The sequence below is a fragment of the Arthrobacter sp. 05L44 genome, assembly GCF_056397605.1.
The window spans coordinates 799814-912485 of the sequence record NZ_JBFTNS010000001.1 but is presented as its reverse complement, the minus strand read 5'-3'; the positions used below and the strand labels follow the sequence as shown (position 1 = coordinate 912485).

The 112672-nt window shown below is 69.0% G+C and carries 102 protein-coding genes, 1 tRNA gene and 2 pseudogenes (2 of these 105 cut by a window edge); 61 read left to right on the top strand and 44 right to left on the bottom strand.

Annotated features, from left to right (window positions below):
- The 3 genes from AC1DHY_RS04220 to AC1DHY_RS04210 all read left to right on the top strand — a co-directional run.
- On the top strand, nt 1–1254 hold the 3' portion of the coding sequence (locus tag AC1DHY_RS04220) for a long-chain-fatty-acid--CoA ligase (RefSeq protein WP_476879034.1). The gene continues 435 nt to the left of window position 1, outside the view; 1254 of the gene's 1689 nt are visible here — the last part of the coding sequence; the start codon falls outside the window, past its left edge; its stop codon occupies nt 1252–1254.
- A 2-nt stretch (nt 1255–1256) separates the two neighbouring features.
- A complete protein-coding gene (locus AC1DHY_RS04215) occupies nt 1257–2135 on the top strand; it encodes an MBL fold metallo-hydrolase (RefSeq protein ID WP_476879033.1) in 879 nt (292 codons plus the stop codon).
- Between the two features lie 91 nt (nt 2136–2226).
- Entirely contained in the window at nt 2227–2823 is a 597-nt protein-coding gene (locus AC1DHY_RS04210; RefSeq protein ID WP_476879032.1) for a DnaJ family domain-containing protein, read from the top strand.
- A 23-nt stretch (nt 2824–2846) separates the two neighbouring features.
- On the opposite strand, the gene AC1DHY_RS04205 is transcribed toward AC1DHY_RS04210, so the two are convergent.
- From AC1DHY_RS04205 to AC1DHY_RS04190, 4 genes are all read right to left on the bottom strand, one after another.
- Nucleotides 2847–3488 (bottom strand): NADPH-dependent F420 reductase, encoded by a 642-nt coding sequence (locus AC1DHY_RS04205; protein WP_476879031.1) that lies wholly within the window; start codon nt 3486–3488, stop codon nt 2847–2849.
- 57 nt (nt 3489–3545) lie between these two features.
- Nucleotides 3546–3863 carry a DUF6221 family protein gene (locus AC1DHY_RS04200; RefSeq protein ID WP_476879030.1) on the bottom strand — a complete coding sequence of 106 codons (318 nt, stop codon included), beginning with the start codon at nt 3861–3863 and terminating at the stop codon, nt 3546–3548.
- A gap of 127 nt (nt 3864–3990) precedes the next feature.
- Entirely contained in the window at nt 3991–5865 is a 1875-nt protein-coding gene (locus AC1DHY_RS04195; RefSeq protein ID WP_476879029.1) for a Na+/H+ antiporter, read from the bottom strand.
- A 55-nt stretch (nt 5866–5920) separates the two neighbouring features.
- Nucleotides 5921–7267, bottom strand: a complete 1347-nt coding sequence (locus tag AC1DHY_RS04190) for an ammonium transporter (protein WP_476903191.1) — start codon at nt 7265–7267, stop codon at nt 5921–5923.
- Between the two features lie 327 nt (nt 7268–7594).
- Between AC1DHY_RS04190 and AC1DHY_RS04185 the strand changes: the two genes are divergently transcribed.
- Nucleotides 7595–8674 carry an LLM class flavin-dependent oxidoreductase gene (locus tag AC1DHY_RS04185; protein ID WP_476880283.1) on the top strand — a complete coding sequence of 360 codons (1080 nt, stop codon included), beginning with the start codon at nt 7595–7597 and terminating at the stop codon, nt 8672–8674.
- Here the strand turns inward: AC1DHY_RS04185 and AC1DHY_RS04180 are convergent.
- The gene (locus tag AC1DHY_RS04180) at nt 8671–9885 is read right to left on the bottom strand and encodes a DUF4232 domain-containing protein (protein WP_476903190.1); all 1215 of its coding nucleotides are present in this window, start codon (nt 9883–9885) and stop codon (nt 8671–8673) included. The genes AC1DHY_RS04185 and AC1DHY_RS04180 overlap by 4 nt on opposite strands.
- Nucleotides 9886–10032: 147 nt before the next feature.
- On the opposite strand from AC1DHY_RS04180, the gene AC1DHY_RS04175 reads away from it, so the two are divergent.
- Nucleotides 10033–11514: a purine-cytosine permease family protein gene (locus AC1DHY_RS04175; protein ID WP_476880285.1), complete on the top strand. Its 1482-nt coding sequence runs from the start codon at nt 10033–10035 to the stop codon at nt 11512–11514.
- A 141-nt stretch (nt 11515–11655) separates the two neighbouring features.
- Here the strand turns inward: AC1DHY_RS04175 and AC1DHY_RS04170 are convergent, their stop codons facing one another.
- The 4 genes from AC1DHY_RS04170 to AC1DHY_RS04155 all read right to left on the bottom strand — a co-directional run bounded on the left by AC1DHY_RS04170 (nt 11656) and on the right by AC1DHY_RS04155 (nt 17450).
- Nucleotides 11656–13107 carry a S8 family peptidase gene (locus AC1DHY_RS04170; protein WP_476880222.1) on the bottom strand — a complete coding sequence of 484 codons (1452 nt, stop codon included), beginning with the start codon at nt 13105–13107 and terminating at the stop codon, nt 11656–11658.
- Nucleotides 13108–13229: 122 nt separating this feature from the next.
- Complete coding sequence (locus tag AC1DHY_RS04165) at nt 13230–14747, bottom strand: carboxyl transferase domain-containing protein (RefSeq protein WP_476903265.1); 1518 nt, start codon at nt 14745–14747, stop codon at nt 13230–13232.
- 1 nt (nt 14748) lies between these two features.
- Nucleotides 14749–15999 carry a CaiB/BaiF CoA transferase family protein gene (locus tag AC1DHY_RS04160; RefSeq protein ID WP_476880223.1) on the bottom strand — a complete coding sequence of 417 codons (1251 nt, stop codon included), beginning with the start codon at nt 15997–15999 and terminating at the stop codon, nt 14749–14751.
- A gap of 65 nt (nt 16000–16064) precedes the next feature.
- Nucleotides 16065–17450, bottom strand: coding sequence for an SLC13 family permease (locus tag AC1DHY_RS04155; protein ID WP_476903189.1), 1386 nt, complete (start codon nt 17448–17450; stop codon nt 16065–16067).
- Between the two features lie 129 nt (nt 17451–17579).
- Between AC1DHY_RS04155 and AC1DHY_RS04150 the strand changes: the two genes are divergently transcribed.
- A complete protein-coding gene (locus AC1DHY_RS04150) occupies nt 17580–18281 on the top strand; it encodes a FadR/GntR family transcriptional regulator (protein ID WP_476880082.1) in 702 nt (233 codons plus the stop codon).
- A 99-nt stretch (nt 18282–18380) separates the two neighbouring features.
- Here the strand turns inward: AC1DHY_RS04150 and AC1DHY_RS04145 are convergent, their stop codons facing one another.
- Nucleotides 18381–18632: a DUF2630 family protein gene (locus tag AC1DHY_RS04145; RefSeq protein WP_476880081.1), complete on the bottom strand. Its 252-nt coding sequence runs from the start codon at nt 18630–18632 to the stop codon at nt 18381–18383.
- Nucleotides 18633–18801: 169 nt separating this feature from the next.
- On the bottom strand, nt 18802–20364 hold the full coding sequence (locus AC1DHY_RS04140) for a beta strand repeat-containing protein (protein WP_476880080.1): 1563 nt from the start codon (nt 20362–20364) through the stop codon (nt 18802–18804).
- A gap of 1298 nt (nt 20365–21662) precedes the next feature.
- Between AC1DHY_RS04140 and AC1DHY_RS04135 the strand changes: the two genes are divergently transcribed.
- Together AC1DHY_RS04135 and AC1DHY_RS04130 are read left to right on the top strand one after the other, a co-directional pair.
- Nucleotides 21663–22229, top strand: coding sequence for a type 1 glutamine amidotransferase domain-containing protein (locus AC1DHY_RS04135; protein ID WP_476880079.1), 567 nt, complete (start codon nt 21663–21665; stop codon nt 22227–22229).
- Nucleotides 22230–22377: 148 nt separating this feature from the next.
- Nucleotides 22378–22806 carry a VOC family protein gene (locus AC1DHY_RS04130; RefSeq protein WP_476880078.1) on the top strand — a complete coding sequence of 143 codons (429 nt, stop codon included), beginning with the start codon at nt 22378–22380 and terminating at the stop codon, nt 22804–22806.
- Nucleotides 22807–22861: 55 nt separating this feature from the next.
- On the opposite strand, the gene AC1DHY_RS04125 is transcribed toward AC1DHY_RS04130, so the two are convergent.
- Nucleotides 22862–23107, bottom strand: a complete 246-nt coding sequence (locus AC1DHY_RS04125) for a hypothetical protein (protein ID WP_476880077.1) — start codon at nt 23105–23107, stop codon at nt 22862–22864.
- A gap of 132 nt (nt 23108–23239) precedes the next feature.
- Here AC1DHY_RS04125 and AC1DHY_RS04120 point away from each other — a divergent pair, with 132 nt between their 5' ends.
- The 5 genes from AC1DHY_RS04120 to AC1DHY_RS04100 all read left to right on the top strand — a co-directional run bounded on the left by AC1DHY_RS04120 (nt 23240) and on the right by AC1DHY_RS04100 (nt 27849).
- Nucleotides 23240–23617, top strand: a complete 378-nt coding sequence (locus tag AC1DHY_RS04120; RefSeq protein WP_476880076.1) for a cupin domain-containing protein — start codon at nt 23240–23242, stop codon at nt 23615–23617.
- Between the two features lie 90 nt (nt 23618–23707).
- Entirely contained in the window at nt 23708–24091 is a 384-nt protein-coding gene (locus tag AC1DHY_RS04115; RefSeq protein ID WP_476903188.1) for a DUF1304 domain-containing protein, read from the top strand.
- A gap of 108 nt (nt 24092–24199) precedes the next feature.
- A complete protein-coding gene (locus AC1DHY_RS04110; RefSeq protein ID WP_476879657.1) occupies nt 24200–24997 on the top strand; it encodes an alpha/beta fold hydrolase in 798 nt (265 codons plus the stop codon).
- On the top strand, nt 24994–25737 hold the full coding sequence (locus AC1DHY_RS04105) for an esterase/lipase family protein (RefSeq protein WP_476879656.1): 744 nt from the start codon (nt 24994–24996) through the stop codon (nt 25735–25737). The genes AC1DHY_RS04110 and AC1DHY_RS04105 overlap by 4 nt, the downstream gene beginning before the upstream one ends.
- A gap of 12 nt (nt 25738–25749) precedes the next feature.
- The gene (locus AC1DHY_RS04100; RefSeq protein WP_476903187.1) at nt 25750–27849 is read left to right on the top strand and encodes a putative bifunctional diguanylate cyclase/phosphodiesterase; all 2100 of its coding nucleotides are present in this window, start codon (nt 25750–25752) and stop codon (nt 27847–27849) included.
- Here the strand turns inward: AC1DHY_RS04100 and AC1DHY_RS04095 are convergent.
- A complete protein-coding gene (locus AC1DHY_RS04095; RefSeq protein ID WP_476879654.1) occupies nt 27846–28580 on the bottom strand; it encodes a GAF and ANTAR domain-containing protein in 735 nt (244 codons plus the stop codon). The two genes, AC1DHY_RS04100 and AC1DHY_RS04095, sit on opposite strands and share 4 nt — an antisense overlap.
- 310 nt (nt 28581–28890) lie before the next feature.
- Here AC1DHY_RS04095 and mgtA point away from each other — a divergent pair, with 310 nt between their 5' ends.
- Nucleotides 28891–31638, top strand: coding sequence for a magnesium-translocating P-type ATPase (gene mgtA, locus AC1DHY_RS04090; protein ID WP_476879653.1), 2748 nt, complete (start codon nt 28891–28893; stop codon nt 31636–31638).
- A gap of 99 nt (nt 31639–31737) precedes the next feature.
- Nucleotides 31738–33069: a phosphoribosyltransferase family protein gene (locus tag AC1DHY_RS04085; protein WP_476879652.1), complete on the top strand. Its 1332-nt coding sequence runs from the start codon at nt 31738–31740 to the stop codon at nt 33067–33069.
- Here the strand turns inward: AC1DHY_RS04085 and AC1DHY_RS04080 are convergent.
- The gene (locus AC1DHY_RS04080) at nt 33066–33512 is read right to left on the bottom strand and encodes a universal stress protein (protein ID WP_476879651.1); all 447 of its coding nucleotides are present in this window, start codon (nt 33510–33512) and stop codon (nt 33066–33068) included. The genes AC1DHY_RS04085 and AC1DHY_RS04080 overlap by 4 nt on opposite strands.
- 172 nt (nt 33513–33684) lie before the next feature.
- Between AC1DHY_RS04080 and AC1DHY_RS04075 the strand changes: the two genes are divergently transcribed.
- Together AC1DHY_RS04075 and AC1DHY_RS04070 are read left to right on the top strand one after the other, a co-directional pair.
- Nucleotides 33685–34557 (top strand): NAD-dependent epimerase/dehydratase family protein, encoded by an 873-nt coding sequence (locus AC1DHY_RS04075; RefSeq protein WP_476879650.1) that lies wholly within the window; start codon nt 33685–33687, stop codon nt 34555–34557.
- A gap of 51 nt (nt 34558–34608) precedes the next feature.
- Entirely contained in the window at nt 34609–35640 is a 1032-nt protein-coding gene (locus AC1DHY_RS04070; RefSeq protein WP_476903186.1) for an aldo/keto reductase, read from the top strand.
- A gap of 64 nt (nt 35641–35704) precedes the next feature.
- Here AC1DHY_RS04070 and AC1DHY_RS04065 read toward each other — a convergent pair whose 3' ends face one another.
- Nucleotides 35705–36445: a FadR/GntR family transcriptional regulator gene (locus AC1DHY_RS04065; RefSeq protein WP_476879718.1), complete on the bottom strand. Its 741-nt coding sequence runs from the start codon at nt 36443–36445 to the stop codon at nt 35705–35707.
- A gap of 134 nt (nt 36446–36579) precedes the next feature.
- On the opposite strand from AC1DHY_RS04065, the gene AC1DHY_RS04060 reads away from it, so the two are divergent.
- The 7 genes from AC1DHY_RS04060 (at nt 36580) to manD (ending at nt 43896) form a co-directional block, all read left to right on the top strand.
- Nucleotides 36580–37869, top strand: a complete 1290-nt coding sequence (locus AC1DHY_RS04060; RefSeq protein ID WP_476879719.1) for an ABC transporter substrate-binding protein — start codon at nt 36580–36582, stop codon at nt 37867–37869.
- 109 nt (nt 37870–37978) lie between these two features.
- Nucleotides 37979–38941, top strand: a complete 963-nt coding sequence (locus AC1DHY_RS04055; protein WP_476879720.1) for a carbohydrate ABC transporter permease — start codon at nt 37979–37981, stop codon at nt 38939–38941.
- Nucleotides 38938–39819, top strand: coding sequence for a carbohydrate ABC transporter permease (locus AC1DHY_RS04050; RefSeq protein ID WP_476879721.1), 882 nt, complete (start codon nt 38938–38940; stop codon nt 39817–39819). Before AC1DHY_RS04055 ends, AC1DHY_RS04050 begins: the two co-directional genes overlap by 4 nt.
- 7 nt (nt 39820–39826) lie before the next feature.
- Nucleotides 39827–40975, top strand: coding sequence for a galactonate dehydratase (dgoD, locus tag AC1DHY_RS04045; protein ID WP_476879722.1), 1149 nt, complete (start codon nt 39827–39829; stop codon nt 40973–40975).
- 5 nt (nt 40976–40980) lie between these two features.
- Nucleotides 40981–41646 (top strand): bifunctional 4-hydroxy-2-oxoglutarate aldolase/2-dehydro-3-deoxy-phosphogluconate aldolase, encoded by a 666-nt coding sequence (locus tag AC1DHY_RS04040; protein ID WP_476879723.1) that lies wholly within the window; start codon nt 40981–40983, stop codon nt 41644–41646.
- Entirely contained in the window at nt 41643–42614 is a 972-nt protein-coding gene (locus AC1DHY_RS04035) for a sugar kinase (protein ID WP_476879724.1), read from the top strand. The genes AC1DHY_RS04040 and AC1DHY_RS04035 overlap by 4 nt, the downstream gene beginning before the upstream one ends.
- A 52-nt stretch (nt 42615–42666) precedes the next feature.
- Complete coding sequence (gene manD / locus AC1DHY_RS04030; protein ID WP_476879725.1) at nt 42667–43896, top strand: D-mannonate dehydratase ManD; 1230 nt, start codon at nt 42667–42669, stop codon at nt 43894–43896.
- A gap of 54 nt (nt 43897–43950) precedes the next feature.
- On the opposite strand, the gene AC1DHY_RS04025 is transcribed toward manD, so the two are convergent.
- Both AC1DHY_RS04025 and AC1DHY_RS04020 read right to left on the bottom strand, forming a co-directional pair.
- Nucleotides 43951–44160 (bottom strand): hypothetical protein, encoded by a 210-nt coding sequence (locus AC1DHY_RS04025; protein ID WP_476879726.1) that lies wholly within the window; start codon nt 44158–44160, stop codon nt 43951–43953.
- A 102-nt stretch (nt 44161–44262) separates the two neighbouring features.
- Nucleotides 44263–45360, bottom strand: a complete 1098-nt coding sequence (locus tag AC1DHY_RS04020) for a DNA alkylation repair protein (RefSeq protein WP_476879727.1) — start codon at nt 45358–45360, stop codon at nt 44263–44265.
- 123 nt (nt 45361–45483) lie between these two features.
- On the opposite strand from AC1DHY_RS04020, the gene AC1DHY_RS04015 reads away from it, so the two are divergent.
- The gene (locus tag AC1DHY_RS04015) at nt 45484–46266 is read left to right on the top strand and encodes a phosphatase PAP2 family protein (protein WP_476879728.1); all 783 of its coding nucleotides are present in this window, start codon (nt 45484–45486) and stop codon (nt 46264–46266) included.
- A gap of 27 nt (nt 46267–46293) precedes the next feature.
- Here the strand turns inward: AC1DHY_RS04015 and AC1DHY_RS04010 are convergent, their stop codons facing one another.
- The gene (locus AC1DHY_RS04010) at nt 46294–46581 is read right to left on the bottom strand and encodes a MerR family transcriptional regulator (protein ID WP_476879729.1); all 288 of its coding nucleotides are present in this window, start codon (nt 46579–46581) and stop codon (nt 46294–46296) included.
- A gap of 139 nt (nt 46582–46720) precedes the next feature.
- Here AC1DHY_RS04010 and AC1DHY_RS04005 point away from each other — a divergent pair, with 139 nt between their 5' ends.
- The 3 genes from AC1DHY_RS04005 (at nt 46721) to AC1DHY_RS03995 (ending at nt 49269) form a co-directional block, all read left to right on the top strand.
- On the top strand, nt 46721–47146 hold the full coding sequence (locus AC1DHY_RS04005; RefSeq protein ID WP_476879734.1) for an Hsp20/alpha crystallin family protein: 426 nt from the start codon (nt 46721–46723) through the stop codon (nt 47144–47146).
- Nucleotides 47147–47222: 76 nt separating this feature from the next.
- Nucleotides 47223–47609 carry a hypothetical protein gene (locus AC1DHY_RS04000; RefSeq protein WP_476879730.1) on the top strand — a complete coding sequence of 129 codons (387 nt, stop codon included), beginning with the start codon at nt 47223–47225 and terminating at the stop codon, nt 47607–47609.
- A gap of 112 nt (nt 47610–47721) precedes the next feature.
- Nucleotides 47722–49269 (top strand): GH1 family beta-glucosidase, encoded by a 1548-nt coding sequence (locus AC1DHY_RS03995; RefSeq protein WP_476879731.1) that lies wholly within the window; start codon nt 47722–47724, stop codon nt 49267–49269.
- On the opposite strand, the gene AC1DHY_RS03990 is transcribed toward AC1DHY_RS03995, so the two are convergent.
- A complete protein-coding gene (locus AC1DHY_RS03990) occupies nt 49266–50348 on the bottom strand; it encodes an App1 family protein (RefSeq protein WP_476879732.1) in 1083 nt (360 codons plus the stop codon). The genes AC1DHY_RS03995 and AC1DHY_RS03990 overlap by 4 nt on opposite strands.
- A 102-nt stretch (nt 50349–50450) precedes the next feature.
- Between AC1DHY_RS03990 and AC1DHY_RS03985 the strand changes: the two genes are divergently transcribed.
- The 3 genes from AC1DHY_RS03985 (at nt 50451) to AC1DHY_RS03975 (ending at nt 53323) form a co-directional block, all read left to right on the top strand.
- Entirely contained in the window at nt 50451–52214 is a 1764-nt protein-coding gene (locus AC1DHY_RS03985) for a glycoside hydrolase family 15 protein (protein ID WP_476879733.1), read from the top strand.
- A gap of 109 nt (nt 52215–52323) precedes the next feature.
- Nucleotides 52324–52626: a YegP family protein gene (locus tag AC1DHY_RS03980; RefSeq protein WP_476903185.1), complete on the top strand. Its 303-nt coding sequence runs from the start codon at nt 52324–52326 to the stop codon at nt 52624–52626.
- Complete coding sequence (locus AC1DHY_RS03975) at nt 52613–53323, top strand: HAD family hydrolase (protein WP_476880699.1); 711 nt, start codon at nt 52613–52615, stop codon at nt 53321–53323. Before AC1DHY_RS03980 ends, AC1DHY_RS03975 begins: the two co-directional genes overlap by 14 nt.
- A 55-nt stretch (nt 53324–53378) precedes the next feature.
- Here the strand turns inward: AC1DHY_RS03975 and AC1DHY_RS03970 are convergent, their stop codons facing one another.
- Nucleotides 53379–54383, bottom strand: a complete 1005-nt coding sequence (locus AC1DHY_RS03970; RefSeq protein ID WP_476903184.1) for a CHAD domain-containing protein — start codon at nt 54381–54383, stop codon at nt 53379–53381.
- Nucleotides 54384–54501: 118 nt separating this feature from the next.
- On the opposite strand from AC1DHY_RS03970, the gene AC1DHY_RS03965 reads away from it, so the two are divergent.
- On the top strand, nt 54502–55686 hold the full coding sequence (locus tag AC1DHY_RS03965) for an IS30 family transposase (protein ID WP_476880462.1): 1185 nt from the start codon (nt 54502–54504) through the stop codon (nt 55684–55686).
- 113 nt (nt 55687–55799) lie between these two features.
- Nucleotides 55800–56559: pseudogene (locus tag AC1DHY_RS03960) on the top strand (SDR family oxidoreductase).
- A 92-nt stretch (nt 56560–56651) separates the two neighbouring features.
- On the opposite strand, the gene AC1DHY_RS03955 reads toward AC1DHY_RS03960, so the two are convergent.
- From AC1DHY_RS03955 to AC1DHY_RS03945, 3 genes are read right to left on the bottom strand one after another with little or no spacing between them, the layout of a single operon-like run.
- Nucleotides 56652–57050 (bottom strand): sterol carrier family protein, encoded by a 399-nt coding sequence (locus AC1DHY_RS03955; protein ID WP_476880461.1) that lies wholly within the window; start codon nt 57048–57050, stop codon nt 56652–56654.
- 4 nt (nt 57051–57054) lie between these two features.
- Nucleotides 57055–58071, bottom strand: a complete 1017-nt coding sequence (locus tag AC1DHY_RS03950; protein ID WP_476903183.1) for an asparaginase — start codon at nt 58069–58071, stop codon at nt 57055–57057.
- Nucleotides 58072–58107: 36 nt separating this feature from the next.
- On the bottom strand, nt 58108–59727 hold the full coding sequence (locus tag AC1DHY_RS03945) for a molybdopterin-dependent oxidoreductase (protein ID WP_476903182.1): 1620 nt from the start codon (nt 59725–59727) through the stop codon (nt 58108–58110).
- 119 nt (nt 59728–59846) lie between these two features.
- Between AC1DHY_RS03945 and purD the strand changes: the two genes are divergently transcribed.
- Complete coding sequence (gene purD / locus AC1DHY_RS03940) at nt 59847–61160, top strand: phosphoribosylamine--glycine ligase (protein WP_476879937.1); 1314 nt, start codon at nt 59847–59849, stop codon at nt 61158–61160.
- Between the two features lie 2 nt (nt 61161–61162).
- The gene (locus AC1DHY_RS03935; RefSeq protein ID WP_476903181.1) at nt 61163–62110 is read left to right on the top strand and encodes a phosphoribosylaminoimidazolesuccinocarboxamide synthase; all 948 of its coding nucleotides are present in this window, start codon (nt 61163–61165) and stop codon (nt 62108–62110) included.
- A 25-nt stretch (nt 62111–62135) separates the two neighbouring features.
- Here AC1DHY_RS03935 and AC1DHY_RS03930 read toward each other — a convergent pair whose 3' ends face one another.
- Nucleotides 62136–63401: a helix-turn-helix domain-containing protein gene (locus AC1DHY_RS03930; RefSeq protein WP_476879939.1), complete on the bottom strand. Its 1266-nt coding sequence runs from the start codon at nt 63399–63401 to the stop codon at nt 62136–62138.
- Between the two features lie 143 nt (nt 63402–63544).
- Between AC1DHY_RS03930 and AC1DHY_RS03925 the strand changes: the two genes are divergently transcribed.
- On the top strand, nt 63545–63787 hold the full coding sequence (locus AC1DHY_RS03925; protein WP_476903180.1) for a hypothetical protein: 243 nt from the start codon (nt 63545–63547) through the stop codon (nt 63785–63787).
- Nucleotides 63788–64013: 226 nt separating this feature from the next.
- Here AC1DHY_RS03925 and AC1DHY_RS03920 read toward each other — a convergent pair.
- The 5 genes from AC1DHY_RS03920 to AC1DHY_RS03900 form a co-directional block, all read right to left on the bottom strand.
- A tRNA-Pro gene (locus AC1DHY_RS03920) sits at nt 64014–64090 on the bottom strand.
- Between the two features lie 86 nt (nt 64091–64176).
- A complete protein-coding gene (locus tag AC1DHY_RS03915) occupies nt 64177–66009 on the bottom strand; it encodes an ABC transporter ATP-binding protein (protein WP_476879940.1) in 1833 nt (610 codons plus the stop codon).
- Nucleotides 66006–67823 (bottom strand): ABC transporter ATP-binding protein, encoded by a 1818-nt coding sequence (locus AC1DHY_RS03910; protein ID WP_476903179.1) that lies wholly within the window; start codon nt 67821–67823, stop codon nt 66006–66008. Before AC1DHY_RS03910 ends, AC1DHY_RS03915 begins: the two co-directional genes overlap by 4 nt.
- Before the next feature lie 798 nt (nt 67824–68621).
- Complete coding sequence (locus AC1DHY_RS03905) at nt 68622–69569, bottom strand: metallophosphoesterase (protein ID WP_476903178.1); 948 nt, start codon at nt 69567–69569, stop codon at nt 68622–68624.
- A 2-nt stretch (nt 69570–69571) separates the two neighbouring features.
- Complete coding sequence (locus tag AC1DHY_RS03900; protein WP_476903177.1) at nt 69572–71935, bottom strand: transglycosylase domain-containing protein; 2364 nt, start codon at nt 71933–71935, stop codon at nt 69572–69574.
- Between the two features lie 37 nt (nt 71936–71972).
- Between AC1DHY_RS03900 and AC1DHY_RS03895 the strand changes: the two genes are divergently transcribed.
- The 3 genes from AC1DHY_RS03895 to AC1DHY_RS03885 are packed head-to-tail and all read left to right on the top strand — an operon-like array spanning nt 71973 to nt 73649.
- Entirely contained in the window at nt 71973–72128 is a 156-nt protein-coding gene (locus AC1DHY_RS03895; RefSeq protein ID WP_476880481.1) for a DUF4177 domain-containing protein, read from the top strand.
- 2 nt (nt 72129–72130) lie between these two features.
- Entirely contained in the window at nt 72131–72721 is a 591-nt protein-coding gene (locus AC1DHY_RS03890; protein WP_476903176.1) for a RidA family protein, read from the top strand.
- Between the two features lie 16 nt (nt 72722–72737).
- Nucleotides 72738–73649, top strand: a complete 912-nt coding sequence (locus tag AC1DHY_RS03885) for an NUDIX hydrolase (protein ID WP_476903175.1) — start codon at nt 72738–72740, stop codon at nt 73647–73649.
- 84 nt (nt 73650–73733) lie between these two features.
- Here AC1DHY_RS03885 and AC1DHY_RS03880 read toward each other — a convergent pair whose 3' ends face one another.
- Nucleotides 73734–74411 (bottom strand): Crp/Fnr family transcriptional regulator, encoded by a 678-nt coding sequence (locus AC1DHY_RS03880; protein WP_011693220.1) that lies wholly within the window; start codon nt 74409–74411, stop codon nt 73734–73736.
- Nucleotides 74412–74662: 251 nt separating this feature from the next.
- On the opposite strand from AC1DHY_RS03880, the gene AC1DHY_RS03875 reads away from it, so the two are divergent.
- A complete protein-coding gene (locus tag AC1DHY_RS03875; RefSeq protein ID WP_476903174.1) occupies nt 74663–75847 on the top strand; it encodes a MarP family serine protease in 1185 nt (394 codons plus the stop codon).
- Between the two features lie 24 nt (nt 75848–75871).
- Here the strand turns inward: AC1DHY_RS03875 and AC1DHY_RS03870 are convergent, their stop codons facing one another.
- The 3 genes from AC1DHY_RS03870 to acs all read right to left on the bottom strand — a co-directional run bounded on the left by AC1DHY_RS03870 (nt 75872) and on the right by acs (nt 79567).
- Nucleotides 75872–76918 (bottom strand): DUF2332 domain-containing protein, encoded by a 1047-nt coding sequence (locus tag AC1DHY_RS03870; RefSeq protein WP_476903173.1) that lies wholly within the window; start codon nt 76916–76918, stop codon nt 75872–75874.
- 2 nt (nt 76919–76920) lie between these two features.
- Nucleotides 76921–77394: a type II 3-dehydroquinate dehydratase gene (gene aroQ / locus AC1DHY_RS03865; protein WP_476880469.1), complete on the bottom strand. Its 474-nt coding sequence runs from the start codon at nt 77392–77394 to the stop codon at nt 76921–76923.
- 136 nt (nt 77395–77530) lie between these two features.
- Nucleotides 77531–79567: an acetate--CoA ligase gene (acs, locus tag AC1DHY_RS03860; protein ID WP_476903264.1), complete on the bottom strand. Its 2037-nt coding sequence runs from the start codon at nt 79565–79567 to the stop codon at nt 77531–77533.
- A 440-nt stretch (nt 79568–80007) separates the two neighbouring features.
- On the opposite strand from acs, the gene AC1DHY_RS03855 reads away from it, so the two are divergent.
- The 3 genes from AC1DHY_RS03855 to AC1DHY_RS03845 all read left to right on the top strand — a co-directional run bounded on the left by AC1DHY_RS03855 (nt 80008) and on the right by AC1DHY_RS03845 (nt 83079).
- On the top strand, nt 80008–81555 hold the full coding sequence (locus AC1DHY_RS03855) for a hypothetical protein (protein ID WP_476878276.1): 1548 nt from the start codon (nt 80008–80010) through the stop codon (nt 81553–81555).
- Between the two features lie 79 nt (nt 81556–81634).
- On the top strand, nt 81635–82402 hold the full coding sequence (nth, locus tag AC1DHY_RS03850) for an endonuclease III (protein ID WP_476878299.1): 768 nt from the start codon (nt 81635–81637) through the stop codon (nt 82400–82402).
- A complete protein-coding gene (locus AC1DHY_RS03845; protein WP_476903172.1) occupies nt 82399–83079 on the top strand; it encodes an NUDIX hydrolase in 681 nt (226 codons plus the stop codon). Before nth ends, AC1DHY_RS03845 begins: the two co-directional genes overlap by 4 nt.
- Before the next feature lie 22 nt (nt 83080–83101).
- On the opposite strand, the gene AC1DHY_RS03840 is transcribed toward AC1DHY_RS03845, so the two are convergent.
- Both AC1DHY_RS03840 and AC1DHY_RS03835 read right to left on the bottom strand, forming a co-directional pair.
- On the bottom strand, nt 83102–83293 hold the full coding sequence (locus AC1DHY_RS03840; RefSeq protein WP_476878278.1) for a YegP family protein: 192 nt from the start codon (nt 83291–83293) through the stop codon (nt 83102–83104).
- A 144-nt stretch (nt 83294–83437) separates the two neighbouring features.
- Nucleotides 83438–85147: a bifunctional 3'-5' exonuclease/DNA polymerase gene (locus tag AC1DHY_RS03835; protein WP_476903171.1), complete on the bottom strand. Its 1710-nt coding sequence runs from the start codon at nt 85145–85147 to the stop codon at nt 83438–83440.
- A 140-nt stretch (nt 85148–85287) separates the two neighbouring features.
- Here AC1DHY_RS03835 and ssd point away from each other — a divergent pair, with 140 nt between their 5' ends.
- From ssd to AC1DHY_RS03800, 7 genes are all read left to right on the top strand, one after another.
- Nucleotides 85288–86406 (top strand): septum site-determining protein Ssd, encoded by a 1119-nt coding sequence (gene ssd / locus AC1DHY_RS03830; RefSeq protein ID WP_476878280.1) that lies wholly within the window; start codon nt 85288–85290, stop codon nt 86404–86406.
- Complete coding sequence (locus AC1DHY_RS03825) at nt 86403–87680, top strand: TadA family conjugal transfer-associated ATPase (RefSeq protein WP_476903170.1); 1278 nt, start codon at nt 86403–86405, stop codon at nt 87678–87680. The genes ssd and AC1DHY_RS03825 overlap by 4 nt, the downstream gene beginning before the upstream one ends.
- Before the next feature lie 119 nt (nt 87681–87799).
- The gene (locus AC1DHY_RS03820; protein WP_476878282.1) at nt 87800–88528 is read left to right on the top strand and encodes a type II secretion system F family protein; all 729 of its coding nucleotides are present in this window, start codon (nt 87800–87802) and stop codon (nt 88526–88528) included.
- A complete protein-coding gene (locus tag AC1DHY_RS03815; protein WP_476878300.1) occupies nt 88528–89157 on the top strand; it encodes a type II secretion system F family protein in 630 nt (209 codons plus the stop codon). Before AC1DHY_RS03820 ends, AC1DHY_RS03815 begins: the two co-directional genes overlap by 1 nt.
- Nucleotides 89158–89293: 136 nt before the next feature.
- Nucleotides 89294–89629 (top strand): DUF4244 domain-containing protein, encoded by a 336-nt coding sequence (locus AC1DHY_RS03810; protein ID WP_476878283.1) that lies wholly within the window; start codon nt 89294–89296, stop codon nt 89627–89629.
- Nucleotides 89630–89778: 149 nt separating this feature from the next.
- Nucleotides 89779–90156, top strand: a complete 378-nt coding sequence (locus tag AC1DHY_RS03805; RefSeq protein ID WP_476878284.1) for a TadE family type IV pilus minor pilin — start codon at nt 89779–89781, stop codon at nt 90154–90156.
- Nucleotides 90156–90521: an Rv3654c family TadE-like protein gene (locus AC1DHY_RS03800; protein ID WP_476878285.1), complete on the top strand. Its 366-nt coding sequence runs from the start codon at nt 90156–90158 to the stop codon at nt 90519–90521. The genes AC1DHY_RS03805 and AC1DHY_RS03800 overlap by 1 nt, the downstream gene beginning before the upstream one ends.
- A gap of 197 nt (nt 90522–90718) precedes the next feature.
- On the opposite strand, the gene AC1DHY_RS03795 is transcribed toward AC1DHY_RS03800, so the two are convergent.
- Entirely contained in the window at nt 90719–93124 is a 2406-nt protein-coding gene (locus tag AC1DHY_RS03795; RefSeq protein ID WP_476878286.1) for a DEAD/DEAH box helicase, read from the bottom strand.
- Nucleotides 93125–93217: 93 nt separating this feature from the next.
- Nucleotides 93218–93910 carry a GNAT family N-acetyltransferase gene (locus AC1DHY_RS03790; protein ID WP_476878287.1) on the bottom strand — a complete coding sequence of 231 codons (693 nt, stop codon included), beginning with the start codon at nt 93908–93910 and terminating at the stop codon, nt 93218–93220.
- A 165-nt stretch (nt 93911–94075) separates the two neighbouring features.
- Between AC1DHY_RS03790 and trhO the strand changes: the two genes are divergently transcribed.
- Nucleotides 94076–94963, top strand: coding sequence for an oxygen-dependent tRNA uridine(34) hydroxylase TrhO (trhO, locus tag AC1DHY_RS03785; RefSeq protein ID WP_476878288.1), 888 nt, complete (start codon nt 94076–94078; stop codon nt 94961–94963).
- Between the two features lie 41 nt (nt 94964–95004).
- Here trhO and AC1DHY_RS03780 read toward each other — a convergent pair whose 3' ends face one another.
- From AC1DHY_RS03780 to srmL, 4 genes are all read right to left on the bottom strand, one after another.
- Nucleotides 95005–95541: a DUF6023 family protein gene (locus tag AC1DHY_RS03780; protein ID WP_476878289.1), complete on the bottom strand. Its 537-nt coding sequence runs from the start codon at nt 95539–95541 to the stop codon at nt 95005–95007.
- 65 nt (nt 95542–95606) lie between these two features.
- The gene (locus AC1DHY_RS03775; protein WP_476878290.1) at nt 95607–96116 is read right to left on the bottom strand and encodes a hypothetical protein; all 510 of its coding nucleotides are present in this window, start codon (nt 96114–96116) and stop codon (nt 95607–95609) included.
- A 76-nt stretch (nt 96117–96192) separates the two neighbouring features.
- On the bottom strand, nt 96193–96648 hold the full coding sequence (locus AC1DHY_RS03770) for a DUF6023 family protein (protein WP_476878291.1): 456 nt from the start codon (nt 96646–96648) through the stop codon (nt 96193–96195).
- Between the two features lie 71 nt (nt 96649–96719).
- Nucleotides 96720–97877 carry a PheS-related mystery ligase SrmL gene (srmL, locus tag AC1DHY_RS03765; RefSeq protein ID WP_476878292.1) on the bottom strand — a complete coding sequence of 386 codons (1158 nt, stop codon included), beginning with the start codon at nt 97875–97877 and terminating at the stop codon, nt 96720–96722.
- A 303-nt stretch (nt 97878–98180) separates the two neighbouring features.
- Here srmL and AC1DHY_RS03760 point away from each other — a divergent pair, with 303 nt between their 5' ends.
- Nucleotides 98181–98948: a MerR family transcriptional regulator gene (locus tag AC1DHY_RS03760; RefSeq protein WP_476878293.1), complete on the top strand. Its 768-nt coding sequence runs from the start codon at nt 98181–98183 to the stop codon at nt 98946–98948.
- Nucleotides 98949–99003: 55 nt separating this feature from the next.
- Nucleotides 99004–100638, top strand: a complete 1635-nt coding sequence (locus AC1DHY_RS03755; RefSeq protein WP_476878294.1) for a DUF7059 domain-containing protein — start codon at nt 99004–99006, stop codon at nt 100636–100638.
- A 30-nt stretch (nt 100639–100668) separates the two neighbouring features.
- Here the strand turns inward: AC1DHY_RS03755 and AC1DHY_RS03750 are convergent.
- Nucleotides 100669–101898, bottom strand: a pseudogene (locus AC1DHY_RS03750) (MFS transporter); the annotation flags it as partial.
- Between the two features lie 79 nt (nt 101899–101977).
- Between AC1DHY_RS03750 and AC1DHY_RS03745 the strand changes: the two are divergent.
- Complete coding sequence (locus tag AC1DHY_RS03745; protein ID WP_476878295.1) at nt 101978–102631, top strand: ArsR/SmtB family transcription factor; 654 nt, start codon at nt 101978–101980, stop codon at nt 102629–102631.
- 161 nt (nt 102632–102792) lie between these two features.
- Nucleotides 102793–103188, top strand: a complete 396-nt coding sequence (locus AC1DHY_RS03740) for a low affinity iron permease family protein (RefSeq protein ID WP_476878296.1) — start codon at nt 102793–102795, stop codon at nt 103186–103188.
- Nucleotides 103189–103291: 103 nt separating this feature from the next.
- Here the strand turns inward: AC1DHY_RS03740 and AC1DHY_RS03735 are convergent, their stop codons facing one another.
- Nucleotides 103292–103753, bottom strand: a complete 462-nt coding sequence (locus tag AC1DHY_RS03735) for a ferritin family protein (RefSeq protein ID WP_476903169.1) — start codon at nt 103751–103753, stop codon at nt 103292–103294.
- Entirely contained in the window at nt 103750–106284 is a 2535-nt protein-coding gene (locus AC1DHY_RS03730) for a molybdopterin oxidoreductase family protein (RefSeq protein ID WP_476903168.1), read from the bottom strand. Before AC1DHY_RS03730 ends, AC1DHY_RS03735 begins: the two co-directional genes overlap by 4 nt.
- 370 nt (nt 106285–106654) lie before the next feature.
- Here AC1DHY_RS03730 and topA point away from each other — a divergent pair, with 370 nt between their 5' ends.
- The 6 genes from topA to AC1DHY_RS03700 all read left to right on the top strand — a co-directional run.
- Nucleotides 106655–109381: a type I DNA topoisomerase gene (gene topA / locus AC1DHY_RS03725; protein WP_476903167.1), complete on the top strand. Its 2727-nt coding sequence runs from the start codon at nt 106655–106657 to the stop codon at nt 109379–109381.
- A 59-nt stretch (nt 109382–109440) separates the two neighbouring features.
- The gene (locus AC1DHY_RS03720) at nt 109441–109890 is read left to right on the top strand and encodes an SseB family protein (protein WP_476878412.1); all 450 of its coding nucleotides are present in this window, start codon (nt 109441–109443) and stop codon (nt 109888–109890) included.
- 77 nt (nt 109891–109967) lie between these two features.
- Nucleotides 109968–110987: a Ppx/GppA phosphatase family protein gene (locus AC1DHY_RS03715; protein WP_476878413.1), complete on the top strand. Its 1020-nt coding sequence runs from the start codon at nt 109968–109970 to the stop codon at nt 110985–110987.
- A gap of 116 nt (nt 110988–111103) precedes the next feature.
- Nucleotides 111104–111445: a YciI family protein gene (locus tag AC1DHY_RS03710; protein WP_476903166.1), complete on the top strand. Its 342-nt coding sequence runs from the start codon at nt 111104–111106 to the stop codon at nt 111443–111445.
- Between the two features lie 236 nt (nt 111446–111681).
- Nucleotides 111682–112515, top strand: a complete 834-nt coding sequence (gene proC, locus AC1DHY_RS03705; protein WP_476878415.1) for a pyrroline-5-carboxylate reductase — start codon at nt 111682–111684, stop codon at nt 112513–112515.
- A 40-nt stretch (nt 112516–112555) separates the two neighbouring features.
- On the top strand, nt 112556–112672 hold the beginning of the coding sequence (locus AC1DHY_RS03700; RefSeq protein ID WP_476878416.1) for an HhH-GPD-type base excision DNA repair protein. 462 nt of this gene lie beyond the right edge of the window; 117 of the gene's 579 nt are visible here — the first part of the coding sequence; it begins with the start codon at nt 112556–112558; its stop codon lies beyond the right edge, outside the window.

Sequence of the window (112672 nt, the reverse complement as noted above, 5' to 3'; positions counted from 1 at the left end):
ATCGACCACGTGGTCTCGGTGAACCTGCTCGAGGCGTTCCCCGCGGCCAAGCGCCTCGCCCTGGGCCTGCCGGTGAAGAGGCTGCGCAGCACCCGGGAGTCCCTGACGGCCCCCGCCCCGGGCACCATGCCGTGGAAGCAACTCCTGGGCCACGGCCGGATCGACCCGTCGCACCCGCGGCCGGCGGTGGAGGACCTCGCGGCGATCCAGTACACCTCAGGCACCACCGGCAGGCCCAAGGGTGCGATGCTGACGCACTTCAACCTGTACGCCAACGCGCTGCAGGGCGAGGCGTGGATGGCCGGCGCGGAGTCCCGCAAGGAAATCTTCTACGCGATCCTGCCGATGTTCCACGCCTTCGGCATGACCCTTTACCTGACCTACGGCATCCGCAAACAGGCCCTGCTGGTCCTGTTCCCCACATTCGATCCGGACCTGGTGCTGGCCGCGATGAAGAAGTCGCCGGCTACCGTGTACTGCGCCGTCCCGCCGATCTACGAGCGCACGGCCATGGCCGCGAAGGAGAAGGGCATCTCGCTGCGGTCCTGCAAGTACTGCATCTCCGGGGCCATGAACCTGCCGGACCACGTGGTGGAGCTCTGGGAGTCGGTCTCCGGCGGCCTGCTGGTGGAGGGCTACGGCATGACCGAATCCTCCCCGGTGGCGCTGGGCAACCCGTTCCATCCCACCCGCCGCACCGGAACCATCGGCGTGCCGTTCCCCTCCACACTGATGAAGGTGGTCGACGTCGAAGACCCCTCAACGGAGGTCCCGCAGGGCCAGCCGGGCGAGCTCCTGATCAAGGGCCCACAGGTCTTCCAGGGCTACTGGAACAACCCGGACGAGACCGCGAAAACCCTCACCGCCGACGGCTGGCTGCGCACCGGGGACGTGGTGACCGTGGACGCGGACGGCTTCACCACCGTGGTGGACCGCGCCAAGGAACTCATCATCACCGGCGGGTTCAACGTCTCGCCCACCGAGGTGGAGGCCGTGCTGCGCCTGCACCCGGACATCAGGGACGCCGCCGTCGTCGGCAAACCCCTGGAGCGCGGCGGTGAACTGGTGGTGGCCGCCGTCGAACTCGAGCCGGGAACCGAGCTGGACGAGGAAGCCCTGCGCAGATACTGCCGCGAGCACCTGGCCGGGTACAAGGTCCCGCGCCGGATTGTCCCGATCGAGGATCTGCCGCGCTCCATGCTGGGCAAGATCCTCCGGAAGCAGGTCCGCGAACAAGTCCTGCCGGGCCTCTAAGAATGGCTTCGCCAACAGCGGTCGATTTCACCTCCGGCGTCCCCCGGCCCGGTGACCTGGAGGTGGCCTGGATTCACGGCTCCGAGTCCGCGAAGCACAACACGGACCCGGAGATCCAGGTCCACGCCTACGACGAGCACACGTTCATCCTGCGGCAGAACATGGCGGTGAACTACGAGGCACCGTTTGTGTTCCTGCTGTTCGGCAACACCCGCGCCGTGCTGATCGACACCGGCGCCACGGCCTCGGCGGAGTTCTTCCCGCTCCGCCGCGTCGTTGACGGCCTGGTCGACACCTGGCTGGCCGCCCACCCCCGCGCCGGCTACGGGCTCCTGGTCCTGCACACCCACCCGCATGGGGACCACGTCGCGGGCGACGCCCAGTTCGCCGGCCGGCCCCGGACCGAGGTGGTGGACGCCGGGCAGGATTCCGCCTGGGCATACTTTGGCTTCACCGACGACGACGGCGGTCCGGCTGAGGTGGACCTCGGCGGCCGGGTACTGCGGTGCTGGCCCAGCCCCGGCCACGACCGGGCCGCCGTCACCTTCTACGACCCGTACACCGGGTTCCTGCTCACCGGGGACACCGTCTACCCGGGCCGGCTCTACATCCATGACTGGCCGGCCTTCGTCCGCAGCATCGACGGGCTCCTGCGCTTCTGCGCCGAGCACCCGGTCAGCCACGTGCTGGGCTGTCACATCGAGATGGCCGGGGAGCCGGGCGTCGACTACCCGGTGCTCACCACTTACCAGCCCGACGAACCGCCGCTGCAGATGAGCGTGGACCAGCTCCGTGAGCTGCGCGAGGCAATCGACGTGGTGGGCGGGCGGGCCGGCCGCCACGCGTTTCCCGGCTTCGTGCTCTGCCTCGACGGGGACTGAACGGTCCACCGACCGCACTTTCGGCGGGCCGGCCAACCTGCGCATACTGGAAGCCGATCCACGAATCCGGACGGCGGAGAGGACGGTGGCCATGAGTGACGGGGGAGGCTCGGCGTTCCGGCGCCGGGTGGAACGCGCGGCCGAACTGCGCTCCATCCGGGCCAGCGGCAGCACGGTCCAGGAAAACGACGAGGTCAGCGCCGCCGAGGAAGAACTCCGGCAAAAGCGCGCCGCCGTGGACGAGGCCGCCCGCGCCGACTACCTGGTCCGCGACGCCATGGCGCAGGGCAAGTTCGACAATCTCAAATACGCGGGCAAGCCCATCCCCGGGCTGGGCGAGGCCTACGACCCCGACTGGTGGGTGAAGGGGCTGCTCCAGCGCGAGAACATCACCGGGCTTGGCCCGACGGCGATCCTGCTGCGCGGCGAGGACGCCGGACTGGACGCCCGCCTCGACGCCCAGTTCTCGGAGGCGCAGGTGCGGGAGCTCCTCACGGACTTCAATACCCGCGTCATTGACGCCCGCCGGCAGCTGCAGGGCGGGCCACCCGTCACCACCAAAACACGGGATGTCGACGCCGAGGTGGCACTCTGGCGTGAGCGGCGGGCGGCAGCGGCCGACGTCGTCGTGCCCGAGCCGGAAGCCCGGCGCCCCTGGTGGCGCCGGCTCCGGACGCGCAGGCCCTAAGGCCGCCTGGTTTGGCCGGGAGGTTAGACGGTGCGGGGAGCCTTCGCGAGGTTCTCGCGCAGTTCTGCGGCGTTCTGCCGGACCACGTAGGCCGGACGGTCACGTTCCACGCGCCAGCTTTCGGACAGCGGGCCGATGTTGACGGTGTCGAAGCCGAATTCGTCGTAGAGCCGTGTGACGAGCTCGGCGGCTTCCGGGTAGTCGCTGGCGGTGGCCAGTGCGCGGCGGTTGTCCGTTCCGGCGGGCGTGCCGTCTGTGGTGATCTGGCCGGACATGATGTGGTTGAAGCCCTTGGCGATCTTGGACTCGGGCAGGTGTTCCTGCAGGAGCCCGGAGGTGGTGGCCTCCCCGTTGTCCAGCGCCGGGAAGCGGCCGTCGCGCTCCCAGTAGTAGTTGTTGGTGTCGATGACGATCTTGCCGGCTAGCGGTTCGGCCGGGAGGTCCTTGATGTTCTTCAAGGGCACCGTGACGACGGCGAAATCGCCCGCCGCTGCTGCCTCCGCCGCCGTGAGGGCGCGTGCGCGGGGGCCCAGTTCAGCGACGAGGTCCGCCAGGGTTTCCGGTCCCCGGGAGTTGCTGATCGCGACGTCATAGCCCAGTTCCACGGCCTTCCGTGCGAGCTGGCTGCCAATGTGTCCTGCACCGATGATTCCGATAGTTGTCATACCGGGGCTAACGGCAGGACGGTCGAGGATATTTCACGGGCCGGCCCGGACCGGAGTTCATGGGTGCAACCAGTCCTGGTCGAAGTCCGGGTGCTCCAGGTAGGGCAGGGCCAGGGCCCGCAGCGAGCGTTCCATCCAGTCCAGAGACCGGGGCGCCCAGTGGGTCTCCTGGAGCGAGTCGCTGACCATGGCTGCCAGGGCCGACTGCCTTGCTGCCTCCACGACGCCGATCAGCCGCCGCTTCGCCTCGCATTCGAGGAGCAGCCGCTGCTCGTACCATTCGCCCGACTTGGAGACCGTCCGGCTGCTGAGGAGGGTCCGGGCTGCGGCCTCGTCCTCGGAAATGCGTTCGGACAAAAACTCGACAATGTCCACACAGCCGAGGGTACGCGCGGCGGCCCGGCTTGGCATTACCCGGACAGCCTGTTCCGGGTACAGCCCGCACTTATCCCGGGCTTATTCCGCGCCGCACGGGGCACGCCTAAAGGCTGCCGGGCGGGGATTAGCCGAGGAGTTCGTCCTCGTAGCACCAGCGCCAGTCCTCGCCCGGCTCGATGCTGCGCATCACCGGGTGGCCCGTGGCATCGAAATGCTTGGAGGCGTGGGTACCGGGGGAGGAGTCGCAGCAGCCCACGGTTCCGCAGGCCAGGCACATCCGGAGGTGGACCGGCGTCGTACCCTCCCGGCGGCAATCCGCGCAGAAGGGCTCGGACGGCGGCAGCGGATCCGGTGCGGACTCGAGGTGTCCGCACACGCCGCCCGGCCGGGCGATGCCCTCGCCGCCGCCCTCGGCGGCGGTGTCCAGCTCGTCCAGCGCGACGTCGAGCATGGATTCTTCAACGTCCAGCCGGTCCAGGACCTCGCTGAGGACCTCGTGGGCGTATTCGCCGCCGCGGCGCAGTTCCAGCACCTTGGCCCGTTCCGCGTCCAGCATGGCCATCCGGAGCTTGGCGTAGCGCTGGCTGGGGGTCGCGGCCTCCGAGCTGGGCCGGCCCAGGCGTTCCCAGGCGGCGAGGCCCCGCTCCTGGGTGCGCCGCTTGAGCATGGCCACCACCTCCGGCGGGTCGTCGTCGGTGCGCAGTTCCTGCAGCCGCGCCACTCCGGCGGCGGTCGCCAGTTGCATCAGGGAGGCCTGGTTCAGGGCGTCCTCGCGCCGGTCGGGGCCCTGCATCCGCAGCAGGCGCACCAGCGTGGGCAGGGTGAAGCCCTGCAGCGTCAGCGTCCCGCCGACCACCACCATCGCGGCGAGGATCAGCACGGACCGGTGCTCCAGGTCCGCGGGCAGCACAAGAACCGCGGCCAGCGTCACCACTCCGCGCATCCCCGCCCAGGACACGATCGCGGCAAACTGCCACGGCGGGGCAGGGTCGGCCCGCTGCACGGCCGGGATCAGCCGCGGCAGGTACGTCGCCGGGAACACCCAGACCGGCCGCAGGAGCAGGACCGCCAGCAGGATCACAGCGCAGCCCGCCCAGATCCGGCCGGCGCCGAGGGAGTCGTCCTGGACACCCTCGATAATGGTCCGGACCTGGAGCCCGATCAGCAGGAACACGGAGTTCTCCAGCAGGAACTGCACCGTGTTCCAGTTGCTGCGCTGGCTCAACCGGGCGGCGCCGTTGGGCATGGACGGCGCCTTGGTCCCCATAACGAGTCCAGTGACGACGACGGCCAGGACACCGGATGCGTGGATTGCCTCGGCCGGAAGGTAGGCGACGAACGGCGCCATCAACGACGTCGAGGTGTTGATCGCGACGTTGCGGATCCGCTTGCGCAGCTCGGTCAGCACGTAGGCGGCGGCCAGCCCGACCACCAGTCCGCCACCGGCCGCGAGCAGGAAACCGCCCGCGATACCGGCCGCGGACACCGTTCCGGCGATCGCGGCGATGGCGGCCCGGAGGCAGACCAGGGCGGTGGCGTCGTTGACCAGGGACTCGCCCTCGAGGATGGTGACGATCCGGCGGGGCATACCCACTTTCCGGGCGATCGCGGTAGCGGCGACGGCGTCGGGCGGGGCCACGACTGCGCCGAGGGCAATGGCGGCGGCCAGCGGGATCTCGGGGAACAGCCACCAGACCACCAGGCCGACGGTGATGGTTCCAAAGATCACGTAGCCCACCGAGAGCAGGCTGATGGCGCGCCGGTTGGAGCCGAAGTCGAAGAGCGAGGTCCGCAGCGCGGCAGCGTAGAGCAGCGGCGGCAGCAGCCCGACGAGGACCAGTTCCGGGTTCAGCTCGATGGGCGGGATGAAGGGGAGGAAGGAACCCGCGACGCCGGCCAGCACCAGCAGCAGGGGGACGGAAATGTTGAGTTTCCGGCCCAGCGCGCTTCCGGCGCATACGACGGCCACGAGGACCAGCAGTCCGAGGGCGAGTTCCATAAGGCCATTCTGTCAGGCGGCGCCGCGGGCCCGGTGCCGGGCAGTGCCGGCGGTGCTAGGCGAAGCTGTCTTCCTTCACGTGCGCGGGCGCTGCGTGGGGTGTGGCGGTCCGGACGGCGGTTCCGTGGACGGGGGTGTTGGCGTGGTGGTGGCCGAAGGGGTTGAAGCGGCTGTGCGCGAGGCCGTCGAACTCGTAGGCGGTCTCCGCGTGCTCGGAGCGGTCCACGCCGGCTACCTCGGCCTCGTGGCTGACGCGGAAGCCCATGGTCTTGTGGATGGCGAGGCCGATGACCGCCGTCGCCAGCCCGGAGAGGGCGACCGTGATCAGCACGGCAACGGTCTGAGCCACCAGCTGGTGCAGCCCGCCGCCGTAGAAGAGGCCGCCGCCGTGCCCGTCCACCGGCAGGGCGATGAGGCCCAGTGCCAGGGTTCCGACCAGGCCGCCGCCGAGGTGGACGCCGACGACGTCGAGCGAGTCATCGAAGCCGAATTTGAACTTGAGGTCCACGAAGACGCAGCACGCGGCGCCTGCCACCAAGCCCAGGCCGACGGCGGCCAGCGGGCTGATGTTGGCGCAGGACGGGGTGATCGCGACCAGGCCGGCCACGACGCCGGAGGCCGCGCCGAGGGACGTGGGGTGTCCGTGGCGGCTCTTCTCGACCACGAGCCAGGACAGCATGGCCGCGGCCGGGGCGGCGAGGGTGTTGATCCAGATCAGGCCCGCCTGCTCCACGGTGGTCGCGGCGCCGGCGTTGAAGCCGAACCAGCCGAACCAGAGCACTCCGGCACCGAGCATGACGAACGGGATGTTGTGCGGGCGGTGGGCTGGATCCTTGCCGAAGCCGTGGCGGTTGCCCAGGATGAAGACCAGCACGAGGGCCGCGGTGCCGGAGCTGATCTCCACGACGGTGCCGCCGGCGAAGTCGATGACCTGACCGAAGACCGAGCTGACGGCGCCGCCGGCGCTCATGAGGCCGCCACCCCAGACCATGTAGGCCAGCGGGCAGTAGACCACGGTGATCCAGAGCGGGACGAAGAGTGCCCACGCGGTGAACTTGGCGCGGTCGGCGATGGCGCCGCTGATCAGGGCGACGGTGATAATGGCGAAAGTTGCGCTGAAGGCGGCTTTGAGGAGCTCGGGGGAGCCCATGAGCCGGCTCAGTCCCGCGGTGGCGAACGGGTCCCCGAAGATGCCGAGGACGCCCTTGCCTGTGGTCATCGAGTAGCCCCAGAGGACCCAGACCACACCGACGATGCCGGCCGAGACGAAGCTCATCATGATCATGTTCAGTGAGGCCTTGGCCCGCGTCATGCCGCCGTAAAAGAGGCCGAGTGCCGGGGTCATCAGCAGCACGAGGGCCGTGGAGACCATGATCCAGATGTTTCCCGCGGTGAGTTCCACCTGCGTGTCCCTTCTCAACAAATTCGCTGTACCGGGACGCCTCGCCGCCGGCCCCCAACCGGGTTTAATCTTCGCCGGGCAGTGTTTCAGGCAGTCGGGACCTGCGTTGCGGGGACGTTACAGGAATCGCTGTTTCGTGAAGGACGCGTGACGGGTGTGTTTCCGGGATGTTAACGGGGCCTCTCCACCCGTCCCCGCCCACCCGCCGTTTCGACGGTTCCGTGCCCACTCGACGGGTCCGGGCGTCGATCCGGCTGGGAACCGTCGAGACGGGGCAGCGGGGCGGGGGTGTGGAATGAATCGAGATACTTGAATGTTCAATAAAGTATGGACTTTGGCATCTTTACCTTCGGCGAACTATCCCGCAACCTCAGCACCGGCAAGGCGCTGTCCCCGCACCAGCGATTGAAGGAGCTCATTGAGCTGGCCAAACTCGCTGACCAGGCAGGACTCGGATTCCTGGGCCTCGGCGAGCACCACCGCCACGACTTCGCTCTTTCCGCACCCGAAATCGTGCTCGCCGCCATTGCCCGGGAGACCACAAACCTGCGGCTCAGCACGGCCGTCACGGTCCTTTCCACCCAGGACCCGGTCCGCCTCTTCGAACAATTCGCCACCCTGGACCTGATCTCCGACGGGCGCGCCGAAATCATCGCGGGCCGCGGCGCCTTCGTGGAGTCCTACCCGCTCTTCGGCCACCGGCTGGAGGACTACGACGCCCTCTTTGACGAGAAGCTGCGGATGCTGCTGGACCTGCGGGACAACGCCGTCGGGCACTGGCAGGGAACCCTCACGCAGAGCCTGGCGGGACTGGACATCGCCCCGCGTCCGCTGCAGGACAGGCTCCCCGTCTGGGTCGGGGTGGGCGGGACACCGGCCAGCTTCGCGCGGGCCGGCCGGCTGGGCCTGCCGCTGTTTGTAGCGCTGCTCTCCGGGCCAGCCAGGTTCCGGCGCCTCGTGGAGCTGTACCGCCAGAGCGCCGCCGACGCCGGACACGACCCCGCCGGGATGCAGGTGGGCGCGGGCGGGCATTTCTACGCGGCGCCCACCTCCCAGCAGGCCCGCGACACCTTTTACCCGTACTACCGGGCGTACTTCGAGCAGAACATGCCCCGCCCCGTGGACCACTTCCCGCGCTCCACCTTCGATGAGTGGACCGAGCCCGGCGGCGGGCTGCTGGTGGGAAGTCCGCAGCAGATTGTGGAGAAGCTGCTCGAAATCCACTCGACCCTGGGCAACAGCCGGTACATGGCCCAGATCGGGCTCGGCGGCCTGCCGTTCGCCGAGACGGCGCGCTCCATTGAACTGCTGGCCACGGAAATCATGCCCGCCGTGAACCGCGAGATCGGCGCTGCCGCAGTGACGGCAGCGACTCAGCCAACCCCATCGGCGGCCCGGCCCGTCTAAGCCGCGGGCTTGGCCAGGCTCCAGGCCGTCACGGCCACGTAGCCGCCGTTCACTACGTCGAGGTCCGCGGGCAGGCTGGTCCGCGCTGCGCCCGGGAAAGGCGCCACCAGGACTGTGCCCACCCTGGTGTCGCCGGCGCCGGCCATGGCGTTCCAGCCCAGGAACGCCTGCGCGGCAGCGCCCGCGGGCAGGGTGACGGACCGGGCGCCCGGGTCCGTGGTCATAAACGAACCGCCGTGGACCGGCAGGATGTCCATGGCCCAGCCGGCGGTGTCGTCGAAGGCAACATCCGGGTAGGCGTTGAGGACGCACGGGGCCCGGCCGGTGTTGACCAGCCGGACCGGCATGCCCCGGTGTCCGGTGGCGGCGTCGGGCTCACCGAGCGAGATCTTCACCTGCGCGCTGCGGCACCAGCCTGGCTCGGGAGCCTGGAACGAGGGGCCCACTGTCGGTGAACCGTAGACCACGGGCGGTGTGGTGGACGTTGGCGCGGGGACCGGGATGAGCTGCGCGGCCGCTGCCCGGTTCGCCGCCCCGGACAGGGGAGCGGCGGCCACCAGCAGGACGGCGGCGACGGCGGTGGCCGTGAGGACGGTTCCGCCCGCCGGGCGGCGCCGGCTGTGGTTCCCGTCGACGACGACGCCGGCCGCGCCACCGACGCCGGCCGCGCCACTGTCGCCGCCGGCCCGTCCGTCGTGGGTCCGGGCCGCCAGGAACCGCCACACCCGGGCCGGGACCCAGCCCCAGACGATGCCCCAGTAGCCGCCGGCGAGCACCGCGGGCCCAACGCCGTCGAACAGTGAGGCGGCGCGCATCGGCGGCCACTGCGCCAGGATGCTCCCCGCGGACCACAACGCGCTGGTGAGGAAAGATGCGAGCACCACGCTGAACCACACGCTCATCAGCCCGGCCCGGGCACCGGCCCCGACCGCCGTCGGCTGCGGGACGGCAACACGCAGCAGGACTGTCAACAGGCCCATCAAGGTCAGCGCCGACAGGGCCGGGACCACCACTGGCCACGGCATCACCGAATGCCAGCTGGCCGCGGCCACGGTTTCCGGAACCACCAGCCGGGCGAAGGAAGCCGGGACCCTGCCGAACCAGCTCAATGCCGCGAACAAGCCGCCGCTGAGCAGCCAACCGAAGGCCGCCGCCGTTACCGTTATTGCCGCCCTTGTGCTGCCCGCCGTAGCCCCCGTGCGTATCCCCATGCCCGCCAGCCTAGTTGAGCCGGTGTGCGCCGGAACGGCGGGCAGTCCGGAATCCCGGACGAAAATGTGGTTTTATCCCGTGATCCAGGTCACCGTGCATGCTCAGATGTACTGACCACCCCAGCCTGAGTTTTAGTGAGGACAACCATGCAAGCTGCGACACGAACGGGAACCGCCGGGCAGCGCGTCGAGCGCCGCTCCATCGACTTCGTTCCGGAGAATGAACGGCACGGATCTCCCGGGCAGCAGTTCACGCTGTGGTTCGGCGCCAACATGCAAATCACCGCCATTGTGGACGGCGCCCTGGCCGTGCTGTTCGGCGCCGACGCGCTCTGGGCGATCCTGGGCCTCCTCGTGGGCAACGTGCTCGGCGGAGCGGTGATGGCCCTGCACGCGGCACAGGGTCCGAAGCTTGGCCTGCCGCAGATGATCTCCAGCCGTGCCCAGTTTGGTGTGTTCGGGGCCGTCATTCCGTTGGTGCTCGTCATCATCATGTACCTCGGGTTCGCTGCGACCGGCACCGTCCTCGCGGGCCAGGCCGTCGACCAGATCACGCACACGGGAACCCCCGCCGTCGGCATGCTGATCTTCGGCGCCCTCACGGTCCTTGTCGCGACCCTGGGCTACAAATACATCCACCTCCTGGGCCGGATCTCCACGGTCATCGGCGTCCTCGGCTTCACCTACCTCGGAATCCGGCTGCTGGCCAGCCAGGACGTCGGAGCCCTGCTGGCCTCCGGGTCCTTCGAGTTCCCGACTTTCCTGCTCGCCATCTCGCTGGGCGCCGGGTGGCAGCTGACCTACGGACCCTACGTTGCGGACTACTCGCGCTACTTGCCCTCCAACACCCCGGCGCGCAAGACCTTCCTCGCCGCGTTCCTCGGCACCGTCCTGGGCTCCCAGTGGTCCATGACCCTCGGCGCCCTGTTCGCGTCGCTGGCGTTGCCCAAGGGCCAGCGTTTCCTTGACGGGCAGGTCGCCTTCCTGGGGAACCTCAGCGGCGGCGGGCTGATCGCCGTCGTCATCTACCTGGTCATTGTCACCGGGAAGCTGACCGTGAACACGCTCAACGCCTACGGCGGCTACATGACCATGCTGACCTCGGTCTCGGCGTTCACCCGCAAAACCGCCGCCCCGTCGCGGACCCGCTTCGCCTACGTCATCGGCTTCATTGGCCTCACGGTGCTGATCGCCATGCTGGCGTCCCCGGACTTCATCGCCAACTTCAAGAACTTCGTCCTGCTGCTGCTGATGGTCTTCATCCCGTGGAGCTCCATCAACCTTGTGGACTACTACCTCTTCTCCAAGGAAAAGGTGGACATCCCGGCGCTCTACGATCCGAACGGCCGCTACGGGCGGTGGAACCGGACGGCGCTGCTGGCCTACGGCATCGGGATTGTCGTCCAGATCCCGTTCCTGGCACAGACCCTCTACACCGGCCCCATGACCGAGGTCCTGGGCGGGGCCGACATCTCGTGGCTGGTGGGCCTCGTGGTCACCGCGCTGGTGTTTTACCCCCTTGCCAAGCGCAACTCCAACGCCCCGGCGGAGATGATCTACCCGAACGACGGCGGCCAGCCCACCACAGCAGCCGAGGCGGACCGGCTCGCCGGCACCCCGGTGGCCTGACGCGCCGTCGGACTTTCCCGACATCGAACCCCATCCGCAGCGCCGTTTCGACGGTTCCGTGTGCACTCGACGCGTCTGGGCGTCGAACCGGCGCGGAACCGTCGAAACGGGCGAGGCGCGGAGGCCGCAGCGCCGGGGACCTCAGAGGCGGGTGATCTGCGTCAGGTAGCCGAAGTACTTCGCGCCGACCGGGCGGAGGGGGTCACCCCCGAAGCCGAAGTCCGGGTGCCGGGTGTTGTACGACTCGGCGCTGTCCAGGAACTGCTGGGTGACCTCCGCGCCCGACCCCTGGCAGGCGCCCTCGCTGATACACAATGCCATGGCGCCGGCCACCGCGGGGCTGGAGAAGCTGGTGCCGTGGTTCACGCCATAGCCGCCGCCCCGGACGGTGGACAGGATGCAGACCCCCGGAGCCGCGACGGTGTGCTCCCTGTCCCGCTGGCTGACGGCGAAGTTGGAGAACACCGCCGGCTGGTCGTCGCGCTGGCCGATGGTCCGCCAGTTGTCGTGGCCGCAGAGGCTCGGCGCGAGCCCGTTGGGTTTCCCGTCGAAGTCGGCCATGGCGGTCGCGGTCAACACCTCGTGGTAGGCCGCGGGGACCGTGCCGGCGAGGTTGGTGGCCGAGTTGCCGGCGGCGACGGCGTAGGCCACTCCGGCCCGCACCGACCGGCAGATCGCGTAGTGCATGGGATCGGTGCCCTTGCCACAGTTAGGGGTGTCCGAGCCCGGGCCGCCGATACTGATGTTGGCGACGTCGATGTCGTTGCTGGGGTCGTCGTCCTTGTGTGTTGAGGTGACCCAGTCGATGGCGCAGATCAGGCTCGCTTCGGTGATCGCGCCGCCGGGGGAAACAACCCGGACAGACCAGAGCGGGGTGCCCGGCGCCGTGCCGATGATGCCCGTGCCGTTGTTGCGGGCACCGATGACGCCTGCCACCGACGTTCCGTGGCCCAGCACGTCAACCGGTGTTTCCTCGACGGGCTGCCCGGAGCTGCAGTCGATGCCGCCCTGGACGTTCAGGTCCGGGTGGTTGCCGTCGATGCCGCTGTCGATGACGGCGACGTTGACGGCGTTATCGTTCCCGGTGCCGGCGCGGACCGCATCCTTTGCCGCGTCCGGATCGCCGCCAATCCGCTGCCACCACAGCGGCGCCACCTCGGTGTTGGGTGTCGCGGGCTCTTCGGGCTCCTGGAAGTGGCGGGAGAGCGTCACGAAGTCGACGCTGGGATCGGTGGCGAGCCGGTTGGCCTGGGACGCCGTCATGGTTCCGGCGTAGCCGCTGACCGCGCTGCGATAGACGTTGGACGCGTGGAAACCGAATTTTCCCTGCTGGGCGGCGGCAACTGCTCCGGCGTCGCCCGTGCCGTCTTTGAGGACGACGATGTAGCTTTGCGCCGGCTCCGCGGCGGAGGCCGGTGCTGCGGCGGCGAGGCCGCCGCCTGCAACCAGCGCCACCGCGGCCAGCCCGCCGACCCACTGCCGCCGCGTTATGTCCGGCGGGGCGGCGGCGGTTCCGCGCCGGGGCCGGCGCCGGCCGGCGCCCACGAATGTCCAGTGCGCGTGCGGAATAAGATTGCGGACGGTGGTTAACATCGTGGCCTCCCATTAAGCATGATGCTTTTCGAGTGCCCCCCGTCCATATGGTAGGCCCTGCGGCGCGGAATAATCAGGGCCAATCGGAGACCGGCGCCGGCGTCGTCCTCCCGTCCGCGGCCCTATCCGGGTACCGACCCGCCCAGATTCCGGTACTTCAGGAGCCGGCGAGCGAGCAGTTCCTCCACGCCTGTGGCCGCAACCAGGGACAGCTCGTACTCGATGGCCCGCCCCATCCGCCGGCAGAACTCCCTTGCCTCCAGCGCCGCATCCGGGCGTTCGTCGACAATGTGCTCAATGAGCCCGTTGGCGTGCAGGGCGGAGACGTTGACGCCTTGCGACGCGGACATGGCCGGCGCGAATTCCGTGCTCCGGTGCATGATGGCGCTGGCACCCTCGGGCGGCAACGGCGAGAGCCAGGCGTGCTGCGCGGCGACGGTCCGGTCCGCCGGGAGCAGGGCCAGTGCGCCGCCGCCGGCCCCCTGCCCCAGCAGCACCGAGACCGACGGCGACTGCAACCCGATCAGGTCATGCAGCGACCGCGCGATTTCACCGGCCAGCCCGCCTTCCTCGGCTTCCTTGGACAGCGCGGCCCCGCCGGTGTCGATCACCGTCAGCAGGGGCAGGCCGAGCTCTTCCGCGAGCCGCATGCCGCGCCGGGCCTCGCGGAGGGAGGCCGGGCCCATGGCGGTCTGCTGCGACGGCCGGGGCCGGGTGTGGCCCAGCACTACACACGACTGGCCGCCGAAACGGGCCAGGGCCAGCAGCAGCCCGGGGTCCTTTTCGCCCTGGCCCGTCCCGTTGAGCGGCAGCACATCGAGCGCCCCGTAGGCCAGAAGCTGGCGCAGATCCGGCCGCCGCGGGTTGCGTGAAATCCCGATCGAGGTCCAGGCCTCAACCCCCGACGGCGCCGTCTCGAGGGTCTGCGGCGGCAGGATGGGGGCCTTGGCGTCGGCCAGAAGGATGTTCAGGGCGCGGTGGACGACATCGGGCAGCTGCTCCGGGGGGACCACCGCGTCCACGAGTCCCTTGTCGAAGAGGTTCTCCGCGACCTGGACATTGTCCGGGAAGGGCCGCCCGTACAGCGCTTCGTAGACCCGCGGGCCGAGGAAGCCCAGGAGCGCACCCGGTTCGGCAACGGTGATGTGGCCGAGCGAACCCCACGAGGCCATAACGCCGCCGGTGGTGGGGTGGCGCAGGTAGACCAGGTAGGGGAGCCCGGCCTGCCGGTGGGCGCGCACGGCGGCCGAGATCTTCACCATCGACAGGAACGCCAGGGTGCCTTCCTGCATTCTGGTGCCGCCGGAGGCCGGCCCGGCCAGGAGCGGCAGGCCCTCGGCTGTGGCCCGCTCGACGGCGCGCACGATCCGTTCCGCGGCGGCTGCTCCGATGGAACCCGCCAGGAACCGGAATTCGCTGACGATCACCGCGACCCGCCGGCCGCGGATCAGCCCCTCGCCGGTCAGCACGGATTCGTCGACGCCGGACTTTTCGCGGGCGGCGGCAAGCTCGGCCGCGTAGGCGGGGTCCGGATCCGGATCCCGCACCGGGGCGTCCCAACTGAGGTACGAACCCGTGTCCAGTACCGTGGTGATGAGTTCGGCGGCGTCGAGGTGGCGGACCTTCTGGCCGGTCAGCACCTCAGGCACCCGGCCCGACGGACGTGCCGGGCGCGGACGTGCCGGCCGCGGACGTGCGGTCCGGTTCCAGCCAGCGCCGGATCTGGTCCCCGTCCTGGTCCAGGAGCGGCGGCGCGGTGTGGGACCTCAGGGTGGTTTCGTGGGCATCGCCCTGGCTGAAGAACCTCAGCGGGGGGCCGGGAAGGCTGATTGTCCCCAGGATTTTGTGCTCGACGTCGACCACCAGGCCCTGCGAGTGGACCTGCTCCCATTCGTACACCTCTTCAAGGTTCCGGACCTTGCCCGCCGGGATGCCGACCTCGTTGAGCTTGGCGAGCAGCGGTTCGGCCTCGTACCCGGCGAACGCATCCTCCACCGCCTCGATCACTTTCTCCCGGTTGCGGACCCGGTGGGCGTTGGAGGCGAACTCCGGGCGGTCGGTGTCGATCCCGAACGCCGTGGCGAACGCATGCCAGAGCTTCTCGCTGCCCACACTGATCTGCACCTTCCCCTGCCGGCAGTGGAACAGGCCGTACGGCGCGATCGAGGGGTGATGGTTTCCCTGGGCCTGCGGCAGATCCCCGGCCACGGTTTGCCGGGTGCCCTGGAACGCGTGCACTCCGATCAAGGCCGAGAGCAGGGAGGTCCGGACCACCTGGCCCTTGCCGGTGCGCTCGCGTTCCAGCAAGGCCGCGAGGGCGCCATAAGCGCCGTACATCCCCGAGAGCAGGTCCGCGATGGGCACCCCGACGCGCTGCGGATCGTCCGGCCCGGCACCGGTGAGCGACATCAGCCCGGCTTCGCCCTGGAGGATCTGGTCGTAGCCGCTGCGGGAGGCTTCGGGCCCGTCGTGCCCGAAGCCGGTGATGGAGAGGATCACGAGTTTCGGATTCAACGCGTGCATCTCCGCGGTGGCGAAGCCCAGCCGGTCCAGGACGCCGGGACGGAAGTTTTCCACCACGACGTCGGCCCGCTCCAGCAGTTCCCGCAAAACCTGCCGGCCGCCGTCGTCCTTCAGATCCAGGGCGATGGACTCCTTGTTGCGGTTGCACGAGAGGAAATACGTCGCCTGCGGGTCATCCTCGGGGCCGACGAAAGGCGGGCCCCAGCCGCGGGTGTCGTCCCCGCCGCCCGGGTTCTCGACCTTGATCACCCTGGCGCCGAGATCGCCCAGCATCATGCCCGCGTGCGGGCCGGCGAGGGCGCGGCTGAGGTCCACGACGACGTAGCCGGACAGCGGGCCGTCGTTCTGGGGGTGGGAATCGTTGCTCATGGTTGGGTCCTTTGTGTTGCAGTTCCAGCGGATGCGGTGGCGGCCGACGTCGGCCGGCGGGAGGGCTACAGCCAGCCGGGGACCACCATGACGAGCCAGGCGACGGCCGGACCAGCGGCGACGACGATGCCGCTGTAGGCCAGGATCTGCTTGTAGAACTTGTCCTTGTCCACGTCCTCCGGGGCGTTGGCCAGGACCAGGGCGCCGTTGGTGGAGAACGGCGAGACGTCAACGATCGTGGAGGACACGGCCAGTGCGGCGATGACGCCGACAGCTCCGATTTCGCCGCTGGCCAGGAACGGCACCGCCAAGGGAATCAGCGCGGCGAGGATGGCCGTGGAGGATGCGAAGGCCGAGACGATGCCGCCGATGTAGCAGATCAGCAGGGCCGCGAGAAGCGGCATACCGAGGCCGGCGACGCTGCTGGAGACGAACTTGATGGTGCCGGCCTCTTCGAGGACGCCGACGAAGGTCAGCATGCCGCAGATGAGCAGGACGGTGGACCAGCTGATCTTGTTCACTGCACCCTTCTGGGCCTCCGGGGAGACCAGGGCCAGGATGATGGCGATGGTGATGGAGACGAATCCGACGTCCACCTTGAATCCGAGGGAGATCACGGCCAGGGCGATCAGGCCGGCGACGGTGACGAGCTGGGCGATGGTGGCGCGGGCGCCCCCGGTGGTGGCGTCGCCGTCGGACGCTGAGGCGGCACTGCCCTTGGCGGAGACGCTGGAGGAGGAGATGTCCGATCCGGAGCCCTGCAGGGTGACGCCGGCCGCGCGGGAACCGACGCTGACCTTCATGCGGGTTTCGGCAGCCTGTTCGATCAGCCGGCCGGTCTTGGAGGAGAGCAGCTTGTTGCCGCCGAGGACGATGAACAGCACCAGGGCGATGACGAGGTTGAAGAAGAAGCTGGCCAGGAAGATGGCCATCGGGCTCGCTGCGAGTTCGGTTTTGGCGATGATGCCGTTGACCGTCACGCCGTAGACGGCGATCGGGGAGAAGCCGCCGGCCTGCGCGCCATGGATCACCATCATGCCCATCATGAGCGGGTTGATCTTGTGCTTCGCGGCGAAGCTCAGGGCGATCGGGGCGATGATGGCGACGGCGGCCGGTGAGAGGGCGCCGACTGACGTGATGAGCGCGGTGATGGCGAACATGACCCAGGGGATGAGGGCGACCTTGCTGCCCACGAGGCGCACCGCGCCGCGGACCAGGAGGTCGATGGTGCCGTTGTTCTGGGCTATGGCGAACAGGTAAGTCACGCCGACGATGGTCAGGAAGAGCCCGCCGGGGAAGTTGGCCAGGATCTCGGTGGTGGACATACCAAGGAAGACGGAACCCAGCAGGAAGGCGCCGACGAAGGCGAGCGCCCCCATGTTGAGGGGAAGGACTGTGGCCAACAGGAACATCACCGCCAGGACGATGATGGAAAGCACGGGAGCGGACATCTTTGTTCCTCCGGGATTAGTGTGACGTAGACAACAGGACTACTGGCCTAGCCTCTTAGACAGTAGGTGAGTTTGTCAATACTCCTCTGTTGTAGGATGGCAGCAGCGCAACGTCGAAGAGGAAACAAGATGGCGAAGAAGTCAGGTGTCCCAGAGATTTCCCGGGTGTCGAGGCCCCGGCTCTATGAGCAGCTAGTGGCGCAGCTCCTGGACTTCATCGAATCGGCCGAGCTGGGGCCCGGGGACCTGCTTCCGGCCGAGCGAGACCTCGCGGAGCGGCTGGGCGTCTCCCGTGCCACGCTGGCGCAGGCGCTCGTGGCGCTCGAGGTGCTTGGCGTCATCGACGTCCAGCATGGGACAGGCGCGGTGCTGGTCTACCGGCCGAACGTGCCGGCGGTGATCAAGGGCTTGCGGGAGCACCGGAGCAGGTTGCCGGAGATCGTTGAAGCCCGGAGCACGCTGGAAGTGAAACTGGCCGAACTTGCCGCCGTCCGCCGCACCGACCAGGACATGCAGGCGATCGACGCGGCTATCGCGGCGATGACGGAGGAAGTTGCCTCCGGTTCCAAGGGCGCGCACGGTGACGAGCTCTTCCACCAGGCTGTGACGGCCGCCGCCCACTCGGCGGTGCTGGGCCAGCTGATGGCGTTCATCGCGGAAATGATCCTGGAAACACGGCTTGAATCGCTGGGTCAGCCCGGCCGCCCGGAGCAGTCGATCGCGTCGCACCGCAAGATCGCTGACGCCATCCGCGCCCAGGACGCCGCCGGTGCGGCGTCAGCCATGATGGCGCACATTGACCTGGTGTCCGACGTCGAACTGCTCAAGTAAGTCGGGTTGCTCACGCAGGTCGGGCTGCTCACGCAAGCAGCAGCAGGGCCGCGCCGATCCGCACCGATCCGCGCGGCTCCTCGCGGATTCCCGACTGCGTCAGCCGTTGTAGCCCTCGACCTGCGTGACGGGCCGCGCCTCCGCATCGTTCGGGTCCTCGCCGTATTGCCTCTTGGCCCGCCGTTGCCGCAGCAGGTCCCAGCACTGGTCGAGGTCTTCCTCGAGCTGCCTGAGCCGGAGCCGGTCGGGGACGTGGTCATGGTCGGCGCTCGCGGATTCCGCCTGCTCCCTGAGGTCGCGCTCCTCATCGACCAGGGCGGTGATGCGTTGGAGGATGTCGCGTTCGTCCATGGTGTCCTTCTTCCTGCTTCGAACCGCGGTGGGTACCTGCCAGCGTAATCACGGGTGTGCGCCGTGGCCAGAGCGCGCTGGGCGGGCGGACCCATCCCTTCGGAGGGGTCCGCCCGCAATCGTGCCCCAAGTGCGGGCGCGTCCGGCAGTTGCTTGGCCTTGCGACTGCTTAGGCCTTGCGACGCCGCAGCGCCAGCCGCAGCATCAGCAGCAGGGCGCCGCCGCAAAGCAGGACCAGTGCTGCGGCGTAGGTGCCACTGCTCGCCCCGGTCATGGCCAACGTGCCGGATTCGGAAGCCTGCAGCTGCGCACCGGCGGCCAAAGCGGCGTGGCCCGAGGCGGCTGCCCCGGCCTGGACGCTGCCCTGGGTCCCGACCGTTATCCCCACTCCACCGTCAGCGCTGCCCTCGGCTGAGCTACCCGTGTCCTCGCCGGGCATGGCCGGGTCAGTGGTGCCCTGGCCGTTGGTGCCGGGATCCGTGGTGCCGGGTTCCGTGGTGCCGGGCTCCGTCGGTGCGAGTGCGGCTCCTTCGGTGGTGGCGGTGGAATCGCCCAGCAGGCCGACCGACGTCGCGCCAAGGGTTACCGGGGCGGTGATCGGCGCGGTGACCTGGGTGCCGGAGGCGGTCCCGTCAGTACCGGTGGTGCTGCTGCCGCCGGTGGCCGGTGCCGTGGTGGTCCCTGCCGGGTTGGTTCCGGTGGCGGTGGAATCGCCCAGCAGGCCGACCGACGTCGCACCAAGGGTCACCGGGGCGGTGATCGGCGCGGTGGCCTGGGTGCCGGAGGCGGTCCCGTCAGTACCGGTGGTGCTGCTGCCGCCGGTGGCCGGTGCCGTGCTGGTCCCTGCCGGGTTGGTTCCGGTGGCGGTGGAGTCGCCCAGCAGGCCGACCGACGTCGCACCAAGGGTCACCGGGGCGGTGACTGGCGCGGTGGCCTGGGTGCCGGAGGCGGTCCCGTCAGTACCGGTGGTGCTGCTGCCGCCGGTGGCCGGGGCCGTGCCCGTGGTGGTTCCTGCCGGGTTGGTTCCGGTGGCGGTGGAGTCGCCCAGCAGGCCGACCGACGTCGCACCGAGGGTTACCGGGGCGGTGACTGGCGCGGTGGCCTGGGTGCCGGAGGCGGTCCCGTTGGTGCCGGTGGTGCTGCTGTCCGTGGCGGGTGCCGGCGCCGACGTGGTCCCTGCCGGGGCCGTTCCGGTGGCGGTGGAGTCGCCGAGCAGGCCGACCGACGTCGCACCGAGGGTCACGGGAGCGGTGACTGGCGCGGCGACCTGGCTGCCGGAGGCGGTCCCGTTGGTACCGGTGGTGCTGCTGCCGCCGGTGGCCGGCGCCGGGGCCGAGGTGGTTCCCGCCGGGGGCGTTCCGGTGGCGGTGGAGTCGCCGAGGAGCTCGACCGACGTCGCACCAAGGTTCACGGGAGCGGTGACTGGCGCGGTGGCCTGGGTGCCGGAGGCGGTCCCGTTGGTACCGGAGGTGGAGCTGCTGCCGGTGGCCGGTGCCGGGGCCGAGGTGGTTCCCGCCGGGGAAGTTCCGGTGGCGGTGGAGTCGCCGAGGAGCCCGACCGACGTCGCACCAAGGCTCACCGGAGCGGTGACCGGAGCGATGGCCTGGGTGCCGGAGGCGGTCCCGTCACTGCCTGACGTTGTGTCGGCCGCCGACGCGACTGAGGTTCCGAGGGCCAGCAGGCCGCCGGCAAAGAGGGTGCCTAGCAGCCCTCTGCGCAAGTTCGTATGCATGGTTGTTTCTCCTGGATTGGTTGGTGGGGGCCGCCTGCGAGGCAGCCCGATGAGCCGTCACCCGCCCCTTGGGGGCAGGCAGGCACAACTAGTCGGGAGAAGAGCCGGGGTCGAATGACACCGCGGCCGGCAGCCGAAGCAGGACATCGCTGCTCTCCAGCGTCCCTGGTGGCGGCAGAAGTTTGAAGTCAGAAGTCTCAGCCGCACTGCCGGCGCCCGGACTGGAAGCGGACGCGGTGATCCCACTGCTGGAGCTGGGGATCGCGGGGACAGTTCCTGGCCGATCACCTGCAGGGTCTCCGCCGAGAGGTGCCGGCCCTTCCTGCACAGCGCTCGACGCCGAGGGCCGGGCCAGAGCTTGGTCCGTCGGCATGGCGGTTTCCGCGGGGGAAGGTGCTGAGGTCAGGGCCGCAGCGTCAAGATGGGAAGTGCTGCGCTCTGCGGCCGCGTTTTTGGCGCCCGTGTCGGTCGCCTGAGCCCCGGTGGTCGTCCGGGGAGCGGTGGCAGCGGGTGCCGCTGGCTGCACGGGAGCGGCGGCAGGAACCGTCGCCACCGGCGGCTGCACCGGCGGAAGGGCTGGCAGCGGAACGGTGTCCACCACGGCCCCCGTGACCGGAGCCAGGACGGGTTCGGCGGCTGCCACTAAGTCGGTAGCTATGGGAACCACTGCCCCCACAGTGCCGGCGGCAGCGCGGTCAATCACCTCAACCGGCGGGGACACCGCCTTGGTTACGGTCTCCGCTGGAACGATCCGTGCGGTGACGGGAATCGAAGCCACAATCCGGTCGACGGAACCGGTGATTCCACGGGTAACCGGGGACAACAGCCCAGAACTGTCGCCCCCGGAACCTGAAGGCGAGGCTGCTTTGGCCGCATGCGGGCTGGGCGCTGCCAGCGATGAGATGCCCGATGTGAGGCCGCGGGCTGCGGCATCGAGGTCAGGGCCGGTCTCGGCGCTGGCCGACGTCGCGGAAAGTGCCAGCCAAGCCACCGTCGCCGCACCGGCCAGCAGCACTGGGCGGAGGAGCCGCGAGGCGCGCCCGGAGTGTCGTTCGTGCTTCACGTGCAACACCCCCCAGGTGTGGCGCAGAAATCGAGACGAATGTTCGGCAACTTCCGTCACCATAGTCACGCCTGTCACGGAAAGTCCATACCCTAAGTCGAGAAAAACATGAATAGTCAGCTTGCTTATTATTTTCTGGCTTCCTAGAGTTGGACCCGTAAGGCATCACATTCTCCGCGGGGATAGGCACGGCCGGAACGCTGCTCAATCCCCGCGCTGGCTACGAGGAGGACACATGTCGGAACACAATCTCGCGGGCAAGAAAGTTGCTTTCCTGCTGACGGACGGCGTCGAACAAATCGAGCTGACCAGCCCCTGGAACGCAGTCAAGGACGCCGGCGGCGAACCCACTTTGGTCTCGCTGAAGAGCGGAAAATTGCAGGGATTCGACGGAACGGAAAAAGGTGAGACGTTCGACGTCGACCTCACCGCCGACCAGGCCAACGCCTCCGACTTCCACGCCCTGGTGATTCCCGGCGGCGTGGTCAACGCAGACCACCTCCGCGTCGATAAGGCTGCGCAGACCTTTGCACGTGGCTTCTTCGAACAGCACAAACCGGTGGCCTCGATTTGCCACGGACCCTGGCTCCTGATCGACGCCGGCGTTATCAGCGGACGAAACGTCACCTCGTACCACACCCTCCAGACCGACCTCAGGAACGCCGGGGCGAACTGGACGGATGAAGAGGTGGTGGTTGACCAGGGCCTGGTGACCAGCCGGAACCCCGACGACTTGCCGGCCTTCAATGACAAGTTGCTTGAAGAAATCGCCGAAGGCGAGCACGCGGGGCAGACCGCCTGACCCGCCGCCGTCGGCCGTGGTCAGAGGCAGTGATGGCCCTATGCAGTGCGCACGCTTTCGGGCAGGATATGCCTGTAAGCTGCGCCGCCGCGGGGACCGCCCGCCGAGCGGCCGCGGTACCGCAACCTGCAATCAAGGAGTCCCGGATATGACCACGCTCAACCCCTACCTTGGCTTCCGCGACAACGCCAGGGACGCCATGACGTTCTACCAGACCGTGTTCGGCGGTCAGTTGAACATGAGCACCTTCGCCGAATATCAGGCCAGCGAGGATCCCGCCGAGCAGGACAAGATCATGCACGGCATGCTGACCGGCGAAAACGGGCTGGTGCTCATGGGGGCCGATACCCCCAACAGCATGGATTTCACCCCGGGCAACAACTTCTCCGTGTCCCTCAGCGGCAACGATGAAGCCGAGCTTCGGGGCTTCTGGGACAAGCTGTCCGACGGCGGCACGGTCACCGTCCCGCTGGAGAAGGCCCCGTGGGGCGACACCTTCGGCATGTGCAAAGACAAGTTCGGCGTGGACTGGCTCGTCAACATCGCACCCGCCGACGGTGCATCTGCCACCAGCTAACAAAAAATACCGGGCCGGCCCACCGCGAGGGCCGGCCCGGTTTCTTGTGTGCGTTTCAGTCCGGGCTGGTGTCCGTGGTCAGGCCCCGGTCATCCTCGGCTTTTTCGTCCTGCTCCTCGGCGGGACCGGGCACCTTGTGGGCGTCGCTCTTGCCCGGGACGCGTCCCCCGGACGCGCCTGACGCCCCGGCCTCCTGGGGGAGGGCTGTGCCGCCGGTGCCGGTGTCGCGCGGCACCGGCTTCCCGTCGTCGTCCACTCCGTCGCTGACAATGTCCTCCGGGTCGCTCGGCTTGGTGCTCATGCGTTCCTCCGATGCTGCTGGGCGCGACAGCCTGCCGCGATGTCCCTTCCAAGCTATAACGGCAGGGGAGTGCCGTACAGGCCGGGGGTGCGGAGTCTGGCGGCCCGCCGGCCCCGGGACTAGAGTCGCGCCATGGACAAGGACCCGGTGGCCACCAACCCCGATTTGTATCGGGTTCTCTTCGAGAACGAGCGGGTGCGGGTGCTCGAGTACACGGACCAGCCGGGGGAGAAATCGGTGGAGCACGCGCACCCGGACAGTGTGATGGTCACCCTCAGCGACTTCCGGCGCAGGCTGTCCGCCGACGGCCGGACGGTCGACGTCGAACTGGCCTCCGGGCTGGCGCGCTGGCTGCCGGCCCAGAGGCACTCCGGCGAAAATACCGGTGCCACGCCAACGCACGCCATCTTCGTGGAACTCAAAGAACCGGCCGCACCACTGGATGGGTCGTCACCGGACGGCCCGGACGGCCCGCAGGGCACGGGACCGCTCGGGCCGGGACCGGGCTAGCCCCGACGTGGCGGGCGTCCCCGCGCCCAATCTGCACGGCCCGGCGACGATGATCGGCCATACTGGGCTGTAAATGTCGTAAGGGGTCTCATGCTGGTGGTCGGAATGGTCTTTGCGGGGCTCGCTGCCGCCCTGCACGTGGTGATCTTCTGGATGGAGTCGCTGGCCTGGGACGGCCCCGCGGCGCGGCGGGTCTTCGGCCCGGCCACGGCGGCCGAGGTGGAGAGCACCCGGGTCCTGGCGTTCAACCAGGGCTTCTACAACCTGTTCCTGGCCGTTGTGACCGCAGTGGGCATCGGCTTCGTCATCGCCTCCGGACCGGGGGTCGGTCCCGCGCTGGTCCTGGCCGGCACCGGCTCGATGGCGGCCGCCGCGACGGTCCTGTTCCTCTCCAACCCCGGGAAGCGGTCCGCCGCCCTGCGCCAGGGCACGCTGCCGCTCCTCGCCGTCATCGCAACGCTCGTCGGACTCTGAGCGGCGCAGGGCCGGCACACGGCTTACACCCGGCTTTTGTCAGTATGCTTACTGGACGCCACGCCGGCTAAGCACTGATCGGCAGCGCCCCACAGAAACGAGAGCCCAATGGGAAGCCCCACCCGCATCGAGGTAGAGGCTGCGGGCCATGTGGGTCACGTGTTCGCCTCCCCGCGCCCGGCCGGTGAGTCTGCCGGACTAGCCGTCGTGCTTATCCACGGCATCGGCGCCTCGCACCGCTACCTGCGCCGGCTGCACGGGCTGCTGGCGCGAACGGTCGACACGTATTCGCTCGACCTCCCGGGCTTCGGAGCCACCCCGCGTCCGTCGCGCACCCTCAGCGTGGCCGAACACGGCACCTACATCCTCGGCGCCCTGGAACAGCTGGGTGTACTGGAGTTCGTCATTGTGGGCCATTCGATGGGTACCCAGTTCGCGGTCGAGGCCGCCCGGCTTCAGCCCTCGCGGATCCCGCGCCTGGTCCTGATGGGCCCGGTAGTCGATGACCGGCGCCGCAGCGTGGCCCAGCAGGCATGGGCGCTGGGTCGGGACTGTATGTTCCACGAGAGCCCGTCCTCGAACGCCCTGGTTTTCACCGACTACCTGCGCTGCGGCCTCCGCTGGTACTTCAAGAACCTGCGGGTCATGATGGACTACCGCATTGAGGAAAGGGTCGCCGGCGTAGAAGCCCCGGTCCTGGTGATGCGCGGAGCCAACGACCCCGTTGCGCCGCTGCAGTGGTGCCGCCGGCTCGCTGGCCGTGCCCCCGCCGCGCAGGTCCTCGAGATCGACGGGACCGGGCACGTTGTCCAGCACAACCGGGCCGTGGAGGTGGCCGGCTCCATCCTCGCCTTCGCCGGCGTGGCCGCCCCCGGGACAGAAGCGCCACAGGGATCTGCCGCGTGAGCACCGTGCTCAGGAACGCCCGCTGGTGGGCCCGCGACTACGCCTATGCCGTCGGCCGGCAGTTGTTAAGTGCGGTGTCCCGGGTCAGCCCCGGCGAATTCCTCAGCGGTGACCGCCGGCCGGTCGTTGTGATCCCCGGCATCTTCGAGGACTGGCGCTTTATGCTGCCCCTGATCCGGGAACTGCACGATGCCGGCCATCCCGTGCACGTTGTGACCGTGCTGCAGCGCAACCGGCTGGAGGTCGCCAAGGCGGCCGCCCTGATCGCCCGGCACCTCCGGGATAAGGACCTCACGGATGTCCTTATCGTGGCGCACAGCAAGGGCGGCCTGATCGGCAAGTTCGCCATGCTGTCGCTGGATCCCGAGCTGCGCATCAGCCGGATGGTGGCCGTGTGTTCGCCGTTCTCCGGTTCACGGTATGCGGCGTACCTGCTGCTGCCCAGCCTGCGGGCCCTCTCTCCGCGCAGCGCCGTCACCCTGCAGCTGTCCCGCGAGCAGGGGGTCAATGCGCGCATCACGTCCGTCTATGGACTCTTCGACCCGCACATCCCCGAGGGCAGCGAGCTCCCCGGGGCGCGGAACATCCAACTGGACACCGGCGGCCACTTCCGCATCCTCGCCCACCCGGACACCGTTCACTTGGTCCTCTCCGAAGCCGGGTCTCCGGCCCGTGACGGCGGCAATGCCGCTAGTCTGTCAGTGAACTTACCAGTGTCCGGGATGCCGGACCGACCGTAGCAAGGCTTCTGCATGACACACCCAGGACGGCCGGCCCCGCTGGCCATCGATGCCCTGCCCCACATCGCGGACGGTGTGCCGCGGGCCCTTCTGATGCGCGCGCTGGCCGCCACCTCCGAGATCTCCCTGATCACCGACGCCGCGCAGAACATCCTGCACGCCAGCAGGTCCTTCACCACCATCACCGGATACTCCGAACAGGAGATGCTGGGCAGCAACTGCCGGGTGCTCCAGGGGCCCGGCACCTCGCGCGAGGTGGTCGAGACCATCCGTGACACGCTGGCGCGGGGCGAGGAATTCCGCGGCGATATCCTGAATTACCGCAAGGACGGCTCCCCGTTCTGGAACGCCCTGAAGGTCACCCCGCTCCTGGGCGATGACGGACGTCCCACGCATTTCGTCAGCGTCCAGCGGGACGTCACCACCCGGATGGCCCTGCACGAGCAACTCCGCTTCCAGGCCACCCACGACGCCGTGACCGGCCTGCCCAACCGTGCGGCCCTGGATCCCCACCTCACCGGGGCATTGGAGGGCGACGGCGGCCCGGGAGCCAGGATCGCCGTCGGACTCCTGGACCTGGACGGCCTCCGGAACGTCAACAACGCGCTGGGCCACGACGCCGGCGACGAGGTCCTCGCCGGCTGGGCCGCCCGGTTGCAGGCCCGGCTGCTGCCGGGCGAGTTCCTGGCACGGATGGGCGGCGACGAGTTCGTCCTGGTGGTCGAGGACGTCCCCGAGGATGGCGCCCGGGAGGCCCTGGCTGATGTCCTTGAACGGCTCGGCGGCAGCGTCGAGTCAGCGTTCGACGCCGGCGGCGGCGCCGTGCGCGTCGGGATGAGCGCCGGGCTGGCGCTCTCTCCGCGGGACGGAACGGAGACCCGCGGGTTGCTCCGCAGTGCCGATACCGCCCTGAAGCTCGCCAAATCGCGGAAGAACGGACGCGGCCAGTGGTGGGAGCTGGCAGGCCCCGTTGGGGCGCGCCCGGCCGCATCCCAGGCGGCGGCCGCACCAGAGGGCGCCGGACCGGCCGCTGAACCGCGTGACCCGGGCGCCGCTCCGGGCGACGGCACGGCAGCAGCGGCGCCCGACGCCGCGGCCGGCTACACCGAGCGGCTCTTCAACGGCGGACTGCGGATGTTCCTGCAACCCGCAGTGGACCTGTCGCAGGGCGGGGTCTACCTCTTCGAGGCCCTGGCCCGGCTGCAGCTCGAGGACGGCGGCTACGTTCCGCCGGCCGCTTTCCTTCCGCACCTTGAGCCCGCCGACGTCGACCGCCTGTTCCGGCTGGGACTGGAACAGGTGCTAGCCCAGCTCGCCGAGTGGGACGCGGCCGGGTTCTCCACCAAGGTCTCCATCAACCTCGCGCCGACCACCCTGTTGGATCCCGGCTTCCCCGCTTTCGTCGAGGAAGCCCTCGCCCGGCACCACATCAAACCCGCACGCCTGGTCCTGGAACTCCTCGAAACCGAGGGCGCGGAATGGGACCTGCTCAGTGAACCCCTCCGCCACCTCGTGGGGCTGGGTGTTGGCGTCGCTATGGACGATCTCGGCGCCGGTTACAGCAGCCTCAAGCGGCTTTCGATGCTGCCCTTCACTGCCGTCAAGATAGACCGGGACATGCTGACCGGGCTGCGGAGCACGCCGCTGGAATCATTGAGCCTGATCGCCACCCTGGTGCAGGTAGGCCGGGACTTCGATATGACGGTCGTGGCCGAAGGTCTCGAGGACCGCGGCATGACAGAGGCTGTCACCATGCTCGGCGTCCAGTTCGGCCAGGGCTACCACCTGGGCCGGCCCATGCCGGCGGCGGAGGTTCCGGCCTGGGCCGCGGGGTTCGGGGGAGGACCCGGCACCCGCGGGATCCGGACAGCCCTCGGTGCGCTGGCGTTCCACTGGAGGTTCCTGCGCCTCGGTTCCCCGCACCCGCACACCGTTCAGGACTGCCCGCTCAGCGGCTACCTCGACTATCGCGGCGCCGCACGGGGCGACGTTGGCCGCTGGCACGCCCAGCAACACAGCGCCGAGACCAGCTCCGGTGCCAGCCGTATGATTGTCGACTGGCTCATCCGCGAAATCCGCGCCGAAGCCGACGCCGACGGCCAGGACAGCTAGCCCTCGAAGTGCGTCCGTGCCGGGCCCTGGCCCAGGGCGTCAACAATGCCCGCAGCAACTGTGTGCAGCTTGACGTTCCGGGCGCTCGAGGCCGCCTTCAGCAGCTCGAAGGCCTCGTCCTGGCTGCAGCGGTTCTGCGCCATGATGATCCCGATTGCGACGTCGATGCCGGTGCGGGTTTCCAGCGTGGCCTTCAGGTCGTCCGCCGTGTCACTGAACTGGGCGAAACGCACCGCCAGCTGCAACGCCATGGTGGTCTGGGTCACGAAGGCACTCGCCAGCGCACGGGCCCGGTCATCGAAGCGGTTCGGCCGGTGGGAGTAGAAGTTCATCGCCGCCCGGGTGTCACCGTCCAGCTCGAACGGCACAGCCAGGATGGAGCGCATACCGTGCTCACGGACCATCGCGGCGCACTGCGGCCAGCGTTCGTCCGTGTCCAGATCGGGGATGTACACCGTCTCCTGTTCGCGGGAGGCCGTGATGCAGGGCCCGTCGCCGAAGCCGTACTGGACTTCGTCCATGGCCTGCGCCGCGGCGCTGCTGCTGGCCACCGTGGCGGCCTTGCGCTGCCGCAGCAGGGTGATCCCGCACAGGACCTCGTCATCGGGTTCAGAGAGACTGAGCGCCGAGACCCGGGCTAACTCGCTGAGGAACGCCTCGACGTCGGCGCTGTTCAGCACCTGCTGATGCAGGTGCTGGTTGATCGATGTTGCAGTTGACTCGCTTGCCACTATTCCTTGATGCCGTTTCGCTCGAATCGAATCGAACCGGCCAGGTGCATCGCAACCACTGCGGAAGTCAGTAGCGGTGGTAGCGGGGGGCAGGAGCCGGATCGAAGAACTATCCAACGGCCCTCTGCTAAACCGTACGGGGGAAATTATATACAGGACTTTCCGGTGAAAATGCCCCGGTCCCTGCCCGGTCAGTGACCGCACCGCCGCGCCGCGGGGGAACCGTCAGCCCGCCGGTCACACCCCTATGACTCCCCCTGCTCCGGACGTAGTCTTAGCGTTATCCCGAGGGATCCGGAAAGAAATCTATATGCCGCAGCTCGCAACGTGGGAGTCGTCCTCCCTGACCCTGACCATCGCCGACGCCGCCCAGAGGGGACCGGACACGGTGCTCGCCCGGCTGGGGTCGGCCCCCGGCGGCCTGTCCGAAACCGTTGCCCGGGAGCGGCTCGATGAACTCGGACCCAATGCGGTCCGGACCCACCAGGCCAGCGGATGGTCCGTGCTGGGCCGGCAGTTCCGCAGCCCCATCCTGATCCTGCTGCTTATCACCGCCGGGCTGTCGCTCTTCCTGGGCGACGCGACCAACTCCGTCGTGATCGGCGTGATCCTGTTCGTCAGCGTGGGCCTGGGCTTCAGCAACGAGTTCCGCGCCGAACGGGCGGCGGAGGCGCTGCATTCCCGGGTGACGCACACCGCCGTCGTGTTCCGCGACGGGACCGCCCGGGAACTGGCGGTAACCGCCCTGGTGCCGGGCGACGTCGTGCAGCTTGGCCTGGGTGCCGTCATCCCCGCCGACCTCCGCCTGCTGACGGCGAAGGACCTGCTCTGCGACGAAAGCATCCTGACCGGGGAGTCGCTGCCGTCGGCCAAGGATCCGGCTCCCGTGGCCGGCGGGGCCGCGCTGGGTGACCTGACGTCCTGCCTCTTTATGGGCACCGTGGTGCAGTCCGGCAGCTGCACGGGAGTGGTGGTGGCGACCGGCAGCCGGGCCGAGTTCGGCAGGATCGCCCTCGGCCTGGGGGCGCGGCAGCCGCAGACCGAGTTCCAGCTGGGCCTCAAGCGGTTCTCCTACCTGCTCCTGCAGGTGGCCGTCGGGCTGACCTCACTCATTTTCATCGCCAACCTGCTGCTGCAGCGCCCGGTCATCGAGTCACTGCTGTTCTCCCTCGCCATCGCCGTAGGAATCACCCCGCAACTGCTGCCCGCCGTCGTCAGCACCAGCCTGGCCACGGGCACCCGGCGGCTGGCCAAACGCAAAGTGCTGGTCAAACGCCTGGTCTGCATCGAGGACCTCGGGGATATGGACATCCTCGTCACGGATAAGACCGGTACCCTCACGGAGGGCCGGATCAGCTTCACGGCTGCGTTGCCGGTGCAGGCCGGGCTGTCCGCCGGCGGCCTGCTAACCCTCGGGCTGCTCGCCACCCAGTCGGACTACGCCGAGGCTCAGCGGTCCGCCGTGGGCCAGAACTCCCTGGACGCCGCCCTGTGGGAGGCCCCGGACGCGGCGGCGTTCGACCCCTCGAAGTACGAACGGCTCGATGTTATCGACTTTGACCACCTGCGGCGGCGCACCAGTGTGCTGGTACGGGACGCGGGCGGTCCCTCCCGGATCATCACCAAGGGCTCGCCGGAGGACGTGCTGGCCCTGTGTGACTTGGTGCCCCGGCCGGTGCAGGACCTGCTCGATGAACAGTTCGACGCCGGTTCCCGCGTGGTGGCGGTGGCCACCCGGCCGGCTCCCGGGATGACGGACCTGGTGCCCGCAGACGAGAAGAACCTGATGCTTGCCGGGTTCCTGGTGTTCCTCGACCGGCCCAAACCCAACGCGCGCGAGTCCCTGGACCGGCTGGAGGCGCTGGGTATCACGGTTAAGGTCGCCACCGGGGACAACGCGAAAGTGGCCGAAAAGGTCTGCCAGGAACTTGGTGTTCTCTCCGGCCGCACTGTTACCGGCGCGGAAGCCGAGGCCATGTCAGACCCGGACCTTAGCGCGGCCGCCCGGGAGGCGAGCATTTTCGCCCGGGTCTCGCCGGAACAGAAGGCCCGGATCATCCGCCTGCTGCGCCAGAGCGGCGGCGCCGTCGGGTTCATGGGTGACGGAGTCAATGACGCGCTCGCCCTCCACCAGGCCGACATCGGCATCTCCGTGGACAGCGCCACCGACGTCGCCAAAGACGCGGCGGACGTTGTGCTGCTGGATAAAGACCTCGGGGTGCTGGCCGATGGCGTAATGGAGGGCCGCCGGATCTTCGCGAACACCATCAAATACGTGCTGATGGGCACCTCAAGCAATTTCGGTAACATGTTCAGCGCCGCGACGGCGTCCGTGGTGCTGAGCTTCCTGCCGATGCTGCCCGGGCAGATCCTGCTCAACAACCTGCTGTACGACTCCGGCCAGCTCGCCATCCCCGGTGACCGGGTGGACAGGGACCAACTGCTGGCGCCCGCGCACTGGAACATTGCCTTCATCCGGCGCTTTATGTTCCTCTTTGGCCCCATCAGCTCGGTGTTCGACTTCGCCACGTTCGCCCTGATGCTCTTCGTCTTCAACGCCGTCCCCGGGGAATTCCGGGCCGGCTGGTTCATCGAGTCGATCGCCACGCAGACGCTGATCATTTTCGCGATCCGGACCCGGCGGGTGCCGTTCCTCCGCAGCCGCCCGTCTGCCGGGCTGCTATGCGCCGCCCTAGGGGTCGTGGCGCTGGGCATTTACCTCCCGCTGTCCCCGCTGTCCGGGATTTTGGGGTTCGACTCCCTGCCCGTCCCGTTCTTCCTGGCACTGCTGGGCATGACCGTGGTGTATCTGGTGCTGGTTGAGTTCGCCAAGCAATGGTTTTTCTCCCGGGCCGCCCAACAGCCGCCCGGCCCGGCCCTCCCGCGGGTCCGGCGCCGCGGACCGGACCATCATGTTGCCCGGCGCGCGGCGCGGTTCAGCACCCCGGACCAGGCCGTGCTCCGCTCCCGGCGATCCCCGTTGGCACCGCGCCGGGGACGGCCCGGCGGGTCCCGGCGAAACCGGGTACAAGGGCCCTCACATCCCCGGAACACCTGACGGATAGTGGAGAAAACGGCCACTTGGTCCGGTGCCCGGCCCGCGGAGCGCAGGGCCCGAAGTGCCCGGAGGCCGGCGCCCGATTGGAAAGCCAAGGCAATGAGCATTTTTGAAGACAGGGTGGACGCCGGGCGGCAACTGGGGCGGCGCCTGTCGGACCTGCGGGGCAAGGACATTGTGGTGCTTGGTCTTCCCCGCGGCGGCGTGCCGGTGGCCTTCGAAGTGGCCGCGGCCCTGGACGCTCCGCTGGACGTGATCGTGGTGCGCAAACTCGGGCTGCCGTACCAGCCGGAGCTCGCCATGGGCGCGATCGGCGAGGGTGGCGCCCGGGTCCTGGAGGAGCACGTACTGGCCCAGGCCCGGGTAGGCGAGCAGGAGCTGCAGGGCGTCGAGGCCCGCGAGCGGGCGGTGCTGGAGAACCGGGTGGCGCGGTTCCGGAAAGGCCGCGTCCGGCAGGACCTGACCGGGCGCATCGCGGTGATCGTCGACGACGGCATCGCCACCGGGTCCACCGCCCGGGTCGCTTGCCGGATCGCCCGCAAACTGGGCGCCGCAAGGGTGGTCCTGGCTGTGCCGGTCGCGCCGGCCGACACCCTGGCGGACCTGCGCGAACCCGACGAGGTGGTCTGCCTCGCGACGCCCCGGCAGTTCTCCGCCGTCGGCTACCACTACCGGGATTTCTCCCCGACCGACGACGAGGAGGTGATCCAACTCCTGGACGCCGCCGCGCGCCGGATGAACGACGCGCCACGGGCCCCCGTGCCGGCGGCCGCGTCCGGGGAACCGGTGGAATCCGATGAAGAGGTGGAAATCCCGTCCCGGGGGGTCCGGCTCCAGGGCCAGCTGCACCTGCCGGTCCCGGCCACGGCGGTGGTGGTTTTCGCCCACGGGAGCGGCAGCAGCCGACACAGTCCCCGGAACCGTTTTGTGGCCAGCGTCCTGCAGCGGGCCGGGCTGGGCACCTTGCTGCTGGACCTGCTGACGCCGGGGGAGGAGCGGAACCGCGCCAACGTCTTCGACATCGAACTGCTCGCGCGCCGGCTCTCCTCCGCCACTGACTGGCTGGCCACCCGGGACGATACGGCAGCCTGCGTCGTCGGGTATTTCGGGGCGAGCACCGGGGCCGGGGCCGCACTGTGGTCCGCGTCCGAACCCTCAGCCCGGGTGGCCGCCGTGGTCTCCCGCGGCGGCCGGCCCGACCTCGCCGGGCCGCGGCTGTCCGCCGTCCGGGCGCCGACCCTCCTGATTGTGGGCAGCTTCGATTATGAGGTGCTTGAGCTCAACCGGAAGGCCAAGGCCATGATGCGCTGCCCCAGCCAGCTCGCCGTGGTGCAGGGCGCCACGCATCTGTTCGAGGAGCCCGGAACCCTGGCCGCAGCCGCCATCCTGGCCCGGGACTGGTTTGTCCGGCAGTTACTCCCGGCGGCTTAGCCTGCGCCCTGGCCGACCACCAGCACGGGGCACTGGGCATGCGCGGCGCAGGCGCCGCTGACCGAGCCCATCACCTGCGCAAGGAAACCGCCCCGGCCGCGCCGCCCCACCACCAAAAGCTGCGCGTCCCTGCTCTCCTCGATCAGGACTTTGGCCGGCGCACCAAACTTGACCTGCCGGGTGAGCTGCTCAGGGCGGGCATCGCCGAAGGCCCGCTCCAGCGACTCCTCCACCAGGCGCTTGGCCGTCTCCTCCAGCTCGCCGGCAGACGCGGTGCGCTCCTCCGGAAGGTGGGAAGCGAGGAAGAAGCCCGAGGTGCCAAGGCACGTGATGACCTCCAGCGGGGCGTTCAGGCTGGCAGCCATGCGCCCGGCGAGCCGGAGCGCCTTTGTTGAAAACTCGGAGCCGTCCACGCCCACGACGATCCGCTGGTCTGCGCTCATGGCCCCCACCCTGCCCGGTGTCCCGGGGAGTGCCTAGGGCCAAAGGTCACCGCGGGCCGGCGGCCGGCCGGGCCTTCCTGCATCCCCGGCCGGCCGCGCCGGGGGTGCACGGGGCCGGACTCCGTTCTAGGGTGGAGGCACGGCAGCCGTCCCCAGTACCGAGGAGATCCTGATGAGAATTGCAGTGACCGGAGGAAGTGGAAAGCTCGGCAAGAGCGTCGTCCGCAGGCTCGTCGACGATGGCCATGAGGTCACCAACCTGGACCAGTCCGGGGACCGCTCACCGGGCTTCACCCGGGTGGACCTGCGCAACTACGGGCAGGTGGTGGACGTGATCCTTGGCCTGGACGACCGGCACCAGGGCTTCGACGCCATTGTGCACCTCGCGGCGATCCCTGCCCCTGGGCTCGCCCCGGACGCCGCGACGTTCGAGAACAACATGCAGGCGACCTACAACGTGTTCCAGGCCGCCCGCCGTGCCGGGATCAAGAAGATCGTCTACGCCTCCAGCGAGACGGTCCTGGGACTGCCGTTCGACGTCGACCCGCCCTACATCCCGGTGGATGAGGAATACCAGGCCCGGCCGGAAAGCACCTACTCCCTGGTCAAACACCTCGAGGAGCAGATGGCGATCCAGCTCACCCGCTGGGACCCCACGCTGAGCATCAGCGCGCTGCGGTTTTCCAATGTGATGGACCCGGAAGACTACGAGGAGTTCCCCTCGTTCGACGCCGACGCGCGGCTGCGCAAGTGGAACCTCTGGGGCTACATCGACGGCCGCGATGGCGCCCAGGCGGTGGCCCGTGCGCTGGAGCACGGCGCTCCGGGATTTGAGGCGTTTATCATCGCCAACGCGGACACGGTGATGGGCCGGTCCAGTGCCGAGCTCGCGGCCGAAGTGTTTCCCCGCGTCAAGGTGGTCAAGGACCTCGGAGAGCACGAGACGATGCTCTCGATCGACAAGGCCAAACGGCTCCTGGGATTCGCCCCGGAGCACAGCTGGCGGACCTACCATTCGAACCGGACGACGCCGACCGAGGACTGACGTCCCGGCCACCACCGACCTGCCACCATCCACCTGCCACTGAGGAGTTCCATGCAATACCGCACCCTGGGCAACAGCGGAGCCGTTGTTTCCAACTACGCGCTGGGCACCATGACCTTCGGCGCCGAAGCCACCGAGGAACAGTCCCACGCCATCCTGGACACGTACTTCGAGGCCGGCGGCAACTTCATTGACACCGCCGACGTCTACAGTTCGGGGGTCTCGGAGGAGATCGTCGGCCGCTGGCTGGCGGACAGGACGGAGCTCCGGGACAGGGCCGTGGTGGCCACCAAGGGCCGCTTCCCGATGGGGCAGGCGCCTAACGACGTCGGCACCTCGCGCCGGCACCTGGTCCGGGCCCTGGATGACTCGCTGCGCCGCCTCGGCGTCGAGCAGATCGATCTGTACCAGCTGCACGCGTGGGATCCGGTCACGCCCCTGGAGGAGACCCTCCGGTTCCTGCATGACGCGGTGACCAGCGGCAAGATTGCCTATTACGGTTTCTCCAACTTCCTGGGCTGGCAGCTGACCAAGGCCGTCCACGTGGCCAGGTCCCACGGCTGGAGCGCCCCGGTCACGCTGCAGCCGCAGTACAGCCTGCTGGTCCGCGAGATCGAATCCGAGATCGTCCCGGCCTCGCTCGATGCCGGGATCGGCCTGCTGCCGTGGTCGCCGCTGGGCGGCGGCTGGCTCTCCGGCAAGTACAAGCGCGACCAGCCGCCGGCCGGGGCCACCAGGCTGGGCGAGAACCCCAAACGCGGCATGGAGGCCTGGGAGGCCCGCAACGCGGACCCGCAAACCTGGGAGGTCCTGGCCGAAGTGCAGGAAACCGCGGAACGGCACGGCGTCAGCGCCTCCCAAGTGGCACTCGCGTGGCTGGCGGACCGGCCTGCGGTCACGTCGGTGATCCTGGGCGCACGGACCACCGGCCAGCTCACGGACAACCTGGCCGCCGCCCATCTCCGGCTCACCCCGGAGGAGACGCAGCGGTTGACCGACGCCAGCCAGCCGCGCGTCGGCGTTTATCCGTACGGCCCGATGGCCCAGGAGCAGCGCAGCCGGAAGCTGGAGGGCGGCCGGTAACAGCGCCGCGGGGTCGGTGCGGGGCCAGGCCGCGGGTCTGAGCTGCGCCGGCCCCGGACCAGAGTTACTGGGACGGGGCGGTGCCCTGGTGGCTGGACCAGATGTCGCCGATTTCCTCGGTGGACTGCTCCGCGATCCGGCGCATTGCCTCGTGGGCCCGGTCCATCTCGCCGCGCTGGATGGCGCTGGCGACGTCCACGTGCAGCTGGAGCGCCTCGTGCTGCGGCAGCTGCGGCATCAGGCCGTGCTCGGTACGGCCCGTGAGGACCTCGGCAACGAGGTTGTGCAGTTGGGAAAACATGGGGTTGCCCGAGGCCCGCAGCACGGAGGCATGGAATTCGATGTCCAGCCGCAGGAACTCGTCCTGGTCGCCGCGCTGGCCCGCTGCCCAGAGCCGTGCGGCCTGAGCGACGAGGTCGCTGCCGGTATCCCAGGAGGCGCGTTCGGCGGCAAGCCGGGCGGCCTGTGGTTCGACGGCGCCGCGGAGTTCGTTGAGCGCCCGCAGCTGGTCCACCCGGCGGGAGGACGCCAGCCGCCAGCGGATCACCTGCGGGTCATAGAGGTTCCAGGACTCTTCCGGCCGCACCACCGTGCCCAGCCGGCGCCGTGATTCCAGCATTCCCATGGACGACAGGACGCGGGTTGCTTCCCGGACCACGGACCGCGAAACACTGTGCTGCGCCTCAAGCTCGTCCAGCCGCAGAATCGAGTGCGGCGCCAGGGTCCCCTCGGCAATGGCGAGCCCCAGGCTCTGGACGAGCACTGAGTGCAGGTCTGCTGAAGACTCCGCCTTTGGGGTTTGCATAAATAAATCATACGGGTGAGCGCAAGGGGTTGTTTAAGTCTGCTTTATTTATCTAAGATCGCTCCAGAGCAGATGTAAAGATGCATCCGCGGGCGGCTGGAGGTTGATCCGGCCCTGAAGACAAGGGAGTCGTAATGAAGCGACGTTCAATTGTGAAGTACGCGGCCGTAGCCGCCGCGCTCTCACTCGGGCTGGCCGCCTGCGGTGGTGGCGGCGGCGACGCCAAGGCCGCCGGCACCGTCCGGGTCACCCTGGCCAACCACGTGTGGACTGAAGGTATCAAGGCAGCCATCCCCGAGTTCGAGAAGGCCACCGGCCTCAAGGTAGAGCTCACCCAGCTGGGCGAGGATCAGCTCTCGGACCAGTACAACGTCAAGCTCAACGCGGGCAGCGACGAAATCGACGTCATGATGTACCGCCCGCTCCAGGAAGGTAAAGCGTTCGCTAAGAACGGCTACCTCGCCGACCTGACGTCCAAGGTCTCCTCCGACGCCAACTGGGACTGGAAGGACTACCAGGAGGGCCCCGTCAAGGCCACCACCGCCGACGGCAAGGTTGTCGGCGTCCCGATCATCACCGAGCGCGAAGTGCTCTACTACCGCAAGGACCTGCTGCAGGCCGCCGGAGTCCAGGTCCCCAAGACCATGGAAGAGCTCGAAGCCGCAGCCAAGAAGATCGCCGCCGCCAACCCGGACACCGCCGGCTTCGTAGCGCGCACCGGCAAGTCCGCCGCCGTGACCCAGTTCTCCAGCTTCCTCTACAGCTTCGGCGGTGACTTCACCGACGCCCAGGGCAAGTCCGCCGTGAACAGCGACGCGGCCAAGAAGGCGTACGCCTACTACGGCGGCCTGATCAAGAACTACGGCCCCAAGAACGTCAGCACCGACATGAGCTGGCCCGAGGCGATGGCCATCTTCACCCAGGGCAAGGCCGCTTTCTACACCGAAGCCGACTCGCTCTACAAGAACGCCACCGACCCGGCCAAGTCCAAGGTCTCGGACAAGGTCGGCTTCGCTGCCCTGCCCGCCGGCCCCGCCGGTTCCAAGCCGTACAACATCCCGTCGTGGGCCCTCGGCGTCAACCAGGCCTCTGGCAACCAGGACAACGCCTGGAAGTTCATCCAGTGGGCCACCAGCAAGGAACGCACGCTGGCAGCACAGAAGGCCGGCGTCCCCGGCCCGCGTGCCTCCGTCTGGGCCGACCCGGCCGGAACGTCCACCTACCCGAAGGACCTGGCCGAGGCCATCGCCGCCAGTGCCAAGGTTGGCGTGGGCCACGACCGTCCGCTCGTCATCACCGTCGGCAAGGCCCGCGAGATCGTCGGCGGCCCGATCGTAGCCACCATCACCGGCTCCGATGCCTCCGCAGCGGCTGACACGGCCAACGACGCCTTCCAGAAGTTCCTGGACAGCGAAAAGAAGTAGCGCCCCGGCGCACCCTGCTTCACGCACCACGCCCGGCGGGGCGGCTGGCCCAAGCCGCCGCCCCGCCGGGCCACGCTCTTCACTTCACCCCCAACTCCTTAGGTGAACCATGTCTGTACTGAACACCTCCCGCGGCACTGCCAGCGGCGCGAAGCGCGGCGCGGCGCCCACCCCGGGCCCCCGCGAGAACTTCTCCGCCTGGGCCAACCGGCACCGCAAGTGGCTCTTCGCCGCGCCGGCCATGATCTTCGTCGGCGTCCTGATCGTCTTCCCGCTCGCCTGGACGCTCTACCTGAGCCTCACCGACTCGCAGGGTTCGGTCCGCGCCGCCACCGAGTTCATCGGCCTGGAGAACTACCTGACGGTGCTCTCCGACGTCGAACGGTTCTGGCCCGCCGTCGGACGTACCCTGTCCTTCACCGGCGTCGCCCTGGTGTGCGAGGTTGTTCTGGGCATGGGCATCGCCCTGCTGCTCTGGCGCCCGTTCCGCGGTGAAAAGTGGGTCCGCGTGGCCATCCTGCTGCCGCTCGTCGCCACCCCCGTGGCCGTCGGCATGATGTGGCGGCTGATCTTCGACCCCAACATCGGCTTCGTCAACCAGCTCCTGGGCATGATCGGCATCCCGCCGCAGCCGTGGCTCTCCGGCCAGGACACCGCGCTGGGCACCACCATCTTTATGGACATCTGGCAGTGGACCCCCATGGTGGTGCTGATCCTCCTCGCCGGCCTGACCTCGCTCTCCGAAGAGCCGGACGAGGCCGCACGGATGGACGGCGCCAACGCGTTCCAGCGCTTCTTCTTCATCACCCTGCCGCTGATGATGCCGACCGTGATCGTCGCCATCCTGCTCCGGGGCATCGACGCCCTGAAGACCTTCGACATCCTCTACGCCACCAAGGGCAAGGGCGGCGGATCCTTCCACGAGGTGGAAACGCTCAACGTCTACGCCTACGGCCTGAGCTTCGACTACAACCAGTACGGGCTCTCCTCCGCGGTGCTGATCCTGTTCTTCATGATCATCATCGGCACCATGTGGCTGCTGACCATGCGCAAGAAAGCGGTAAGCAAATGACCGTCCTGACCCAATCCCAGACCTCCGGGACCCGTCCCGCCCCGTCCCCGCGCCGCCGCAAGCCGCTGGGCACCCGCGCGTACAAAGTGTTCCGGGTGGTTGCCCTGGTGGCCGTGGTGCTGTTCCTGGTCGCGCCGCTGTTCTGGATGCTGCTGGCCTCGTTCAAGACCAACGTGGACATCTACGACACCGCCAAGTCGTTCCTCTTCACCCCCACGGGCGAGAACTACGCCAACGTGCTGCAGCGGAACAACTACTTCATCTTCATCTTCAACAGCTTCTGGGTGGCCTTTGTCTCCACCGCGCTGTCACTGGTCCTCGGCGTCCCGGCCGCGTACGCGATGAGCCGCTTCACAATGCACCGTTCGGCTTTGGTGGTCCTGATGGCCCGCGTCATTCCCGGCGTATCCCTGCTGGTGCCCTGGTACTACGTCTTCTCCAACCTGAAAATGGTGGGCGGCTTCGAGGTGCTGATCCTCAGCCACATGTTCGTCGCGCTCCCGCTGATCGTTTACATCATGATGAGCTACTTCGATTCGCTGCCGCTCGAGCTGGAGGAATCGGCCCAGGTGGACGGACTGACCCCCATCGGCGCCTTCCGCCGCATCACGCTGCCGCTGTCCGTCTCCGGGATCGCCACGGCAGGGATCCTGTCCTTCATCTTCTCGTGGAACAACTTCATGTTCGCCCTGGTGCTCTCCGGCTCCAAAACCAAGACCCTGCCGGTGGCCATCTTCGACTTCGTCTCCTACGCCAGCATCGACTGGGGCGGACTGATGGCGGCGGCCACGGTGGTCACCATCCCGATCATGATCATTGCGCTCTTCACGCAGAAGTACATCGTTTCCGGCCTCACCGCCGGTGCGACAAAAGGCTAGGCAGCACATGACACTCATCAGCAGGATTGAAACCTTCCTCGTCGCGCCGCGGTGGCTTTTCGTTCGGATCGAAACGGACAGCGGCATCGTCGGCTGGGGCGAGGCCAGCTGCGAGGGCCGCAGCGAAACCGTGCGCACCGCCGTCGAACAGCTCTCCGAACTGCTCATGGGCAACGACGCCCTCCGCATCGAGGACCACTGGCAGGTCATGACCAAGGGCTCCTTCTACCGCGGCGGGCCCATCCTGGCCAGCGCGGTATCCGGCCTGGACCAAGCCCTGTGGGACATCGCCGGCAAGCACTTCAACACCCCCGTGCACCAGCTCCTGGGCGGCCACGTCCGCGACCGGATCCGGATGTACGGCTGGGTGGGCGGCGACGAACCCAACGAGGTGGCGGACCAGATCAGCGCGCAGCTGGAGGTCGGACTCACAGCGGTCAAGATGAACGCCAGCGGCCGGATGAGCCCGATCGCCTCCGTCGCGGAGCTCGACGGCGTCGTCCGCCGGGTCGCAGCCGCCCGCGAGGTCCTGGGCGAGCACCGCGACGTCGCCGTCGACTTCCACGGACGCTTCAGCCTGGCCAACGCCCGGCGGGTGGCGCCGCTGCTGGAACCGTACCGGCCGTTCTTCCTCGAAGAACCCGTGGTTCCGGAGAACACCCACCTGCTGCGGGAATTCACGTCCTCGACCACGACGCCGGTCTCCACCGGTGAGCGGCTCTACAGCCGGCAGGAATTCCTGCCCGCGCTGCAGGCCGGCATCGCCGTGGCCCAGCCGGACCTCTCCCACGCCGGCGGCATCACCGAGGTCCGCAAGATCGCCTCGCTCGCCGAAATCTACGAGGTCCAGCTGGCCCCGCACTGCCCCCTCGGACCGCTGGCCCTGGCCGCCTGCCTGCAGGTCGGTTTCGCCACCCCCAACTTCCTGATCCAGGAGCAAAGCATCGGCATCCACTACAACCAGGGCGCCGAGGTCCTGGACTACGTGGTGGACAAGACCCCGCTGAAGTTCGTTGACGGGCACATTGAACGGCTCACCGGACCGGGCCTTGGCATCGAGATCGACGAGGCGGTGGTCCGCGCCGCGGACAAACGCGGCCATGCCTGGCGCGGACCCGTCTGGCGCCACTCCGACGGCGCCTTCGCAGAATGGTGAACCACATGAGCACCGACATCACTCCCGAGCTCCTGCTGGCCGGGATCCGCGAGACCCGCCTGGTCGCGATCGTGCGCGGCACCGACGGCGGAGCCGCCGCCAAGGCGGCCCTGGTGGCCATGGAGGAGGGCTTCCGCTACGTCGAGATCGCCCTCACCACCCCGGGGGCGCTGGCCGCGATCAGCACCGTCCGGGCAACGGCACCCGCCGGCTGCTTCGTCGGGGCAGGCACCGTCCTCACCGCCGCCGATGTGGAGGACGTGGCCGGCGCCGGCGGCCAGTTTATGGTCACCCCGTCGTTGGCGGACTCCATCCAGGAATCCGCCCGGCTCGGCATCCCCATCCTGGCCGGGGCCCTGACACCCAGCGAGTCCTACGAAGCCATGAACCGCGGCGCCACCGCGGTGAAACTCTTCCCGGCCTCCATCGGCGGCCCCGGCTACCTGAAGGCGCTCCGCGATCCATTCCCCGACATCCCGTTCATCGCCGTCGGCGGGGTCGGGCTCGGCGAAGCCGCCGGGTACTGGAGCGCCGGCGCGATCGCCGTCGGACTCGGCGGCCCGCTGTTTGGCGACGCAGGCTCCGGCGGCGACCTCGAACCGGTCCGTGAGAGGGCCCGCGCCTTCGTCAGCCTCGCCGCGGAACACGGCCGGCAGGCCGACGCGCAATGAGCGTGGACCTGCTCACGCTCGGGGAATCCATGGTGTCCCTGCGTTCGGCCGGGCCGCTGTCCGCCGGCGGCAGCCTGGGCATGTACGTGGCCGGGGCGGAATCCAACGTGGCCGTCGGCGTCGCCCGGCTGGGCCACAGCGTCGCCTGGGCCGGAGTGCTCGGCGCCGATCCGCACGGCGAATTCATCCTGCGCCAGCTCCGCAGCGAGGGAATCGCGGTGCAGCACCGGGTGGACCCGGACCGGTCCACCGGCGTGATGTTCCTTGAACGGCGCACTGCGGACCTCAGCCGGGCATTCTACTACCGGGCAGGGTCCGCCGGGTCGACGATCAGCCGCGAGGACGTGGACCGGGCCTTCACCGCCGGACCCCGTGCCCTGCACCTGACCGGCATCACCGCCGCACTCAGCCCCGACGCCCGCCGCGCCGTCGAATATGCCGCCGCGCGGGCCGCCGCCGAGGGCCTGGTGGTCTCACTCGACGTCAACTACCGCAGCAAACTCTGGTCCCGCGACGAGGCCCGCTCCGTGCTGACCCCGCTGGCCCGGCACGCCACCGTTCTGGTCGCCTCCGACGACGAACTCGAGCTGGTTGCCGGCGGCCCCGCGGCCGGGGGAACCCGGGGAGACGACGCCGAGCAGGCCGCTGCCGCGGGACTCCTTCAGCAGGGGGTCCGCGAAGTGGTGGTCAAGCGCGGCGCTGCCGGAGCCGGCGTCTACACCGCGGACGGCCGCTGCGAAGCCCCCGCGGTTCCCGTGACAAGCGTCGATACCGTGGGCGCCGGGGATGCCTTCACCGCCGGCTACCTGTCCGCGCTGCTCGACGGCGGCGACGTCGCCGAACGCCTGCGCCGCGGAACCCTCGCCGGCGCCTTTGCCGTCAGCACCCACGGGGACTGTGACGGCCTGCCGAGCGCCGCCGAGCTTACCCTGCTGGATGCAGCCCCGGACGGCAGCACCCAACGCTAATACCCACCCCGCCCGGAATCCCTCCGGCCCACACCGAAAGCCTGGATCTGCTGTGAAAATCATTGCCGCTGAAGTCTTCGTGACAAGCCCCTCCCGTAACTTCGTGACGTTGCGGATCACCACCGAGGACGGTGTTACCGGCATCGGGGACGCGACGCTGAACGGGCGGGAACTCGCGGTGGCCGCTTACTTGAAAGAGCACGTCGCGCAGCTGCTGATCGGCAAGGATCCGCACCGGATCGAGGACACCTGGCAGTTCCTGTACCGGTCCTCCTACTGGCGCCGCGGGCCCGTGACCATGGCCGCCATCGCGGCGGTGGACATGGCCCTGTGGGACATCAAGGGCAAGCTGGCCGGGATGCCGGTCTACCAGCTGCTGGGCGGGGCGTCCCGGAACGGGCTGCGGGCCTACGGCCATGCGTCGGGTTCGGACCTGGAGTCCCTCTTCGACTCCGTCCGCGAGCACCTGGAGCTCGGCTACAAGTCCATCCGGATCCAGACCGCCGTGCCCGGGATCAAGGCCGTCTACGGCGTCGCGGCCCAGGCACAGGCCTCCGGGGAGCGGTACGACTACGAACCGGCCGGACGCGGGGCGTTCCCGCAGGAAGAGGACTGGGACACCCGGGCCTACCTGCGGCACCTGCCCATGGTGTTCGAAGCCGTCCGGAACGAGTTCGGCCCGGAGATCCCGCTGCTGCACGACGGCCACCACCGGATGACCCCGATCCAGGCCGCGAAGCTGGGCAAGGCCCTGGAGCCGTACGACCTCTTCTGGCTGGAAGACTGCACCCCGGCGGAGAACCAGGAGGCGCTGCGCCTGGTCCGCCAGCACACCACCACCCCGCTGGCGATCGGCGAAATCTTCAACACCGTGTACGACTACCAGACCATCATCAAAGAGCAGCTGATCGACTACGTCCGTGCCGCGTCCACGCATTTCGGCGGCATCAGCCCGTTGAAGAAGGTCATGGACTTCGCCGCCCAGTACCAGATCAAGTCCGGGTTCCACGGGCCGACCGATATTTCCCCGGTCGGGTTCGCCGCGCAGCTCCACGTGGGCCTGGCCATCCACAACTACGGCATCCAGGAATACATGCAGCACTCGGACAAGACCAACGAGGTCTTCGAGCAGTCCATGACGTTCGTGGACGGGTACCTGCACCCGGGGGACCAGCCCGGCATCGGCGTCGAGTTCAACGAGGAGGCCGCCGCTGCGTTCCCGTACCAGCAGGCCTACCTGCCCTACAACCGGCTCGTCGACGGCACGGTTCACGACTGGTAATAGTCCGCCACCGGCGGCGCAGCAAAACACTGCGGGGTCGTTAAGGCTTGCCGTCTAGTGGACGATTTCCCGGGTCATTCCGAAGGGAACCTGGTCCGAGAGTGCTGCCGTGTAGTGCCCGGGTTTGTGCCGTGTCAGCAGGATGCCGTGGGTGCCCGTCAGCATGGCCAGCCGCTGCAGCCCGAGGACGGCGTCATTGAGCCGGTCGTCCAGCAGGAGTCGGTTTTCGACCTGGATCTCGATGCAGTCGCTTGCTGTCGTCATCGCACTGTCTTTCCTGGAAGGGTGGCCGCGGCGTCCGCGGCTGAAGCGAGATTACGTCTCGTTTAAATGTGAGTCAAATCACCACGCGACGTGCCCGTGGGCCTAGGTCAGGACCGTGAATCCGGCCGACTGGTACCTCACCCCGTTGACCTGCGGCTGGACTGAATGAGCGCCGGGATGGTGGACCCGGGTGGTCATCTGGCGGAAGGCGTGACGCTTCGTGAACGTCTTCGATTCACCCGGCCCCAGGACGGCCGTCCCGAGCTTGAACACCTTGTCCGCGAGTGTGCCGTTGGCTTTGGCGTAGTGCACCACGTAGTCGACGGCGATGCGGGCCTCCGCTGACCCGGTGTTGGCCACATCGAAATCGAACCCCAGCTCGCCGGGCAGTTCCACCACAGCGCGGTCGAGCCGCAGGGCGGTGACGGTGAGCGAGGCCGGCGGGAAGCCCAGCAACTGCAGGGCGCCGGGATGGGCCTTCTTGATCAGGGTCCGCAGGCCGTGGCGGACCACCCTGGCCGTGTGGGCGTCCGGGGCGGCCATCCAGCCGGCGGCGGTGGCCACCACCTCCTCCGGGGCGTGGCGGGCGAGATCGTTCAGGTGGTTGGCCACCGACCGGCGGACATCCTCCACCGGGTCCCGGTACAGGGCGTCCAGGAGGGGCAGGGTGGCCTCCGGCCGGCCCGTGAGCCCGGGAACGCGGACTGCCCACGGCAGGTAGGGCCGGGTCCCCTCGCTGGCGAGCCGGCGGACATGCCAGCCGGGATGGCCGGTCCAGCCGGCCGCCACGGCAAGGGTGCGGTCGAGGTCTGCGGCCAGGAGCCGCCGGATCGCGAACTCGGACGTCAGGCGCGGGGTCAGCTCGGCCAGCAGGGACAGGCAGTCCTCGAAGTCTCCCGGCTCCGTCCCGGCGAGAGCCAGGGCGGCAGCCGCCTCGCTGACCGGCCAGATCATCCACCCGGTGAATTCCGGGTCCGCCAGCGCCCGGCGGAACACTGCGGCTGCCGGGGCGTATCCGGCGGGCAGGTCCTCAAGGAGTGCGCCGCTGAGCAGGTCGGTGCGCCCGCGCAGGCTCAGGTCATCAAGCTGCCGGGCAGCTCCGGCGAGGTGCGTGAACCCGGTGCCGGGGGAGGCCGCGGCGAGGATCCGCCCCAATGAGCCGACCACCCCCGGGTTGATCAGTTCATTCATAATGCCCATGGCCTCAGGGTACCGGCGGGTGCGGCGCGGGTGCGGCCGGAGCCCCGAAGCGGCCGCTGGCGGGAAACGGGGATATTCTTCACGGTGGGAATGTCAACACACGGTGCAGAGGCGGATGCGGGAATGGCAGAGCAAGAGACCGGGAAATCGTCCGGCTGGTGGCGGGTTTTCCACGACAAGTTTGTGGTGGAGGAGCGCTACATGGAGGCCGGTGCGCGCCGGAACCTGTACCGGACCGCCGTCGGACTGATGATCGTCGGCGCCGTGCTGTTCACCTTTATCCTGGTCAGCGTCCTGACGCACGGCGGGATCAGCGTCGTGGATGAGCCGGTGCGCTCCGGCCTGGTCACTCTCCGCGGTGAACCGACCACCACCATCATGATCATCCTGGCGATTGTCTTCGGCCCGATCGGGCTGCCCATCATCATCCTGGTGTTCACGGTCGCCTGGGGCTTGTTCGCCAAGCACGCCTGGCGGCCGATGGTCCTTGCCGGAGCGATGCTGACCGGCGTCATCCTGGCCCAGCTCATCGGGCATATCGTCGAGCGGCACCGTCCGCCGGTGGATCTTATGCTCTTCGGCGCGGACACCACGTTCTCCTTCCCGTCCGGACACGTCCTCGGGGCCTGTGACTTCCTGCTGGTCACAACGTTCCTGATCTTTTCCCGACGCTCGAACCCCAAGTCCGCCGTCGTGGGCTTCGTGGTGGCCGGCGTCGGCATTTTCTTCGCCGCAGTGAGCCGGCTCTACCTCGGCTATCACTGGACCACCGACGCCCTAGCGTCGTTGTCCATCTCCTTCGTGGTCCTCGGCGCAGTCATCCTGCTCGACACGTGGCGGACGGCCCGGATTGAGGGCGAGCCGATCACCGGGGAACTCTCCAAAGAGGAGAACGTCGCCGAGTAGTGGCGGCACGGCAGGGCGCCTGGCTGTTCAGCGCGCCCTGCTCCGCTTCAGCTCGGCCCGAAGCCTGGCGTTGGCGGCCTCCAGTTCCAGCACCTTGGCCACCCCCGCGAGGTTCAGGCCCTCCGCGAGGAGGCCGCTGATGCGCCGCAGCACCAACAGGTCCAGCTCGCTGTACTGCCGGGTGCCGCCGGCCGTGCGGTCCGGCGTGAGCAGTCCCTTGCGCTCGTACAGCCTGATGTTCTGCGGGCCGGTTCCGACCATTTGTGCCACGACGGAGATCGCGTAGACCCCGACGCCGGACTCCTGTGCCGCCATCTGCCGCCCTTTCGTTCCCGAAAAACCCCTTGCCTCAGTGTCGCACCGGTGCTATAAAAAATCTATATCCGCCACAACAGATAATCGATGGCCGGATACAGCGAAAATTTCGAGATCTCACATGAAGGAGTGGGAAATGATGTTGATGCGTACGGATCCGTTTCGTGAGCTGGACCGGCTGACCCAGCAGGTTTTTGGAACCACTGCGCGGCCCGCTGCCATGCCGATGGATGCTTGGCAGGAACAGGGCGAATTCGTCGTCGCCTTTGACCTCCCGGGCGTCAACGTCGACTCGGTGGATCTGGATATCGAACGCAACGTGCTCACCGTACGGGCCGAACGGGCCGACGCGACCCAGCCCAGCGTTGAGCTCATCGCCTCGGAGCGGCCCCGGGGAGTCTTCAGCCGCCAGCTCATCCTGGGCGACACGCTGGACACGGATGCAGTCAAGGCGACCTATGCCGACGGCGTCCTGACCCTGCGCATACCGGTCATGGAGAAAGCCAAGCCGCGGAAGATCGAGATCACCCACGCACGGGACGAACTGCAGGAAGTCGGACAATAGCGGCCGGCGGCGGCGCGGCGGTATCTTCCCCGCGCCGCCGCCGGTTCCCGCCGCCCGGGGGATAAGGAGTACAGCCATGAGCGCGTGGCGGCGCTACGATTCACACCTGATGCCGGTCTTCCATGAAAGGTTCGAAGAACGCTGGGGCGAGGGTACCGCTCCGTTCCTCGACCCGGAAGCGCACGAACTGCCCCTTCCGCGGGCGCAGTGGATCAACGTGGACACCGGGGCGGCCCTGGCCGTGGTGCCGGTCTGGGCCGCGGAGGACAGCCAGCACCGCTCATTCGGGGTGTTCTACCTGCCGCCGGCCGGGGACATCTGGGTGCTCCGGCCCGGGTTCACCGGCTACCTCGAGCCCGCGGCAGAGGACGGAGACCAGTTGCTGGGCCTGCGGAACGACGCCTTTAGGAAGGCGGTGGCCCACGCCAAGGAGTTCCTCTTCGGCACCGAGGCCGCTGGCTGAGGGCGGTGCGGCCACGGCACGCGGACCATGCTGACGCGCCGTGTGTGGCGCGGGCTCCCGGCGGGGCCTAAAATCAATCCACTACCAGCGCAACTGCATAGGGGATCCGCCAATGAACGCTTCCGCCCACGACCTGGCCGCACTGCTGCCATCCGGTTTCACCATGGGCGTGGCGACCGCCGCCTTCCAGATCGAGGGGGCGCTGGACGAGGACGGCCGCGGACCCTCCGGCTGGGACATGTTCGCCGCGAAGCCCGGCACGATTGTCGATGACCACAGCCCCGCCATGGCCTGCGACCACTACCACCGGATGCCCGAAGACGTGGCCCTGATGAAGGACCTGGGCATCGACTCCTACCGGTTCTCGCTGTCCTGGCCGCGGATCCAGCCCGGCGGCAGCGGCCCGGTCAATCCCAAGGGCCTGGACTTCTACGACCGGCTGATCGACCTGCTGCTGGCCAACGGCATCGCACCGATGGCCACGCTCTACCACTGGGATACCCCGCTGGAACTGGACGAGGCCGGCGGCTGGATGAACCGGGACACCGCCTACCGGCTGGGGGAGTTCGCCGCGATTGCCGCCGCAGCCTACGGGGACCGGGTGGCCCGCTGGGTAACCATCAACGAACCGGCCACCGTCAGCGCCAACGGCTACATGCTGGGCGTGCATTCCCCGGGTGAAGCCCACATGCTCAAGGCCCTCCCCAGCGTCCACCACCAGCTGCTGGGCCACGGGTTGGCGATGCAGGCACTGCGGGCGGCCAAGGTTCCCGGCGAAATCGGCCTGACCAACGTGTATTCGCCGATGGTCCCCGCCACCGTCAACCCGCTGGACAAGGTCAGTGCGGGCCTGATGGACATGGCACAGAACCGCCTCTACGCTGACCCCGTGCTGCTGGGCAAGTACCCGGACGCCATCCGTGCCGCCACCTTCTTCTCCTCCTTCAGCCCGTCCAAGGAGGACATGGAGCTGATCTCGCAGCCGCTGGATTTCTACGGGCTGAACTATTACATGCCTACCCGCGTGGCTGCCGGGCCCGGTGAGGGCACCGTGCCGGAGGGGATGGCGGAAGCCATGGGGAACGACCTCAACGGCGGAGGCGGCGCCACCCCGTTCCACGTCGAGAGTTTCCCGGACACCGAGATCACCGCCTATGGCTGGCCGATCAAGCCGGACTACATGGCCGTGGCGCTCGCGGAAATGGCCGAACGCTACCCGGAACTGCCGCCGGTCTACATCACCGAGGGCGGTGCGAGCTTCGAAGACCTGGAGATCCACGACGCCGAAGGCCGGCTGGTGGTCCCGGATGAGCGCCGCGTGCGGTACCTCGCCGAGCACATCGGCGCGGCCATCGAGGCGACCTCGCCCGGCGGCGCCGCAGAGTCGATCGACCTGCGCGGTTATTACATCTGGTCCCTGATGGACAACTTTGAATGGTCCGCCGGCTACAAGCAGCAGTTCGGCCTGCTTCACGTGGACCGTGACACCATGGCGCGCACGCCCAAAGCGTCCTTCTACTGGCTCCGGGAACTGATGGCCGCCCGGTCGAAGGCTGCAGCCGCCGTCGTCGAACCTGCCGTAGAGCCGGCCCCAGCCGCTGAACCAGCCGCCGTCGTCGAACCCCCGGCCGCCGGCGCGGAACCGGCCGCAGCAGGCTAAAGGATGTCGAGCTCCTGCAGACGGGTAGCCATGCCGGCGCCGTCCGGCGAGTAGACCCACGGGACCGCTGAACCGGTGTGGTCGCCGCTCTCCGAGTGGCCGCCGGCCAGCACGGCCTCGCCCGCGGAGAGCTGGCGGATGCCGATGGCCGCCACCTTGTCGCCGTGGTCCCGGGCGAACTGCGAATAGATCGCCTCGTCGTGCTGGCCGTTGTCGCCAAAGAGAAGCCAGCGCATGTTGGGGAACTCCTTGGCCAGCAGTTCCAGGTTCCGGCGCTTGTGGTCCTGGCCGCTGCGGAACCAGCGGTCGTGGGTCAGGCCCCAGTCGGTCAGCAGCAGGGTGCCGGAGGGGTACATGTTGCGGGTGATGAAGCGGGCCAGGGTGGGGGCCGCGTTCCACGGGCCCGTGGAAAGGTAGATCACCGGCGCCTCGGGATGCTCCACCCGCAGCCGGTCCATCAGGACCGCCATGCCGGGGGTCGCCATCCGGGCCCGTTCGTTGAGGACGAACGTGTTCCACAGCGCCAGGAACGGCCGGGGAAGGGCCGTGACCATAATCGTGTCGTCAATGTCGGAGACGATGCCCAGGGTGGTCTCGGGCGCGATGACGTAGATCTTTGCCTCCGCCGGCTCCGTGCCCGCGGCGCGCAGCACTGCCGTGTGCCAGCCGGGGGCAAGCGCCACCGGCACCACGGTGTCCACCAGGCCGCCGCGGTCGGCCTGGACCCGGGTGGTGGTGCCGCCGATCTCGATGTCCACATCCACGAATTGGATGGGGACGGACGTGAACGCGCGCCAGCCGCGGATGTTCTGGTTGCCGTTCTGCGCCGCCTGCTCGGCCCGGCTGCCGGGCGTCGGTTTGCTGGTGAGCAGCACCCGGCCCAGGACCCGCACCCACTCGGTGGACCCGTACCCCTGGTAGGCGATGGTCTGCGGGGCGAACTTCCAGCGCCTCGCCATTTTCAGCCGGAGGTGGTTGACGGTATCCGAGACCAGATGGGCGAACCTGAACGCCTGGCTGCCCGAGATCTTCCGGGGCTGCGTTGGTTCCTGCCGGGGTTCCTGCGACGCCATGTCCATGCCTCCACTCTTTCACAGGGCAGCGGGCCGCGGACCACCGGCACGGAGCGGCACGGCCACCCGTGGCCCTGTGGCGCGGGGTCGTATGGCACTGTAAGACCCATGGCACGCATCGAGGATTACGCAATGGTGGGCGACCTCCACACCGCCGCTCTGATCAGCACCGAAGGCTCCATCGACTGGCTCTGCCTGCCCCGCTTCGACTCGCCGGCGTGTTTCAACGCCCTGCTGGACACACCCGAGGCCGGCCGCTGGCTCCTCGCACCGGCCTCCGGCGGCGAATGCACGCGGCGCGGCTACCGCGAGAACAGCCTGATCCTGGAGACCGAATGGGAAACCCCGGACGGCAAGGTCAAAGTGATCGACTTTATGTCACCGCGCGACGGCGCGGCGGACATTGTGCGGATCGTCGAAGGCATCCGCGGGAGCGTGCCGATGCGCGGCGAACTTTCGCTGCGCTTCGATTACGGCGAAATCGTCCCGTGGGTCCGCCACGACCAGCACGGCATCCACGCGGTGGCCGGCCCGGATGCCGCCTATCTGGTCACCGATGCCCCGCTCCGGGGCGAGCACATGCAGACCGCCAGCGAGTTCACCGTCACGGCTGGCCAGCGGATTCCCTTCGTGCTGACCTGGGCGCCCAGCCACCTCGGCCGTCCGCGGGCGGTGGACCCGGAAGGCGTACTCGCCGCCACCGAATCCTTCTGGCAGGAGTGGTCCGACAAATGCAAAATCACCGGTCCGTACCGCGAGCCCGTACTGCGTTCACTCATCACCCTCAAGGCCCTCACGTACGCCCCCACCGGCGGGATCGTGGCGGCGGTCACCACGTCCCTGCCGGAGGAAATAGGCGGCCAGCGCAACTGGGACTACCGCTATTGCTGGCTTCGGGACGCGACCCTGACCCTCCAGGCGCTGCTCGCCTCCGGCTACTCCGAGGAAGCCGCGGCCTGGCGCGACTGGCTGCTCCGGGCCGTCGCGGGCGACCCGGCCGACCTGCAGATCATGTACGGCCTCCATGGCGAGCGCCGGCTCCCGGAGACCACCATCGACTGGCTGGCCGGCTACGAGGGGTCGGCGCCGGTGCGGATCGGCAACGCCGCGGCCGGGCAGCTGCAGCTGGACGTCTGGGGCGAGGTGCTGGACTGCCTGGCCCTGACCCGGAGCGCACTGCTGCAGGACGGCGACGACGCCTGGGATGTCCAGATCGCCCTTATGGAGCACCTGGAGACGGCGTGGGACCAGCCGGACAACGGGCTCTGGGAGATGCGGGGTCCGCGCCGGCATTTCACCCACTCGAAGGTCATGGCCTGGGTGGCGGCGGACCGGATGGTCAAGGGCGTGCGGGACTTCGGCCTCCCCGGCCCCGCGGACCGCTGGGAAAAACTCCGTGACACCATCCACGCTGACGTGATGGCCCACGGGTTCGACGCCGGGCGCAACACCTTCGTCCAGTCGTACGGGCGTCCGGAGCTGGACGCCAGCCTCTTGTTGATCCCGCGTGTGGGCTTCCTGCCGCCCGACGACCCCCGAGTGGTGGGCACCATCGACGCCGTCCAGCGCGAATTGACCCACGACGGTTTTGTCCTGCGCTACCGGCCGGAGAAGAGCGACGACGGGGTTCCCGGCGGCGAGGGCGTCTTCCTCGCCTGCTCCTTCTGGCTGGTGGAGGCGCTGCTCGGGGCGGGCCGGCGGCGGGAGGCGAAAGAGCTCTTCGAGCGGCTGGTGGCGTTGCGCAACGACGTCGGACTCCTCAGTGAAGAGTGGGACGTCTCGGCGGCGCGGCAACTCGGGAACACACCCCAGGCCTTCAGCCATTTCGCGCTGGTGCGGAGCGCGCTCCAGCTTCAGGAGGCCGCCCGCTGACCTGAACGACGGCCCGCGGGCTGCCGCCGGAACCTGACTTTTCTCCAGAGCTTAGATAAGTATACTTACTAATATCCCCGCCCGGGGTGCTGGATTGAAGGAGTCTGCAATGGCTGGATATTTCGAGCTCGTGGATGCGCCCGACGGCGGCTACCGGATCAGGATGATGGACGCCACCGGCAGCCTGATGGCCGTCTCGGTGACGTTCCCGACCAAGCGGGCCGCTGTGGCCGGCATCGCCCAGGCCCGGGAAATCGCCGGCACCGGCCTGATCCGCGACCGCAGCGGCGACGGTCAGTCCGCCCTCCTGGCCTCCATGGCCAAGCGGCGCACCGGCGGCGGCGCAGGACGCGGCTCCTCCCTTTCCGGCGGCACCCTCGCGGCGACGAAGCGCACCCGTGCCCACCACTGACGCCGGCGGCCGGCGCCGGGCCGCGGTCCTCTTCGACGTTGACGGGACGCTGGTGGATTCCAGCTACATCCACACCCTCGCGTGGTGGCGGGCCTTCCGGCAGGCCGGCTACGACGTCCCCATGGCCAGCATCCACCGCTCGGTGGGAATGGGCGGGGACAAGCTCCTGGCCCACCTGCTGCCGGAGAACCGCGACACCGGGTCCGACGCCGACATCATGGCCTCCCACGCCGCCGTGTTCTCCACCTTCTGGCCGGCCCTCCGGCGGCTCGACGGGGCCCGCGAACTGCTGGCCCAGTGCTTCGACTCCGGCTTGGCCGTGGCCCTCGCCTCGTCCGCGCGGGACCGCGACCTCGAAATGCTCCGCGCCACCATCGATGCCGACGCCTACATCCACGCTGCCACCAGCTCCGCCGACGCCGAGGAGAGCAAACCGGCGCCGGACATCCTGATTGCGGCCCTCGACGCCGTGAAGGTGCCCGCGGCCAACGCCGTCTACGTTGGCGACGCCGTCTGGGACATTTACGCCGCCGGCAAGCTGGACATTCCGGCGATCGGCCTGACGTGCGGAGGCACCAGCGAGGCCGAACTCCGTGACGCCGGCGCCGTTGAGGTCTACGAGAGCCCGCGTGCCCTGCTGGACAACCTTGCCGGCAGCGCCATCGGCCAGCTGGCCGCCCGCGTCCGGGGCGCCTGAGCCTGGCCCCTTACTTGGGCGGCGGGTGCGGTGCGCCGTGGTGTGGGGGGCGATGTCAGCGGTCGGGAAACTTCTTCCAGCGTTTCAGGAAAGCGCGCTCGGCGACGGCCGCCAGCTGTTCTTCCCGGGCATGTAGCCGGCCGTAGGTGAACCCGTTCTCCCCGCTGCGCAGCGCCCGGGCGCCCAGCCCGGCCAGCCGCGCCCGGGCCACCACGCTGTCCTGGTGCACCCCGAGGACCTGCTGGATCTTACGGGCCGCCTTGGCCAGGCGTTTCGCACGCCGGTGCCGCTTCCGGGCGGATGTCCGGCCCGCATCGCCGTCGCCCGTGGAGCCCTTCGGCACCGAAGCGGCCAGTTCCGCGGAGTACCGGAGCCGCTTCGCCGCTTTGCGGACCTCATGCAGCGCCGCATCTCGGGCCGCCCCGGGGCCCGGGGGCCCATCCGGCGCGCCGCCGTCGTCGTCTCCGCCGGTCCCGACCCTAACGTCTTTGACCGAAGGGTCCTCCACCGCAAGGTCCCTGACCGGAAGGTCCTGGACCGTGCGCCGCAGCCGCCGCCGGTCACGGTTTGCGAGCTTTGCGAACCTTTTCCCGGGGTCCGCGGCCGCTTTCGGGCTTAGCGCCGCCGAAGCCACGAACCGGTCCAGGTCCGCGAGCAGCCGGGCGTAGCGCTCCCCGGCCACTGCCTCAAGGGCCGCGGCGAATCCGGCGGCCGTCAGGGCATCGAGTTCCTCATCGATCCTGAGGGCGGCCGGGCCGAAGCGCAGGTCCTCGGGTTCGTCCGCGAGCAGGGCGGACAGCCGTTCGTGGACGACCCCCGGATCGCGGGCCGCCCCGAGTGTCCCGGAGAGCCAGCGGAGTTCGGCGCGGAGCGGTTGCACCTCGCTGTCATCCAGCAGCGGCCGGCCTGAGGCGAGAAGCGAACGGAGCCGGCGCGCCGCCACCCGCATCTGGTGCACCGCCTCGGGCTGCTCGGCCCGGACACCGGGAGCGTGCTGGCGCAGCTCAGCCAGCTGCTGGCCGAGGTAGGCCAGCAGGACCTCGCCCGCAGTGGTAGCCACGCTTCACTCTACGACGCGGACGCAAGGCCCCGCCGGTGCCACAAGTTGGCACTTCGCGGCAATGTTTGCGACGCAAAGTCATAGGGTCGTTGCAACGCTCTGAAAGATGGAGCGTTTGATGGGCAACGTATCTTCCTTGGATTCCCGGACTGAGTTCTTTGATTTGGTGTGCGGCGGGATGTCGGTTCTGGCTGCTGCCCGGCGTGTCGGCGCGGCGCGTCAATCCGGGCGGAACTGGTGGGCTCAGTCTGGCCAGATGATGACTGTGAGCATGGGTGCTGTGGGCGGCCTCGCTGACCCGGCGCCCACGGCGGAAGGTCCTGGCCGGGCGCTGGGCCTTGCCGAGCGGGGGATGATCCAGATGGGCCGGCGCAGTGGAATGAGTTTCGCCAAAATCGGCGAACTGATCGGGCGGGACAGGTCCGTGGTGTGGCGGGAGGTGCACCGGAATACCGTTGAGGGCGGCGAGTATTTCGCCTCGATCGCTCACGCCAAAGCGCATCAGTCCCGGCGCCGGCCTAAACGGTTGAAGCTGGTCGAGGACGAGGCGCTGTGCCGGCTGATCGGGGTGTGGATGGATGACGGGTGGAGCCCGAAACTGATCTCGGAGATGTTGGCCTTCCACTTCGGCGACGATCAGACTATGCAGGTGAGCCACGAGACGATCTACCAGGCGATATACGTTCAATCCCGCGGCTCCCTGCGGGCAGACCTGGCCGGGAAGCTGAGCCTGAAGCGGAAACAGCGTGTTCCCCATGCCGCGGACCGGACGAAGAACAGCCCCTACAAGGAAGCGTTCAAGATCAGTGACCGCCCGGCCGAAGTCCAGGACCGGGCCGTGCCCGGGCATTGGGAGGGAGACCTGATTATCGGCTGCGACGGGACCGCGATCGGCACGCTCGTGGAGCGCTCAACCAGGTTCACGATCCTCCTCCACCTCCCCGGGGACCACACCGCCGAGACGGTCGCGGCCGCGATGATCCGGGAGATGGCCCAGCTCCCGGAGCACCTCCGCCGCTCGATCACATGGGACCGCGGAACGGAACTGGCCGACTACGTCCGGATCCAAACAGCTCTCGAGACCACGCTTTACTTCTGCGACCCGCACTCGCCCTGGCAGCGCGGGACCAACGAGAACACCAACCGGCTCCTGCGGTTCTGGTTCGAGAAAGGCTCGAACCTCTCCGTCCACACCCCCGAGGACCTCCGCCAGGTCGCTGCGAAGCTGAACCGCAGGCCCCGGCCTACCCTGAACCTCGAGACCCCGGCCAACCGGCTGAACCAGCTGCTGCAAGCGGCATAACCACCCGCGTTGCTCCGACCAGTTGACTTTGCCCGACGCACACTGCCGCGAAGTGCACACTCGGCATAGGCTGACCGGGACCGGACACCCGCCCGCCACCCCAGGAGCACCCCATGACACACCAGCACCAGCCCGGCAGGGTAGCCGTCGTCACCGGGGCGGGGTCCGGGATCGGCCGGGCGGTGGCGCGGCTTATGCTGGCCGACGGCTACCGTGTGGTCCTCGCCGGCCGCCGGGAAGAACCCCTGCAGGAAACCGGCGCCGGCCACGCGCAGGCCTTCGTGGTGCCCTGCGACGTCACCCGGCCCGACGACGTCGAACGCCTCTTTGCCAAGGTGGTCGGTCACTGGGGGAGGGTGGATGTGTTGTTCAACAACGCCGGGGTGTTCGGCCCGGCGGCGTCGGTGGATGAACTCACGGTCGCGGACTGGGAAGCCACCGCCGCCGTCAACCTGACCGGCTCCCTGCTGTGCGCCGCCGCCGCGGTCCGGGCCATGAAGGCCCAGACCCCGCAGGGCGGCCGGATCATCAACAATGGCTCCGTCTCGGCGCACTCCCCGCGGCCGCGCACTGTGGCGTACACGGTCACGAAGCACGCCATCACCGGGCTGACCAAGAGCATTGACCTGGACGGCCGCGGCTTTGGCATCAGCTGCGGCCAGATCGACATCGGCAACGCGGCCACGGAACTGATGGACCAGATCGGCGTCGGCGACGGAGCCCTGCAGGCCGACGGAACCCGCCGCACGGAGCCCACGTTCCCCGTGGAGGACGCAGCGCGCCGTACTGCTGATGGCCGGCCTGCCCGCCTCCGCCACCGTAGGCTCGCTTGTCATCACCGCCGCCGGGATGCCGTTTATCGGGCGTGGCTAAGTAGTGGCTGTCCCCGGACGGCGTCGGACTCGGACGACGTCGGACGCGGGGTTAACGGGAAAGGCCTCCGGGCCGGCGGGGCTGGTGAGCGGTTAGAGCGGCAGCAGCCTGGACAGGTCGGCCCGGAGCCCGGACGCGGCCACCTTCCCGGCTGCGACAGCGTCCGCCCAGCTGAGCCGGCCCGTGACCATGGCGAGCCAGGTGGCGGCGTCGCACTCGATGACGTTCGGGGGAGTACCCCGGGTGTGCCGGGGACCCTCCACACACTGGGTCACGCCGAACGGCGGGACGCGGACCTCCACGGAGTTGCCGGGAGCGCGGGCAGTGACTTCCTCGAGCGAGTAGCGCACGGCCGTTGCGATCGTGGCGCGGGGCACCGGGGCGGCTGACGGCTCGCCGCCGGTCGCTGCCTGGTCCGTGCCGGAATCCCGCCACGCGGCCAGCGCCGCCCGGCCCTCGTCCACCGGGATCCGGCGCCGTGAAACAGCCACCGCCCTAGTCCAGCAGCGCCGAGACGGCGTGGCCGAGGCGTATCTTGCCCACGGGGTGGCCGCCGCCCAGGACCGGCTCAACCACCTTTTCCAGCACGCTGGAGACCCCCGGAATATCCACGGCGCCCGCGGCCGCCAGGAGGGTCAGGCCCACCAGCGTGGTGGCGCGGATGTTGCCGTCGAGGACCTTGATCGCCACGGAGACACCCTGCGGGGTGGCCATGACCAGGACCCCCTCCGCGCCGATCTTGGCGAGGATCCCGAGCTCGTCCATCACGACCGTATTCGCCTGGCCCCGGCCCTGGACCGCCCACGGATAGTCCAGCATGGAGGTGGCGATCGTGGCGGCGCGGGCGTTGGAGTTCTTGTCGCCGGGGGCCTTGGCTAGGCGGGAGAAGGCGCGGGCCAGGCCGGTGAGGGAGATAGCTGCCACCGGGGCGCCGCAGCCGTCGATGCCCAGGTGCGCGATCCGCTCCTCGCTGTATTCCTCGATCACTGAGCGGATCCGCTGCTGCAGCGGATGGTTCGGTTCAAGGTAGCTGTGTGTGTCCCAGCCGTTCTCCGTGCAGGCCCACAGGAAGGCTGCGTGCTTGCCCGAGCAGTTGAAAGCGAGCCGGGACTTTCCCCGCTCGGTCCGGACCAGCCAGGTCCGGGCCGTCTCGTCCTCCGGCCACGCCTCCGGGCACTGGAGCTGGGTTTCCTTGACGCCGGCGGCCTTCAACATGCCTTCCACCACGTCCATGTGGTCCAGCGAGCCGACGTGGCTGCCGCAGGCGATGGCCACCTGGGCGCCGCGCAGCGGCACACCCGACTGCATGGACGCCAGCGCCTGGAAGGGTTTGAGCGTGGAACGGGCAAAGATCGGGGTGGTGATGTCGCCCAGTTCGGTGACGATGGTGCCGTCCGCGGCCATCACGACAGCCGAGCCGATGTGGCGGGACTCGATAAAGCCGCTGCGTTCAACCACTGCCAGTTCGACGGCGGACTCGACGGTAAAGGTGGCATGCGGGTTCAAAGGCATGCTGCCAGTCTAGGGTGCGCCGCGGGCCCGTTCCGGTTACTCCACGGTGACCATTACCGACTGCCAGCCGGAGGCGCCATCGGGCACGGGATCGGCTCGCTTCTCCGTCTGGACCTCGCCGGTACCGTCGGTGGCGCGGGCCTTGATGTAATGCGGACCCGGGGTGGCGTCCCAGTCGAAGGACCATTGCCGCCAGGTCACCACGGACGCCTCGGCGGAGAGGACGGCTTCGGTCCACGGGCCGTTGTCGATCTGGACCTCCACCTTGGTGATGCCGCGGGTCTGGGCCCAGGCTGTCCCGCCGATCGCGACCTTCCCGGCGGCGACCTTGGCGAAGGACTTGGGGACCTCCACCCGGGCCATGGTCTTGATGGGGCCGCGCTCGGACCAGCCGCGCTGGGTCCAGTAGGCCTTGTTGTCCGCGAACCGGGTCACTTCCAGGTCCACCACCCATTTGGTGGCCGAGACGAAGCCGTACAACCCGGGAACCACCATCCGGACCGGGTAGCCGTGTTCCAGCGGCAGGGCCTCCCCGTTCATTCCGATGGCCAGCATCGCGTCGCGGTCATCCTGCAGGACCTCCAGCGGTGTGGAGGCGCTGAAACCGTCAACGGAGGTGGAGAGCACCATGTCCGCTCCCTGCTTGGGGCGGGCCAGCTTCAGGGCATCCCGGATGGGCATGCCCAGCCATTTGGCGTTGCCGGCCAGGTTCCCGCCGACCGGGTTGGAGACGCAGGTCAGGGACACGTGGGACTCGATCAGCTGGGCGCCCAGCAGGTCCTGGAAGCTCAGCCGCACCTCCTGCTCCACCATGCCGTGGATCCGAAGTTCCCAGGACTGGGCGTCGATTTCCGGGACGCTGAGGGCGGTGTCAATGCGGTAGAAGTCCTTGTTCGGCGTCAGCCAGGGCGTCACGCCCGGGGCCTTGGACTGCACACCGGCGGGCACGGCGGCGGCCGGCCGGGCGGGGGCCGGAAGCCGGAGGGCTTCGCGGGCCTGCGCCACGTTGCTCCGGGCGGCGCTCAGGAGCCGTCCGCCCGTCGCCGCGGCGGCTGCGGCCACAGCGGTGATGCCGCTCGCGGTAAAGAAGGCACGCCGGGTGGTGGCGGGGCGGTCCGGTTCCTTGGCGCCGAGATCCGAGGCCACCTCCGGCCACTGCCGCATCCGCCACAATTTGCTGACCAGGATCCGCAGCATCACCAGGCCGGCTGCGGTGCCGATCAGCGAGGGGATGGCGTCCAGCGGTTTGACGCTGGCCCGTGTCACCACGCTGGCCACAATCACCGCACCGAGCAGGAGCACGCCGGCCACGCCCAGGGCCCACTTACGGTAGGCGACGATGCCCAGCACACAGGCCAGCAGCAGGATGGTCAGGCCCATGCCGACGAACAGGGCGGCCTTGTCGTTCGTGCCGAACGTGGCGATCGCGAAGTCCTTCATCCACGGCGGGGTGAAGTCAATGAACGTCGAACCGAGGGCGATCAGGGGCGTGGCGCGGGCCGTAAAGAAGGCCCCGATCAGCTCCGCGACGGCCAGCACGACGGCGGCCGAAACCACCCCCGCCAAGGCGGCGAGCGCGGTAGGTCCAGAGAGCAGCGCGGGCCGCTTGCTGGGCTGCGTGGTGGTGCCGGGCTTCCGGGTGCTGGGCGTCTTCATACAGGGTGTTCGTAGCGGCGGTGCCTGCGGATTGTCCCGCCGCCGCCAGCGGATGGGCATGTCCGGCGGCAGGTCACAGCTTAGGAGCCTGCGCGGTCCACAAAGTACCCTTGGGAACTGTGAAGGTACTTGTCATCGGCCCCGGCGGCCGCGAACACGCCATTGTCCGTTCCCTGCTCGCCGACCCGAATGTTTCCGAGGTCCACGCGGCCCCGGGCAACGCCGGCATCAGCAAGCTGGTCCCCACCCACGCCATCGACGACAATAATCCCGAGGCCGTCGCCGCGCTGGCCACCCGGCTGGACGTCGACCTCGTTGTGGTGGGCCCCGAGGCCCCGCTGGCCGCAGGTGTCTCCGATGCCGTGCGCGACGCCGGCATCCCGGTCTTTGGTCCCAGCAAGGCCGCCGCGCAGCTCGAGGCCTCTAAAGCGTTCGCCAAGGAGGTCATGGCTGAGGCCGGCGTGCCCACCGCGATGGCCCGGGTGGCGTCCAACGCCGCCGAGGCCGCCGACGCGCTGGACACCTTCGGCGCCCCCTACGTCGTAAAGGATGACGGGCTGGCCGCCGGCAAGGGCGTCGTGGTGACCGGCAACCGGGATGAGGCACTGGCGCACGCGCAGACCTGCTTCGACGCCGGCGGCACAGTGGTCATCGAGGAATTCCTGGACGGCCCCGAGGTGTCCCTCTTTGTGCTCTGCGACGGCAGCACCACCGTCGCGCTGTCCCCGGCGCAGGACTTCAAACGCATCTTCGACAATGACGAGGGCCCCAACACCGGCGGCATGGGCGCCTACACCCCGCTGGACTGGGCTCCCGATGGCCTGGTCCAGGAGGTCATCGACCGCGTCGCGCAGCCCACCGTCAACCAGATGGCCCTCCGCGGCACCCCGTTCGTCGGGGTCCTCTTCGTGGGCCTCGCGCTGACCTCCCGCGGCACCAGGGTCATCGAGTTCAACGTCCGCTTCGGCGACCCGGAGACCCAGGCCGTCCTGTCGCGGCTCAAGACGCCGCTCGGCGGCCTGCTGATGGCCGCCGCGAAGGGCGAACTGGAGAAGGCGCAGCCGCTGCGCTGGTCCAAGGAGTCCGCCGTCGCCGTCGTCGTTGCCGCCGAAAACTATCCCGGCACCCCCCGGACCGGGGACCGGATCCGCGGCCTGAAGAAGGTCGAAGCCATTGAGGGCGTGCACGTGATCCACGCCGGCACCCGGCTCGACGAGGAGGGCAAGGTGGTCTCCGCTGGCGGCCGCGTCCTCGCCGTTGTGGCGCTTGGGACGGACCTCGTGGAGGCCCGTGAACGGGCGTACGACGGCGTCGAACTGGTCCAACTCGACGGCGGACAGTTCCGCACCGACATCGGCGGCAAAGCCGCCCGCGGCGAAATCAAGGTGGCGGCGCCCGGCACGGCCGCCGCCGTCGCGAAAGCGAAGGCCTGAGCATGAACGCATCTGAATCGGCCATGCCCGCCGGCGGCCTGGACACCGAGACCCTGGACCTGCCCGGCTGGCGGCATGTCTACTCCGGCAAGGTCCGGGACCTCTACGTCCCGGCGGACCCGTCCATCACCGAGCGCCTGGGCCGTGAGTGTGTGCTGGTGGTCGCCAGCGACCGGATCAGCGCCTACGACCATGTCCTCTCGAGCGAGATCCCGGACAAGGGCCGCATCCTCACCCAGCTGAGCCTCTGGTGGTTCGAACAGCTGGGCGTGGAGCACCACGTCCTCGCCTCCACTGTGGCGGACGGCGTCCCGGCCGCGGTGGAGGGCCGGGCCATGATCTGCAAGAAGCTCGAGATGTTCCCGGTCGAATGCATCGCCCGCGGTTACCTGACGGGCTCCGGGCTGGTCGAATACCGGCAGTCCGGCACGGTGTGCAGCATTCCGCTGCCGGCGGGGCTGGTGGACGGGTCTCGGCTCGCCGAGGCCATCTTCACACCCTCCGCTAAGGCCGAGGTGGGCGAGCACGACGAGAACATCACCTACGACGCCGTCGTCGGACTGGTGGGCGACGACGTCGCCGGGCGGCTCCGCGAGCTGACCCTGGAGATCTACACCAAGGCCGAGGAGATCGCCCGCGCCCGCGGCATTGTCCTGGCCGACACGAAGGTGGAGTTCGGCATCGACCCCGCCACCGGGGTCATCACCCTCGGCGATGAGGTCCTGACACCGGACTCCTCCCGGTTCTGGGACGCCGCCACCTACGAGCCGGGCAAGGCCCAGCCCTCGTACGACAAGCAGTACGTCCGCGACTGGCTGACCTCGGCCGAGTCAGGCTGGGACAAGGCCTCGGACACGCCGCCGCCGGCGCTCCCGGCCGACGTTGTGGCCCGCACCCGCAGCCGCTACGTCGAAGCGTACGAGAAGCTCACCGGCCGCAGCTTCAGCTAGCCGCCGCCCCGCTGCCGGCAGCCTGCTACTTGCCGGCAGCGGCGGCTTCGGCGCGGCGCTGGGCCAGCCGGATTTCCAGGACCGCATCCATGGCCTGCTGCACGCGGTCCGAGGCGCCGGCCGCGCTGAACTCCTTCTGGGCCTCGTCCAGGTAGACGAGTGCTTCCTCGGACTCCCCGGCGGCCTTAAGCGCCTTGCCCAGCAGCAGGGCGACCTCCCCGGCCACGTGTTTGGCCAGCGCGTCGCGTTCGGCGTGGATCTCCCGGAGCTTCTGCACGGCGCCCACGATATCCCCGGTGAGGTAGAGCCAGCGCGCCCGGATGAATGCGACCTCCAGCCGGTCCGTCTTGTTGCCGCCGACGATCGAGAGGGCCAGTTCGGCGCGCTCGATCGAGGACAGGGTCTCCGGCTCGACAATCCCGGAGGACAGCCGGACCGCGGCTGAGGCCTTGTTGAACCGGGCCCACAGGTCGATGTCGTTCGCGGGGGAGAGCAGCTGGGCGGCTTTCTCGTGGTACTTGATGCCCTCGGCGTAGTCGTGCCGCATAAAGGCCACGTTCCCGATCACCCAGGCGACTTCGCCGGCGAGCTGGGAGATCGGCTGGTCATCCATCTGCTCGTTCATGTCCTGGCAGTACTGCCAGGCCTCATCCAGCCGGCCGCTTTCGGCGAGGGCGCCGATCAGGGCGCGCAGGGCGCCGATGATCAGGGTGGAACCCTTGGGCAGCTGGGCGCAGAGCCGCACCGCCTCCTGGGCGTGTTCGACGGCGACCGCCAGCTGGCCCTGGCCGTGGCACACCGCGGCCAGCATCTGCCGTGCGCGGACGCCCAGACCGGCCGACTCGGCGGCCATCGGGTGGTCCAGCAAGCGCTGCACCAGGTCCTGGCACTCCTTGAGGTGGCCCTGCTTCATGAGGCACTCGGCCTGCATGTAGGTCATGTTCCACCAGGCGCTGGTGTTCTTGCCTTCCAGGGCGATCTGGGCGGCGGTGGCGGCATGGCTGGCGGCGAGCGGGTAATCGCGCAGGTCCCAGGCCTGACGGGCGTACAGCCCGGCGAGCACGTATTCGGCGTCGCTGACGGACACGGGCTGGCTCCAGGCCTCCAGCGCCTTGGGGGCGAGCTCGAGCCGGCGGGCGAGTTCTTCGATGACATCCGCGGTCGGTTCACGGCGGCCGGTCTCCAGCAGCGAGATGTAGCTGGGCGAGAAAAGGTCCTTGCCCAGCTCCGCCTGCGTCAGGCCGCGCTCCAGCCGTTCCGCTCGGAGCTTCTCCCCGAATCCGTTCCCCACGGGTTCCTCCTAATTCCGGACAGTCTTTGTACTAAATGCTTGACAGTCTCTGTGCAAGTAATTTTACAATGTATGTCAACAAGGGCTCGTGCTTGCTTTGTAACTTTTCGAAGCGTATTTCCGACTCGTATTGAGGAACCCACATGTTTAAGAAGATTGCAGCGTCTGTCGCCTTGGCTGGTGCCCTGGCGTTCTCCGCAGCGGCTCCGGCAGTACTGTCAGTGAGTGCCATTGGTAACTGGCCGGACCCCATGAGCAACAGCACCCAGGCGATCGGCAACTGGCCCGATCCGATGAGCTCCACCAGCAGCCTTTCCGCTATTGGTAACTGGCCGGATCCGATGGCCAAGACCACCGGCATCGGCAACTGGCCGGACCCGATGTAACCAACTCTCCCGAAAGCCCCGGGATGCCCGCAAGGGTGTTCCGGGGCTTTTTCGTGCCCGGACCCGTGTCGAGTGCTCCGTAACCGCCCTTTGAGGGGTCTAAACGGCGGTTGCGCAGCAGTCGATGGTGTTCGACGGCGGTGTACGGTGCGCGCGCCGTCGGGAGGTTCCTGCACTCGTAGGGCACAAAAAAGGGGGCCCTCCGAGTGGAGGACCCTCTTTTGAATGGTCGGGATGACAGGATTTGAACCTGCGACCTCGTCGTCCCGAACGACGCGCGCTACCAAGCTGCGCCACATCCCGATCCGTTACTTCAAAAGCAACTTCACAAGAGTATCCGATCCGGGCTCCGGATGCGAATCGGCCGCGGGCCCTCGCGGGGGAGGGGCTTAGACCAGCGAGTCCTTCCAGGCGCCGTGCAGCTTGGCGAAGCGGCCGCCGCCTCCGATCAGCTCCTCGGGGGTGCCGTCCTCCACCACCCTGCCGTCATGGACCACCAGCACGCGGTCAGCGGTCTCCACGGTGGACAGCCGGTGCGCGATGATCAGCGCGGTCCGGCCCGCCTCGCCCGAGCTGACGCCCGCCAGGAGGCTCGCCAGGCCGGACTGGACCATCCGTTCGGAGGGGATGTCCAGGGAGGACGTGGCCTCGTCGAGGATCAGCACGGCCGGGCGGGCCAGGAAGGCGCGGGCGAAGCTGATGAGCTGCCGCTGCCCGGCGGAGACCCGGCCGCCGCGCTTGTTGACGTCGGTGTCGTACCCGTCGGGAAGGGCCGAGATGAACTCGTGGGCGCCCACAGCCCGTGCCGCGTCCTCGATCTCCTGCCGGGAGGCCTCGGGCCGGCCCAGCGCGATGTTGTCCGCCACCGAGCCGCTGAACAGGAAGGCCTCCTGCGTGACCATCACAACGTTGCGGCGCAGGTCCGCCGTCGTCAGCTCCCGCAGGTCCACGCCGTCGAGCGTCAGGGAACCCGAGGAGACGTCGTAGAAGCGGGCGATCAGCTTGGCCAGGGTCGACTTCCCGGCACCGGTCTGGCCCACCAGGGCCACGGTCTGGCCGGCGGGAATGTGCAGGTCCAGGGCGGGGATGATGACCGGGCCGTCGCCGTAGCGGAACTCGACGTTGTTGAATTCGATGCTGCCCTTGGCCGAGGGCAGGGCAACCGGGGTCTTCGGCGGCCGGACGGTGGGCACCTCCTCCAGCAGGCCCGAGACCTTCTCCAGGGCCGCCTGCGCGCTCTGGAAGGAGTTGTAGAACATCGCCATCTGTTCCACCGGCTGGAAGAACCGCTTGGCGGACAGGATCAGGGCCAGCAGCACGCCCACGGCCAGTTCGCCGCTGAGGACGCGGAAGCCGCCCACCAGGAGAACGACGGCGACGCAGACGTTGCCGATCAGCACGAGCCCCGGCTGGAAGACGCCGTTGAGGTTGATGGACCGGACCGTGACCTTGCGGTACTCCTCGGAGAGTTCGGCGTAGCGGCCGGCGTTCTGGCGTTCCTTGCGGAAGGCCTTGACGGCGCGGATGCCGGTCATGGTCTCAACGAAGTGCACAATGAGCCGGGCCGAAACGACGCGGGACTCGCGGAAGGCGATCTGGGAGTGTTTCTGGTACCAGCGGGACAGGAAATACATGGGGACGCCGGCGGCGAGCACAAGGAGACCGCTGCGCCAGTCGAGGGCGAACACAGTGACCGCGGTGAAGATCATAAACAGCATCCCGGAGGCGAGGGAGCTGACGCCGGAGTCAAGGAGTTCGCGGAGGGCCTCGAGGTCAGAGGTCTGCCGGGCGATGATGCGGCCCGAGGTGTATTTCTCGTGGAACTCCAGGCTCAGCCGCTGGGTCTGCCGGAAGACCCGGACCCGCAGGTCCAGCAGCATCGCCTGGCTCAGGCGCGCCGTCGACGTCACGTACACGGCGGTAAGTCCGGCGGTGGCGACGGCGGCGGCGAGGTACGCGGCACCGGCCAGTACCAGCGGGATGCTGTCACCGGCGCGCAACGCGGGCAGGGCGCGGTCGATGCCGAAGGCAATCAGCGCCGGCCCGGCCACACGGGCCGCCTGGGACAGGACGACGGCGGCGATGGTCAGCCAGAAGCGCAGCCGCACCGGGCGGATCAGCGAGGCCAGCAGGGCCAGGGAGCGGCGCCGGACGGCCTTGCTTTCGGACTTGGACAGATGCGCGTTGTCCTCGTTGGCGGTACCGAAGGTGGCCGTGGTCATCGGGACACCTCCTCGGCCTCGAGGGCGGACATTTCGGAGTCGAGGTCCCGCGGTTGCGGGTCCAGGCTGGCGATCACATAGCGGTAGTGGCTGTTGGTGGCGAGCAGTTCGGTGTGGGTGCCGACGGCGGCGATCCTGCCGTCCTCCAGTAGGGCCACCCGGTCGGCCAGGGCCACAGTGGAGGGCCGGTGCGCCACGATCAGGGTGGTGGTGTCCGCGAGCACTTCACGCAGCCGCGCCTCAACGAGTTCTTCCGTGTTGACGTCCAGCGCGGAGAGCGGATCGTCCAGGACCAGGACCTTCGGTTTGGCGGCCACGGTCCGGGCCAGGGCGATGCGCTGCCGCTGCCCGCCGGACAGGCTGAGCCCTTCCTCGCCGATCAGCGTGTCCAGGCCTTCCGGCAGCGAGTACGCGAAGTGGGCCTGCGCGGTCTCCAGCGCCTCGGCCAGGATCTCCTCGCGGCGCTCCGCGGACTCCCCGGCCGGGACGCCGAGCAGGACGTTGTCCCGGACCGAGCTGGAAAACAGGGTGGTGTCCTCGAAGGCCACCGCGACGACCGTGCGCAGGTCCTCCACGCTGAAGTCCCGCAGGTCCACGCCGTCGATAGTTACCGCTCCCGCGGTGACGTCGAACAGGCGGGGGACCAGCTGGAGCAGGGCGCTCTTGCCGCTGCCGGTGATGCCCACCAGCGCCATGGTTTCGCCGGGCAGGATGTGCAAAGTGATGTCCCGCAGGATCGGTTTGTCCGGCGCGTCCTCGAAGGCAAAGGTCGCGTTCCGGAAGTCCAGGGCGCCCTTAAGCTCCGCGGGGCGGCGCGGCTGATCCGGGCTGGTGATGGTGTTGACCGAATCCATCACCTCGTAGTGCCGGTCCACGGCGGTCTTGGCGGTGAGGGCCATGGCCAGCAGCATGCCGCAGAATTCGACCGGTGCCGCGATGACGGCGGCGGTGGCGAAGAAGGCCACCAGCGAACCGATGCTCAGCCCGCCGTCGGCCGCCAGCATCACGCCGACCACCAGGCCCGCGCCGAGGGCCAATTCGGGCAGCAGCGTCACGACCAGGCTGAAAGCCGCCAGGTGCTTGGCTTTCGCGATCTCGGTCTGGCGCAGCTCCTCGGCCTGTTCGTTGAAGTTCTCGAGTGCCTCGCGGCTGCGTCCGAAGGCCTTGAGGACGCGGATGCCGTGGACGGACTCTTCGACCGTGGTGGCGAGGTCCCCCGCCTGGTCCTGGCTGCGCCGGGCTACCTTGCTGAACCGGGTACGGAAGCGGAAGCCGTAGATCATGATCGGTACCGCGGCGGCCAGGAAGATCAGGGCCAGCTGCCAGCTCATGGAAAACATCACGACGACGCCGATCACGACGGTCAAGGTGGTGACCACCAGCATGATTGCCCCGAACGCCATCCAGCGCCGGAGGAAGTTCAGGTCCGTCATGGCCCGCGAGAGCAGCTGTCCGGAGCCCCAGCGGTCGTGGAAGGAGACAGTAAGATCCTGCAGGTGGTCGTACAGCGACACCCGCATCCGGGTTTCCACGGTGGTGGCCGGGTTGATGACGAACTGCCGGCGGAGCGCGACGAGCCCGGCTTCGGCGATCCCCAGCAGCAGAATCACAGTTGAGGCGATCCAGACGGCCTGGCTGCTGCCGCCGGGACGCAGCCAGTCATTGATGAGCACCCGCAGCACCTGGGGAATGGCCAGGGCCACCAGGCTAGCCATCAAGGCGGAGAGCAGGCCCATGACCAGGCGCGGCATAATCGGCCTGACGTGCGGATATAGACGGCGAATTGATGAGAAGAACGGGGTCTGCTTGGCCATGCCTGCTTCTTAGCTGCAACTGCGAAAGGGATTACGCAACTGGATGTAGTTTCCTGTAGCAACTACCCTAGGCCATCCCGTGACCCCGTTCACAGGATATTGTCCAGTTCCGGAATCTCGCCCAGTAATCATGTTCCGCAATGGTGGGGTGGGGGTGGGTGGCGGGGCGGGGCGGCCGGTGGCGGGCGGTGCCGCGCGGTGCCGCGATGGGTGGCGGGTAGTGGCAGCGTGGTCTGGACGCGGGACGACGGGCGGCGTGGTCTGGACGCGGGCCGGCTGGGGGCGTGGTCTGGACGCGGGACGACCGGCGTAGGTCCAGGGTCGCCGCGGCGGACATGCCCGTTCTGCGCCGGCCCGAACGGACATGCCCATTTTTCCGAGGCCCACATGGACATGCCCGTCCGTTCTTGGATGCCACTTTCGAACATGCCCATTTTTCCGAGCTGGCGACGGACATGCGTGTTCTGCAACGGCCCAGATGGACATGCTCGTCTCCGGCGCAAGGTTTGTCCGGACATGCCCACTCCTGGCGTCGGGGGATGGACATAATGCCACTATGTCCATCCCTGAGTGCCGGGGATGGACATGTCCATTGCTAGGGACCAAGGATGGGCATGCCCGTCGCCGAGGTGCAGGACTGACGGGCATGCCCGAAGCCGGCGTCTAGGGACGGACATGTCCGATGCCGAAGTCCAAGGATGGGCATGTCCGTCGCCGAGGGGCAGGAATGATGGGCATGTCCGACGCTGAAGACCAGGGATGGGCATGTCCGTCGCAAGGAGCCAGGCAAGGCCCCGCTCAGGAACGTGCGGTGAGGGTGAGCAGCACGACTTCGGGCTTGCAGGCGATTCGGACCGGCGCGAAGCGGGAGGTGCCGATCCCGCCGGAGACGTTTACCGGCGTCGTCCTTCCGTTGCTTTCCCAGTCGTGGAGTCCTTTGGCACGCCACGTGGGCAGGTCGCAGTTGGCGACGAGGGCGCCGTAGCCCGGGACGCAGATTTGGCCGCCGTGGGTGTGGCCGGCCAGGAGGAGGTCGGCGGCGTCCTCGGTGAAGTGGTCCAGCACGCGCTGGTACGGGGCATGCGCGACGGCGATCCGCAGGTGCGGTTTGCCGTCCTGGCCTTTAGTGCCGCGGGGCCAGCCGGCGTAGCGCTCCAGGCGCAGGTGCGGATCGTCGACGCCGGAGAAGTCGATGCGGAGTCCCTTGATCACCAGGGACTGGCAGCGGTTGGTCAAATCCACCCAGCCGCCCATGCCGAAGCCTGCCCGGAGCCGCGGCCAGTCGAGGGTGTCCGGGTCCTTCTGGGCTTTCGAGGGCCCCAGGAAGTAGGACGCGGGGTTCTTGAACCGCGGGGCAAAGTAGTCGTTGGATCCCGGAACGAAGACGCCGGGGAATTCCATCAGCGGCTGCAGGATCTCAAGCAGGGGGTCCACCGCTTTGGCGTGGCTGAGGTTGTCTCCGGTGTTGACCACCAGATCGGGGTTTAGTTCCGCGAGGGATCGGAGCCACGCGGCCTTACGGTTCTGGCCGGGAATGAAGTGGATGTCACTCAGGTGCAGCACCCGCAGCGGGCCGAACCCGGCCGGGAGGATGGGAAGCGTTTCTTCCCGAAGGACAAACTGGTTCTTCTCCCACAGGCCATAGCCGGCGGCGGCGGCGCCTGCTGCAGCCCCGGCAGCGGCTGTGACGGCGAAGCCGCGCCCGATGCTTCGGACGCGGCTGGCCAGGGTGGTTCCGGCGGGCACGGCTACGGCTTCTTGTTGCCGGGCTTAGTCGGCTGCGCGGACGGCGCGGAGGACGGGGCCGGGCTCGGCGACGACGGCGCCGTGTTGGAGTTGCTGTTCCCGCCGCCGTTGTTGCCGCCCGTGTTGGTGTTCGGCTGCTGGTATGGCGTGGGTTCGGTCAGCAGGTTCGACGGCGGTTCCGGGAACGGTTCGGTGCCGTACCCGGGCGCGATCTGGGACATGAACCGGGAGAACATGGGACCGGCAATCATGTAACCGTCGATGCCCTGGTAGAACTGGCCGTTGACCGTGATGTTCTGGCCCGAACGTCCCTGGGCGCCGAGCGGGTCACCAAACCAGGCGGCGGTGGCCAGGCCCGTGGTGTGGCCAACAACCCAGGTGGAACCGTTGTTGTTGGAGGTACCGGTCTTGGCCGCGATCGGGAAGTTGGTCACCGTCGAAATGCGTGGCTGGATCAGCGAGCCGGAGCCGCGGTTCAGGACTTCCTGCAGGGCGTAGTTCACGCCCCTGGCCACCTCGGGCTTGAGCGCGTCGCGGCAGTTCGTGGCCTGGCCGGGCAGCTTGCCCCCGGTCGCGTCCGTTACCGAGGTGATCGCGATCGGCGCGCAGTACCGGCCGTCGTTGGCGAAGGTGGCAAAGGCACTCGCCATGGTCAGCGGAGCGGTCTGGGTGGAGCCCAGGAGGTTGGAGATCTGGGACATATTGATCTTCGGGGTCGGCTCCTTGATGTGGCCGTTCGCGTCGAGGACAATCTTCCCGTCCTGGTCCCTGGTGGGCAGCCCCGAGTGCAGTCCGACCGCGTCCACGACCTTCTGGATCCCGCAGAAATCGAGCTGGGCGGCGGATGCGAACGTGATGGTGTTGATGGAGTTGTACAGGCCCTTGAGGACGGACATCGGCTTGTAATAGTCCGGTTCGGCGTTCTGCAGGTCCTCTGCGGCGCCCAGTTGCGCATCATGTTCGGGGGTGCTGTACGCGCCGGTGTTGGTGCCGCAGGTGTTCTTCCACGGGAAGTTCAGGGGGTACTGGCGCACGGAGCCGTCGACCACGGTGTTCATCGACTTGCCCTCGTCCAGCCACTCGGCGAAGGTGAACGGCTTCATGGTGGAGCCGGGCTGGGCGCCGCCGAGGCCGTTGAGGTCGTTGCCCTTGTCATCGAACCTGTCGACGTTGAAGTTCAGCTGCGTGTTGAACTTTCCCTTGGTTTCCAGCCATGAAGTGTTCTGGGCCATGGTGACGATCTTGCCGGTGCCCGGTTCCACGGACACCATGGACGCGCCCCACTTGTCCGGGTTCGCGCCGGCGGCGGAGTCAACCTGCGTCTGGGCGACCTTCTGGGCCTTCGGGTCCAGGGTGGTCTTGATGGTCAGGCCGCCGCGGAAGATCTTCCGTTCGCGTTCCTTGGTGTCCGCACCGTAGGCGGGGTTGTTCAGCAGCAGGTGCAGCACGTAGTCGCAGAAGTACGGCGACGTCGGCGAATAGGCGCAGCCCTGGCGCGGCTGGGTCACCTTGGTCTTGACCGGCGTGGCGACGGCGGCGTCGTACTGGGCCTGTTTGATCTTCTTCTGCGACAGCATGGCCTTGAGGACCAGGTTGCGGCGGACCTTGGCGTTGTCCGGGTTGGTGATGGGGTCGTAGAACGACGGGCTGTTCACGACGCCGGCCAGGAGGGCCGCCTGCGGCAGGGTCAGGTTCTTGGCGGAGGTGCTGAAGAAGAACCGCGAGGCAGCCTCGATGCCGTAAGCGTCACGGTTGAAGAAGACGATGTTGAGGTAACCCTCGAGGATTTGCTCCTTGGAGAACTTCTTCTCCAGCGCGATGGCGAGCTTCATCTCGCGGAGCTTGTCACCGACGCCCTTGTTAACACCGTTCAGCAGGACCTTGTCGCCCTTGCCCTCGGACTCCAGGGAGGAGTTGATGACGTTGTTCACGTACTGCTGGGTGATGGTCGAGGCACCCTGCTTGTTGCCGCGGGCAGTGCTGACCAGTGCGCGGAGAATACCGGTGGTGTCGACGCCGCCGTGTTCGTAGAAGCGGCTGTCTTCAATGGCGACTACCGCGTCCTTGATGTACGGCGACATCTGGTCCAGCGAAACCCGGGTCCGGTTCTCCTGGTACAGGTTGGCGATGACGCTGCCGTCCGCGGCCAGGATCTTGGTCGACTGGCTCGGCGGCTCAACCTTCAGTTCCGCTGGAAGGGTCTCAAAGAATTTGATCGAACCGCTCGCGGCGTTGCCGGAAACGGCGGCCGCCGGGACCAGCAGCCCCGCCACGAGGACACCACAAATCGCGCTCACGCCCAGGAAAAGGATGAGCTTTCCGAGGGTGGTGGCCGTGTCGAATAAAGGGTTCTTACCAGTCGCCATGTTTTCCACTTTACCGGCAAGGACTAGGCTTTACTTCATGACCAAATGGGAGTACGCCACGATTCCGCTCATTATCCACGCGACCAAGCAGATCCTGGACCAGTGGGGCGAGGACGGGTGGGAGCTCGTCCAGGTTGTTACAGGCCCCGATGGAAACGGCCTGGTTGCCTACTTGAAGCGGGAGAAGAACTAGCAATGACCACCCCCGAAACAGCGGCGCCGGCCACGGCTGTGAGCACCGCAGCTCCGGCCGCCAGCACCGCCGGCCCGGCCGAAAGTGCCACGGCAACCGGCGCGTCGTCCGCCGTCGAACAACGCCTTGCCGAGCTCGGCCTGACGCTTCCCGACGTTGCCGCCCCGGTGGCCGCATACGTCCCCGCCGTGATCTCCGGCAACCACGTGTACACGTCCGGCCAGCTGCCCTTCATCGGCGGCAAGCTGGAAGCGACCGGCAAGGTCTCCGGCGGCACCGAGGCCGCCTCGGATGAGCCCACCGTCTCACCGGAGGCAGCCAAACGCTACGCGGAGATCTGCGCCGTCAACGCCCTGGCTGCCGTCAAGAGCGTCATCGGTGACCTCGACCGGGTCACCCGCATCGTCAAGGTGGTCGGCTTCGTCGCTTCCGACCCCTCGTTCACCGGCCAGCCCGGTGTTATCAACGGCGCTTCCGAGCTCCTGGGCAAAGTCCTCGGCGACGCCGGCCAGCACGCACGCTCCGCCGTCGGCGTTGCAGTCCTGCCGCTCGACTCCCCGGTCGAGGTCGAACTGATCGCCGAATTCGCCTAAAGGCCGGTCGCTTCCTTTGCCGCACTTAGCACGACGCCTGTTTGTCCTCCCCCCGGATCTTGAGGAGGCCGCCCGCAGCTGGATTGACCACGGCGAGCGGACCCCCCGGGCGCCCCGGTTCGCGTCCTCCGTGGTCCTGCTGCGCGATTCGCCCACCGGTCTGGAAACCTGGCTGGGTTACCGGCCCGGCTCGTCGCCGCTCGGCGTGCTCGCCTTCCCCGGCGGCTCGCTCGAATCCTCCGACGACGACGCCGTCGGCTGGCTTGGTCCGCCGCCACAGTGGTGGGCCGACCAGATGGGAACGCCCGACGTCGGGCTGGCGCGCCGCCATGTGGTGGGCGCCATCCGTGAGCTGTTCGAGGAGACGGGCGTCCTGCTGGCCGGCCCGGACCTGTCCACCACCGTGGAGGCCACGTCCACGTCCGAGTGGATGCGCGCCCGCGAGGCGGTGGCAGACCAGGAAAAGTCGTTCACCGACGTGCTTGCCAAGCGCGGCCTGTCGGTTCGTACCGACCTGCTCAAACCTCTGGTGAACTGGCTTAGCCCCGACTTCGCCCACCGCCGCTTCAACACCCGCTACTTCGCTGCGACCATCCCGATGAACCAGCAGCCCTCGATGCTGGCCAGTAAGGGCGTGTGGGCGCGGTGGGTGTGTGTCCGCAAGGCCGTGGAGGGCCGTGACACGACGGTCCTCGGCGACGAGGTGGGCCAGCCGAACACGGTGGGGCTGACGCTCGGCCAGCTCCTGGTACCCGGCTCGGAGATCATGCTGGAGAAGATGGCCGCAGCCAACGGCTGCATCGCCTACCTGAGCTACAAGCGCAAGGCCCACGCCTACCAGCCGACCCTGGTGGAAGAGGACGGCCGGCTCATGCTCGAAGTCGAAGCCGCCAAGACCGTGGCGGGGGAACCGCAGCGCGAACGGTAGAACGCAGCACAAGTCCGGATACAGCGAAGGGCCGGCTCCGATCGTTCGGAGCCGGCCCTTCGTATGCCTACAGGCGCAGTGGGCCTAGCGGGAACGCTGGCGCAAACGCTGCATGTCGAGGATCACAACGGCACGGGCCTCGAGGCGCAGCCAGCCGCGCTGGACGAACTCGGCGAGGGCCTTGTTGACCGTTTCGCGGGAGGCGCCGACCAGCTGGGCCAGCTCTTCCTGGGTCAGCTCGTGGGCGACCAGCACGCCGTCGGTCGCGGGTCGGCCGAAGCGGTCGGCCAGATCCAGCAGCGCCTTGGCCACACGTCCCGGAACGTCCGAGAAGACGAGGTCGGAGAGTGAGTCGTTGGTGCGGCGCAGGCGGCGGGCCAGGGCCTGCAGCAGCTGTGCGGAAACCTCCGGGCGGGTCCGCAGCAGGGCGTTGAGGCTCTCGTTCTTCAACCCGGCCAGGCGGGTCTCGGAGACCGCGGTGGCCGTGGCGGTCCGCGGGCTCGGGTCGAACAGGGCCATTTCGCCGAACAGTTCACCCGGGCCGAGGATGGCCAGCAGCGATTCGCGGCCGTCCGGGGAGGTGCGGCCAAGCTTCACTTTGCCGGAGACGATGAAGTAGAGCTGGTCACCCTGGTCGCCTTCCCGGAAAACCGAGGCTCCGCGTGAGAGGTCCACCTCGGTGAGTTCGTCCGTCAGCAGACGGAACGCCTCGTCGTCGAGCGTGGCGAAAAGGGGTGCGCGGCGCAATACCTCGATATCCATGAAATCTCCTGACTTACTGTGTCGGCTGGGGCGCTTCAGCCATTGTTTCAGAATTTTGCGGCTTCTGTGACGTACTTGGCACCGAAACGCGCTTTGCGGCGGGCACGTGACGGGCCGGCCCCGTCCCGGGCCGCGCATCCGGCCACGGTCGTCATCACCGCCCGCGCCCCGTCCAGCCCGGAACCCGGCCCCGACAAACAGTCAGCCTGCGCCGGTAGAATAAGGGACCTACCAGTCCCTAAGGAGCCCCGGTGTTCGGCTTGACCATCCTGGACCTGGCGTTGATTTTGACGCTCTTGTCCTACCTGATCTACGGCTTGCGGAACGGCTTCCTGGTGACGCTGGGCGGCATCGCGGGCTTCGCCGCCGGTGCCGTGGCCGCCTTTATGTCCGTGCCGATCGTCAGCGACCTCGTGGACGACCCGGGCTGGCGCCTCACCGCGATCATCGCCACGGCCGTGCTCCTGATCATGCTGGGCCACGGGCTGGGCACCATGATCGGCCGGCGGATCCGCAGCGTCGTCCGGATCAGCCCGCTCCGCCTGGTCGACCGGGTGGTCGGCGGCGGGGTCAACCTCGCGGTGTCCGCCCTCGTGATGTCCATGCTGGCGTTCAGCATCAGCGCCCTGGGTGTTCCTTTTGTGTCCCAGCAGCTTGCCGATTCGAAGGTGATCGGCTTCATCGACGGCGTCACGCCCACGCCGCTGAAGACGTCCATGGCGCAGCTGCGGTCGGCCGTGATCGGGGACGGTATCCCCACCCTGTTCGAGGGAGGCGTCGGCAGCCGGCCGGTGCCGGTTCCGGATGCCAGCACCGACACCCCGGCACTGAACAAAGCCGCCGCTTCCGTACTGAAGATCGCCGGCACCGCGTACCAGTGCGGCCAGAACCAGACCGGCACCGGTTTTGTGGTCTCGCCAGGTCGCGTCGTGACGAACGCGCACGTGGTGGCCGGCGTGCCGGAGCCTGTGGTCGAGGTCCCCGGCGGCGGGGCGCTTCCCGGCCGGGTGGTCTACTTCGACAGCCGGCACGACCTCGCCGTGCTGGCCGTGGACGGACTGCCCTCCGCTCCGCTGCCCATGGGCCAGGACCTGCCCGCCGGCAGCCCGGCCGCCTTCGCGGGCTACCCGCACGGCGGTCCGTTCCAGTCGAAGCCGGCAACCGTGCGCGACATCACCACCGTCCTGGTCCCGGATATTTACGGGAACAACGCCGCCGCCGAGGACGTCTACCGGCTGGCGGGCGACGTCCAGCCGGGCAACTCCGGCGGCCCCTTGCTGACCACGTCCGGGCAGGTGGCCGGCGTCGTCTTCGCCAAGTCAACCTCTGAACCCTCGCTCGGATTCGCCATCACCATGAATGATCTCGCCCCCGTCGCCGCCCGCGCTGCCGGGCTGGGCACCGCCGTTTCGCCGGGTCAGTGCATCAAGAAATAGCCGCGAGGTGTTCGTAGCCGCACCTTAGCCCGCAGGCGCTTCGATCCACTCCAGGCTTTGGCCGTGCGGTCCGGCGATCGCCACGGGCAGCCCGTCTTCGAGCAGCAGGAAGCGGCCGCCCAGACGCGATTCGTCCATTTCCGGCACCACGCTGGAGCCGTCGGCCTGCACGATCACCATGTGGCCCTCGTTAGAGATCCAGTGGCAGCCGCGGTCGGCTGCCAGCAGGCCAATCGTGTCGCGGAAACGCTCCCGGCTCTCCGCGTCGAGGTAGGCCATCACGGCGCTGTGGAATACCACCAGGGCGGCGTCCGGCGGTGCCTGGTCCGCCAGGGCCACGAGTTGTTCGTTGAGGTCCCCGGCGACCAGCAGGGGCGGATCTGCGCGGGCGACGCTGATCGCTTGGCGCAGCCGCTGGCGGCGGAAGTCCTGCTCCGGCCAGATCAGGGCCTCCAGCCAGGCGACGTCGTCGGCGTTCCGGATGTCCAGGGGATTGAGGTCGATCCCGGCGCGCCAGGCCACCTCCGGCAGCACGGCTGGCAAAGGCACCGGGCCGGCCGTGGAACACCGCAGGACAGGGTAGGTCCCGGCCGCGGCGCCCGCAGGATCGAGGCGCGTCAGGGCACCGGGCCCGGCGTCGAACTCGTAACCGTAGCGGTCCGGGTACAGGGTGAGCCCGGCCGACGCGCCGACCTCGATCAGGGCCAGTGGCCGGCGCTCCGCTGCGGCGATCCGCGCCAGGGACGGCAGGAGCGCGGCGCAGCGGCCGGCCTCGTTCGTCTGCGTGGAGCGCGCGAGGACGGTCCGGGAGACGGCGCCCCAGTGACGGTCCAGGAACTGCCGGAACTCCGGGTAGGGGCTGATCCCGGCGCCCAGGAAGCGGGCGGCCGCCAGCATCAGCAGCGGCTGGCGTTTGTTGTGCGGCCACTGATCGATCCGCCGGAGCAGCGCGGGATCGTCGGCGATGCCCAGCGACCACTCCGCGTAGCAGGCGGAGTTGCCGGGCGCGTCGACGGTACCGAAGTGCCGGTACCAGTCCGAGGTCCGGGTGGGCCCGGCATCCGGGGCCATGGTCAGCCCCGGGGCGCGTTCAGTTCGGCGAGGTATTCGACGGCGAAACGGTAACCCAGGACGCCGGCGCCGGCGATGACGGCTTTGCTGACATCGGACAGGTAGGAGTGGTGCCGGAACGGTTCACGGGCGTGCACGTTGGTGATGTGGACCTCGACGGCGGGCACCTGCACGGCCGTGAGGGCATCCCGGATCGCCACCGAGGTGTGGGTATAGGCGCCGGCGTTCAGCACGATGCCGACGGCCTTGCCGCGGGCCGCGTGGATGGCGTCGATGAGCGCGCCTTCATGGTTGGACTGGAAGCACTCGACGGCGAACCCGAGGGCCGCGCCTGCGTCCTTGGCAAGCTGTTCGACGTCGGCAAGGGTGGCCGTGCCGTACTTTTCCGGCTCGCGGGTGCCCAGCAGATTCAGGTTGGGACCATTGAGGACCAGGATTGTGCCGCGGCCGGGGTCCGAGGGGGTGGCTTCGCTCATGCCTGCCAATGTACCGCGTTGGCGCGGCCGGACGCTGATGTGTCCTGCCGCGGCCGCCGCCCCCGCCGGCTGAGCCCCCACCGGCTGGTGGGGGCCCAGGGGGCCGACGGCCTATGCGTTAGACCTTGAGCGCGGGCTACTTCTTGAGCGAGCTCGCTATCTGGGCCATCACGGTGTTGTCGGCCAGGGTGGTGGCGTCGCCCACTTCGCGGCCTTCGGCGACGTCCTTGAGCAGGCGCCGCATGATCTTTCCGGAGCGGGTCTTGGGCAGTTCCGGCACCACCAGGATGGTCCGGGGCTTGGCGATCGGCCCGATCTCCTTGCCCACATGGTTGCGGAGTTCCTGGACCATCGCGTCGCCGGAGTCGACGGCGTCCGCGCGCAGGATGACGAACGCGACGACGGCCTGCCCGGTGGTCTCGTCGGCGGCTCCGACGACGGCGGCTTCCGCTACGGCCGGGTGGGAGACGAGGGCGGACTCGATCTCCGCGGTGGAGAGCCGGTGGCCGGAGATGTTCATAACATCATCCACCCGGCCCAGCAGCCAGATGTCGCCGTCGTCGTCCTTCTTGGCGCCGTCGCCGGCGAAGTACATCGTCTCGAAACGGGACCAGTAGGTCTCTTTGAACCGCTCCGGGTCCCCCCAGATCCCGCGGAGCATGGCCGGCCACGGCTCCCGGATCACCAGGTACCCGCCGGCCCCGTTGGGTACGGATTCGCCGGCCTCATCCACGACGTCCACGGCGATGCCGGGCAGCGGGACCTGCGCGGAACCCGGTTTGGTCGCGGTGACCCCGGGAAGCGGGGCAATCATCTGGGCGCCGGTTTCGGTCTGCCACCAGGTGTCCACGATCGGTGCCGGGTTATCTTTGGTTTCTCCGTGCGCGCCGGCGTTGGAGCCGATGACCTCCCGGTACCACATCCACGCTTCGGGGTTGATGGGTTCGCCCACGGACCCCAGGACGCGGATGGATGACAGGTCCGACTTGGCCGGGATCTCCTTGCCCCACTTCATGAAGGTGCGGATGGCGGTGGGGGCGGTGTACAGGATGGAGACCTTGTACTTCTCCACAATCTCCCACCAGCGGCCCTGGTGCGGGGAATCGGGCGTGCCCTCGTACATCACCTGGGTGGCGCCGTTCAGGAGCGGCGCGTAGGCGACGTAGGAGTGGCCGGTGATCCAGCCGATGTCGGCCGTGCACCAGTAGACGTCCGTTTCCGGGTGCAGGTCGAAGACGGCCTTGTGGGTGTAGGCGCCCTGGGTGAGGTAGCCGCCGGTGGTGTGCAGGATGCCCTTGGGTTTGCCCGTGGTTCCGGAGGTGTAGAGGATGAACAGCGGATGCTCGGCGTCGTGGCCGATGGCAGTGTGCTCGGCCGAGGCGGCGTCGACGGTGTCGGACCACCAGTGGTCCCGGCCCTCATGCCAGTCGACATCCTGGCCGTTGCGCTTGACCACGACGACGTTCTGGACCGTGTGCCCGTCGCCGCTGCCCTCGTGGGACAGGGCCTCGTCGACGGCCTGCTTCAGCGGACTGGGCTTGCCGCGGCGGTACGTACCGTCGGCCGTGACCACCAGCTTCGCCTCGGCGTCGTCGATCCGGGACCTCAGGGCCTCGGCGGAGAACCCGCCGAAGACAACCGAGTGGATGGCGCCGATGCGGGCGCAGGCCAGCAGAGTGATAACGGCCTCGGGGATCATCGGCAGGTACACCGCCACCCGGTCGCCCTTGGCCACACCGAGGGATTCAAACGCGTTGGCGGCCTTCTTGACCTCCTCCGTCAGCTGCGCGTAGGTGTAGGTGCGCGTGTCCCCGGGCTCACCCTCGAAGTAGATGGCCACCCGGTCCCCGTTGCCGGCCTCCACGTGGCGGTCCAGGGCGTTGTACGCGGCGTTGATCTCGCCGCCGACGAACCATTTGGCGAACGGGGGCGTGGACCAGTCCAGTGTCTGGGTGAAGTCCTTGCTCCAGCTCAAGAGCCCGCGGGCCTGTTTGGCCCAGAAAGCCGGCCTGTCGGCGTCGGCCTCGGCGTAGTCCGCCGCGGTGACCACGGCGTTGGCCGCGAACTCCGCCGACGGGGCAAACTTCCGGTCCTCGTGCGAGAGGTTCTCGAAGGCGTCGCCCTGGCGGGGAGTGGTGGTGGTGGTGGTGGAGCCCTGGGGCTGCTGGGACATGGTGAACCTCGTCATTCATCGATCCGTGCTGCACGGACGTCCATGCCCACCGCAATGCCGACCGCCTGCGCGTCGTCGGGCATCGGCTGGTCACGGCCGTACCGCGAGGAGCTGTTCCGAAATACACCCTAACGCGTGGCCCTGACAGAACGTGTGCCCCGTCACACGAGGAACCGTGAACGGTGTTTATTAAGCGCCGAATGGCGGGCGCCCCCCAAAACGCGGACACCCGCCGCCCGGACAGCCGGTTTAAGCGCAGGGCGAAAGGGTTCAGCGCCGGTGCTGGAGTGACGGCCGGGCAGCTAGTGATCAGTCCTGCACTTGGCTAGGCTGAGATGGAGTTGTGACATCCGATGGGGGCGACAGGACCGCTGGCGGTCCTTTTTTCGCCTGCCGTTAGGCGGCACCGTCCAGGGTGCGGCCACGCTAAGGAGAACAGAATGTACGAGCAAAGCAACGGGCAGCTCCACACGCCCTCCCGCAACGACGGCCAGGCAGGCCAGTCCGGCCCGGTCCCGGCCGAGGCACGGGGGGAAAAGCGCGGGGAGCAGCCACGCTTCACGGTGGACAAACCGAACACGAGGAACAACGAGGCCGTGCTGGGCCCGTTCACCGTCCGGGACCTCACCGTATTCGGGTCCACCCTGGTGCTCTTCATCGCCTCCCTGATCCCGATGTTCGCGGTCCGGTACAACCTCTGGAACCTGGGCAGCCTCTTTTTCCTGGGCCTCGGAGTCCTGCTGCCCGTCATCGTCACGGCCCTTTTCGTGGCCCGCCGGGTCAGCCCCGGCACAAAAATCCGTGTCGGGTCCCTCTCGATTGACCAGTTCGGCTCCGTGGTGGCGTCCTTCAGCCTGGCGTTCTTCTTCCTGGCTACCGCCGGCGCCTTTGTGCCGAGCCTCCTGCTTGGCTTGATCGGCGCCCTGGGGCTGTTCACCGCCACGGTGCTCGCGCGGTTGTTCCCCAGCCTCGCCGGTGATTTCCTGCACCGCGCCGAGGCTCCCGCCCACATCGTGGCCCGTGACGCCGCGCAGCCGGTCCGCAAGCCCCGGGCACCCAAGGAGCCCAAGGCCGCGGGCGCCGGGAAGCCCAAGGACGGCGGCAGCACGCTGGCCGGATGGGCCAAACGCGTCACGCCGGGCAAAAAGGCCGAAAACCCGGAGACTGCCTCGCGTGACTCCGGGGCCCGCGATCACCAGGAAGCACCTTACGGAGCCGGAACCCCCGCCGGGACGGCAGCGGGATCAGCCGCCGGTGTAGCCGGAGCCTCCGCCGGTGCGGCGGCCGCCTCCCCGTACGCCCGCCCCGCCGGTGCCGAGCCCGCGACCCAGGCGAACGGCGTCGTCCCGTCCGCCTCCGCGACGCCGACGGCGGCCTCCACGCCGTCCGTGTCCCCGACGCCGACGGCGGCCTACGCGCCCCCGGCTGCCGGACAGGACTCCGCTCCCGCCGCGGAGCAGACCCAAGCTGCCACTTCGGCCCCCGCTCCGGCTCCGGCCGCTCAGGCTCCGGCCGGGCAGGGCGCTGCCTCCGGCACCGCCGCCGAGCAGGCCCAGGCTGCGGCGCCCACCCCGCAGACCGCCGCCCAGACCGCGCCGCAGACCGCGCGTCCGGAGGAAACCCAGGCGGCCGGTATTCCGGCGTCGGCCGCGAGCGCCCCGGCCGCAACGTCGTCGTCCGCCCCGGCCGCGGCCCATGACGCCCCCACCGCCCTCACCCCGCAGGTCCGGTCGCAGGAACCGATCGGCGCCACCGTCGACCCGGCACAGCGCCCGGAAGCGGGAGCCCAGCCGGCCTACGAGGCGTTCTGGTTCGCCGTCGCGCAGCCCCGTACTGCCGTCGACGAACGCAGCGGCGCCCCGGCCTTCGTCATCGAGCCCGGGGGCTGGGTTCTGGCCCTCGAGGACCGCGGCCACGAATTCCTGGTCCAGCACACCGACGGCCGCGTCGGCGTGCTCCGCGACCTCAGCAACATCGAACGCGGCTAGCGGAGCCGTGGCCACCGCACTCGGCGGCGCGGGCTCCGGCAGCGCGAAACCCGGCCCGGGGGCGGATGGGGAGACGGCGCTGGGGCTCAAGCGCCGTGCCCGCCGGATCAACAAGGAACTGGCCGGACAGTATCCCTACGCGCACGCGGAACTGGATTTCCGTAACCCGTTTGAACTCGTGGTGGCGACTGTCCTGTCCGCCCAGACCACGGACCTGCTGGTCAACCAGATCACGCCGCTGCTCTTCGCCCGGTACCCGGACGCGCGGAGCATGGCCGAGGCTGAGCCGGCCGAGCTCGAGGCGATCATCAAACCCACCGGCTTTTTCCGGGCCAAAGCACGGAACCTGATGGCGCTGGGCACCAAGCTCGTCGACGACTACGACGGCGAGGTGCCCGGCCGCCTGGAGGACCTGGTGACGCTGCCCGGCGTCGGACGGAAAACGGCGAACGTTGTCCTCGGTAACGCATTTGGCGTGCCCGGCATCACGGTGGACACCCACTTCGGCCGGCTGGCCCGCCGCTTCGGCTGGACGGATTCGGAGGACCCGGTCCGGATCGAGGCCGACGTCGCGGAACTGTTCGAACCCCGGGATTGGACCATGTTGTCGCACCGCGTCGTTTTCCACGGCCGGCGGGTGTGCCACGCGCGCAAACCGGCGTGCGGCGCCTGTGCCGTCGCGAACTGGTGCCCGAGTTACGGTGCCGGCGAAACGGACCCGGACAAGGCATGGAAACTCCTGAAGTACGAGCTGGCCCCGGGGCAGGAGGAACTCCTGGCGAAGTTGCTCGCCGAAACGCACCGCGCGGCGGAAATCCGCATGGAATCACAGAAGAAGCCACGATGACCGCCCGCCAGGACCTGATAGACCTCGTGGCCGCGGTGCGGGCCGGCACGGCGCCGGCACCGGATCCGCGGTGGCGCGAGCTGGCGGTGGAGCCCGGCGAGCGGGTGCGGCGGGCCGCCGTGCTGATGCTGTTCGGCTCGCTCGATGACGTCCCTGCGACCTCCGTGAAGCTGCTGGCGCCGGCGGACCTGGACGTGCTGTTGCTGCAGCGGGCGCAGACCCTCGACGACCACCCCGGCCAGGTCGCCTTCCCCGGCGGCGGCATCGACCCCGGCGAATCCGTCATCGAGGCCGCCCTGCGCGAGGCTGAAGAGGAGACCGGACTGGACCCGCGCGGGGTGGAGGTCCTCGGTGCCATGCCCGAGCTGGCGCTGCCGCGGGGAAATTTCCTGGTGACCCCGGTCCTGGGCTGGTGGGCTTCCCAGTCGCCCGTGCGGGTGGTGGACTACGGCGAATCCTCGCAGGTGTTCCGGGTGCCCGTGCGGGACCTGCTGGACCCCGACAACCGGGTAATGGCCACCGTCAGCCGGGCCGGCCAGACGTTCCAGAGCCCGGCCTTCACCGTCAACGGTGTGGTGGTCTGGGGTTTCACCGGAATGATCCTCAACCAGCTCTTCGACCAGCTGGGCTGGTCCGTCCGCTGGGACCGCACGCGGTTGCACGGGATCGACGTCTAGGAGACTGGGCTTGCACCCGCGGCTACGGCCGCGTCGGGGACCGGTCCACAATATGCCCGGTGGCGGCGTTCTCACGGACCGCGGTGATGCCGGCGGCGGCCCCCTTGACGGTATCGAAAAGCGGCGACACGGCCACCACCGTTCCGTCCGCGGCCGTGAGCCTGAAGAAATACGACTCGTCTCCGGCCGCTGCAATTTCGAATACGCCAGCCACTCTGCTGCCTCCCCGGTTCCCTGCTTCGTTGCATTGCGCGCCGGAACAAACGGGATCTGTCGCCGGGGCTTTTCGAGGGTATCCGGGTGCACGGAGCCGCCGCAACGCTACCGGCGGGTACGTTACCCCGGGCGTCCGGGGCGGCTATTTGGCGTTGTCATAGGAGTCGACGACGGCGATGCTCACGGGGAACTCCACCGGGATCCTGCCGAACAGCAGTTCCTTCGCGGCGGCCGCGGATTCCTCGATGACCCGGGTGCAAACGTCCACGGCCCCGGCCGGGCAATGAACCATCACCTCATCGTGCAGGAAAAAAACGAGTTCGCCGGCGGGCGAGCCCTCGGCACGCAGGGTGCGCAGCCGGCGTCGTAGTTCGGCCAGCCAGCAGGCAGCCCAGTCCGCGGCGGATCCCTGCACCACGAAGTTCCGGGTGAACCGGCCGCGCGACCGGGCCAGCGCCTCGGCCCGGCGTTGTTCTTCCGCGGTGGCGGACTGCTGGCTGCGCAGCCACCCCTCCGAGGGCGGCGGGCTGCTGCGGCCAAGCCGCGAGGTGACCGTCCTGCCGGCCTCGCCGTCGCGGGCAGCCTGCTCCACGTAGCCAACGGCGCGCGGATACGTCTTGGCCAGCTGCGGCATCAGCCGCCCGGACTCGCCGGTGGTGGCCCCGTAGATGGCACCGAGCAGCGCGACCTTCGCCTTGGCCCGGTCGCCGCCAAAGCCCTGCGCGGCGATACCGGCGTACAGGTCCTTGTCCCGGGCTGCCTCGGCCATCCGGGAATCCTGGGCCAGCGCCACCAGAACGCGGGGCTCCAGCTGTGACGCGTCGGCCACGATCAGCTTGTGGCCCGGGTCGGCGTGGACGGCGCCCCGGATCTGGCGGGGGATCTGGAGCGCACCGCCGCCCCGGGAGGCCCAGCGCCCGGACACCACTCCGCCCACCACGTATTCGGGCTGGAAGCGGCCGTTCCTGACCCAGGCGTCCAGCCAGGCCCACCCGTTGGCCGCGTGCAGCCGGGCGAGTTTCTTATAGGCGAGGAGGGGTTCGATGGCCGGGTGGGTGGATTCCTTCAGCTCCCATTGGCGTGTGGTTTTCACCTCGATGCCGTTCCGGTGCAGGGCACGCATCAGATCCTGCGGGGAGTCCGGGTTGAGCGCCGGGGACTGCAGGAGATGGCGCAGCTCGGCGTTCAGGGCCTCCAGCTTCGCCGGACGGTGGCCCTGGGGCGGGCGCGGGCCCAGGTAGTCGGCGAGGATCCGTTCGTGCAGGTCCTCACGCCAGGGAACCCCGGTGTGCTGCATCTCGGCGGCGATCATGGCTCCGGCGGATTCGGCGGCGAGGAGCAGCTGCAGCCGTTGCTTCCGCCGGTCGCCTTCCGGGGCGACCGCGGCCAGGGCCTGCTGCTGTGCGGCGTATTCGGCGCGCAGTTCGTCAGGGGAGTGCCGCGGTGCGGTGCGTGCTCCCGGGGCGTCGAACAGGGCCCCCTGGTCCGCGGGCGGGGGAGGCGGCTGCAGGGACCGCGGCGGCTGGAGAACGTCGTCGTCCTGCGTCAGTTTCTCGGCCGACCGGGCGTACTCGGTGTGTGCGGTGAACTCCGAGTGGGCCAGGATGGCGCCGCACAGGGTCAGGTCATAGCAGCGTTCCAGTTCGACGCCGGCGGCCAGGAGGGCGGGATACCAGTCCTGGGTGCGGTGCCAGATCCAGCGCGGACGGTGCCGTTCGAGTTGGCGGACGACGCCGGGCAGGTCGGTGGCGCTGACGAGGCGGGGACCGGGGGCGGACGGGTCGGGCGCCCCCTCCGCGGTGAGCTGGTGGAGGGCTGCGCCGTCGGGGTGGGCGGCGAGCAGCAGGTACATAGGCTCAATTCTGCCCTGTCTCTGGGGCGGCAGCGGACCGGCCGGGGTGTGGCGGACCGGCTGGGTGACTGCTGCCGGAGTTGTCCACATAGCCGCACCTGTGGGGTGGCTGGGGCAGTCTGTGCCATCAGAGTGGTGGCATGAGCAGGCATCAGCGGCCAGAGCCCGCGCCCCGGCAGCCCTTCCCCGGCGGTACGCCGCAGCACGGGCCGCCGGACGGTCCGGTGGAGACCCTCCTCGTGACGGCGTCCGAGGTCCTGCGGGCAGAGGTGGAGCGCATCGTGGCCGCGGCCGGCCGGCAATTGAGTGTGGCCCGGGACGCCGGGGAGGCGGGCCCCTTGTGGGAGGCGGCCAGTGCCGTGCTCGTCGGCAGCGACGTCCTTGAGCTGCCGGTCCCCCGGCGTGCCCCGGCCGTGCTGGTGGGCTTGAGCGGCGATGGGGAACGTCTGTGGGAGCTGGCCGCGGCCATCGGGGCCGAACGGGTTGCCGTGCTGCCCGACGCTGGGACGTGGCTCGCGGAGTTCCTGAGCCGCTCCGATGCCCCGGATCCCGGCGGCCACGTGATGGGTATTACCGGCGGTTGTGGCGGCGCCGGAGCCACGACGGCGGCGATCTGGCTGGCCCAAGCCGCCGCAGGGGCGGGGGAACGCGTGCTCCTGATCGACGCGGATCCTCAAGGCGGCGGCCTGGAACTGGCCCTCGCCGCCGAGGACGTGCCCGGGCTTCGCTGGCCCGATCTCGCCGAGGCCAGCGGCAGCATTGATCCGGACCAGCTGTACGCGGCCCTGCCCGAGGCCGGCGGTTTCTCGTTCCTGTCCTGGCCAGGCACCAGGCAACGGCCCGGGGGTGTCGATCCGGCCGCCGTGTCCGGCGTGCTGGACGCGGCCCGGCGCGGCTATGAACTGGTTCTGCTGGACATCGGGCGCGGCCGGGACATCCTGCGTGCCTTCGCCTGGGAGTGCGACCGGATTTTCCTGGTGCTGCCAGCCCAGCTCCGGGCGGCGGTGGCGTCCGCGCGTCTGGTGCCCGAACTTCCGCCCGTGGATACCTCGCTGGTTGTCAGGGCCAACCACGGGGCGGCGCTGGACATTCAGCTGATTTCCGACGCCGTGGGCCTTCCGGCCAGGGCGATCATGCCGGAGATCCGGGGCACAGCCGCCGCCACGGAACAAGGACGGCTGCTGGACGCCGGCCGGCGGCGCAGTGTGCGGCACTTCACCGAAGCTGTGCTGGCCTTCTCGGCGGACGGATACCCGTGAGCCCGGACGTGCCGGCTCCTACGGACGCGGACGGCCCGCGGTTCCGCCGGCGCCAACGCGGACTGCCGCCCAGGGTGGATGCGCGGCTCCTCGAAGCGGTCCGCGAAACGGTCATGGCCGAGGCCGGGCCGGTCACCGCCTCCCGGGTGGCGGCCGCCGTGCAGGCGAGCGGCAGGCTTCTCGGCACGGCCGGTGCCCTGGCCGCCGTCGAAAGCATCAGCGCGGAACTGAACGGCCTGGGACCGCTGCAGCCGATCACCCGCGACCCGTTCGTGACAGACATCTTCGTCAACGCCCCGGACTCCGTCTGGCTGGACCGCGGCCGCGGACTCGAACCAGCCCCTGTCGTCTTCACCGGCGAGGCCCAGGTCCGTGCTTTGGCCTCCCGACTGGTCGCGGCCGGCGGGCGCAGGCTCGACGACGGCTCGCCCTGCGTCGATGTCCGGCTCGACGGCGGTTACCGGGTCCATGCCGTGCTTCCTCCGATCTCCACTGCCGGGACCCTGCTCAGCATCCGGATCCGGCGCGAATCCGTCTTCTCCCTCGACGAGCTGGGCGGGAGCGGCATGTTCGGGCCGTACATCCGGGACGTCCTGACCCGTATGGTGGTGCGGCGCTTGAGCTTCCTGGTCAGCGGTGCGACCGGCTCGGGGAAGACCACGCTGCTCGCCACGCTGCTCGGACTCTGCGCCCCGGGAGAACGGCTCGTCCTGATCGAGGACGCCTCGGAGCTGAACCCCATCCACCCCCATGTGGTCTCCCTCGAGTCGCGGCACAGCAACCTGGAGGGCGGCGGCGCCGTCGATCTCGGCGAGCTGGTCCGGCAGGCGCTGCGTATGCGGCCCGACAGGCTGGTGGTCGGGGAATGCCGGGGAGCCGAGGTCCGTGAACTCCTCGCGGCGATGAACACCGGGCACACGGGAGCCGGGGGCACCATCCATGCCAACACCGCCGCGGCCGTCCCCGCGCGGCTGACGGCACTGGGCGCGCTCGCCGGAATGGCGCCCGACGCCGTCCGGCTCCAGGCTGCCAGCGCGCTCGACGCAGTGGTCCACCTCCAGCGAACAGCGGCGGGACGTCATGTCGCGTCTGTTGGGCTGGTGGGGGACACCGGATCCGCACTCGTTGTGTCATCGGCCCTCGACGCAGACCAGGGGGCGCTCCGTGCCGGGCCGGCGTGGCCGGAGCTGGCGTTCCGGCTGGGCCTCGACCCGGGGGAGCTGCCCGCCGAGGCCGGACTGCCGCGGCACGCGCCTAGCCCGGGTGCGCCATGACGGCGGTTTTAACGGGGCTCTTCGTCCTGGCGATCCTGTTGGCCCTTGTACCGGCGGAAGGGCCAAGGCGGCGTCTCCGGTCCCTCGTCGGCGGTTCCCGTCCCGGGGCAGGCCGGGCGGTGCACGGAACACTGCTGGGCAGCTGGCGCCCTCGCTCCCTGCCGCGGCGGCTGCTAAAGCTCCGCGGCGCGGCCGAGGTATCCATGACCACGGTGGTCCAGCAGCTGGCCGCGCTGCTGACAGGCGGCCGCGCGCCCGCGCGGCTGTGGGAGGATCTCTGGGTTCTCTACGGTGAACCGGAGCAGCCTGGTGGTCCGCCGGAAGGTGAGGGGCCTGAGCGGGCAACCGCGCGGAAGAGCGGCGGCGTCAGCCCGGTCTCCCGGGAGATCATGGCGGCGGCGCGGGCGGCGGCGCAGCGTGGGTCCCCGGTTGCGTCAGCCATGCGGACCTGCGCCGCACGGCATTCCGGGAGGGGCGCCCGCCCGGACAGCACCCGGCGGGAGCTCAGGGTCTGGGACGGACTCGCGGCATGCTTCGACGTGGCCGAGGCCAGCGGCTGCCCGCTGGCCGATGTGCTGACCCGGTTCGCCGCGCATCTGGAAGCCGAGGACGACGCCGAAGCCGCACGACAGACCGCCCTCGCCGGGCCTCGGGCCACCGTCCGGATCCTGACCTGGCTGCCTTTCCTGGGCCTCGGACTCGGCGTGTTGCTGGGCGTGGACCCGGCCGTCATTCTGCTCGGCAACCCCGCGGGCATGGCGGCGCTCGCCGGGGGCATCGTGCTCACTGCGGCGGGCCGGATCTGGTCGGCCCGCCTCGTGCGGGCAGCGGCCGGAGGGCCGTGGTGATGTCCTCCGGCGCCCTCGCCGTGGCCGGCCTGCTGGCCACCGCGGCAGTTGTGCTGCTGGCTGGCCGGCGGCGGCCGCGGCGGCGGTGGCGGCAACTTCGTCTGCACGCGCCTGAAGGGACACCGGCGATCCCTGGAAGGACGCACACGATCCCTGGAGGGGACGCGCGCAAGGGTCGGCCGGACCCGGACGCAGGGCTCCGGGATCCGGCGATGATGCTGGAACTGATCGGCGCCATGCTCGATGCCGGATCCGGGGTGGGGCGCGCCCTTGAGTTGGTGGCCGGCCAGGCTTCTCCCGAGCTGGGCCGGCCCCTGGTTCCGGTGGTGTCGGCGCTCGCGATTGGGGCCGACTGGGAGACCGCCTGGCGGGGCTCCCAGGCCGTCCCCGACCGGCTGATGAGCCTTCGCGACGCCCTCGCTTTTGCTGCCCTGACGGGTGTTCCGTCGTCCGCGATCCTGTACTCCCAGGCCGCCCGGCTGCGCCGTGAACAGTTTCGGACGGCGGAGCGGCGGGCCGCAGCCCTGGGCGTCAAACTCGTCGTTCCGCTTGGGCTGTGCTCGCTGCCGGCTTTCGTCTGCCTGGGCATTGTGCCGGTGCTCCTCGCGATGCTGCCGCACGGTTCCTGAGGCCGGGGGGGACACGACTCTTCCTCCACAACCGCACTTTTCCACTTGGCACGCCTCCTCACTTACCAGCCGAAGCCGCCGGGGCGAGATTGGAACCAGCCGGCAACTGTGCCGGAACCTTCCGAGAGGACAGCTCATGACCACCCATCAAAACTCCCCAGGCACCAAAACCGGTGCCGAAACCGGTACTGAAACCGGTGCCGAAAACGCCCACTATTCCGGGCTGCGCTTCGCCGACGTGCACGAGATCTACCCGGGCGCCCGGCAGACGGCTCCGGTGCAGGAGCTTCCCCGGCCAAGCACTGCGCGGAGAAGGCTTTTCGGTTCCGAAACCGGGATGGCAACCGCTGAATACGCCATCGCCACGCTGGCCGCTGTCGGGTTCGCCGGACTGCTGGTGCTGATCATGCGCAGCGATGAGGTCCGTGGGTTCCTTTTGAACCTCATCCGCGCGGCGCTGGCCATGCCGTGATACGGCGGGGGGCGGAGTCACCCCCGGTGCGTTGCCGCCGGGGCGCCCGGCGGCTTGGGCTGGAGCAGAACCGGAACCTGCGCGGGCGGACGAGGCCTGCCCGCGCGGACGCGTCCGCGGGCCGTGGCGCAGTCACAGCGGAGTTCGCGGTGGCGCTTCCAGCCGTCGTTCTCGTCCTGGGGCTGTTGCTGGCCGGTTCTGCCGCGGGGCTGACGCAGCTTCGGTTGGAAGAGGCGGCCCGGGCCGGCGCGCGGGCGCTCGCGCGCGGCGACGACGCTGCCGCCGTCGGAGGCATCGTGCGCCAGCTTGCCGGTGAGTCGGCGCAGTCCACGGTGGCGTCCGACGGCGCCTGGCTCAGCGTCACGGTCTCGGGCACAGTCGGCGGGGCCATGGCGCCGGTTGTGCCGTGGACCCTGACCGCCAAGGCGTGGGCGCGCGGTGAGTCCGCTGACGCCTCCGCAGTGTCTGCATCTTCCGGGGCCGCTTCGCCTGTCTCCCGTGCCCCAGCGCTTGAAAGGGCCGCCTGATGCCCGCCCCCGCCGGGGAATCAGAAGCGGGTGCCGGGAGCGTCCTGGCCCTCGGCCTGGGAATGCTGCTGCTGATGATCATGGCCGCTGTGCTCTCGCTGGGCCAAGCCGCGGTGATGGCGTCACGGGCCGCGTCGGCCGCTGATTTGGCGGCGCTGGCTGCCGCGGACGCCGCACGGGGGATCTCCTCCGGCGAACCATGCAGTGTCGCCGCGGACGTGGCCGCCCGGCACCAGGCGAGGGTCCTGGAATGTGCGGTGGGATCCGGGGACACCGTCCAGGTCCGCACGGAACTGCTTTCCCGCACGCTGGCCGGGGCGGCCACCGGCCTTGCCCGGGCCGGTCCTCCGCCGCCACCGCCGTGAAGCATTACGTGGCCGGCGGGGCCCGGCCTTGGCGGCTGGGGACGGCGCGTGCTGCGTGCCGGGGAACTGAGCCCGCCCGGCTCGCATGGCCGCCTGCTCTCATAGTTTTGCGCGGCGACGCCGCCCCCCGTCCCCTGCGGAACACCGCCGCTCTGGCTCCGGCAGGGTGGTCGGCGGCCCGTGCCCGACCGGCCGGCCTAGGCCTGGTGGCTGACTGCCGGCGCCGGGGTGTCAGGCCCGGTGACCGTCGTGCCCATCTCGTCCGTCGCATCAGCCAGCAGCATTTCGATCAACGTGACGGCGGCGTCTTTATCCAGCGGGTTGTTCTTGTTACCGCACTTGGGGGACTGCACGCAGGACGGGCAGCCGGATTCGCATTCGCACGCTTTGATGGCGTCCCGCGTCGCGGAGAGCCACACCCGGGCCTTGTCGTAGCCGCGTTCGGCGAAGCCGGCCCCGCCGGGGTGGCCGTCGTAGACGAAGATCGTGGGCACACCGGTATCGGCATGGATAGCTGTGGACACCCCGCCGATGTCCCAGCGGTCGCTGGATGCCACCAGCGGCAGCAAACCAATAGCGGCATGTTCGGCGGCGTGGAGGGCCCCGGGGAATTGCGCTTCGATCAGCCCGGCGCCGGTCAGGGAGCGGTTGTCCATCACGAACCAGACCGCCTTGGTGAACAGGTCCCGGGCCCCCAACTGCAGGGGTTCCTCACCGAGGACCTCATTGGAAATGAGCGCCTTGCGCTGGAAGGAGACCACCTGTGTCGTCACTTTCACATCGCCGAAATGCACCGCCACGTCGCCCCATTGCGTGGTGCGGAGGGTCTCGAGGACCTCGATCTGGGTTATGTCCCGCGCGGTGGTGTAGTAGTCGGGGTTGGCCCGCCGCACCACAACGCAGTGCTCGTCCTCGTTCAGGTCCTCCACCACGTAGCTGTCACCCTGATGGACGTAGATGGCTCCGGTGTGCGCCTGGTAATGGGTCTGCGGGGAATCCATAGTGCCGAGCAGGGACCCGGTGTCCGCGTCCACTATGCTCACCGGTCCGCCGCCGTCGGCCCGCAGGTTCACCATGGCCGCGGCGCTCTGGGGGTGGGTCCAGAACCAGCCCGCGGGACGTTTGCGCAGGTAGCCCTGGGCTACGAGTTGGTCCAGCAATTTTTCAGAAGTGGGGCCGAACAGGTCCAGCTCCGCATGGCCCAGGGGAAGTTCGGCCGCGGCGGCGCACAGGTGCGGTCCGAGGACGTAAGGGTTGGAGGGATCGAACACCGTGGCCTCAACCGAGACATCGAAGATCGCGCCGGGATGGTTCACCAGGTAAGTGTCGAGGGGGTCATCGCTTGCGACGAAGGCGGCGATGGCATCCTGCCCCGCGCGGCCCGCCCGGCCGATCTGCTGGAACAGCGACGCGCGGGTCCCCGGCCAGCCTGCGACCAGGACCGCATCGAGGCCGGAGATGTCGATGCCAAGCTCCAGCGCGGAGGTGCTGGAGACGCCCAGAAGCTCCCCGGACCGGAGCGCCTTTTCGAGGGCACGCCGTTCTTCGGGCAGGTAGCCGGAACGGTAGGCGGCCACCCGTTGCGGCAGGCTCGGGTCCACTTCTTCGAGGTGGCGCTTGGTGATGGACGCGATTGTCTCGGCACCGCGGCGGGACTTGATGAAGGCGATGGTCCGGATCCGGGAGGAGACCAGGTTGGCCAGCAGGTCCGAGGTTTCCGCCACGGCGGTCCGGCGTTCCGGGGCGCCGTTTTCGCCGCGCATCTCGGTCAGGGCAGGCTCCCAGAACGCCACGGTGGTGGCGCCGTGCGGCGAGCAGTCCTCGGACACCGCCCGGACGGGGGCGCCGATGAGGCGGCCGAAGGAGGTCCCGGGGTCGGAAGCGGTGGCCGAGGCCGCAATGAACACCGGACCGGGGCCGGAACCGGCGGGGCTGTAGTACGCGCAGATCCGCCGTAGCCGGCGCATCAGATTGGCCACGTGCGAGCCGAACACGCCCCGGTAGCTGTGGGCTTCGTCCACAATCACGTAGCGCAGCCGGCGGAAGAACCTGGCCCACCAGGCATGGTTGGGCAGGATGCCGAAGTGCAGCATGTCCGGGTTGGCGAGGATGACGTTGGCGTGGTCCCGGATCCAGCGGCGGGAGGCCGGGTCGGTGTCCCCGTCGTAGGTTTCGGCGCGGACCGTCGGCAGGTTGAGTGAGCGGATCGCGGCCAGCTGGTCGGCGGCCAGGGCCTTGGTGGGGGAAAGGTACAGGGTGACTGCGCCGTCGTCGTGGATCTTGCCCGGATCGGACAGGACGCGGAGCTCGGAGCGGTGGACGGCGTCCAGCGCGGGAAGCTGGTAGGCCAGGGATTTGCCCGAGGCGGTGCCGGTGGCGATCACGACATGTTCTCCGGCATGCGCCAGATCGGCGGCCTGCACCTGATGGCGGTAGGGCTCCTGGATGCCGAGTGAGCCGTAGGCCTCGACCAGATCGGGGTGGGCCCACTCCGGCCAGGGCTCGTTGATGGCCTTCCGGGCCGGGATGGTCCGCACATGCCGCAGCTGTTCCGGGTCCGGGCCGCGGCCCAGCAACGGGATCAGGGACTCATGTGGATTCACTTCAACATTGTTTCACCCGGCCTCAAATCGCCCCCGAACCCCGGCCAAGAATCCCCGCGGTCGGGCCGGTCAACACCGGCGCCGGATCGTGCCCTATCCGACGGAGAGGTCGCTGCCTTCGTGGGAGGCGGAGAGCATCAGTACGTGGCAGACGGTGGTCCAGCCAAGGTGCGAATACAGCTGCTGGCCGTCCAGGGACGCGAGCAGGAGGCCGCTTTCGACGTCGTGCTCAAACGCCTGGGCGGCCAGGGCACGCATGATGAAGCTGCCGAGCCCCCGCCGCTGGAACCCCGGCTCGGTGACGATCTGGTCGAACACAGCGGTGTGGTCCGCGACGAACACCCGCCCGCTGGCGGCCACCTCCTCGCCGGCATAGACGACGGCGTGGTGAACCCCGCCGGCGGTCGATGGCACCCAGCGCAGATCGTCGTCAGGAAGCCAAGGATCCTCGGCGTCCTGGGTTTCCATGTCGACGATCATCATGGTCTGCGATGCCGACGTCACGTTCAGCCCGTTGGCCTCCGCCAGCGCGGTGTAACGTTCCACGTCGGTGGTGAGGATGGTGAGGATCCGCGCCGGAACCCCGGCGGTGACGGCGGCCAGGTCGGCGAACTCGGAATCCGAAGGATCGTGGGCGAAATACTCCCATTCGTGGGTCGTGTCCGCCCGCAGCGCCGCAGGGAAGCGGCCCTCCCTGCGTGTCTCATAACCCCGGCAACCGGCCCACCCGGCAACCCAGACCTCAAGGAGGTGGGTGGTGTCTTCAACCATGGCGTCAAGACTCATGAGATGAGCGTATTCCAGCCCCGCCGCCAGCAACAGGGGCGGGGTCCGGCTGGGCCGCTTGCTTACGCAATTGTGACCGTCGGCGCGACGGCGCGGGGCCAGCGTCGCCTCCGACGGCCCCGGAAGCCGCCGTCGTGTTTTGCCCCGCCCAGTACGCTTAAACACGTGAATCGAATTGTGCTCTTCTACGGCTTTACCCCGCTCCCGGACCCGGAAGCCGTCCGGCTTTGGCAGCGCGCCCTCTGCGAGAAACTTGGCCTGACCGGCCGGATCATCATCTCCAAGGACGGCATCAACGCGACGGTTGGCGGCGAAATCGGCGCCGTCAAGCAGTACGTCAAGACCACCCGCGAGTACAAGGGCTTCCACGGCATCGACGTGAAGTGGTCCGACGGCGGTGCTGAGGACTTCCCCCGGCTGAGTGTCAAAGTCAGGGACGAGATCGTCTCCTTCGGTGCACCGGGCGAACTGAAAGTGGATGAGAACGGCGTCGTTGGCGGCGGCACGCATCTTGCCCCCGAGGAACTGCACCGGCTGGTCGAGGCCAAGAAGCAGGCGGGGGACGAGGTGGTGTTCTTCGACGGACGCAACGGCTTCGAGGCCCAGATCGGCAAGTTCAAAGACGCGGTGGTCCCCGACGTCGCCACCACCCACGACTTCATCCGGGAGCTCGACTCCGGCAAGTACGACGCCCTCAAGGACAAACCGGTGGTCACGTACTGCACGGGCGGGATCCGCTGCGAGGTCCTGTCCAGCCTGATGGTGAACCGTGGCTTCAAGGAGGTCTACCAGCTCGACGGCGGGATCGTCCGGTATGGCGAGGCGTTCAAGGACCAGGGCCTGTGGGAAGGATCCCTCTACGTCTTCGACAAACGGATGCACCTGGAGTTCAGCGAGGACGCCAAGACCATCGGCGAATGCGTCCGGTGTGCCGCCCCCACCAGCAAGTTCGAAAACTGCTCCAACCCCAGCTGCCGCACGCTGACGCTGTATTGCGCCGACTGCGCCTCGGATCCGGAGACCTTGCGCTGCCCGGACGGTTGCGCCGCCTGACTCGCCGCTCGCCGCCACGGAGCTGACGATCAGCAAATAGCTCAAATCCGCGTCACCCGGTAAGCGAAGTTCGCGGCGGCCAACGCCTCGATCCGCACCCGCAGCACCGTGTCGGCACCAAGCTGCACCACGTTTACGCGCGACGAGGTGCACCGCAGGCTCAGGTCCACCAGCACGCTCTCCTTGTCCCGGATGGTGAAGGACACCCGCCGCGAACTCCGGCAGACCAGGGCCACCGAGTACGTTCCGCTCGGCAGCTGGGTGGTGGTCTCATTCCGCACCGCACCGGCGTCGAGCATCCCGTACCCGAGATGGAACGCCTGCCCCTGCCCCTCCGGCAGCACCTCGTCGACCCAGCGCTTCAGCTCCGGCCCCGTCACCGGCCGGCTCAGGGCCGGATCCTGCGGAAGTGCCGCGTCCGTGTAGGTGGCCGCCGCTGTCGCAGGGCCGGTGGGACGACCGTCGTCGTACTGATACTCACAGGCGGCGAGCCCGGGCGCGGCCCCGACTGCAAGGATCAGTACGACGGCGGCGATGATGCGCGGCCGCCGCGGCCGGACGGACCCCGCGGTGGGCATACTCCGACTTTAAGCCGCGCCGGCCGGCCGGAACAGAGCCCGCATGACCCGCGGCGCTTGCGACGCTACGACGGCGGTCTGTTTGTGAGGCGGAAGCCGACAGCGGCGCCAAGGCCGGGATCGGTCGAGTTCCTGACCACCTGCACCGTTACCGGGCCGGACTTCAGCTCCACGGCGGACTGGACTGCCTTCCCGCACTCGACGTTCAAGTCCAGGGTGCCGCCGTCGCGGAGACCGTTCTGGGAAATGGTCAGGAGTGCGTTGGGTGTCCCGGCGCAAGCAACGGTTGCGAAGTACTTGCCACTGTCGACGTGTCGGATGGAGCTGCGGAAGCCGATCCCGCCAGAAGCCCCCATCATCAGGTCCGCCGGCTGGGCTCCGAGAATCCTGTCCACCTCGGATTGGTTCCGTTTGGCTTTGGCAGCAATCTTGGGGTCCTGCGTGGGCTGCGGCTGCGGCGCGGTGGCCCGGGTCGACGGGCGGATGTCGGTCCCGGGGACCCCGACGTCGTCCGCGACCTCGCAACCGGCCAGGCCCAGCGACGCCGCGAGCGCCAGCACGACCATCGGTGTCACGGCACGGACCTTGTGCCTACCCCCAGCAGCAACCATGCCCTGAGCCTAGCCCCAGCGTCGGCCCGCGCCAGTCACATCACGCCGCGGGGACCAGATGGTAGGCAAAGATGAGCGGGGCGTCCACGCTCGAGGCGCTGACCCGCAGCTTGCCAGCGGCGGGCACCTTGATCCGCGCGGTTTCCCGGCTGCCGTTGCAGGCCGCTCCGGCCTCGGTCAGCTGGTGTCCGTCGAGGGAGACGGCGAAGAATTCCTTGCCGCCGCCGTCGCAGGTCATCGTCAGGGTGTAGTTGCCGGCCGGGACGCTGGCGTCCTTGGCGATCGGCGTGCGGTCCAGGATCTTGCCCGCGTCCGCCAGGACGGTCCCGCTGGCCGACGGCAGGGCCGTGGCCTTCCACGCGTTTACGTCGGCGGACTCGATGCTGCCGCCGCCGGCGCACCCGGCCGCGCCGGCCGCAAGGGCGACGCCGACGACGGCGGTGAGGACGCGCCGGACGGCGCGGGTGTGGGACGGCAACAGGGGAGCGGAAGGCATGCCTCCAACTTACCTGCTGGGGCTGGGCGTTCCTGAACCGCCGACGGCGGCGGCCGCCGCCCGCCGCCCGGTCACCCGGCGATGAGCTCCAGCCGCGGCCCGCGGTGCAGGGCCAGGTACACCCGGTCACGGAGCACATTCGCCTCCCGGTCCGTCAGGGTCCGGTCCAGCGGCTGCAGGGTCAGCCGGACGAGTGCGTTCACGTGCCCCGGACCGAGGCCGAGGCGATTGACGGCCGACGCCGGCAGCTCCGCCGCCCGGGTGACCGCCACAACCTCAAGCGCCGCCAGGACCTCGGCCTCAGCCCCGAGCGCGGTGCGGGCCAGATCGCCGAGCAGCTCGCCGTCGGCGTCCTCCGCGGCGTCCAGCACCACCGACAGGTCCCGTCGGATCTCCGGCATGGCCGACACAGGCCGGTACGGCTCCAGATCCTGCATCTGGGCGCGGACTTCCGGGTGCTCCGAGCGCAGGAGCCGGATGTCGCCGATACCTTTGCGCAGCATCAGGGCCCGGTCCAGCCCCAGGCCCAGGGCGAGTCCGGCCCAGCGCTTCGGGTCCAGGCCGGAACCGCGCAGCACCCGCGCCGCCACCAGCCCGCATTCGGCCAGCTCGAGCCACTCACGGCTGCCGTCGGGACGGGTGACCAGTACATCCAGCTGTTGCCCGAGTGCCGTGTAGGTGTGTTCCGACGGGGTGGAGCGCCACTGGACATCCGGGTACCGGGCCGCCGGCATAACCGCTTCCACCACGGCGGCCATCATGCCGTGCAACTCGGCGGGACCGAGCAACCCGCGGGCCTTCACCCGCCACAGATCCACCTGGTGCGGTGTGCCGACGTGGGTGCGGTCCACCGCGTCCCGCCGGTAGACCAGGCCCGGCAGGACGTGCAGCCGGTCGTAGTGCCCCAGCTCGTCCCGAAGGGTGTCCAGCAGGGCCGGGACGCCCGCCGAGGTGTGGCTGCGAAGCATGACCGTCGGACTGACATGGCGGGAATAGCGGGAGTCCCGGGTGACGTCGCCGGGCGAGTAGCCCAGCCGGTCGTAGTTGTCGGCGGTCGCCACCAGCGGGTTGAGGCGGTGGGTTGCGGCGGGAATGTCCCAGAGGCGCTCCAGGGCGTTGATGACATCGGACAGCAACAGCTGCAGGGCGTGGGGGCCGGCGTCGGGATCCGACAGATCACGTACGGCGAGGGCGGAGTTCAGGGCGGGCAGATTGAGGTAAGTCTTCATGGTGGGGTCCTTGGCTGTTTTGGGCGGGAGGTGGATTCACCCTCAACCGCTGTGCCGGACGGACCCCGGCGGCTGCGTCTAGGCGCGCGTCAAGAAGCCCGTGCGGCCGGTACGCGGCCGAGGGCTGGTAAATCGCTGCTGCCTCTGCATGGACCCATCGTACGCCTGGCCCCGCCAGCCCGTGTGGTTAGCTCGCAAAGCGGACCCACAGGCAGCCAGGAAGACACTTGACCTTGACGCTACGTCAAGATTTAGGCTCTAAACAGCGGCCGGAAAGACCAGCCGCTGGGAACAGAGGGGCGCATGGACTGGTCAGTGCAGCAGATTGCGAAGATCGCCGGGACCACCAGCCGGACCCTGCGCCACTACGACGGCGTCGGGCTGCTCAAGCCCAGCCGCACCGGCCAGAACGGTTACCGGTACTACGACCAGGCCGCGCTCTTGCGCCTGCAGCGGATTCTGCTCCTGCGTGAGCTGGGCCTGGGGCTGCCGGCGATCGCGGACATCCTGGCCCGCGGGCAGGAAGCCGGGCCCGCGCTGGCCGGCCATCTCAAGTGGCTGCACCAGGAACAGGACCGGCTGGCGCGGCAGATCGCCTCGGTCCAGCACACGCTCACGGAACTGACGGCAGGAAGGGACATCATGGCAGAAGACATGTTCGACGGGTTCGACCACACAAGCTACAAGGACGAGGTGGAGGAGCGCTGGGGCAAGGCGGCCTACGCCCAGGGTGACGCGTGGTGGCGGGGGATGGGCCCTGCCGAAAAGGAGGCCTGGAAGCAGCGGTCCGTGCAGCTGGGCAGGGACTGGGCGGCCGCCGCCGAGTCCGGTGCGGCCCCGGACAGCCCCGAGGCGCAGGACCTTGCCCGCCGCCAGGTCGAATGGCTGACCGGGATCCCTGGAACGCCCGCCTCTGCACCCGGCGGCCCCCCAGGGCACCTCAAGGAGTACCTGTCCGGACTCGGCGACATGTACGTGGCGGACCCGAGGTTCGCCGCGAACTACGGCGGGGCGGCCGGCGCGGCGTTCGTCCGGGATGCGCTGCAGGTCTACGCGCAGAAGCACCTCTGACGGGACCTTCCCTCCGGCGAACCACCCGGAGCGGTGCCGCGCCTAAACTTATCCGGTGACCCCATCGACACTTTTCACGGCCGGCAACACCCCCGATGCTCCCCGCAGCGACCTCCCGGACCTGCTCCAGGCGCTCGCCGCGGACCTTCGCAGCATCGGCTACACGGTGGACGGCGTCGCCGAACTGCTCGGCCCGGCAGCCCACGCCGCCCTGGGCCGGGACCAGCTGATCCCGGCCCTTATCGCCACTGAAGCGGCCGCAGAAGGCGAGCGGACGACGGCGGCGCTCGCCGCCGTCGTCCGCCTGTGGCTGCTGGCCGAACCCCAGCCGGCCGCGACGCTGGACGCCGCCCTGCCGGGCATCGGCACGGACGGGCTGCTGCAGCTGGGACTGGTGGAAGCGTCGGCTGACGGCCTGGTGCAGGCGAAGGTGGACCTGCGACCGTACGGCTGGGAAGGCGCTCAGGCGGAAGGCACTGTCAGCGGCGGCGGCGCCGAACTCTGGGTGGCCAGCGACCTCGCCGCCCACCAGCGTCCGGGGGTGTTGCGCCACGACCACGTGCTGGGGATCGGGCAGGCCTCCACCACCCTGGTGCAGGTCACGGCGCGCCGGCACGTGGCCCGGGCCCTGGACCTGGGGACCGGCTGCGGCATCCAGACCTTCCACCTCCTGCACCACGCCGACCACGTCACGGCCACCGACATCTCAGCCCGCGCCCTGGCGTTCACCCGCTTCAACCTCATGCTCAACGCATCGGCCCTGCACCTGGATCCGGCCGGGCTCGAGGGCCGGGTGAGCCTGCGGCTGGGGTCGCTGCTGGACCCGGTGGCCGGGGAGGAGTTCGAGCTGGTGGTCTCCAACCCGCCGTTCGTCATCACCCCGCGGGGCGTCGGCGAGACCGCCGCGGACCAGTTCACCTACCGGGACGGCGGGTTGCCGGGCGATGACATTGTGGCCGCACTGGTCCGCGACCTCCCCTCGGTGCTCGCCCCGGGCGGAACAGCCCAGCTTTTAGGCAACTGGGAAATCCCGGCGGGGGCGGACTGGGCTGACCGGCCGCAAAGCTGGGCCAGTCCGGACGTGGACACCTGGTTCATCCAGCGCGAGGAGGTGGGCCCGGAGCAATACGCCGAGACGTGGCTGCAGGACGCCTCTGAGGCCCGCGACCGGGGGCTCTACCAGGCCTCCTACGCCGGGTACTTGGACGATTTCGCCTCCCGCGACGTGCAGGGGATCGGCTTTGGCATGATCTGGCTGCGCCGCCCCGCCGGCACCCGGTCCGTGCTGCGGCGGTTTGAAGAGATCACCCACCCGATCGAGCAGCCTGCCGGCCCGCACCTGGGTGCAGCCGTTGAACGCGCGGACTGGCTGGCCGCCCACGAACTCGAATCGGCGCACCTGCTCGTGGCCGATGACGTCACCGAGGAACGGCACCAGCGCCCCGGCGCCGAACACCCCGGCGTCATCCTGCTCCGGCAGGGCGCCGGGTTCCGCCGCACCAACCTGCTCAGTACCGAGCTGGCCGGCTTCGTCTCAGCGTGCGACGGCGAGCTCTCCGTCGGGCAGATCATCGGCGCCCTTGACGCCCTGCTGGGCGGGTATGAGGGCTTCGACGGCGGGGCGTTCCGTGAGCGGCTCCTCGACGAAGTCGGCAACCTGGTGCGCGACGGGTTCCTGCTGCCGGGCTGAGCCGGCCGCACCGTCCCGGCCGAACCGGGGCAGCACATAGGCGGTCACGGCAAGGGCCACCAGCACGCCGGCCACCCCCGTGAGGAGGAAGCTCAGCCGGATCGGCAGCATGGCGCCGAGCAGCCCGCCTATGGCCAGGGCGGCAATGGAAACGGCGCGGGTCAGGCCGCCGATGATCGCCATGGCCTGCCCCCGGCCGCTTTCCGGCATCCGCAGGATCGCGATCGCGCCGAAGCACGCGTTCAGCGCACCGCAGGCCGTGCCCATCGCCGTGTAGGCCGCGAACAGCAGCCCCACGGTGGGCACCAGGGCCATAACCGCCAGGAAGGCCGAGGTCAGGACCATCGACGCGAGCAGCACCCGCAGCCGCGCCGGCGGGGTCTGGATCCGTCCGGCGAGCGCGGCGCCCGCGGCCATGCCGAGCCCGAAGGCCGCGGCCAAGAGCCCGTACTGGGTCTCGGTCGCACCGAGTTCGCCCCGGGCCAGGAAGACTTCCAGCACGTTGGTGGCCTCGCCCACCAGGATGAAGAACAATGCGCCGAGGACCAGCGCCCAGACCAGGCTGTCGCCGCGGATCAGCCGCAGGCCGTCCAGCAGCGCGGGCGCCTCCCGGCCGGCCAGTTCCGCCGCGGTGCCGCGCCGGGTCCGGATCAGCAAGGCACCGGCGCCCATCGCCAGGTAGCAGGCGCTGGCCACACCGAAAACCAGCCCGGAACCGCCCCAGCCGCTCAGCAGGCCGCCCGCCGCCGGCCCGGCCATGCCGGCAATCATGATGGTGGCCTGCATGGTGCCCATCGCCCTGGGAGTACGCTCTTCGCCAACAATTCGTGGCAGCAGCGCCTGCCACGTGGGTCCGGCCACGGCCTGCGCCGCGTCCAGCAGGAACGTCAGGGCGAACAGCAACGGAACGGGGCTATCCAGGTACTGCAGGGCGAACCCCATCCCAGCCACGGCGGCAGCGCTGACCACAGAGGACGCCGTCGCCAGGAGCCGGGAATCCCGGGTGTCGGCAAGCCTTCCGGCCCAAGGCGCCAGCAGCACCAGCGGCAGCGCCGAGCACAGCAGGTAACCGGCCACCAGCCACGGCCCGGCCGGTCCCGTCGCGGCAATGTTCTGCAGGTGCAGCATGATGCTGACGACGACGGCGCCCATCCCGGCCGTAGCCAGGAAACGGGAGCTTCCGGCGAGCAGGAAGTCGCGGTTGCGCCAGAGGGCGCGCCCGCCGGAGAAGCCACTGCCTTTATGAAGTGTTTGTTTCATAGTAGACAAAGTAGCCGGTTCCGAATCATAGTGTCAAGCATTCCTTTCATAGTTTGGCGGACGCCGGTAGACTTGAGACGTGAATGCAGAGAACCCGAAGGCGGAACTGTCCGCCGCTCCGGCCGCCAAGCGTAGGCCGCGCCCGGAAAAGAAGGTCGAGATCACCGACCCGAAGGCGATCCGGGCCCTGGCCCATGCCGCCCGGCTGGAGGTCATCTCCGAGTTGTATTCCACCCAGGTGAGCCGGACCGCCACCGAACTGGCCGCCCAGACCGGCCTGACCCCCAGTGCCATGAGCTACCACCTGCGTGCCCTGCAGAAGTGGGGCATCGTGGCCCCGGCAGCTACGGCCGGTGACGCCCGGGAACGCCGCTGGAAAGCCGCCGGCACTGACTTCACCATCAACTCCGGAGGCGGCGTGGCGAGTCCCGAGTTCGCCGTGCTGGACCTCGAGCTGGACGCCTACCGCCGGCGCGTCAACGCCTACGCCAAGACCCGGGACGAGAAACGCCAGCGCGGTGAAGCCGTGGACGGCCCGTCCTCCGTGGTCCTGGCAAGCAACCTGCTCTACCTGACACCGGCCCAGCGCACGGAGCTTAATGACAAGCTCTTCGACCTCCTGAAGGACTACGAACTCGAGGACCCTGATCAGGTGCCCGAGGGTGCAGTGCGGATGGCCACCATGTGGTCGATGATTCCGGACGACCGGGGCACCGCCGCGCCTGCTTCCTGACCCCCGGCCCTCCCGCATTCCCGCCCGGCCGCCCGGTGGGCCCAGTTTGTGGCGCCGTCGGCCAAAACAGTGCAGCCGGTGCCACACTGGTCATACCGCGGGCCCAGGCCCGCGGGCCGCAAAGCCAACCGGCCACGGAGTAACGGCGAAAGGGTTCAGCAATGGGTAAAGCCCACGATGATGACCGGCCCGATGTATTTACCCGGTTCACCACAGCCACTGCGAGGGTACTGGGCCATGCCTGGGTCTTCAGTGCGGCCGTCGCCGTGCTTGTGGTCTGGGCGTGCACGGGCCCGTTGCTCAAGTTCTCAGACACCTGGCAGCTGGTGATCAACACCGGCACCACGATCGTCACCTTCCTGATGGTGTTCATCATTCAAAACACCCAGAACCGGGACACCGCCGCGCTGCACTTGAAACTGGATGCGCTGATGCTCGAGCTCAAAGTCAGCAACGCGAAACTGTACGACGCCGAGAACGAGGGCGAGAAGGAAATCGAGCGGCAGCGCGAACGGATCGAACGCGCCGCCGTCGCGGAGGATTCCGGCGCGTCCTAGCCGGCGGGTCCTAGCTGGCCGGCCGCCGCTGCTAGCCCGCCGCCGTCCCGCCGCTGGCCTGGCGCGGTCAGCGCGCCGCCGTCCCGCCGCTGGCCTGGCGCGGTCAGCGCGCCGCGATCAGTGCCTGGGGCGCGGCCTGCTTCATCCGAGTCTGAAGCCACCGCAACTGCACTGCCGTCTCGCCGTCGCACCGGGACACCACGTCCAGCAGTTCCCGGTCGCGGAGGGCCGAGCCGGCCTGCTTGACCATGGTCCAGGTGACGTCCACCAGGCTCGCCAGCAGGTACAGGTCCTGCAGGTCCCGCAGGAGCCCCACCGGGCCCTCCCGTGTGCTGGACAGGCCCTCGGCGTGGAGACGCTCCGGCTCGGCGTCGGAGGGATCCTCTCCGTAGCGCTGAGCGATGGGCTGCAGCAGCCGCCCGTGTTCCTCGCACTGCCGGGCCAGCGTCTGGCACAGGAAATGCACGTCGGGTTCGGAGCCGTGGCCCTCGGCGACCTGGCGGAAAGATTCCGCGAGGGTGTTTTCGGCCTGGTGGAGCATGCCCAGGTAGATGCTGAGGTTCATCGCCGGACCTCCCGCCCGCTCGTCCCGGAGGAGGCGCCCATGGCCGGCGGCCCGGGTTTGACTGCCTCCGGGAACGTGGGCGGCGGGGCGGCGCGGATGTGTTCCGAGGCCTCGGCTGCGCTGCCGCCGGTGGTCGGCCGCAGCCGCTGGCCGGTTCCGGCCGCCGGGCGCGACGCCGCCGTCGTGGGAGCCGGGGCGGGGCCGTCCGCGTCGCCGATCTTCTCCACCTGGACGGCCGCATTTTTGAAGACCGGCTGCTTGGAGACCGGGTCCCATTCGGTGAGCGTCAGTTCGTTCGCCGCGGTGGGACGCTCGCCGGGGGCTCCGCCGCGGTCCCAGTAGCCGTAATGGAAGGGGGCAAAGACCGTCCCCTTCCGTATGTCGCTGACCCGGGCGGGGACCTCGATCCGGCCCCGCCGCGACGTTACCCGGACAAGGTCGCCTTCCCGGATTCCCAGGCGCCCGGCGTCGTCCGTGCTCAGTTCCACCCAGGCACTGGGGGCCGCGTGGGTGAGCGGGCGGGAACGTCCGGTCTTGGTCCGGGTGTGGAAATGGTAGACGGTGCGGCCCGTGGTGTACCGCAGCGGGTATTCGCCGTCGGGTTCCTCGTGCGGCGGAAAGTAATCAGCGGTTTTCAGCACGGCCCGGCCGGCCGGAACGGTGGCGCGGAACGACTCCGCCCCCACCGTGGCGCCGGTGAGGAGGTCGTGGCCGTAACTTTCGCAGTAGCCAGGGTCCGTGGGGAAGACACCGCCCGCGTAGAGCCGGTCGCGGCCGTTTGGGTTTTCGGCATTGCAGGGCCACGGGATGCCGCTGCCGCCGCGGAGCCGGTCGTAGGTTATGCCGGTGTAGTCGCAGGGCCGTCCCCGGGAGCACTCCTGCCACGCCCGGAAGGCATCCTCGGGCCCGTCCCAGGCCAACAGCGGGGCGCCCTGCAGTGTGGTGAATTCCATCCGGCGGGAGTAGTCGAGGAAGATCTCGAGGTCGCTGCGGGCCTCGCCGGGCGGTTCCACGGCCTTGTCCGACAGGTGCACGGTGCGGTTGACGTTGGTAAAGGTGCCTGTCTTCTCGCCCCAGGCAGCCGCGGGCAGCACGACGTCGGCGGCCTGCGCGGTTTCGGTCAGGTAAAGGTCCTGCACCACCAGGAAGAGTTCGGGCTTGGCGAGGATGTCGCGGATCCGGGGCAGGTCCGGCATGGACGCGGCCGGATTGGTGGCCGAGATCCAAAGGAATTCGATTGACCCCTGCTCGGCGTAGCGGAAGATCTGCATGGCGTGTGTGGGTGGTGCCCAGTGCGGAATGGTCAGCGGATCCACGTCCCACAGCTCTGCGAGTTCCTGAATGTGGTCCGGGTTTTCCCAGTTCCGGAAACCGGGCAGGTCCCCGTCCGCCCCGCACTCGCGGTTGTTCTGCGCGGTCGGCTGGCCGTTCATCTGGAGGATGCCGGACCCAGGCTGTCCCAGCAGGCCGCGGAGCAGGTGCAGGTTGTTGACCTGGCAGGAGGACGCCGTGGCCTGCGCGGACTGGTAGAAGCCCTGGAGGACGGTAGAGAGGACCCGGGGCGCTGTCCCGAAAATGCGCGCGGCCTCGCGGATGTCCGCCGCGCTGACATCGCACACGGCCGCCGCGGCTTCCGCCGTCCAGGGCTCCACGGTGGCTTTCAGCTGCTCGAAGCCCACCGTGTGCGCCTGGACGTAGTCCTTGTTGATCCACCCGTTGGCCAGGACCTCGTGGACCAGCGCGTTCATCAGCGCCAGATTCGTGCCCGGGCGGACGGCGAGGTGGACGTCCGCGTAGCGCGCCACCTCGGTGTCCCTCGGATCGACGCAGACCACTTTGGGCCGGTCCGGTCCCGCGATGCGGTCCAGCACCCGCGACCACAGCACCGTCTGCGTCTCCGCCATGTTGTGGCCGTAGAGGAAGATCGCGTCGCAGCTGTCGATGTCAGTGTAGGACCCGGGCTGGCCGTCGGCGCCAAAGGTCTCCTTCAGCGCCGCCGCAGCCGTCGCCGTGCACAGCCGCGTGTTGCCGTCCATGTGCGGGGTTCCGATGCCCGCCTTCCCGATGACCGCCAGGGCGTAGTACTCCTCGAGGAACAGTTGCCCGCTGGTGTAGAACCCGTGGCTGAGCGGCCCGCGATCTTTCAATAGCTGCTGGCTCCGCTCGGTGATCCGCTTCATGGCGGTGTCCCAATCGCACTCCAGGAGGCGTCCGTTCTCGCGGATCATTGGCCGTTCGAGGCGGTCCTTGTGGGACACACCCTGCCAACTGGCGAACAGGCCCTTGGGCCCGAGCCTGCCGTGGTTCACCAAGTCGCCGGACCGCCCGCGAATGCCCACCATGGCGCCGTCCTTCACCGCGATGTCACAGGCGCAGCCGTTGCTGCACAGGACACACGCGGACTGCACCCAGCGGTCGACGTCGCCCTCCGCAACGCCGTCCTTCAGCGCCTGGTCCACCCGGACCGGCCACAGGCCGTCCTTGGGGTAAGGCGTCCTCGTGCCCCAAATCTCGGCGATCCTGTCAACCATCGTGATCCTCCCCATCGAGTGCCCTCGGGTCTCCCGCGGCCGGCGGCGGCCGGCGGCCGGCGGTGCCTCCAGCTTTATCAGCGAAGACGCGCCCCCGTAAAGGGGGCGCGTCGGGTCGCGGCCCCTCCCTCGGCGTCCTTTCCGAGGCCGCCATCCTGCGATATGGCAAGCGTGCCTACTGCAGGGGAGGGGCTCGCGGATGCTGTCCCGGCGGTCAGCCGGATCCGCCCGGACACCCCCGTTCCGGCGTCCAGCGCGGGTCCCGGATCCGTGATGATTTCGGGGCCGGTTGCGCGGGTTGCCGCAAAATATGGTGAACTAGGCGGGTATGGGCGCATCTGCCCGAGCCACCTTTTTCTGTAGGAGCACCGTGCCAAGCAAGGCCCCCACCGGCAAGAAACTCGTGATTGTGGAGTCTCCGGCCAAGAGCAAGACCATCGCCAAGTACCTGGGCGAGGGTTTCATCGTTGAGGCCTCCATCGGTCACATCCGGGACCTGCCGCAGCCCTCGGAGCTCCCCGCGGAACTGAAGAAAACCCCGCTGGGCAAGTTCGCCGTCGACGTCGAGCACGACTTCAAGCCGTACTACGTGGTCTCTCCGGACAAAAAGAAAAAGGTCGCCGAACTCAAGGCCCAGCTCAAGGGCGCCGACGCGCTCTATCTCGCAACCGATGGGGACCGCGAGGGCGAGGCCATCGCGTGGCACCTGCTGGAAGTCCTTAAGCCCAAGGTCCCGGTGTACCGGATGACCTTTGGTGAAATCACCAAGGAAGCCATCCACCGCGCCATGGACAACCTGCGCGACGTGGACCAGGACCTGGTCGATGCGCAGGAAACCCGCCGTGTGCTGGACCGCCTCTACGGCTACGAAATCTCCCCCGTGCTCTGGCGCAAGGTGGCCCGAGGCCTCTCCGCCGGCCGTGTGCAGTCCGTCGTGACCCGCATGGTGGTGGACCGCGAACGCGAACGCATGGCCTTCAAGTCCGCGTCCTACTGGGACCTGACGGGCCAGTTCGGTGCGGAGTCGGGATCGTTCAAGGCCAAGCTCGCCTCCGTCGATGGGTCCAAGGTGGCCAGCGGCCGGGACTTCAACGACGACGGCGAACTGACCTCCCGCGGTGTGGTGCACCTCAGTGAAGAGCTGGCCGCGTCCCTCGCCGCCGGCCTGCAGGACGCGGACTTCCGCGTCCGCTCGGTCGACACCAAGCCGTACACCCGCCGTCCCGCGGCGCCGTTCACCACCTCCACGCTGCAGCAGGAGGCCGGCCGCAAGCTGCGCTTCTCCTCGAAGAGCACCATGCAGGTGGCTCAGCGACTCTACGAAAACGGCTACATCACCTATATGCGTACGGACTCCTCGGCGCTGAGCAACGAGGCCGTCACCGCGGCCCGGCGCCAGGCCTCCGAGCTGTACGGCCCGGAGTACGTCCCGCAGTCGCCGCGCGTCTACGCCGGAAAGGCAGCGAACGCGCAGGAGGCCCACGAGGCCATCCGTCCCGCCGGTGACTCCTTCCGGACCCCGGCGCAGGTCGCGAAGCAGCTCTCCGGCGACGAGTTCCGGCTCTACGAGCTGATCTGGAAGCGCACCGTCGCCTCGCAGATGGCCGACGCCAAGGGCTCGACGGCGACCATCCGCCTCGGCGCCGTCGCTGGTGATGGCAGGGACGCGGAATTCTCCGCCTCGGGCACCGTCATCACCTTCCCCGGCTTCCTGGCCGCATACGAAGAGGGCAAGGACGAAAGCCGCGGGGACGAGGATTCCGAGGAAGCGCGCCGCTTGCCGAACGTGGCCAAGGGCGACGCCCTGACCGCCTCGGACATCGTCGCCGTCGGGCACGAGACTTCCCCGCCGCCGCGCTACACCGAAGCGTCCCTGACCGCGGAACTGGAAAAGAAGGGCATCGGCCGCCCGTCGACCTACGCCTCCACGATTTCCACCATCCAGGACCGCGGCTACGTCCGGAAGCAGGGCTCCGCGCTGGTCCCGAGCTGGATCGCGTTCTCCGTGATCCGGCTGCTTGAGCAGCACTTCCACGACTACGTGGACTACGACTTCACGGCCGACATGGAAGCGGACCTGGACAAGATCGCCAACGGCCAGGAGGCGGGTGCCGCCTGGCTCAAGCACTTCTACTTCGGCGAGGACTCCGATCCCGGGCTGCTGAGCATCGTCAACAACCTGGGCGAAATCGACGCACGCGAAATCAACTCCGTGCCCATCACCGACGGCATCACCCTGCGGGTTGGCAAGTTCGGGCCGTACCTGGAAAGCTCCATCCCCACCGTGGACCCGAAGACCGGCGAAGTGGTTGAGTCGGCCCGCGCCAACGTCCCCGAGGACCTTGCCCCGGACGAGCTCACAGCCGCCAAGGCGATCGAGCTGATGGAGACCGCCGCACCCGAGGAGCGTGTGCTCGGAGCCGACCCGCACACCGGGCACACCATCGTGGCCAAGAACGGCCGCTACGGCGCCTACGTCACCGAGGTCATCCCGGAAATGACCGAGGAGCAGCTCGCCAACCAGCCGGTGGAGTACTACAAGAACGGCAAACCGAAACCGCCGAAGAAGCCCGTCAAGGCCAAGCCGCGCACCGGGTCGCTCTTCGCCTCGATGGCCGTGGACACCGTCACCCTGGATGAGGCCCTGCAGCTGATGAGCCTGCCGCGGGTGCTGGGCCAGGACGCCGAGGGCAACCCCATCACGGTGCAGAACGGCCGCTTCGGACCGTACCTGAAGAAGGGCACCGACTCCCGTTCCATCGGCTCGGAGGAGGAGATCTTCACCATCACGCTGGAGCAGGCGCTGGAGATCTACTCGCAGCCCAAGCAGCGCGGTGCCCGTGCGGCCGTCCCGCCCCTGGCGGAGTTCGGTCCGGACCCGGTCTCGGAAAAGAACATCGTGGTGAAGGAGGGCCGCTTCGGCCCGTACATCACCGACGGCGTCACCAACATCACCGTTCCGCGCACCACGGCCATCGAGGAACTGACCCGGGAACGCGCCGTCGAGCTCCTCGCCGAGAAGCGCGCCAAGGGCCCGGTCAAGCGCAAGCCGGCGGCCCGCAAGGCGCCCGCCCGGAAGGCTGCCGCCAAGAAGTAGGCGGCGCCTTCCGGCGCCCGGGAATTGCGGACCGGGGCCCAACGTGATCGAGTAGGAACATGACTGAACAGCCTGCACCCATGGATCTCCAGCCCCTCAACGACCTCGAAGAGAAGCTTGCCCGGGGGGAGCAGCCCGACGCCAACCCGGTGGATGTCATCCTGTCGTTCCTCAACAACGAGGTCTACATCGTCAGCTCCGACACCATCGACGGCCCGGATTCGCAGGTGGAGCCGCTGGTCCTCGCCAACGGCTCCGGCGAACCGGTGCTGGCCGTGTTCTCGCACCCGAGCCGTGTCACCGAGCAGTACCTCGCCGCGGCGCCGAACGTGCTCGGCACGCAGGGCTCGGCCATCATCGGCAACCTCGGCGACCAGCTGGGTATGGTCATCAACCCCGGTGCCGCCTACGGATTCGAGATCGATCCCGAGGGCGTGGCGAACATCCGCCGCGACTTCAAGCCGTCCGACGCCGAACCGGACGCCGCCCCTGACGGGAACCAGGCCTAAGACCGGCCTGCGGGCGTCCGCGGCGGTGCCGCGGCGCCCGTTTAGGGCACAGGCCCTGCGGGGAGAATAATGGCAGCATGCGGCTAGGCGTCCTCGATATCGGGTCAAACACTGTCCACCTCCTCCTGGTGGATGCCCACCCCGGCGCGCGCCCGGTACCGTTCGCCTCGCACAAGCGCCCGCTCTCGCTGGTGCAGTTCCTCGACGCGGACGGCAACATCAACGACGCCGGCCAGCACGAGTTGACGGAGTTCGTCCTCGAAGCGTGGGAGTTCGCCGCCAAGCACAAGGCCGAGGACCTCCTCGCGTTCTGTACCTCGGCGATCCGCGAGGCCACCAACGGGGCCGAGGTCCTGGCCCGCGTCAAGCACGAAACCACCGTCACGCTGCGGGAACTGACCGGCAGCGAGGAAGCCTCCATGACGTTCTTCGCGGTCCGCCGCTGGTACGGCTGGGGCGCCGGACCCATGCTGAACCTGGACATCGGCGGCGGCTCCTTCGAAATGGCCTACGGCGAGGACGAACTGCCCGAGTTCGCAACGTCGGTCCCGCTCGGGGCCAGCCGGCTCACCCGGGACTGGCTGCAGGAGGACCCGCCGTCGGCCAAAAGCGTCAAGGAACTCCGCCGCTACATCCGCTCCACCCTCAAGCCGGCCGTCCGTGAGTTCGAGAAGCTCGGCAAGGCCAACCACGTGGCCGGGACGTCCAAGACCTTCCGGTCCCTGGCCCGCATCGCCGGTGCCGCGCCCAGCGGCGCCGGCCCGTACGTCAAGCGCGAACTCCACGCCACGGACCTCGGCCTCTGGGCCCAGCGGATCTCCGCCATGGAAGTGGAGGACCGGCTGAACCTCCCCGGCGTCTCCGAAGCACGGGCCCCGCAGCTGCTGGCCGGGGCGCTGGTGGGCGAAGCGGCCCTGGAAATGTTCGAGTTCCCCAGCCTGGAGATCTGCCCGTGGGCCCTCCGTGAGGGACTGATCCTCCGCCGGCTGGACCAGCTGGTCACCGAGGGCCCGCTGCAGCCGGCGCCCCACGTCATCCAGGCCGTGGAACCCGCCGAACCGCAGACCCCCGACGTCGAGGGACCGGCCGCCTCTTAACGGCGGGCCTCCGCGGCGCCCCGGTGACGGCACGACATGTCGATCCGTGGGTGCGTCGTTCGTGGACAAGATGAGAGGCCGGCAACGGACCGGCCAACGTCAAGGAGGACAGCATCATGGCACGGTACCTGCTCAGTATTTACCAGCCCGTGGGCCCGGCACCCGCCCCCGAGGTCCTGGCGCCCATCATGGAGAACCTCGACGCCGTGAACCGCGAGCTGAAGGCTGCCGGCGCGTGGGTGTTCGCCGCCGGGCTTCACCCCACCGACACGGCCACCGTGGTGCGGCCGCAAGGAGGCGGGATGCTCATCACGGACGGCCCGTTCGCCGAAGCCAAGGAACACCTCGGCGGGTTCACCGTCATTGAGGCGGAAGATCTCGATGCGGCGCTCGGCTGGGCCGGCAAGCTGGCCCGCGCCACCACCCTTCCCATCGAGGTGCGCCCTATCCAGCTTTAGGACGGCGTTCCCGGCGCCCCGGCTGTCGCTTAAAAGCGAAGGCACCGGCGTTCCGCTGCGGGAAAATGGGGGAAACCCGCTGCAGACCACCGGTGCCGGGCAGTCATCCGCATGACTACCTATCATCACTCGCACCCTCAATGAGGCAGTTCCTACGTTAATCACCGAGGTTGTGAGCAACCTGCGCTAAATATGTGAGCTGGCTGTGAATCGGGGCGGACTGCAATGATGGGGGCATGAGCAACCGAATCGCATTCCTGGGCTGTGGATCAATGAACGAGGCAATTATGGGCGGCATGATCGCCGGCGGGACCGACCCCGCCGACATCGTCGCGACGGTCCGCCGGGCCGAACGCGCCGCCGAACTGGCTGAGCGGCACCCCGGAATCACGGCCATTGCCGGCGAGGAGGAACCGGAGAACAACACGCAGGCCGCCACCGGCGCCGCCGTCGTGGTGCTGGGCGTCAAACCGGTCGGCATCGCCGACCTCTCCCGTGAGATCAGCGGATCACTTTCCCCGGACACCATTGTTGTCAGCGTGGCCGCTGCCGTCTCGCTCGAGCAGCTGGAAGCCGCACTGCCGGCCGGCCAGCCCGTCATCCGCGCCATGCCGAACACCCCGGCCCGGCTGGGCCGCGGCGTCGTCTCGGTCTCGGCAGGGAAGCACTGCTCCGCGGAGCAGCTCCAGCAGGCCAAGGACATCTTCGCGGCCGTGGGCACCGTCGTCGAGATTCCGGAGGAGCAGGTGGACGCGCTGTCCGCCATCAGCGGGTCCGGACCGGCCTACGCGTTCTACCTGGCCGAGGCGATGGCTGCCGCCGGCGCCGAGCTGGGGCTCGACGCCGAACTGTCGCTGCTGCTGGCACGTGAAACGGTTGCCGGCGCAGGATTTATGCTCGCCGAACCAGGTGCCGACCCCGCCGCGCTGCGCAAGGCAGTGACCAGCCCGAACGGGACCACGGAACGGGCGATCGTGACCTTTGATGAGCGCGGGCTCCCGGGCATCATCGCCGAAGGCGCGCGGGCCGCTGCCCGGCGCGCAGCCGAGATCACCAAACAGCTGGGTTAGCGCCGGGACGCGGAGCGGACCCGGGTGGCAGGATAGGACCATGGAATTGCATATCACCGGAGACGCCGCCGCGGACCAACTGCTCAGTGACGATCCGTTTGCGCTGCTCACCGGCATGCTGCTGGACCAGCAAGTGACCATGGAGTCCGCGTTTGCC

Bases quoted from the DNA above. Each gene is read 5' to 3' on its own strand.
- AC1DHY_RS04215 (WP_476879033.1), top strand. From the start codon at position 1,257: ATGGCTTCGCCAACAGCGGTCGATTTCACCTCCGGCGTCCCCCGGCCC.
- AC1DHY_RS04210 (WP_476879032.1), top strand. From the start codon at position 2,227: ATGAGTGACGGGGGAGGCTCGGCGTTCCGGCGCCGGGTGGAACGCGCG.
- AC1DHY_RS04205 (WP_476879031.1), bottom strand. From the start codon at position 3,488: ATGACAACTATCGGAATCATCGGTGCAGGACACATTGGCAGCCAGCTC.
- AC1DHY_RS04195 (WP_476879029.1), bottom strand. From the start codon at position 5,865: ATGGAACTCGCCCTCGGACTGCTGGTCCTCGTGGCCGTCGTATGCGCC.
- AC1DHY_RS04185 (WP_476880283.1), top strand. From the start codon at position 7,595: ATGGACTTTGGCATCTTTACCTTCGGCGAACTATCCCGCAACCTCAGC.
- AC1DHY_RS04180 (WP_476903190.1), bottom strand. From the start codon at position 9,885: ATGGGGATACGCACGGGGGCTACGGCGGGCAGCACAAGGGCGGCAATA.
- AC1DHY_RS04175 (WP_476880285.1), top strand. From the start codon at position 10,033: ATGCAAGCTGCGACACGAACGGGAACCGCCGGGCAGCGCGTCGAGCGC.
- AC1DHY_RS04170 (WP_476880222.1), bottom strand. From the start codon at position 13,107: ATGTTAACCACCGTCCGCAATCTTATTCCGCACGCGCACTGGACATTC.
- AC1DHY_RS04160 (WP_476880223.1), bottom strand. From the start codon at position 15,999: ATGAGCAACGATTCCCACCCCCAGAACGACGGCCCGCTGTCCGGCTAC.
- AC1DHY_RS04155 (WP_476903189.1), bottom strand. From the start codon at position 17,450: ATGTCCGCTCCCGTGCTTTCCATCATCGTCCTGGCGGTGATGTTCCTG.
- AC1DHY_RS04150 (WP_476880082.1), top strand. From the start codon at position 17,580: ATGGCGAAGAAGTCAGGTGTCCCAGAGATTTCCCGGGTGTCGAGGCCC.
- AC1DHY_RS04145 (WP_476880081.1), bottom strand. From the start codon at position 18,632: ATGGACGAACGCGACATCCTCCAACGCATCACCGCCCTGGTCGATGAG.
- AC1DHY_RS04140 (WP_476880080.1), bottom strand. From the start codon at position 20,364: ATGCATACGAACTTGCGCAGAGGGCTGCTAGGCACCCTCTTTGCCGGC.
- AC1DHY_RS04135 (WP_476880079.1), top strand. From the start codon at position 21,663: ATGTCGGAACACAATCTCGCGGGCAAGAAAGTTGCTTTCCTGCTGACG.
- AC1DHY_RS04130 (WP_476880078.1), top strand. From the start codon at position 22,378: ATGACCACGCTCAACCCCTACCTTGGCTTCCGCGACAACGCCAGGGAC.
- AC1DHY_RS04125 (WP_476880077.1), bottom strand. From the start codon at position 23,107: ATGAGCACCAAGCCGAGCGACCCGGAGGACATTGTCAGCGACGGAGTG.
- AC1DHY_RS04120 (WP_476880076.1), top strand. From the start codon at position 23,240: ATGGACAAGGACCCGGTGGCCACCAACCCCGATTTGTATCGGGTTCTC.
- AC1DHY_RS04115 (WP_476903188.1), top strand. From the start codon at position 23,708: ATGCTGGTGGTCGGAATGGTCTTTGCGGGGCTCGCTGCCGCCCTGCAC.
- AC1DHY_RS04110 (WP_476879657.1), top strand. From the start codon at position 24,200: ATGGGAAGCCCCACCCGCATCGAGGTAGAGGCTGCGGGCCATGTGGGT.
- AC1DHY_RS04100 (WP_476903187.1), top strand. From the start codon at position 25,750: ATGACACACCCAGGACGGCCGGCCCCGCTGGCCATCGATGCCCTGCCC.
- mgtA (WP_476879653.1), top strand. From the start codon at position 28,891: ATGCCGCAGCTCGCAACGTGGGAGTCGTCCTCCCTGACCCTGACCATC.
- AC1DHY_RS04085 (WP_476879652.1), top strand. From the start codon at position 31,738: ATGAGCATTTTTGAAGACAGGGTGGACGCCGGGCGGCAACTGGGGCGG.
- AC1DHY_RS04080 (WP_476879651.1), bottom strand. From the start codon at position 33,512: ATGAGCGCAGACCAGCGGATCGTCGTGGGCGTGGACGGCTCCGAGTTT.
- AC1DHY_RS04075 (WP_476879650.1), top strand. From the start codon at position 33,685: ATGAGAATTGCAGTGACCGGAGGAAGTGGAAAGCTCGGCAAGAGCGTC.
- AC1DHY_RS04070 (WP_476903186.1), top strand. From the start codon at position 34,609: ATGCAATACCGCACCCTGGGCAACAGCGGAGCCGTTGTTTCCAACTAC.
- AC1DHY_RS04065 (WP_476879718.1), bottom strand. From the start codon at position 36,445: ATGCAAACCCCAAAGGCGGAGTCTTCAGCAGACCTGCACTCAGTGCTC.
- AC1DHY_RS04060 (WP_476879719.1), top strand. From the start codon at position 36,580: ATGAAGCGACGTTCAATTGTGAAGTACGCGGCCGTAGCCGCCGCGCTC.
- AC1DHY_RS04055 (WP_476879720.1), top strand. From the start codon at position 37,979: ATGTCTGTACTGAACACCTCCCGCGGCACTGCCAGCGGCGCGAAGCGC.
- AC1DHY_RS04050 (WP_476879721.1), top strand. From the start codon at position 38,938: ATGACCGTCCTGACCCAATCCCAGACCTCCGGGACCCGTCCCGCCCCG.
- dgoD (WP_476879722.1), top strand. From the start codon at position 39,827: ATGACACTCATCAGCAGGATTGAAACCTTCCTCGTCGCGCCGCGGTGG.
- AC1DHY_RS04040 (WP_476879723.1), top strand. From the start codon at position 40,981: ATGAGCACCGACATCACTCCCGAGCTCCTGCTGGCCGGGATCCGCGAG.
- AC1DHY_RS04035 (WP_476879724.1), top strand. From the start codon at position 41,643: ATGAGCGTGGACCTGCTCACGCTCGGGGAATCCATGGTGTCCCTGCGT.
- AC1DHY_RS04025 (WP_476879726.1), bottom strand. From the start codon at position 44,160: ATGACGACAGCAAGCGACTGCATCGAGATCCAGGTCGAAAACCGACTC.
- AC1DHY_RS04020 (WP_476879727.1), bottom strand. From the start codon at position 45,360: ATGGGCATTATGAATGAACTGATCAACCCGGGGGTGGTCGGCTCATTG.
- AC1DHY_RS04015 (WP_476879728.1), top strand. From the start codon at position 45,484: ATGGCAGAGCAAGAGACCGGGAAATCGTCCGGCTGGTGGCGGGTTTTC.
- AC1DHY_RS04010 (WP_476879729.1), bottom strand. From the start codon at position 46,581: ATGGCGGCACAGGAGTCCGGCGTCGGGGTCTACGCGATCTCCGTCGTG.
- AC1DHY_RS04005 (WP_476879734.1), top strand. From the start codon at position 46,721: ATGTTGATGCGTACGGATCCGTTTCGTGAGCTGGACCGGCTGACCCAG.
- AC1DHY_RS04000 (WP_476879730.1), top strand. From the start codon at position 47,223: ATGAGCGCGTGGCGGCGCTACGATTCACACCTGATGCCGGTCTTCCAT.
- AC1DHY_RS03995 (WP_476879731.1), top strand. From the start codon at position 47,722: ATGAACGCTTCCGCCCACGACCTGGCCGCACTGCTGCCATCCGGTTTC.
- AC1DHY_RS03990 (WP_476879732.1), bottom strand. From the start codon at position 50,348: ATGGACATGGCGTCGCAGGAACCCCGGCAGGAACCAACGCAGCCCCGG.
- AC1DHY_RS03985 (WP_476879733.1), top strand. From the start codon at position 50,451: ATGGCACGCATCGAGGATTACGCAATGGTGGGCGACCTCCACACCGCC.
- AC1DHY_RS03980 (WP_476903185.1), top strand. From the start codon at position 52,324: ATGGCTGGATATTTCGAGCTCGTGGATGCGCCCGACGGCGGCTACCGG.
- AC1DHY_RS03965 (WP_476880462.1), top strand. From the start codon at position 54,502: ATGGGCAACGTATCTTCCTTGGATTCCCGGACTGAGTTCTTTGATTTG.
- AC1DHY_RS03950 (WP_476903183.1), bottom strand. From the start codon at position 58,071: ATGCCTTTGAACCCGCATGCCACCTTTACCGTCGAGTCCGCCGTCGAA.
- AC1DHY_RS03945 (WP_476903182.1), bottom strand. From the start codon at position 59,727: ATGAAGACGCCCAGCACCCGGAAGCCCGGCACCACCACGCAGCCCAGC.
- AC1DHY_RS03935 (WP_476903181.1), top strand. From the start codon at position 61,163: ATGAACGCATCTGAATCGGCCATGCCCGCCGGCGGCCTGGACACCGAG.
- AC1DHY_RS03925 (WP_476903180.1), top strand. From the start codon at position 63,545: ATGTTTAAGAAGATTGCAGCGTCTGTCGCCTTGGCTGGTGCCCTGGCG.
- AC1DHY_RS03915 (WP_476879940.1), bottom strand. From the start codon at position 66,009: ATGACCACGGCCACCTTCGGTACCGCCAACGAGGACAACGCGCATCTG.
- AC1DHY_RS03910 (WP_476903179.1), bottom strand. From the start codon at position 67,823: ATGGCCAAGCAGACCCCGTTCTTCTCATCAATTCGCCGTCTATATCCG.
- AC1DHY_RS03900 (WP_476903177.1), bottom strand. From the start codon at position 71,935: ATGGCGACTGGTAAGAACCCTTTATTCGACACGGCCACCACCCTCGGA.
- AC1DHY_RS03895 (WP_476880481.1), top strand. From the start codon at position 71,973: ATGACCAAATGGGAGTACGCCACGATTCCGCTCATTATCCACGCGACC.
- AC1DHY_RS03890 (WP_476903176.1), top strand. From the start codon at position 72,131: ATGACCACCCCCGAAACAGCGGCGCCGGCCACGGCTGTGAGCACCGCA.
- AC1DHY_RS03880 (WP_011693220.1), bottom strand. From the start codon at position 74,411: ATGGATATCGAGGTATTGCGCCGCGCACCCCTTTTCGCCACGCTCGAC.
- AC1DHY_RS03870 (WP_476903173.1), bottom strand. From the start codon at position 76,918: ATGGCCCCGGATGCCGGGCCCACCCGGACCTCGGACTGGTACCGGCAC.
- aroQ (WP_476880469.1), bottom strand. From the start codon at position 77,394: ATGAGCGAAGCCACCCCCTCGGACCCCGGCCGCGGCACAATCCTGGTC.
- acs (WP_476903264.1), bottom strand. From the start codon at position 79,567: ATGTCCCAGCAGCCCCAGGGCTCCACCACCACCACCACCACTCCCCGC.
- AC1DHY_RS03855 (WP_476878276.1), top strand. From the start codon at position 80,008: ATGTACGAGCAAAGCAACGGGCAGCTCCACACGCCCTCCCGCAACGAC.
- AC1DHY_RS03845 (WP_476903172.1), top strand. From the start codon at position 82,399: ATGACCGCCCGCCAGGACCTGATAGACCTCGTGGCCGCGGTGCGGGCC.
- AC1DHY_RS03835 (WP_476903171.1), bottom strand. From the start codon at position 85,147: ATGTACCTGCTGCTCGCCGCCCACCCCGACGGCGCAGCCCTCCACCAG.
- ssd (WP_476878280.1), top strand. From the start codon at position 85,288: ATGAGCAGGCATCAGCGGCCAGAGCCCGCGCCCCGGCAGCCCTTCCCC.
- AC1DHY_RS03815 (WP_476878300.1), top strand. From the start codon at position 88,528: ATGTCCTCCGGCGCCCTCGCCGTGGCCGGCCTGCTGGCCACCGCGGCA.
- AC1DHY_RS03810 (WP_476878283.1), top strand. From the start codon at position 89,294: ATGACCACCCATCAAAACTCCCCAGGCACCAAAACCGGTGCCGAAACC.
- AC1DHY_RS03800 (WP_476878285.1), top strand. From the start codon at position 90,156: ATGCCCGCCCCCGCCGGGGAATCAGAAGCGGGTGCCGGGAGCGTCCTG.
- AC1DHY_RS03790 (WP_476878287.1), bottom strand. From the start codon at position 93,910: ATGAGTCTTGACGCCATGGTTGAAGACACCACCCACCTCCTTGAGGTC.
- AC1DHY_RS03780 (WP_476878289.1), bottom strand. From the start codon at position 95,541: ATGCCCACCGCGGGGTCCGTCCGGCCGCGGCGGCCGCGCATCATCGCC.
- AC1DHY_RS03770 (WP_476878291.1), bottom strand. From the start codon at position 96,648: ATGCCTTCCGCTCCCCTGTTGCCGTCCCACACCCGCGCCGTCCGGCGC.
- srmL (WP_476878292.1), bottom strand. From the start codon at position 97,877: ATGAAGACTTACCTCAATCTGCCCGCCCTGAACTCCGCCCTCGCCGTA.
- AC1DHY_RS03760 (WP_476878293.1), top strand. From the start codon at position 98,181: ATGGACTGGTCAGTGCAGCAGATTGCGAAGATCGCCGGGACCACCAGC.
- AC1DHY_RS03740 (WP_476878296.1), top strand. From the start codon at position 102,793: ATGGGTAAAGCCCACGATGATGACCGGCCCGATGTATTTACCCGGTTC.
- AC1DHY_RS03735 (WP_476903169.1), bottom strand. From the start codon at position 103,753: ATGAACCTCAGCATCTACCTGGGCATGCTCCACCAGGCCGAAAACACC.
- AC1DHY_RS03730 (WP_476903168.1), bottom strand. From the start codon at position 106,284: ATGGTTGACAGGATCGCCGAGATTTGGGGCACGAGGACGCCTTACCCC.
- AC1DHY_RS03720 (WP_476878412.1), top strand. From the start codon at position 109,441: ATGACTGAACAGCCTGCACCCATGGATCTCCAGCCCCTCAACGACCTC.
- AC1DHY_RS03715 (WP_476878413.1), top strand. From the start codon at position 109,968: ATGCGGCTAGGCGTCCTCGATATCGGGTCAAACACTGTCCACCTCCTC.
- AC1DHY_RS03710 (WP_476903166.1), top strand. From the start codon at position 111,104: ATGGCACGGTACCTGCTCAGTATTTACCAGCCCGTGGGCCCGGCACCC.
- proC (WP_476878415.1), top strand. From the start codon at position 111,682: ATGAGCAACCGAATCGCATTCCTGGGCTGTGGATCAATGAACGAGGCA.